Here is a 111,197-nt window from a genome sequence, read left to right as displayed (position 1 = left end):
AGGACATCGCCAGGCTCTCATTATCTAATTAGCGCTTAGTATTAGGCTTTAGTTAGCAAAAATTTAAGCATCAAAGCAATTAAGTGTAAGACTTTGATGAGACAGAATTGGTGCGGAGTGGTAGTTCAGTTGGTTAGAATACCGGCCTGTCACGCCGGGGGTCGCGGGTTCGAGTCCCGTCCACTCCGCCACTACTTATAGGGGTATAGCTCCAACTGGCAGAGCAGCGGATTCCAAATCCGCGTGTTGGGGGTTCGAATCCCTCTACCCCTGCCACCTAAAAAGCACCGACTTATGTCGGTGCTTTTTTTTATACAAGTATCACTCGATACGCTGGCTTATTGGTGGTTTTGGTGTTTATGAGTAAGAACACTTATTAGTCGTTTTTGGCGACGAATTGGCTTGGCCCAGTCGTATTAGGCTGATGACTAAAACAGAGTTCATAAGTGAAGGCGGTGGTATGCTTGGTGTCTTCTCCGCTTGTATGTTTATATTCCACTTCAACAATCACTCGTTGGTAGCCAGCGCCTTCAAATTGATCGATCTGCGCTAATCTCTTTGAAAGATCGTCAGCTTTAAATAACCAGCCTTTTACTCTGTCCTTTGCGTTATCACTTAACTCGATCCCTGGGTGCCCTGCTGCCGATCCCCAGCCACGGTCGGTGCGTATTGCTTGTATGCTGGCTTTGTGCCAGCTCCCTTTCATATCAGCGAGCAGGTGGTGGTTCTCTTCGTCTGGACAAAGAGTACCGTAAACAAATAGATTATTGAGCATAGGCGTCGCTCCATGAATACACCTTGTTATCATTGCTTTTCTATCCTATCTCTGACATCAAGTGTGCGGCAAGTGATAAGGTGTGTTTATCACTTGTATTTAGGCATTAACGATCGCAAAATCGGCGCCCGATGTAGGGGCAACCTATACTTTCAGTGGTGAGCTTTATGGTGGTAATTAAGTAATGAAACGACGTATTGGCAAGGTAGTGGCCTGGGGAAGCGCCATTTTAGTCCCAACGGCCATAGTGGGTGTCAATGGTTACTTTACTGTCCCCGATGGGTCACAGTTACACACTGTCTCTGGTATTTATCGCCAATGTGTTGATTATACCCATTCATTACCGCTGGATGAACAAGGCCATTTCTCTTTGCTGGTTTGGAACATTTACAAACAGCAGCGGCCACAATGGGATACAGCATTGACGCAGTATCGAGATCCGCATCGTCTTATGCTATTACAGGAAGCGAGTTTTGGCCCTCAACTCGCGCGCTGGATTACACAGTCATCACTTCATTATGATCAAGCCTATGCGTTTGCGATGCAAGATGCGGTCGCTGGGGTTATGAATCTTTCTCAGGTTAATCCTCTCCATAGCTGCGCTTATACAGCGGTAGAGCCCTATTTACGCTTGCCCAAAAGTGCACTGTACAGTGAGTATCAGCTTTCCAATGGTCAGCGACTGGCTGTGGTCAATATTCATAGCATTAACTTCACTTACGCGATGGCGGCTTATAAAAAGCAATTAGCAGCGCTTGAGCAAGCCTTGTTACGTGTTGATGGACCGATTATCTTGGCAGGGGATTTTAATACGTGGTCGCAACGGCGATTAGAAGCAGTCAGAGCGATGGTGTCGCGTTTGTCTTTACAAGAAATGCATTTTCAACCGGACCAGCGGATGACTAAGTTTGGGCTGCCTTTGGATCATATATTCTATCGCGGATTGACCGTGGAGCAGGCCAGTGCGATTGATAATGGTGCCTCCGATCATGCGGCGATGGAGGCACAACTTAAGGTGCTAGGGTGAGCGCTCGTCGCGTGTGATGCATTAACCCATAGCTGTAATGGATTAACTCACAGCAATGATGATCGCCCAGCCACCGAAAACAGCTACCCAGGGGAGAGTGGCGACAACAATGGCTTTACCTTGATTTAATGGTGTCCAGGTACCAATAGCGGTAATACTGAGGACCCAGTACCATGGTAGGAGCAAGGGTAAACTGGCTGCCCAAGCTGTCCAGGGTGATGTCAGCGGTAGCTTGAGCAGGCCATTCAGACTATTGAGATCAGCATGAGCCGGAAGGATAAAGCTCGGTGCGAGTGTCATATTGGTATAGCTTGCTAAATCACCAATGACTGCCGGCAGGAAAATAAAGCAGGATGCCGCTAACCAGTGACGATAGCCAAAGTTAGGTGCCTCTTGCTTGGTGGATAACCGGAACCAAAGGGCTAAGGCAAAAATTACCGCGGCACGACCAAACCAATCCCCCAATACTTCAGAGGCTAGGAGTGTTTCTCGTTGTAACCACTTTTCCGCTTCTGCTTGAGGCATGGACAGCTGTTGAGCCAGTGCTTGCTGAAGGGTTGATACATCCGTGTGATCAAAATAAGCACTCCAAAACGCAATCGCGCTCAAGCACATTAGTAAATAAGCAACCCAGCCCCACGCTGGTCGTTGACTTAGTGCGGCGAAACACGCACTTGGTCGGAGTACGGTGTCACGTAAGGCATAAAATGGATTGGTTGAGGCTTGCATCATGAGCCACTACTCCGTGAAATATCAATATGAAGCGTCAACTGTTGTCCCGGTTGGATATATGCGTTCTGGCGCAGTTGGTTCCATTTGATTAAATCTGACACGGATACCTTATATCGATGTGCAATCGTGCTCAGTGAATCACCTTGGCGAATACGGTAGGTGATTGTGCGAATACGTTGCGTATTGTTTTCTTTATCCCACACAACGAGCTGTTGACCAATGCTTAAAGTGTCGCGAGGACTCATGCCGTTCCACTTCGCGAGTTGGCGATAATCCACGTCATAACGACGCGCAATCGTCCAAAAACTATCTCCCTGACGTACTGTGTGAGTACGCTTATAACCATCACGCTCGGCAGCCTGCAAGGCGGCTAACCGTTGAGGGGCACTTAGCGTGTATTGAGACTCATCTTTGAGCGATACCGGGATCATTAAGCGTTGACCCACACGAATGCGTGATGAGCGTAACTGATTCGCGCGTTTGAGTACTTTTACCGTGGTATTATACTGGTCTGCTATCTCACTTAGGCTATCGCCCGACTTAACCGCATAGCGTTCGACACGAAGTCCCTGATTCTCATTTTTCGCGAGCTCGGTATTGAAGCGCGCCACCTTATCATTCGGCAGTAAAAGGTGAGTTGGGCCCGATGGAGATGTTGCCCAGTGGTTATAGGCTGGGTTAAGGCTTTGCAGTTCTGACACAGTCAAACCGGCATAGTTAGCCGCTAACGCGAGATCCATTTGCATACCCGGATCGACCATGGTTAACACTGGTTGGTTAGGGATTTCAGGGAGATCTAAACCGTATTTGTTTTTATTGCGCAGCACGTCACCCAGTGCGATGAGTTTGGGCACATAACTGCTGGTCTCTTTAGGAAGGTCAAGGTGCCAGAAATCGGTCGGTTTTCCGCGCTGCTCGTTACGTCGGATCGCTCTTGATACGCGCCCTTCGCCGGAATTGTACGCCGCGATTGCGTGTAACCAGTTGCCATCAAACATGCCGTGCAAGTACTCGAGGTAATCAAGTGCGGCATCGGTTGATTGGGCCACATCACGTCGGCCGTCATACCACCAGTTTTGTTCTAAGCCAAAGCGTCGCCCCGTAGCAGGAACAAACTGCCATAAGCCCGCGGCTCTACCATGAGAATAGGCAAACTGATCAAACGAGCTTTCAACAACAGGCAGCAGTGCCAGCTCGAGTGGCATATTACGAGCTTCTACTTTTTCAACAATAAGGTGTAAAAAGGGCGTCGCGCGCTCAGTCACGGTTGCGAGGTGATTAGGGTAGTTTAAATACCAATTTCGATACCGCCTCACCGATGCATTATTTGGGACAGGCAAGGAGAGTTGCATACTGATCCGCTGCCAAACATCCTCTTGTTTTTGCGGTGAGAGTACCGTGGGTTGGTTAGGTACCGCTTTCTCTGGTGTTACTGCGGTCTCTGTGGGCGTAGATGAAGCCTTCTGGGCCGCAATAGGAGGCGCTTTGTGGGCGGTATCCGTGTCTTGAGCGTCACCCGTTGACTGACAGCCGCTCAGCAACAGTGTGCTCAATAAAACTAAACGGTACTTCATGGCATAAAAACCTTCGTCCAAAATAGCCGATGATGATAGGGGCTGGTCTCACTGATGACAAGAGACTCAGCTCAAAATTCGTCCTTCCACTGACGTAAGGCGCGGAAAACTTCTAATTCAGTGTTATCTTGCGCACGCCCGCTGACCGCTTGAATCACGCTTGGCTCATGAATGCGCAAAAACGGATTGATACGTTTTTCGCGTCCAATGGTGCTCGGTAGTGTTTGTTTTTCCTGAGCGCGTAAGCGGTTGACTTCTTCGCGATACAAATGGAGATCATCGTTTTCAGGTTCGACAGTGAGTGCGAAGGCAACATTGGCAGCGGTATACTCGTGGGCGCAATAGACCTCTGTTTCAATCGGTAAGGAGGCTAGCTTCTTAAGCGAAGTTAGCGCTTGTGCTGCGGTGCCCCCAAGCAAGCGGCCACAGCCAGCAGAGAATAGCGCATCACCACAAAACAGCTTCCCATCGCCAACAAAAGCGATGTGATCATCAGTATGTCCTTCAACTCCGACCACTAAAAATCGATGATCGAAAACATCAATCTGATCGCCATCTCCCACTGCCATACTTAAGCGCGGGATAGGTTTGATCTCCGGTCCGATAACTTGGGCGCTGGGTGCGAAACGGACAAGCTCCTCAATACCATTCGTATGATCCCAGTGGTGATGTGTGATAAGAATACAAGACAGTGTCAACGTATTTGCTTTGAGATAGTCAATAACCTGACTTGCTTCACCGGGATCGACCACGGCGCATCGATTATCTTCACTAATAATGAGCCATATGTAATTATCGTTAAATGCAGGTATGCTTTTGACGTGAAGCATTGGGTTCTCCAGCGATAGAATGAGCCTTAATAATGAAACCAGCGCGCATTGAACATCAGTTTGACTATCCCTATACATGGGACCAGATTGCCTACGGTGATTGGGCGCGCACCCAATTGCAAACTCGGCTGGATGAGTGCCTGCCTACTTTATTCGGCTACCATTTGCTTAAATTAGGTGGATTAAGCTGCGAGCTAGTCAGTGAACAGTGTAACATTCAACACCAAGTCTGTGTCGATAAACACAATCCGATGCGTAACCTCACGGCTGCCCACTATGCCTTACCGTTTATCCAAAAGTCCTTTGATGTCTGTTTACTCGCACACCAACTTGATTATAGCGACGACCCGCACCGATTACTAAGAGAGGTCGATCGCGTGATGATTGACGATGGTTGTTTGATTCTTTCTGGCGTTAATCCAACCAGTCTCCTGGGGATAAAAAAGCTGATTAGAGGTCGACATCAGCGCCTACCTTGGGGAGGACGAATGTTTTCACCGCTGCGCGTCAAAGATTGGTTAAGTGTCATGAACTATGAAATCATTACCGCACAGCAAATGGGTCTATGGCCAACACAACGCCCCAACGCTCGCCATGCGTGGGTTGAAAGTAGCGCCAGTATGATAACGCCCGCGTTAGGATCTATTTATCTTATTATGGCGCGCAAACGCAGTTATCCACTTAAACCGATTAAGCCCCGTTGGAAACTAAAGCAAGCGGTATCGCCGCTAGGGGGAGTTGTACCTAACGGCGGTTAGCGCACCATGCTTTTATGCGGGAGGCTGATAGCCTTCATCTGTTTCGGTTGGTTGGTTAGCGGCTTGACGCGCGAGCTCATCACAACGTTCATTTTCAGGGTGACCGGCGTGGCCTTTTACCCAGTTCCACGTGATCTGGTGGTTGGCTGCCACCTGATCTAATTGCTGCCACAGGTCGGCATTTTTAACCGGCTTCTTATCCGCCGTTTTCCACTGGCGCTTTTTCCAGTTATGGATCCACTGGGTAATTCCTTGGCGAACGTATTGGCTGTCCGTGGTCAGAACTACTTCGCAGGAATCTTTTAACGCTTGTAACCCGACAATCGCGGCCATCAACTCCATGCGGTTGTTGGTGGTGAGGGTAAACCCAGCACTCAGCGTTTTTTCATGCTGCTTATAGCGCATTACCACACCATACCCCCCAGGACCTGGGTTACCGAGGCATGAACCATCTGTGAAAATTTCTACCTGCTTGGTCATCTTTGATACTATAGGCTATTCATCTGAGCCAAGTTTGACACAGTTATTGCCATGAAAGCGAATTACGATCGTCTCATCGTGTTAGATACCGAAACCACAGGTATGAACCGCGAAGGTGGGCCTCACTACCGAGGTCACAATATTATAGAAATCGGTGCCGTTGAGATTATCAATCGCAAACTCACCGGTCGGCACTTTCATGCCTATATCAAACCCACGCGCGCGATCGACCCTGAAGCGATTTCAGTGCATGGTATTACTGATGCATTTTTAGCAGATAAGCCTGCCTATACGCACGTGCATCAGGCCTTCGTCGACTTTATTCAAGGTGCTGAGTTGATTGCTCATAATGCGCCCTTTGATGTGGGGTTTATGGACCATGAGTTTAAAAACCTCGGGGTATCGGTGCGAACCAATGAGATTTGCACAGTCACAGATACCTTGGCAATGGCGAAGAAAATCTTCCCAGGCAAACGTAATAACTTGGATGTATTGTGTGATCGCTATGGCATTGATAACTCAAGGCGCACATTACACGGGGCTTTACTGGATGCGGAGATACTAGCTGACGTCTATCTGTTAATGACGGGTGGACAAACAGATTTATCCTTTAATGCAGGGACCGATACTGATAATGCAAGCCCAATGGCGCCGAGAACGGTTAAGCGTCAGAAATCGCTAAAGGTCATCCCTGCATCGGCCGATGAAATGAGTGCGCATGAAGCGCGGTTAGACTTTATTGAACAAAACGGCAGCTGTCTTTGGCGGCAGTAGGAGCAGGCATGAGAAAGCGGTGGTGGGCAGTTTGTTTTTGTTTCCCTTTATTGGCACACGCCAACGAGCAAGAAATCCGGCTGCTGGAAAACCGCTTTCGCGTTGACCCCACGATTGAGCGTGCTGCGTTTGTCATTTATCGAGAAAAACCCAGCATGCCCGTGGTCTTGGTTCGGCCTGACGGAAGCAAATATTATGCATGGCGGCATCCCGATAATGTCTCTTGGCATCAAGAGGCTGATATGGACATTGTATCGATTAGCGATCCGATGCCCGGGCCGTGGCAAGCCATTGGTCGCGTTAGCCCTGATAACAAAGTGAAAGTGCTGAGCGACTTGCGCATGAAAGTGGAAGATTTGCCCAGTCGGCTTTATCAAGGTGAAGCGATTAAATTCACCGCACGATTAATGTTAGGTGATGACCCCCTTAATCTGCGAGACTTTATTCGGCGTGTGGATCTCACCGTTAGTTTTTCTGAGTTTGTTGACGATCCTGCCTCGCTTAATCCTGACCAACGTCCTCAGCCAAAATCACTCGGCCAGTTTAGTGATGATGGAACAGGGCTGGATGAAGCGCCTAATGATGGGATCTTTACTGTTTCGCTTCCTATTGATGTGATGCCAGGTAAGTATCGAGCACGTGTGACATCGGGAAATGGGATCTTCTTTCGTACCCTTGAGCAAGAAGTCCTCGTTTACCCGACGCCACTCATGGCGACTTTTAAGCAAAGCCAAATAGATGATGAGCCGCATCAGTTAACTATCCAAATGGAACAAGCTAGCATTGAGCCCGGCAGCGTGTCTGTTCATGCCAAGTTTACTGATACCGAAGGCAAGACAACGGTCTATCAAAAAAATAGTGAGGAAAAGTCAGAGACACTCTCGCTCGATATTCCTTATGCGAGTACGCCTGGGCAATATAAATGGCGCTCAACACTATACGCGACAGACCAATTGTCGGGTCGCTCCCTGGTTTTCCCCTTACCAGAGCAAACTTTTGCTGTTACAGATTACGCAGCGCTAGAACAAGCTGAAGCAGAGCGCGAAGCGCGTGAGCAGGCAATGATGGAGGCCGCCGAGGCACGGAGACGAGAAAGAGAGCAGGCTGAAGCACGTACAACGTCTCTCATTATTATTGGCTTAGGTAATTTGCTTGTCATCTTGATTGGCGCCGCAACCTGGTTTGTGCTGAAAAAGCGTAAAGCACGAAAATTAGCTGAAGCCGCGCAAGAGCTTGAAGCTCCGCCACCCGATAAAGACGCGGAGTCAAAGGAGGCAAGTGAAGAGACGGATGAGCTGGATATCGATGGATCGAATAAAAATGTTTAACCGTGGCGAATGATAAAATTTAGCCGTGGTTAATGATAAAAAAAGAGAGGGAAATCCCTCTCTTTTAGTGGTGCGCTCAAAATACAGTGCGGTTATGCCGCATTATGCATCTTGTTTTCTTTGACTGACGCGGCAGGTAACTCTGCAGGATCAAAGTCATCGACATTGATTGTTTCGAGTCGACCTTGCTCGGCTTCTCGCAGTAAGTCGGCTTCTTGCTCGGAAATGACGCCAGCGTGTAACCCTTTATCGGCTACTTGATCCAGGAACATGAACGGCAACTTCTCGCCAAGACCGTCACAGACCTTCTTATGGATAGGCTCAGCCTTGAGGATGTCATGCAACGCTTTCTCGATATTGCCGATCGCATTGCCTGGCTCAAAGAATTGGCCACGACCAATCCGGTCACGCGTCGCACTAGGTGATTGTAAAATCACTGCCAATTTACCATCCAGACGATCACCCGGCTGGCGGCGTCCTCTACCAAGAGGGAGCACCAAGGCTCTTACTAACCCGGCAATCACACGATTCGGGAAGTTTGCGAGGAAACCATCCAATGCTTGCTCTGTTTGGTACATCGCGTCTTGCATGCCCCAATGAACTAAAGGAAGATCCTCGGTCTGGTAGCCTTCGTCAGCGTAACGCTTCATGGTCGCGGATGCTAAGTAGAGCTGGCTAAGCACATCCCCCAAGCGCGCCGATAAGCGCTCTTTACGTTTCAGGTTACCGCCCAATACCGCCATAGAGACATCAGCAAGCAGTGCCAGCGCAGAGCTGTAGCGATTCATCTGCTGGTAGTAACGACGTGTCGCGTCTTTGCGTGGTGCTTTCGAGAAACGTCCATCGGTTAAACCAAGCCAAAGGGTGCGAGCAACATTGCTAAATACAAAGCCGACGTGACCGAACAGTGCTTTGTCAAATGCTGCAAGTGCCGCTTGCTGATCGCTATTCTCGCTCGCACGAATCTCATCTAAGACAAATGGATGACAACGAATCGCCCCCTGGCCAAAGATAATCATTGAGCGGGTCAGAATATTCGCACCTTCCACGGTGATAGCAATCGGTGAACCCTGGTAATTCCGGCCCAAATAGTTTTTCGGCCCTAAGCAGATGCCTTTACCACCAATAACATCCATCGCATCAATGACGCTCTGCTGGCTACGGTGGGTACAGTGATATTTGACGATTGCCGAGATAACAGAGGGTTTTTCGCCTGCATCAATCCCTGTCACGGTCAACGCACTCGCGGCATCCATAACATAGGCATTACCCGCGATGCGAGCCAGCGGCTCTTCGATCCCTTCCATTTTGCCAATTGGCAATTTGAACTGACGACGAATACGTGCGTAAGCGCCGGTTGCAAGTGCAGCCGATTTAAGCCCACCCGTGGTATTTGAAGGCAGCGTGATACCGCGACCAATAGACAGGCACTCCATCAACATGCGCCAGCCTTGACCGGCCATTTTTTGCCCGCCAATAATAAAGTCCATCGGAACAAAGACTTCGTTACCTTGAGTCGGGCCATTTTGGAAAGGTACGTTCAATGGGAAATGGCGGCGACCAATTTGCACACCTTCCATATCGGTTGGGATCAATGCGCAAGTGATGCCGAGCTCGTCTTGATCACCGAGTAAATGATCGGGGTCGCGTAGCTTAAATGCCAAGCCTAAGACAGTCGCTACTGGTGCAAGCGTGATATAGCGTTTGTTCCAGGTGATTTTCATTCCCAGGACTTCTTCACCGTTCCAAACGCCTTTGGTCACTACGCCGTAGTCTGGAATAGAGCCCGCATCCGAACCGGCTTCTGGGCTGGTTAATGCAAAACAAGGGATCTCCTTACCCTGGGCAAGGCGAGGGAGGTAGTGGTCTTTCTGATCCTCGGTACCATAATGCTGAAGTAGTTCACCAGGGCCGAGCGAGTTAGGAACACCCACGGTTGACGACAGTACACCAGAAACACCCGACAGTTTTTGCAGCACTAAAGACTGTGCATATGCGGAAAACTCTAAGCCACCATATTGTTTTTTGATGATCATGGCGAAGAACTTATTGTCCTTCAGATACTGCCACACCTCTTCGGGAAGATCGGCAAGCTCGTGCGTAACCTGGTAGTCATCAACCATGCGACAGACCTCATTAACAGGTCCATCGAGGAAGGCTTGTTCTTCAGCGCTAAGTGTGGGGGCCGGAATATCATGCAATTTGTTCCAATCCGGGGCGCCGCGGAATAAATCGGCTTCCCACCAGACGGTGCCTGCGTCGATCGCTTCTTTCTCCGTTGCTGACATTTCTGGCATCACGGATTTAAAGGCTTTAAATGCAGGCTTACTCAGCCAATTGCGACGAAATGTCACAATATTTAGTGGTAGAGCAATGACGGCAAAAATTAACCAAGTAATTTGCCCCACACTCCCTATGACTGTCCCTACAACTAATCCGGCTGCCAGTACGGCAGTCGATACCAGCAACTTAGCACGATGGTATGCGAGTACGCCGGCCAGTATTAGCATGGCGACGATATATAACCCTGTTGCCATCACGTCATCTCCTTCGGTTTAATTAGGCTCTTACGCGTCGTGGTAAGAGGTCGTACCACTCAATGTAACCAAAAAATTAAATAATTGTAAAATCATACGGTGTGACCTGGCCTGCAAGGTCAGAAAATCTTCACTGCAGTTATTGCACAAATGGAAAGATAGGTTGCCATTCAAGCAAACGTGACCGAGCTCGCTTGCTGGATGATAACGGTAGTCGACAGCCCTAAAACGATACGGGTACACTGACAGTTGAACTGACTGATGCCTAACGGGCGTGATATTTGTTAACAGTGGGAAGGTGCCATGTACCAAGATCTTATTCGCGGTGAGCTTTCAGAAGCAGCCGATGTGTTAACCGCATTTTTGAGTGATGACAATAACATCCAGCAGATTGAAAAAGCGGCGACACTCCTTGCTGATAGTTTTAAGGCCAGCGGCAAGGTGTTGTCTTGTGGTAATGGTGGCTCACATTGTGATGCGATGCATTTTGCTGAAGAACTCACCGGGCGTTACCGCGAAAACCGTCCAGGCTACCCGGCGATTGCCATTTCCGATCCGAGTCATATTTCCTGTGTCTCCAACGACTTTGGCTACGAGTATGTTTTCTCCCGTTATGTTGAAGCCGTGGGTATGAAGGGGGACGTTCTGTTTGGCCTATCGACCTCGGGGAATTCAGGGAACATCTTAAACGCGATGGAAGCGGCTCAGAAAAAGGGCATGAAAACAATCATGCTAACGGGAAAAGATGGCGGCAAAATGGCCGGGCTAGCGGACATCGAAATTCGGGTTCCACACTTTGGTTATGCTGATCGCATTCAAGAAGTTCATATCAAAATTATCCATATTCTGATCCAATTGGTGGAAAAGGAAATGGCAGCATAATTCGCAGAGGTAGACGAAAGAATGTGTGAGTTGCTTGGCATGAGTGCCAACGTCCCTACGGATATCTGTTTTAGTTTTACCGGCTTAATTCAACGGGGCGGAAAAACAGGTCCGCATCGTGATGGTTGGGGGATTACTTTTTATGAGGGTAAAGGATTTCGTACCTTTAAAGATCCGGCCCCCAGCAGTCAATCTAAAGTCGCGGAGCTTGTAACCAGTTATCCGATCAAAAGCTGTTCGGTCGTTAGTCATATTCGTCAAGCGAACCGAGGCGGCGTGAGCTTGGAAAACACACATCCTTTTACGCGAGAAATTTGGGGACGCCATTGGACCTTTGCCCATAATGGCCAACTCTCTGGGTTTGAAAGTCTCGAGACGGGACATTTCAAACCCGTGGGAGAGACCGATAGTGAAAAGGCCTTTTGTTGGTTGTTAAACGAGCTGTTTAAGCATTATCCAAAGCAACCGGACAACATGTGTGAGGTGTTTGATTTTATTGCTTCACGCTGTGACCGACTGCGCGCGCTTGGCGTATATAACATGCTGTTTAGCGATGGCGATTATGTGATGGCGTATTGCACCAATAATCTGCATTGGATTACACGTCGTGCGCCATTTGGTCGAGCGAGTTTGATCGATCAAGAAATGACAGTTGATTTTCACGAGCAGACAACGCCGGATGATATTGTTTCAGTGATTGCGACGCAGCCGCTGACCAATAATGAGAGCTGGCATAAGATGCAAGAAGGGGAGTACTGCGTGTTCCACTTTGGCGAGGTCTATTGCTCGAACCAAGCGAGCGTCGCCACATCATGATCGAACAGGCGCCGAGGCGCCTGTTCATCGCAATGCCGGTCAATCGTCAGCTGCATGGCCTGAAGGACCGAGTGGCTGATTGTCCAACCAAGCTTTCCCAGCTTCCATTTTAAGCCGTCCATCAATAAACCATTTAACCACTAATGGATAGATTCGGTGTTCTTGTTGTTGAACACGGGCGGCGACGGAATCAATCTCATCACCGGCAAAGATAGGGACGCGAGCTTGTAATATCACAGGCCCACCATCAAGTTCTTCCGTGACAAAATGTACCGACGTCCCATGCTCTTTGTCGCCAGCATCAATCGCGCGCTGGTGGGTATGTAGTCCCGTGTATTTAGGGAGCAGTGATGGGTGAATATTCAGCATCCGCCCTGCGTAATGGCTGACAAAACCTGGGGTTAAAATACGCATAAAGCCAGCCAATACCACTAAGTCGGGTTGATAAACATCGATAGCCCGAACCAAAGCCGCGTCATAGTCTTCGCGGCTGGCATACGCTGTATTAGCAACGACCTGAGCGGGAATATCGGCTTGCTCGGCACGTGTTAGGCCATATACGTTTGCTTTATTGGCGATAACAGCAACGATGCGTGCCTGATGCCCCTGATGAAACTGATCAATGAGCGCTTGCAGGTTTGAGCCACTACCAGAAATTAACACAACAATGCGTTTCATTCTGTGAGCTCCACTTGCGCTTCATTAGCGTTTGCATGGGCAATATGACCCAGTTGCCAAGCGGTTTCTCCTGCTTCATTGAGTAAAGCTATTGCTTTCTCTGCTTCGGCTTGTGGTAGCGCAATGACCAAGCCAACACCACAGTTAAACGTACGTAGCATTTCGTAATCGCTGACATTGCCTTTTTCTTGCAGCCAGTCGAAAATTGCAGGCCACTGCCAGCTATTATTGTCGATCACTGCTTTTGTCCCTGCAGGTAATACGCGGGGAATATTCTCCCAAAAACCGCCACCTGTGATATGCGACACCGCGTGGATTGAGGTTTGCTCCTGCAGCGCTAAGACAGATTTGACGTAAATACGGGTCGGTGCCAACAAATGTTCGATAAGCGGTTGACCGGCCAATGGCGTGCTGAGATCCGCTTGGCTCACATCGAGGATTTTACGGATCAGGGAATAACCGTTTGAGTGCGGACCACTGGACGCAAGGCCAATCAGTGCATCGCCATCGCCGACATTGCTGCCATCAATCAGCGCCGACTTTTCCGCCACCCCGACACAAAAGCCAGCGACATCATAATCGTCGCCACTATACATTCCCGGCATTTCAGCGGTTTCGCCGCCGATCAAGGCACAGCCGGCTTGTTGGCAGCCGTGTGCGATTCCGGTCACGACATTGGCAGCGACGTCGACGTCGAGCTTTCCTGTGGCATAGTAATCAAGAAAAAATAACGGCTCTGCGCCTTGCACAATCAGATCGTTGACACACATCGCCACCAAATCGATGCCAATTGTGTCATGTTTGTTCGCGTCCAATGCAAGGCGTAGCTTGGTTCCAACGCCATCCGTACCAGACACCAGTACGGGCTCTTTGTATTTGGTTGGCAATGAACAAAGTGCACCAAAACCGCCTAGTCCTCCCATCACTTCAGGGCGATGTGTTTGTTTCACCACACCTTTAATACGATCGACCAGTGCGTTGCCGGCATCAATGTCGACACCTGCATCTTTATAGCTAAGAGATGATTGTTTACCGCTCACTGCAATTCCTCGCCGGAGTTGGAAATCAAAAGTCGGCGCTATTCTATCAGCGCATTCAGTGAAAGGAAAACGTTTGCGTGAGCAGTTTGGTGAGATTATAAACGATATATCAAGCGCTATCTCTACGCTAGCAAATTACTTTCATGTATACTACCGAGAATTTGTTTTTTGTAAGGAGTCTAAGATGAAGGTCGTGGAAGTAAGGCACCCGTTAGTCAAACATAAAATCGGCTTGATGCGTGAACGTGATATCAGCACCAAGCGGTTTCGTGAGCTTGCCACCGAAGTAGGTAGCCTGTTGACTTATGAAGCCACCTCAGACTTCGATACAGAAAAAGTGACGATCGATGGCTGGGATGGCCCGGTTGATGTCGACCAAATTAAAGGTAAAAAAGTGACTGTGGTGCCTATCCTTCGTGCTGGACTCGGTATGATGGATGGTGTCTTAGAGCACGTTCCTGGCGCGCGGATCAGTGTCGTGGGTGTCTATCGTGACGAAGAAACCCTTGAACCTGTGCCTTATTTTCATAAACTGGCGAGCAACATCGATGAGCGAATGGCCTTGGTCGTGGATCCGATGTTAGCAACCGGTGGCTCTATGATTGCGACGATCGATTTGTTGAAAGAGCAGGGCTGTCAGCAAATTAAGGTTTTGGTTTTGGTCTCAGCGCCTGAAGGGATCGAAGCACTGAAAAAAGCACATCCTGATGTGGAGCTTTATACTGCTGCCATTGATGAGAAGTTAGATGATAACGGCTATATTGTTCCTGGTTTGGGCGATGCTGGCGATAAGATTTTTGGCACTAAGTAACTTTTTGGCACTAAGTAACTAAGTAACTAAGTAGCTAGGTCATTAAGTAACCAAGCCATTAAGTCGTCACAAGCCAAGTACTCAGACGCCAAGTCATCAAATTAATCGTTTGGAAAAACAAAAAAACCGCTAAGTACTAGCGGTTTTTTTAGTTTCAGGGGCTTAGCTTAACCTAGCTTAGCGAGGTAGCGCCGGATTTGCGCTTCAATGCCGGTGCTGTCTAATTCGATATCGGCATGGATTTCTTGTTGTGTGCCTTGCGAAATAAAACGATCGGGTAAGCCTATTTGCAGGACGGGTTTCACCGTGCCTTGCGCCATCAATGTTTCAATGACGCCAGAGCCAGCGCCGCCCGCTACCGCATTCTCTTCCACGGTCACCAAGCAGTCATGGGCTTTTGCCATCTCCTCGATCAGTGTGTGATCAAGCGGCTTAGCAAAGCGCATATCGACAACCGTTGCGTTGAGTGTGTCTGCCGCGTCCAATACGCTTGGCAGTAAGGTGCCAAAGTTCAGAATGGCGATGTGTTCACCTTGACGTTTGACCACGCCTTTACCCACGGGGATAGCTTGCATTTTATCGTCAATAACAGCGCCCATCCCGCTGCCTCGAGGGTACCGCACTGCGGCGGGACCATCATGAATATGACCGGTATACAGCATTTGACGGCATTCGTTTTCATCACTGGGCGTCATGACAACCAAATTTGGGATGCATCGTAAGTAACTTAAATCAAACGCACCTTGGTGAGTTTGACCGTCGGCGCCGACAATACCACCGCGATCAATCGCAAATAACACCGGAAGATTCATGATCGCGACATCATGAATGAGCTGATCATAAGCGCGTTGTAGAAAGGTCGAATAAATCGCGACCACCGGATGATAGGTGCCAATCGCCATACCCGCGGCAAGCGTTACCGAGTGTTGTTCCGCGATAGCGACATCAAAATATTTATCTGGGTGTGCCTTAGAAAAGCGGACCATGCCAGACCCTTCTCGCATGGCTGGCGTGATGGCTAACAATTTGTCATCTTGTTCGGCCATATCACAAAGCCAATCACCAAACACATTGGAAAAAGTAGGGCTGGAAGGCTTGGACTTAGGTAACGTATGCACGCTCGGATCAAACTTGGGGACAGCATGATAGCCAATCGGATCGTTTTCTGCCGGCGCGTAACCTTTGCCTTTTTTGGTCATCACATGTAAAAATTGCGGACCTTTTAGGTGGCGCATATTTTTAAGGGTTTTGACCAGCTCTTCGACATCGTGCCCATCAATCGGACCAATGTAATTAAAGCCTAACTCTTCAAACATGGTGCCAGGCACGACCATGCCTTTAAGGTGTTCTTCCGCACGACGTACCAATTCTTTAATCGGGGGGGCGCCGGAGAGCACTTTTTTGCCGCCTTCGCGAATGCTGGTATAGACATTGCCAGAAAGCAATTGCGCAAAATGATTATTCAAGGCGCCGACATTTTCTGAGATAGACATCTCATTGTCATTCAGTACGACCAACATATCGGGCTTCACATCCCCAGCGTGATTCATGGCTTCAAAAGCCATCCCCGCGGTGATGGCGCCGTCGCCAATCACACTGACTACGCGCCGGTTCTGCCCTTCTTTTTCCGCGCAGATAGCCATCCCGAGAGCTGCGCTGATTGAGGTCGAAGAGTGCCCGACTGACAGCACATCGTAAAGGCTTTCTTCTCGCCAAGGGAAGGGGTGAAGGCCATCTTTTTTCCGGATCGTGGGCATCTGCTCCCGCCGTCCGGTTAAGATTTTATGGGGGTAAGCTTGATGCCCTACATCCCAAACAAGATGGTCAAACGGCGTATTATAGACATAATGCAGCGCCACAGTGAGTTCCACCGTTCCCAGCCCTGAGGCAAAATGGCCGCTGGAATGGCTCACTGTGTTAAGTAAATAGGTACGTAACTCCTCGCACAACTGAGGCAAGTGGTCACGCGGTAAGGTGCGTAACTCTTCAGGCGTATCAGCAAGCGCGAGGGTTGGGTATTTTGATATATCCAATGTCATAATGGTTCGGCGCTTTTATTAATCATGCTAGTTGTTGCGCTCGATGATATATCGGGCAAAAACTTCCAGTTGCTCGGTATTGTAGGGGATCGCCTCCAAGGCGTGTAGTGCTTCTTGGTAAAGTTGCGCCGCTTTTTCTTGCGCGCCAGCCAGCCCCAGTAAAGCAGGGTAGGTGCTCTTCTCCGCATTCACATCGGAACCTTGAGGCTTTCCAAGCGTTTGCGTATCGCTGGTGATGTCCAAAATATCATCCTGAACTTGGAATGCGAGCCCGATAGCATCCGCAAATCGGTCTAACGATCCGAGGTGTTTCACCCCAGTCTCCCCAGCCGCATAGGCCCCCAATCGTACCGCCGCTTTAATGAGTGCACCGGTTTTATTACGATGAATTTGCTTCAAGGCATATAAATCAACGGCTCGGCCTTCTGCGGCTAAATCAAGTGATTGACCCAGACACATCCCGGATGCGCCGCTTGCATTGGCCAATACTTTCACCATATCGATACGGTATGGTTGGGCATTTGGATTGAGTTCACCTTCAGCAAGCACGGTAAAAGCCAGTGTTTGTAGCGCATCACCGGCGAGAATCGCCGTCGCTTCATCGAATGCAACATGACAAGTCGGCTGACCACGGCGCAAACTGTCGTTGTCCATCGCCGGTAAATCGTCATGGATTAATGAATAAGCATGAATACATTCTACTGCTACTGCGGGTGTGTCGAGCTGCGCAAGCGGTATACCGAAAAGTTGCCCCGTCGCATAGGTTAAAAACGGGCGAATCCGTTTTCCTCCCAATAACAAGCCATGGCGCATCGCTTGAATAAGAGGTTGTTCCTGATGGTCTAGGGTATAAAGCCAGGATTCAAGTTGTCGGTTACTTCGCGTTTGCGTCTCGCGCAGAGTCTCTTTTGCAACAGTACTAGTCATCGTCTTGGGGGGAAAACTCAGTCAGTGGCCCATCGTCTTCTTGCGAAAGCAAGATCTCGACCCGTTGCTCGGCGTCCGCCAAGGTTTTTTGCCCTTGACGGGTTAAGGTGATACCACGCTCGAAGCGTTTCATTGCCGTATCAAGCGGCAGTTCGCCGGACTCTAACGCGCCAACGATACTGTCTAACTCTTTGAGCGTGTCCTCAAAGGTCATATTTTCTGGTTTCTTCACAGCCATGATGCCATAAAATTAGAAAAGAAAGGCTAGACGGTAACTCAGCGGTGAAAAGTGGTCAAACCGCAGAGGCCGATTTTGTGTTCTTACCCCAAGCGGTAAATGGCATGTTATCCTTATTAATATTGACGGATTTACGCTAAACCTAAAGGATTGGTTGCCGATATAACCAATACCCTGAAAGTGAACAACAATGACTTAATGGTAGTTAAGGGAGACTGACGTGGATATAGCGACGGTGCTAGGCCTTATAGGAGCATTAGCCTTCATTGCGATGGCGATGCTACTGGGCGGTAATTTTGGAATGTATGTTGATCTACCGTCGGTATTGATTGTATTTGGCGGTAGTACTTTCGTTGTTCTCATGCAATACCCGATGAGACAGTTCTTCTCCTCATTCAAAATTGCGGGCAAGGCTTTTATGTTCAAAGCTGATGATCCGGAAGATTTGATTGCTAAAATTATCGAAATGGCCGATGCGGCGCGTAAAGGCGGGTTTCTCGCTCTCGAAGAAATGGAAGTGACTAACTCGTTTATGCAAAAAGGCGTAGACTTGCTCGTTGATGGCCATGATGCGGATGTGGTGCGAACGGCACTAAATAAAGACATTTCGCTCACTGACGAGCGTCACGAGAGTGGCATTGGCTTTTTCAAAGCGATGGCGGATATCGGCCCTGCTATGGGGATGATCGGTACCTTGATCGGCTTAGTGGCCATGTTGTCGAATATGGATGACCCGAAAGCGATCGGGCCAGCGATGGCGGTGGCGTTGTTAACCACTATGTATGGCGCATTACTAGCGAATGTGTTTGCCATTCCTATCGCGAATAAGCTGACGTTGCGGAAAGAGCAAGAAAAACTGAATCGGCGACTAATAACGGACGGCTTACTCTCAATTCAGGATGGACAAAATCCAAGAGTGATTGATGGTTTCTTGAAAAACTATCTCAATGAGAAAAAACGTGAAGTAGATGTTGAGAGTTAATCATTGATTATCAACACTGTTATAGTCTTCGGTAAGGAATCGAGATGGCACAACAAGAAGAAGAGGAATGTAAATGCCCGCCCCCCGGTTTACCACCGTGGATGGGGACGTTTGCGGATTTAATGTCGTTGCTTGTTGCATTTTTCGTTCTTCTGTTGTCCTTTTCAGAAATGGACGTGCTTAAGTTTAAGCAAATCGCTGGCTCGATGAAATTTGCGTTTGGGGTACAAAACGTCCTTGAGGTGAAAGATATTCCTAAAGGGACCAGTGTGATTGCACAAGAGTTTCGCCCTGGCCGCCCAGAGCCGACGCCCATTGAAGTGATCATGCAGCAAACCATTGACATGACGCAGCGCACCTTGGACTTTCAAGAGGGGCAAGATGATCGCTCTGGCGGATCTCAGCGGACAACCTCTGACAAAGAAGGTGGATCGAGTGCTCAGGTTGCATCACAGCTTGAACAACAACGGATGCAAGAGCAACTTGAGCAGTTACAAAAAGCCTTGATGCAGGCGTTGCAGCGCGAGATAGAAGAAGGCGCTATCGAGGTTGAAAACCTAGGTCAGCAGCTGGTTATCCGCGTTCAAGAAAAGGGGGCGTTTCCTCCCAATTCTGCGTTTTTGCAGCCTAAGTTCCGCCCCATGGTGCGCCAAATTGCGCAGCTGGTAAAAGATGTTCCTGGAGAAATTAAAGTGTCAGGCCATACCGACAGCACACCGCTGGAGTCTGAGCTATATCGATCTAACTGGGACATTTCCGCACAGCGTGCGGTCTCAGTGGCACAGGAAATGGAAAAAGTGCCCGGCTTTAACCATTTGCGGATGAAGGTAGAAGGCTTGGCCGACACCCAGCCACGAGCTCCGAATAGCTCTCCCGACAACCGAGCCGCCAACCGGCGTGTAGAAATCGCTGTGATGCAAGGGAAACCGAGCTTTTCAGACGAGATTTCTGCTGATGATGTGGCTGATCCTCCCCCTTAACATCCTCTGCGACGGTCACGACTTATCGATTCCGGTGCGTGAGCGTCGCCTTATTGCCGTTTAATAGATATAAAAATAGCCGGTTTCAGCGGCGCCTTGGTTATTGTATAATCCGCGGCTTTATTTCCAGCTGTATCGAACCGGTTATGAAGTTTATTGTTAAAATTCACCCTGAGGTGATCGTCAAAAGCGAGTCAGTCAGAAAGCGTTTTACTAAAATCCTCGAATGCAATATTCGTAATATTCTAAAGCGTCGGACTGGTAATACGGCGGTATATAACCGTCGGGATCACATTGAGGTGACATTAAAACAACCGGACGAGCGTCAGCTGGTGCTGGATGTGCTAACTAACACGCCTGGCGTCCAAACTGTGCTTGAGGTAGAGCAGACACTGTTTAACGATTTGCATCATATTTATACACTCACTTTAGAGGGAGTGCGTGATCAAATTGAAGGAAAAACCTTTTGTGTCCGAGCCAAACGCCGCGGCAAGCATGACTTTAGTTCTATTGAGCTTGAACGCTATGTGGGCGGTGGGTTAAACCAAGCTGTTCCGTCGGCAAGCGTACAGCTGAAAAAGCCTGACGTAACCGTGATGATGGAAGTTGACCACGATAAGCTGAACTTGGTGAAGCACCGTCATACTGGCTTAGGCGGCTTCCCGCTGGGTACGCAAGAAGACGTACTGAGCTTGATATCGGGCGGCTTCGACTCAGGGGTGTCGAGCTACCTGCATATAAAACGTGGTAGTAAGGTTCATTATTGCTTTTTTAATCTTGGCGGCAAATCTCATGAAACGGGTGTGCAGCAGGTTTCTCACTACCTTTGGAATAAATTTGGTTCCTCTGCCAAAGTGAAATTTATTTCGATTGATTTCGAGCCGGTGGTTAATAGCATTCTCGAAAACGTTGATAACGGTCAGATGGGCGTGGTGTTGAAACGCATGTTTGTGCGTGCGGCGAGCATGGTCGCAGAGCGCTTCGGTATTCAGGCCTTGGTAACTGGCGAGGCTTTGGGCCAAGTATCTAGTCAGACACTCACTAACTTGCGCATGATTGATAACGTCACTGATAGCCTGATTTTGCGCCCGCTGATCAACTGGGACAAAGAAGATATTATTGATACTGCACGCAAAATTGGCACCGAAGATTTTGCTAAAACCATGCCTGAGTACTGTGGGGTGATTTCGAAAAAGCCCACGGTCAAAGCGGAAAAAGCCAAGTTGGAACATGAGGAATCAAAGTTTGACTTTAGCTTATTAGAACAAGCGGTTGATCAGGCAACGATCATGGATATTCGTGCTATTGAAGCGCTAAGCAAAGAGAAAGCGCCAGAAGCGGAATGGGTCAACGAGGTTGATAAAGATTCCGTCGTTTTAGATATTCGCAGCCGCGAAGAGCAAGAAGACAAACCACTTAAGGTTGAAGGTGCGAACGTCGCTCATATTCCCTTCTTTAAGTTGGCGACGCAGTTCGGTGATCTTGACCAAAGTAAAACCTATTTGCTCTATTGTGAACGTGGCGTAATGAGTCGACTGCAAGCCCTGTACCTCAAAGATATGGGCTTTGATAATGTGAAAGTCTATCGGGTTTAATCATTGTGAACGTAAAAAACAGGCAGCCCAATCGGCTGCCTGTTTGCGATTAGGCGCTGAGCCGATTTATCCTTCGCTGAATTTTTTCTCATAATGCAATTGAGGCAACGGCATCATAGGCTCAGCGACCTGCCAGGCCAGCTTTTTGCCGCCAAGTACATGCACGATTTCAATCGCGAACTCCATCGCTGAGCCGGGTCCCTGACTAGTAATTAAACGGTGATCATAATCGGTCATCACTCGGCGCCGACTGAGCCATTGTTCGGGGATCTGCTCACTGACACTCGGATGGCAGCTCATATGAGATCGAGGGAACAGCTCGTGGCGTTGCAGAACTAAAGCCGGCGCCGCACAAATCGCCGCGACCCAAGCCTGATCGCTTTGCTGCTGCTTAATGATCTCTGTTACCAGCGTGCTGTCACCTAAACATTGTGCGCCGTCGATGCCACCCGGTAAAACCACGCAATCAAATGGTTGATCGGCCACCGCAGCGAGTGTGGTGTCACAGACGATCACCACCCCACGAGAGCCGGTGAGGGTGAGCTTTCCATCAGGTGCCGCACTGGCGACAGTCACGTCAAACCCCGCTCGCCGCATCACGTCAATCACGGTGACTGCTTCTATTTCTTCGCTGCCGGGGGCCATACAAATGAGGAGACGTTGTTGACTCATGAGGATTCCTTATGCCGTTGACCTTGTTGTACCGCCTGATAGAGCTGTTGATGATGCGGGGCCGATATGTGGTGTTCGGCCGCTCGCTGCAACACATAACCGGTAATGTATTCGAGCTCTGTCGGACGTTGATAGAAGACATCACGATTCATGGATGAATAGTTGTTTGCGGTTGCTTTTACCACGGTATCAATCTGTTGGCGGATCTCTGTCACAGAGGTGTGGACGCCTTCAGCGCGCATCACATTGGCTAACTCTTGGCACAGTTCGCGAATGATAGGATCGTAGTCAACTTTGAGCAACTCACCATTTTGAATGCCATGCACCGCGGTCAGTGGGTTAATTACGCTGTTGATCGCCAGTTTATACCAAAGTGACTGAAAAATTTCGCGCTTCCACGTCGCGGTGGGAAGGGCATGATCAAAAACCTCGGCAATAAAGGTGCAGGCATGGCCGGCTTGATTGCCTGGTCCAATAGCGGTTGGTCCATGCCCGGTGTGCTGACAATCACCGGTACGGGTGCGACAGACACCATGAGATGTGGTAGCAAGCAGCAGAGGTTGAGCGTCAGGTAACTGTGTTGCCAGCCATTGATGCGGTCCCATTCCATTATGCATAAGTACAACCAGAGTCTCTGGGTGTAAATAGGATAGATAGGGAAGCAATGCGGCTTGGATATCATAGGCTTTGGTGCAGACTAACCAGAGATCGCTTTGTTGCATCAAAGCGGTTTGGTTGGCGGGCAAGGTGAACGATGTGCCGTCTAAAGAAAGGGTGCGTTCACTTGCGTGGTCTCGCGTGACCAGATTAACGCTATGTCCTGCTTGGGTTAGTTTCACCGCCCATAATGTGCCAATGGCGCCAGCACCAATTAGGGTAATCCTCATCACATCGCCTGCTTGGTTAAAACCTCAGTGTATCATAACCATAGAGGATGAAAGGCAAAGCAGGAAAGCAGCGCGCCGACGAGGGCCGGCGCGCTAGTCAGTTAGAACTTGTAGGTGGCGTTTAGGTAGTGAGAGATGCCTGAGGTATCAGCGGTACCACCATCTTCAATCAAGTAGACATCGTTATAGGCTTTTAGACCATAACCGAGAGCGTAGTTGTCTGAATGCCAGTATAGGCCGTTAAACATCGCACCGCCGTGGGTCGCTTGGTCATTACCTTTAAAGGTGTCATCGGCACCAAATTGATAATCGATATAACCTTGGTAAGACAGGAAGCTACCATTATCAAAGAAGTGGAAAGGTTTAAACCAGTTGGTGGAGAATTGGTAACCATTCCAATCTTTTTTGTTGATGTCATACAAACCGTAAAGGTTCATGCCCACTTTGCCAAACCAAGGCAGTTCGACATCGGCACCGATACCCCAGAACGAGTTGTTAGTGTCTTGTTTGCCACCACCCCAGTTAAACAAGGTCGAGAAATAGACTTCTTGCACAGGACCAAATGACAAGTCTTGTCCGGTGATGCCGTCAATTGAGAAGCGGGGTGCTAACTTCATAAAGGACTTAGCGGCCTCTCTTTTATTGTTGTTGTCGCTGTCGCTTTCTGCCAAGTCAAAAATATCGACGTAACCATAAAGATCGACCACGCCTTTGCGGCCGCCGAATTCCATTTCTAGGTAGTTATGGTCCTTGTCAGTATCGGTACCGAACTGTGGCTTTTCATTAATGGCATACATAGCATTAAACTGAAGCCATTTGTGATCATTTTTGTAAATGTCATCGGAGTAATCGGCGGCGTTGGCAACAGATACGCTGCTTGCGGCGATAACGGCGAGTGCGAGTAGGGATTTTTTCATAGTGACTGCCTCTGCTGGGTGTTAATTACGCGGTGTGCGTTCATTAAGAGCAGTATATGGGGAAAGTTCACTATAAAGAATGTAATAAACATAGGCACACAAATGGATTGTGATTGGTGACAAGTTGTAACGGTTTACATGGCCGTTTTATGTGATCTTTGTTAATAATCAGACGACAGTGGAGAGCAAAACTTTGCACTCCACTGTGATACGTGGGGTCAGTTGCGACGTGAATCTGGGCAGTGTTCAGGTGTTTGATTGTTTTGTGACGAGGATTGGCGGAATTGCCTGCCAATATAGATCAGCATGACTAGCCCAGGAATCACCATTAGAGCGGTTATTACGAAAAATGTTGACCAGCTATCCAACCAGTCTACCATCATGCCACTAAAGGAGGCGACCGTGGTGCGGCCTAGATTCCCCAACGACGCTAAGAGGGCGTACTGAGTGGCTGAAAACGCACGACCCGTTAAGAAGGTTAAAAATGACACGAACGCAATGGTTGCAAACGCTGACGTAAAGTTATCGACTAAGATTGCGCCCAGCAGCAGGTGCTCGTTGGGCCCAACCATCGCCAGCCAGGCAAACATCAGGTTGCTGGACGCCATGGCCACGCCACCAATAAACAGCCCTTTAATCACGCCGAAACGCAAATTGATATAACTACCAATCAGGGTGTAGACCACGGTGAGGCCCCAACCGACAAGTTTGGAGTAGTAACCAATTTGTTCATTGGTAAAGCCGACATCTTTATAAAACACGATCGACATCCGTCCGAGGAAGGCTTCACCCAGCTTGAATAAAAATACAAACAGCAACAGGGTTAATGCTACTTTCACCCCATTGCGACGGAAAAACTCGGCAAAGGGCTCGACCACGGTGACCGCCAGCCACGCACGCAAGCCACTGTATCCTTGCGCCAAATAGTGGCGAGTGGCGGCATCTTGGCGCTGTTCGCGGTCACTTTCTGGTTCTTTCACATACAGCGTCGCCAATGCCATTAAGCCGATAAAGCCTGCCATGATCACATAAACATGATTCCAACCGATGGCATCGGCGTTAACAAAGCCAACATAACCTGGCACCGAATAGCCGGTCCACCAACCAATCACAGACATCGCTGATGCCAGCGGAAACTTATCAGTCTCATGTTCAGCAAAGTTATCAATCCGAAAGGCGTCAATGGCAATATCCTGGGTGGAAGAGGCCAATGCAATCGCAAAGATGAGTGAGGATAACACCACAGTAGTAACCCAAGGATCGACCGCTTTAAGCCCTTGTAAATCAAGTTGTGACAACGCCAAGGTGGCAATCAACATAATAGCTTGAGTCGAAAAAATCCAACTGCGGCGCTGACCCAAGCGCTGAGATAGAAAAGGGATCTTAATGCGGTCGAGTAATGGCGCCCATAAAAAGTTGACTGCATACAGGACGAAAACCGAACCAAATAGACCAATCGCGGTGCGTGATAGGCCCTCGTCAGCCAACCAACCATTTAAGTTGGAGCCAATCAACACCCAGGGAAAGCCACTACAGCAACCCATTAAGAAAACAAAAAGTAAACGACGATCGGCGTAGGGCGCCAATGTCGTTTTGAACTTGGATGACAGCATAGTGGTTAGCCTACTTGTCGCTATTGAGAGGACATCCGGTAGATATTGGTGATAACAATCGGCTGTTGCGGTACATCTTGCATGCGTTTGCTCGGGACGGTCACTGTGGGTTGCTTGGTCATCGTTTGGAGCGTATTAAAGCCCTCCACGACTCGACCAAAAACCGTATATCCCACTTTATTGGGCGTGGCGTCTAAAAAGCCATTATCACGGATGTTGATATAAAACTGCCGGGTGGCGGAGTCGGGCTCTTGCGTACGTGCCATGGCGATTGTCGCTCGCCGATTCTTCAAACCGTTAGATGATTCATTGTCTACCGGCTCGTAGCTTGGTCGGCGATTCAGGGCTTTATCAAACCCGCCGCCTTGCACGACAAATCGTGGGATCACGCGATGAAACTGCGTCCCGACATAACTGCCATCGTCAACATAACGCAAAAAGTTGGCCACGGTTTTCGGCGCTTTTTGCGGGTTTAGTTTTACCGCAAAATCACCCAAGGTGGTTTCGACTTTAACCATGACACTGGCTTGCACTGGCGTGATAACCAGCACAAGAATCCAGAGAAGCGAACGACATACCATGCTTAAAAGTGTGCTTTCATATGATTAAGGAGTTGCTCGTCGTCGGCAATGTCTTGTAACACCGCTTCAAGCAAGTTATTCAGCGCCAGTTCGATATCATCAGGTGATGCACTGCTTACACCACTTTGCGTCGATTTCCCGGTATAACGCTTAACAAAGCGACCCTCAGGGGATTCAGCAACGAGCTGTAATTGAACCGATGCTTCCATGTCATGTTTAAACACGGTGTGTTTGACTCGGACTAAGGCATCAAGAATGTCGAGGCGCAACACTCCCGGGCCATTGGCAACCACTCGAAACCCTTGTGATGACAGTTGACGAGACAGCGTGTCTTCTAATACCACACGCAAATTCTGGCTGGCGTGCAGCGGTTTGACATTGGAGCGACCGCTATCGATAACCGCAACGAATTGTGCGGTACGTAAGTCTTTACTCTTCACCACGACCGGAAGATTGTTGACTTGCTGCTGATTGGATGACGCCGGAGAGGGTGCGATAGTCAGCTGTGGCTCACGGGGTGTCGAACAGCCAGCAAGGACTAATACAGCGATAGCAATAATCAGTTTTTTCATGGGGTTCGGCTTCCTTTTCTTAATATTAGGCATTGACTGCCTTGAGAATAACGAATTTTTTATTCGACGCAACGACAGTGACATGACCAAAAAGACGTTTAAGCTTAGTATGATAGCCGAGATGACGATTGCCAATGACTAAAAGCTCGCCATTCGTGGTCAGAACACGTTTTGCGTCACAAAACATTTGCCAAGCAATATGATCGGTAATGGTTTGCTGCTGGTGGAAGGGTGGGTTACAGAGCACAAGATCGATATCTGTATGCTCAAAACCGGTGAGGCAATCTCTGGCCTCACAGAGAAAACGGCGTGAGTCGATATCATGGCGATTCAGATTGTGTTTTGCGCTGGCGACGGCCATATGGCTTTCATCGACCGCATAAATGAACGCCGCTGGATTATTTCGTGCCGCTTGTAATGCCAATACGCCGTTACCGCAGCCTAAATCGACAATACGTTTTAAATGTGCCTGACTCGGAATGTGCGGCAGCATTAAATACGCGGCAATATCGAGTTTCTTGGCCGAGAAAACATTGGGCCAGTTAGCCAGTCGCATCGAGAATTCTGGTACGTCGACATCGTTGACCGGATCGGGCTGCGGTACCGGTTGCTTGGTCGGTGTGGTAAAAATCAAACGCGCTTTTTTCTTCGCCAGCGAGGTGGTTGTTGCCCCCAGCCAATGCTCAAACTGATTAAGGGTCGAGGTATGGATCTCTTTCGCTTTAGCACTCGCTAGCACAAGCGTATGCGCATCAGTGACACTGGCGAGTTGCTGAAGTTGCCAAGTGAGCATTTTACTGCTTTTCGGTACGCGTAACATCACCGCATCGATATCCGCCGGTAAGGTATCTAAGCTGGTAAGCTGAGTGATACCCGCGAGATCATTGTGTGCCAGATTCTCAATCGTCGCTTGCTGCGAAATAACCGAATCGCTGACTTGAAAAACATCAAATCCTTGCTGGCTGGCCCAGCAACTGAGTGCGCCAAATTGATCATTAATGATCAATATTCGCGCATTTTTACGTACTGACCATGTGCTAGCGTGCGCAATCATATATTCATCGGCGGCATCGAAGGCTTGTAGCGTCTCATTTTTTCGCTGCGGGTAACGGTGTAGCGTCAAGGCTGATTCGCTACCTGGAATCGGAAGTAGTGTTTTCATTGGCGCGTTTGCATCGGGGGTTACGGACTGCGTATATTGTCGCACTCAAGCGATAACTGCAATGTAAACGAGGGCAAACTGCCTGTCGTTGCTTGATCCATCACTCGATTCGCAATTTTATCAATAACGGCTAAAATCTGGGCAGGTCGCCCGGAGATTTTGGGGACGTCATGAAAATTGAAACAGAAATAACAGAAAAACTGACGCGGGCTTTCACGCCGGCCCACCTTGAGGTACACAACGAAAGTTATATGCACAATGTGCCTGAAGGCGCGGAAAGTCATTTTAAGGTGGTGGTTGTCTCGGAGCTATTCAGCGACCAGCGGCTTATTCAGCGCCATAGAGCGGTGAATAGCACACTCGCGGATGAATTGGCGGGTGAGGTTCACGCGCTTGCGATTCACACCTATTCACCGCAAGAATGGCAAGCGCAGACCCAAGCGCCTGACTCTCCGGCATGTCGGGGTGGTGACGTGAATGCGTCTTAGACGAGTGAGAGTGGGCATGATTTTATCTTTTACCTCATGGCAACAATTTCTTACATAAAGGCCTGGTGTCTGCTTGGTATTGATTACGGCCAGACAAGTGTTAATCCGTGACTGTCTCGGTCAACAGCTGTCTGCAACGCGTAAAAAAACAACAGTAAAACTGTGAAGTTACAACGCGCATTGTTTGTACAGGTATGGATAATTGCCACGCCCTAGTGACAATATCCATAGAATCAGTGCTGGGGTTAGTGATAGAATATCGTGCTTAAAGACTAACCTAGGTTGCCTTTGTGTGATGAAATGGTTAGCAGGATGTTGCGACGGTGTGCCTTTAGGCCGCCATTCAGTCGAAAGTCGTGTCTTTAACTGCGCAATAACAGAATTCTTTTTCCCGTTAATGTAGTGCAAGTGCGTATGATTACAATAAAAAAGGGTTTGGATATCCCCATCGCAGGGACTCCTACTCAGGTGATAAGTGATGGTCCAGCCATCAAGAAAGTCGCCTTGCTTGGCGAAGAGTACGTTGGAATGCGCCCCACTATGCATGCGCGAGTGGGTGATGTAGTGAAGAAAGGCCAAGTGGTTTTCGAAGATAAGAAAAACCCTGGCGTCAAATTTACTGCGCCCGCAGCTGGTAAAGTGGTTGAAGTCAATCGCGGTGCCAAGCGTGTTCTTCAGTCTGTCGTCATTGAAGTCGATGGAAATGAGCAAGTTACCTTCAATAAGTACGAAGCGTCGCAATTAGCCTCGCTAGACCGTCAAGCCGTTGTTGATCAACTGGTTGAGTCTGGGATGTGGACCGCGCTCCGCACCCGACCGTTCAGCCGTTCTCCAGCGATTGATGCTGAACCCGAAGCTATTTTTGTTAACGCAATGGACACTAATCCGCTCGCCGCGGATCCTAAAGTGATCATTGATGAACAGAAAGAGGCCTTCGTGGCTGGTTTAGACGTCGTATCGCGCCTCACGGATAAATCTGTCTTTGTGTGCAAAGCAGACGTTGAGCTTCCAACCAGCAAGCAATCTAATGTCGAACAACACGTTTTTGCTGGTCCTCACCCAGCAGGACTGGTTGGTACCCATATCCATTACTTGCGTTCTGTTGATATGGAAAAGCAGGTGTGGCATCTCAACTATCAAGATGTGATTGCGTTTGGGCATCTATTCCTAGCCGGTGAAATCCATACGGACCGTGTTGTGTCTATTGCGGGTCCTATGGTCAGTCAGCCACGCCTCATTCGTACCCAGCTTGGCGCTAATCTCGATGAGCTGGTAGATGGCGAGCTAATGGCTGGCGAAAGCCGTGTGATTTCTGGCTCTGTGCTATCTGGTACCAAAGCTACTGGCCCACATGCCTATCTAGGTCGTTTCCATATGCAGGTCTCGGTACTTCGCGAAGGTAACGAGAAAGAACTGTTTGGTTGGCTAGCACCCGGTAAAAATCGCTTCTCAGTGACGCGCGCTTATCTTGGCCATTTGTTTAAAGGTCAGCTTTTCAATTTAACCACCTCCACCAATGGCAGTGATCGTTCCATGGTGCCGATCGGTAATTATGAGCGAGTGATGCCGCTAGATATCGAGCCAACCATGTTGCTGCGTGATATCTGTGCCGGCGATACAGATAGCATGCAACAGCTAGGCGCGCTGGAGTTAGATCCTGAAGATTTGGCCCTTTGTACCTTTGTCTGCCCAGGCAAGTACGAATTTGGTCCAATGCTCCGCGAGAGCCTGGAAAAAATTGAGAAGGAAGGGTAACAGATGAGCCTGAAAAACTTTTTAGAGCAAATCGAGCCACACTTTGAGCCAGGCGGTAAACACGAAAAGTGGTTTGCCTTGTATGAAGCGGTTGCGACCATTTTATACACGCCAGGTATGGTGACCAAAGCCGGCGCGCATGTGCGTGACAGTATCGATTTGAAACGCATCATGATCATGGTTTGGCTTGCGGTGTTCCCAGCGATGTTCTGGGGGATGTACAACACAGGTAACCAAGCGATTATGGGCTTGATGGACTTGTATTCAGGCGATCAGCTTGCGCAGGTCATTAGTGGAAACTGGCATTATTGGTTAACCGAGTCCATCGCTGGGCCGCTAGCGGCTGCAAGCTGGGGGACCAAAACCATTCTCGGTGCCACCTACTTCCTGCCTATTTATGCCACCGTCTTTATTGTAGGTGGTTTCTGGGAAGTACTTTTCTGCATCGTGCGTAAACACGAAGTAAACGAAGGGTTCTTTGTTACATCCATTTTGTTTGCCCTCATCGTGCCGCCGACATTGCCATTATGGCAAGCCGCGCTCGGTATCACCTTTGGTGTGGTCGTTGCAAAAGAGATCTTTGGCGGAACGGGACGTAACTTCTTGAACCCAGCATTGGCCGGTCGTGCGTTCTTGTTCTTTGCCTATCCAGCACAGATCTCGGGTGATTTGGTATGGACCGCAGCCGATGGTTACTCAGGTGCAACCGCGCTCAGCCAATGGTATACCGGTGGCCAATCAGCACTGATGCACAATGTGAGTGGTCAAACCATGACTTGGATGGATGCCTTTATTGGTAATATCCCAGGTTCAATTGGTGAAGTCTCGACCATTGCCATCTTAATTGGCGGTGCAGCCTTGGTATACATGCGGATCGCGTCATGGCGCATCATCTTGGGTACCTTTTTGGGCATGGCCGTTGCGGCGACCTTGTTTAATCTGATTGGATCAGATACCAACCCGATGTTCAGCATGCCGTTCTACTGGCACTTGGTGCTGGGTGGTTTTGCATTCGGTATGATGTTCATGGCAACAGACCCGGTATCTGCTGCGTTTACCAATAAAGCGAAATGGTGGTATGGCGCATTGATCGGTGCCATGGCAGTGATCATTCGTGTGGTAAACCCAGCATATCCAGAAGGTATGATGCTGGCGATCTTGTTCGCTAACCTGTTTGCACCTCTCTTTGATAACTTGGTGATTCAGGGCAACATCAAACGGAGACTGGCTCGTAATGGCAAGTAGTAACGATAGTATTAAAAAGACGCTGATCRTTGTTATCGCGTTGAGCTTGGTGTGCTCAATCGTGGTGTCTGGTGCAGCGGTGGCGTTACGTCCTTTGCAACAAATGAACGCAAAATTAGACGTACAAAAGAACATCCTTTCGGTCGCAGGTGTCGATGTGGCGGGTGGTAAGAGCGCGATTAACGATGCTTACAACAAGTATATTGAAACGCGCTTAGTCAGCCTTGAAAAGGGCGACTATGTCAGCCCGGATGCTGTCAATGTTGCTGATGCAGCTGATTATGATCAGCGCGCAGCCGCGAAAGATCCTAGCCTCTCGAAAAAGCTAAGTAGCGAAGAGAATGTAGCAGACATTGGCCGTCGTGCTGATGTCGCTAAAGTCTACGTCGTGAAAAATGATTCGGGTGATATACAGCGCCTCATTCTCCCCGTAAAAGGCTCAGGCCTATGGAGTATGATGTACGCGTTTGTCGCGGTTGAGCCGGATGGTAACACTGTTGCTGATATCGTTTACTATGAGCAAGGTGAAACCCCTGGCTTAGGTGGCGAGGTCGAAAACCCGAAATGGCGCGCGAAGTGGGATGGTAAAAAACTGTTCAACGAGCAAGGCGAGCCAGCCATTCGAATCGTTAAAGGCGGCGCACCTGAAGGAAGTGAGCACGGCATTGACGCGCTTTCTGGTGCAACGCTGACCAGTAACGGTGTTCAGAATCAATTTAATTTCTGGCTAGGTGAGCAGGGTTTTGGCCCGTTCTTAGCAAAAGTTCGTGAGGGAGGCCTGACCAATGGCTGAAGCGAAAGAACTGAAGAAAAATCTGCTATCGCCGGTGCTAGACAACAACCCGATTGCCTTACAGGTTCTCGGGGTGTGTTCGGCACTAGCGGTGACTACGCAGATGCAGACAGCCTTTGTCATGACACTGGCGGTGATGTTCGTCACCGCAATGTCTAACTTTTTCGTGTCGCTGATTCGTAACCACATTCCTAATAGTGTACGTATCATCGTTCAAATGGCGATCATCGCTTCATTAGTTATTGTGGTTGACGAAACGCTGAAAGCGTTTGTTTATGACATCTCTAAGCAGCTTTCGGTCTTCGTGGGGCTGATCATCACTAACTGTATCGTGATGGGACGCGCAGAAGCCTATGCAATGAAGTCATCGCCATTACCGTCATTCATGGATGGTATTGGTAACGCGTTGGGTTATGGTTTTGTTCTGATGACAGTGGCTTTCTTCCGCGAGCTTCTTGGCTCTGGCTCTGTCTTTGGCGTATCAATCCTGCCGGTTGTCAGCGAAGGTGGTTGGTATCAGCCTAACGGCATGATGCTGTTAGCCCCCTCTGCATTCTTCCTCATCGGCTTTTTGATTTGGATTGTGCGTACCTTCAAACCAGAACAAGTTGAAGCGAAGGAGTAACAGCACATGGAACACTATCTAAGCCTGCTGGTGCGCTCAATCTTTATTGAGAACATGGCGTTGGCATTCTTCCTCGGCATGTGTACTTTCTTGGCGGTGTCTAAGAAAGTGAAAACGGCGTTCGGCCTCGGTGTCGCTGTTGTGGTGGTACTGACTATTTCGGTACCGGTTAACAACCTGGTTTACAACCTTATCCTACGTGAAGATGCGTTGGTTAAAGGGGTGGATCTGAGCTTTCTGAACTTTGTGACCTTTATCGGTGTTATTGCTGCTTTGGTACAAATCTTGGAAATGGTATTGGATCGGTTCTTCCCACCGCTCTACAACGCACTCGGTATTTTCCTACCGTTGATTACAGTGAACTGTGCCATCTTTGGTGGCGTATCATTTATGGTACAACGTGATTACAACTTCGCCGAGTCGGTCGTTTATGGCTTTGGTTCGGGCGTAGGCTGGATGTTAGCCATCGTCGCGCTGGCGGGGATCCGCGAGAAAATGAAGTATTCAGATGTGCCACCTGCACTACGAGGATTAGGGATTACCTTCATCTCTGTAGGTCTGATGGCATTGGGCTTTATGTCTTTCTCTGGTGTGCAACTGTAAGCCGGGTAAACTGCGAGGAAAGGAATAGTCAATGGACATTATTCTTGGTGTAGTGATGTTTACTCTGATTGTACTGGCGTTGGTGATGGTGATTTTATTCGCCAAATCGAAGCTGGTACCAACCGGAGACATCACAATCGATATTAATGACGATCCTGAAAAAGCGATCGTCACTCAGCCAGGCGGAAAACTGCTTGGCGCACTGGCTGGTGCTGGTGTATTTGTGTCTTCTGCCTGTGGTGGCGGTGGTTCATGCGGTCAATGTCGTGTGAAGATCAAAGAAGGCGGTGGTGACATTCTACCGACCGAGCTTGACCACATTACCAAAGGTGAAGCGCGTGAAGGTGAGCGTCTGTCGTGTCAGGTTGCTATTAAGCAAGATATGAAGATTGAGCTGCCAGAAGAGATCTTTGGCGTCAAGAAGTGGGATTGCGAAGTTATTTCTAACGATAACCAAGCCACGTTTATCAAAGAGCTTAAATTACGTATTCCAGATGGTGAATCGGTACCTTTCCGTGCCGGTGGTTATATTCAAATTGAGGCGCCACCACACCATATTAAGTACTCGGATTTTGATATTCCTGAGGAATACCGTGAAGACTGGGAGAAGTTCAACCTTTTCCGTTACGAGTCTAAGGTAGATGAAGACATTATTCGTGCGTACTCCATGGCTAACTACCCTGAAGAAGAGGGTATTATCATGCTTAACGTACGTGTGGCGACGCCACCACCGCGTAACCCAGACGTGCCACCGGGCCAGATGTCCTCTTACATTTGGTCATTAAAGCCGGGTGACAAGTGCACTATCTCGGGTCCATTTGGGGAGTTTTTCGCCAAAGACACCGACGCAGAGATGGTATTTATCGGCGGTGGTGCAGGTATGGCGCCAATGCGCTCACATATCTTTGACCAGCTCAAACGTCTTAACACGGATCGTAAGATTACGTTCTGGTATGGCGCGCGGTCTAAACGTGAAATGTTCTACGTTGAAGATTTCGATATGCTCCAAGAGCAAAATGAGAACTTCAACTGGTATTGCGCACTGTCCGACCCGCTACCAGAAGATAACTGGGAGGGTGATACTGGCTTTATCCATAATGTGCTTTATGAAAACTATCTGAAAGACCATGAAGCACCGGAAGACTGCGAGTATTACATGTGTGGGCCACCAATGATGAACGCTGCCGTGATTGGCTTGCTTAAAGATCTTGGTGTTGAAGACGAAAACATCATGTTGGATGATTTCGGCGGATAGGCACTGATTGTTTGTCTGACCTTGTAATGGCTGGCCCAAGGGCCAGCCATTTTACGTATAAACCTGATGTCGAAGGACACCACTATGAAGAAGTTTTGGTTACGCTGTGCAACAGTCGTTGCCGTGGTTGCAGGTCTTGTCGGTTGTGAGCGCGCCCCTGAGCTTGTGCATCTTACGGGCGAGACGATGGGGACCTATTATTCGATCAAATATATCGCGACGGACGCTACTCCCTCGCAGGATGTCGTTCAAGCGGCTATCGATCAGCGTTTAGAAACAGTCAACGATCAGATGTCGACTTACCGAACAGACTCCGAACTGAGTCAATTCAACCAGCATCAAGCGAACTCACCTGTTTCTGTCTCTCCAGCGACAATCACCGTGATTAACGAGGCAATTCGGCTGAATCAACTTACCCAAGGCGCGCTTGATGTCACAGTGGGGCCATTGGTTAATCTTTGGAGTTTTGGGCCAGAAAAGCGGCCGGAGACTATTCCCAGTGATGAAGAGATAGCGTCACGGATGGCGATGACGGGCTTAGAACACCTTAGTGTCGATGGGCGTCGACTCACAAAAACCAACCCTGACTTGTATGTTGACTTATCAACCATTGCGAAAGGGTACGGGGTGGATGTTGTGGCAAACTACCTTGGCGATTTAGGACTCGATAACTATTTGGTTGAGATTGGTGGTGAGTTACAATTAAAAGGTGTGAACCAAGATCAAGTGCCTTGGCGTATCGCGATTGAGAAACCGAGTGCGGGAGCGCAGTCAGTACAAGAGATCGTCGAGCCAGGCGATATGGCGGTTGCCACATCTGGCGACTATCGCAACTACTTTGAAAGTGATGGTATGCGTTATTCGCACATTATCGATCCTACGACAGGACGTCCGATCAATCATCACTTGGTCTCAGTAACCGTGCTTGATCCGTCTTGTATGACGGCTGATGGCTTAGCCACGGGCTTTATGGTACTCGGGCCAGATAAAGCGATGGAATTAGCCAACAAAGCGAATATTCCTGTATTTATGGTAGTAAAAACAGACGATGGGTTTGAAGAAACCGCGTCAGAGGCGTTTAAACCTTATTTGCAGCGTTAGTGTCTTTATGGACAGCGTCAGTGCCGTTGAGGCAGCACGATTAAAGCACGCGTAATGCATGTTACTCGCTCAGCGCATCTCATGGCGCTGAGCATCACGACCAATAATAGGTGAGCAATTATGTCAGTCTTTCTTATCACCTTCGCAGTCTTTCTCCTTGTCATTGCTGGTATGGCGATCGGCTATATCGTTCAGCAAAAAACCATCAGCGGCAGCTGTGGTGGCTTGGGGGCGATCGGTATTGAAAAAGAGTGTGACTGCCCAGAGCCGTGCGATGCACGAAAAAAACGCGAAGCGCGGGCGGAGAAAACGCGTGAGTGGAAAAAAAATCAAATCATCTAACGTGTTTTGCCAACGCGTCATTTTATAGAGCGCGTGGCTAACCCGTCTGAACTCTGATGAAAAGGCCGGAGCATGAGCAGAAAAATCATTCATATTGATATGGATTGTTTTTATGCCGCAGTAGAAATGCGCGATAATCCGGCTTTACAGTCTATTCCTTTAGCCATTGGTGGCTCTGCCGATGGACGCGGTGTCATTGCCACCTGTAATTATCCCGCGCGGCGGTTTGGCATACGTTCTGCGATGGCCACCGCTCAAGCATTAAAGCTGTGTCCCGGCTTGACAGTGATGCGTGGCAACATGGCGAAATATCGTCGCATCTCTCAACAGTTGCATGCTATTTTTCATCGCTATACCGATACCATAGAACCGCTTTCCCTTGACGAAGCCTACCTTGATGTCTCTGAGACTCAATGTTATCAAAATTCTGCGACCTTAATAGCCGAAGCAATTCGGCGCGACATTCGTCATGAGTTAGGACTAACGGCCTCGGCGGGCGTGGCGCCGATTAAATTTATCGCCAAAGTAGCGTCGGATAAAAACAAACCCGATGGTATTTGCGTGGTGTCACCCGACCAAGTTGAACACTTTGTTCGCGATCTCCCTTTACAGTCTATTCCTGGTGTGGGACGGGTCACCTTGACCAAGTTGCATGAATGGAATCTGTTTACCTGCCATGATATTCAAACCGCGGATCCATCAATGCTTGTCCAGCGCTTTGGTAAATTTGGTTCCGTGCTTTGGCAGCGTGCTCATGGCATTGACCGACGTGAGGTGCAAGTTGAGCGTATACGGAAATCCGTCGGAGTCGAAAAAACCTTGTCTGAGGATCTAAACTTGCTTGATGCCTGTTTGCCGTGGATTGATCGTTTATACGATGAATTGCTGACGCGATTAGAAAAAGCCGATGCAGGGGGACGAATTTGCCGGCAAGGGATCAAAATGAAGTTTAATGATTTTCAAACCACCACGGTCGCACACCGATGTGAGTCCTTGGACCGCGCCTTGTTTGATACCTTGTTACACGAAGCCTTTTATCGAGGGGAAGGGCGAGGTATTCGCCTGATTGGTTTGTCGGTTGGGTTGGGAGACGATACCGCCCCCCAACTGAGTCTACTCGGCTAGGCCGTTTTAACTGGAATCGCTTTTAAAATCGCCTGCATTTGTTGCCAATAGTGCCCAACACTATCGATATTTACTTTCTCATCGGGAGAATGCGGAAACTTGATAGTCGGACCAAATGAAATCATATCCATGTTGGGATAGGGCTGTTTAAATAGGCCACACTCTAGCCCCGCATGAATGACCATGATGTCAGGTTTACGCTGATAGATTCCTTCATAGGTATCGCGGAAAATATGCATAATCTCTGAATCGGGATCCGGTTTCCAACCTGGGTAGGCGCCTGAAAACTCGACATTAACATTCGCTAAGCTTGCCAGTGATTGCAGCATGCTTTGCACGTTTTCACGGCCTGAGTCGATCAATGAACGGATCAGAAATAAGGCGGTAATTTTATCTTCCTCAGTATTAATCACGCCGAGGTTAAGTGATGTTTCGACCACGCCAGGGACATCATCACTCATTCTCACTACCCCGTTAGGCGCAGCATTTAAGGCCGCTAATAAACGTGATTGGACGGCGCGTGTGAGGGGATCAGTTGCATTGTCAGTGGATTCCATTACCAAGGTCACTTGCTCTTCCAAGCGGCCTAACTCGTCTTGTAGCAGCGTCGCGAACCGGTCAACAGCGCCAGCCAGTGCGTCTTTTTGCGATGCAGGCACGGCAATATCGGCAAACGCTTCACGAGGAATGGCATTGCGTAATGTACCACCACGTATCGCGAGTAGGCTCATGTCGACATCATCAAGATGATGGCTCAGGAAACGGGCTAATAATTTATTGGCATTCGCTCGGCCCGTGTGAATATCCACGCCCGAGTGGCCCCCTTTTAATCCTTTAATGCCAATCGTAAAGCGTGCTAGATCTCCTTCTATCGCTTGTCGCTCGAGTGGAAAATGCATACTGGCATCCACGCCACCCGCGCAGCCCATGTACACTTCCCCTTCTTGCTCTGAGTCGGTATTGAGCAGTATCTCACCTGTTAGCCAGCCTGCTTCAAGCCCAAACGCGCCATCCATACCTGCTTCTTCGTTGGTGGTGAGTAATACTTCAAGTGGACCGTGCTCGATATCATCGGCATCGAGAACAGCAAGGCAGGATGCCATCCCCATACCGTTATCCGCACCTAACGTGGTGCCATCGGCAGTGACCCACTCCCCATCCACATAGGGACGAATAGGATCGCGGGTAAAATCGTGATCGGTATTTTCATTCTTCTGAGGCACCATATCGAGGTGGGCTTGTAAGACTACGCCCTTGCGATTCTCCATGCCGGGAGTGGCTGGTTTACGAATGAATAGGTTACCGGCGTTATCTTGACGAACCGCTAAACCACGTCCCTTTGCCCAATCGATAATAAACTGGGCTAACTGTGACTCATGATAAGAAGGATGAGGGATAGCACAGATTTGGTCGAAAAACGCCCAAACAGGGCGCGGTGATAATTGGCTAATGTCAGACACGATAAACTCCATTATATTTTATGGTTGACCTTTTATGCAGCAGGTCTCACTGAAATGGAAAAACAAACCCAAGCATATCACTGTCGCTATCACGGCAACAGACATGGATAAAAACCCGCTATGCCAATCAAACTAGGCGTTATTATTGTAATTAAATTACATATATGAACTTTTTGTGACTCCTGTCACCTTAAAGCTTGTAAATAAATTACCTTTGGTATATTATCTAGACATTGGCAACATCGCTTGCCAGTTGTTCATGGAGTGAACCCGAGCATTCGCCTCCAAGGAACCGAGATAAATGTGAACAACATTGGTTTAAACTTGAGAGAGGTAAAAAATGGAAGGCATGGTATCGAGCTACTACTGGAATCAGCAGTCAGTCTACACCAAAGGTTTTACGTATCCGGCTTCGTTCGGCTACCGCAAGTAAGTTTTATGATTCCCCCGCTCTTACAGAGAGATTTCTGATCCAGAAAGCAAAAGCTTTTATTCTGGCGCCACACAATGTGTGGCGTTTTTTTTATAAGTTATTTGTCTATAAATCGTACTTGTCTAGTTATATCGACTCGCTGCCACAGAATGTTCTCTTCCTCTACCTCCTCGTCACTACTAAATGATTTTAGCGCTGGAAATTTTAGCGATCGATCGGTAAGATTTGCGCCAATTTTAAATACGCAAACGTTTTCCTTTTGGTATCTAGCGATACATCACTTTTTAGTTTGGGACAAAACCGATGTTAGAGCGTTTATTTCAACTTAAAGCCCACGGCACCGATCTTCGTACTGAAGTCATCGCCGGGTTCACCACTTTTTTAACCATGGCGTATATCATTTTCGTCAATCCCTCTATTTTAGCTGAGGCAGGCATGGATAAAGGCGCTGTCTTTGTCGCGACCTGTCTAGCGGCAGCGGTTGGCTGTCTAGTGATGGGGATTGTGGCAAACTATCCAGTCGCACAGGCGCCGGGGATGGGACTGAATGCCTTTTTTACCTACACCGTGGTTTTACAAATGGGACACTCTTGGCAGGTTGCGTTAGCCGCCGTATTTATCTCCGGGTTATGTTTCATTTTGTTAAGTGTCTTGCGCGTGCGTGAATGGATCATCAATTCGATTCCAATGGCACTACGAACCGGTATATCAGCCGGTATCGGACTTTTTTTGGCGCTCATTGCGTTGCAAAACGCTGGGATTGTCGTTGACCACCCAGCAACATTGGTTGCGCTCGGTGATGTGACAGCCTTTGCTCCCGCCATGGCGGCACTTGGTTTCTTTCTGACCATCGGTTTGGTGCACCGAGGAATGAAAGGGGCGGTAATGATTGCCATTTTGGCGGTCACGATCATCGGTGTCATCGCCGGTGATGTGGCATACGGTGGTGTGATGTCCGCGCCGCCGAGTTTAGCGCCGACCTTTATGCAACTCGATTTTTCTGGCGCGTTTGAAGTGGGATTAGTGTCGATTGTGTTCGCATTTTTATTTGTCGATCTTTTTGATACTGCAGGAACCTTAGTGGGTGTGGCACAGCGCGCGGAACTTTTGGATAAAGATGGTAAACTACCGCGCTTAAATCGTGCATTACTGGCAGATAGTACCGCGACATCAGTCGGGGCGCTTTTAGGCACGTCAAACACAACGTCTTACATTGAGAGCGTATCAGGGGTTGCCGCTGGCGGTCGCACGGGATTGACCGCTGTGGTTGTTGGTATTCTGTTTTTACTGGCGCTCTTTTTTGCACCGTTAGCAGGTATGGTGCCTGCCTATGCGACTGCTGGCGCCTTATTTTATGTGGCCATCTTGATGATGTCAGGTTTGGTGAGCATTAATTGGCGTGATCTGACTGAGGCTGCGCCTGTTGTGGTGGTGTGTTTGCTGATGCCGCTGACTTATTCAATAGCAAGCGGTATTGGGCTTGGCTTTATTGCGTTTTGTGCCGTAAAAACCTTTGCGGGCAAAGGGCGAGAAGTTCCTGTCAGTATCTGGATTTTGGCGGGGTTGTTCTTACTCAAGTTTGTCTTCTTAGTGTAAAGCAACGTGCCCACATTGACATTAAAATAAGGCGAGAGACGCCACGAGGTTTTCACCATGAGCACTAAGTTTATTATTACCTGGGACAATATGCAGATGTACACCCGGCAATTGGCAGAAAAGTTGCTTCCCGCAGAACAATGGCAAGGTATTATCGCCGTTACCCGCGGTGGTTTGGTCCCTGCTGCCATTCTTGCCCGTGAGCTGGGTATTCGCCATGTCGACACAGTCTGTATTTCCAGTTATGACCACGACCATCAACGCGATATGCGTGTCGTCAAGCAAGCGCCCGGTGATGGTGACGGTTTTATTGTGGTTGACGATCTCGTTGATACGGGTGGGACGGCTGAAATGGTGCGTCAACTCTACCCCAAAGCACGTTTTGTGACCGTGAGTGCGAAGCCAGCGGGCAAGTCTCTTGTTGATGACTACGTCGTTGATATTCCCCAAGATACTTGGATTGAGCAGCCTTGGGATATGGCGGTCAGCTATGTTGATCCGATTGCAAAATAAATGCCGTTGGCAACGTAAATAGCGTACCGGATTGAGCCAAAACGCCGCGTTTTCACGCGGCGTTTTTTATTCCTGTGATTAAGTGCGGAAAATCATGGTCTTGCTATGTGTATGGTTTAAACTAACATCACGTTACAAAAAAGCCTAGGAGTGGGTGTGTCCAAGAAAGAATCACAAAACCTATCGGTGACGCTTTTTGCTAAACACAAACATGCTACCGAAACATCAACACTATTTGGTGCGGTTCAACAAAGCCAGCAAGCCAATTACTCGGCATTTGATGGCGACAGCGAATCGAGTTGGTACCGTATGCGTCGTCGTGGTCAGTGGACTTGGCAAGGGGTCGATCCGGTCGAAATGGAAGCGATCTTTTCTCGTATTGCCTCTTCTGACAATACCCGTTCTGTTGATGCGTTATTGGATACGGTTGAAGGTTACCGAGCGGGTAATTGGAACTATGAATGGACCGCGGTAGGGATGCAACACCAAAAAAAAGCCAAAGTGTTGGCGGATGAAGGAAAGGCTGAGCAGGCGAGTGAACAGTGGCTTCAGGCGTGTACTTACTTTGGTATCGCGGCTTACCCTCATCTTAAAGGGGACAACCTTGCCTTACAGGCCGAAACCTTGGCATTTAAAGCGTTTGAAAAAGCAATGTCACAACTGCCGTTTACGGTGAAGACTGTCGAAACGCAATTAGACGGTAAGACGTTAAAAGGGTATCTCTATTTACCACGTACAGACGCCACCTTGCCGGTTGTGATCTTGAGTGGCAGCCTTGACAGTTTACAAACCGATCTCTGGCGCTTATTTGTCGATTACTTTGCTCCCGCCGATATCGCGGTACTGACGCTTGATATGCCATCGGTGGGCCACAGCAGCCACTGGCATTTAAACGAAGACACCAGCCGCTTGCATGCGGCGATGCTTGATAAGCTCGCTGATGTACCATGGGCGGATCACCATCGCGTCGGCACCATGGGTATCCGTTTTGGGGCTAACCCAGCAGTACGGATGGCATTTTTAGAACCTCATCGTATCAAGGCCAGTGCGTCACTGGGGGGGATTGTGCATGCATTACTCACCGATGCGACAAGAATGAAGAAAATGCCACCCATGTACCTAGATACTTTAGGCTCCCGCATAGGACGCCGGCTGCCTATCGATACCTTGAAAACGCGCTTACAAGCGTGGTCATTAAAAAATCAAGGTCTGCTCACTGGCCGCCGCACAGACGTACCGATTCTCGCGCTAAGCTTAAAAGATGATCCTGTGTGTCCGGAGTCAGATAACCAGTTAATCGCGCGATACAGTCGCGGAGGGAAAGCCGTTACCCTCCCAAACACGCCATTACACGATGGCTATCATCGTGCACTCACAGAAACCGTCAAATGGTTTACGGACATGCTTTAAACCTATCATAAGAGGTGGTGGCCCGAATCGAAGGTGTGATCTACCGCCGAAAGCGAAGGATTGACATTCACCTGAACGTTAACCGCATGATATACCATGTACAAGGACGTTAAAGTGCCACTGGAGGACACGATGAGCGATAAAACGACGCTTTCACATGGACGATTAAAAACGCGATTTACGGCTTTGGGCCCCTATTTTCGAGAGGGGATATCGGCACCAGAACGTTACTTTTTTGATAGCCTGTCCGTATGTGTGGATGCGGAAAAAGATCCTGATGCGCGAGAATTCTGGGGATGGTGGTTTGAGTTAGCCCCCACCGAAGACGGGTTCAATTATCGCTATGGGTTTGGTCTTTATGACCACAAAGGGGATTGGGTGAATGAGTCAATTCCTCAAGAGGCGAGGGAAGCGGTAGACAAAACGCTAACTAACTTTTATACCAAGCTGTATACCTTGCTAGACCAAGAGCTCGATCTATCCTTGTCACCCAGCGCCGCGCTCACCGAGCCTAAACTGACGGGCGCCAAGTAACCGTGAATTGCCTGATCCCAGCTCTTGTTAAATGAGCAAGGGATTGATAAAAGAGACACCTAAGCTTTTGTGGATCAGGCAAGCATGACTATTCAAGACGCATTTCAAGATGGTGGCCTAGCAGCCAACATTCCCTCGCAAACTCTCGTGGTTAAATTGGGCACCAGTGTGCTTACGGGCGGCTCGACGCGCCTGGATCAAGCACATATGGTTGAGTTAGTCCGCCAATGTGCAAGGTTAAGACAACAAGGCCATCAGGTCATTATCGTCTCATCTGCAGCCATTGCAGCAGGGCGAGAGCATCTTGGTTATCCGGTATTAGCCGATACGGTTGCAAATAAGCAAATGCTTGCCGCCGTTGGCCAGTGTCGTTTGATTCAAACGTGGGARCACCTGTTTAGTTTATACGGCTTTCAGGTTGGGCAAATGTTATTAACTCGCGCCGATTTAGAACACCGAGAACGTTTTCTCAATGCCCGTGACATGCTTCATGCGTTGCTAGATAACGGTATCATCCCGATTGTGAACGAAAACGATGCGGTGGCCACCGCTGAAATAAAAGTTGGAGACAATGATAACTTGTCGGCACTGGTCGCGATTTTAGCTGATGCTGACAAGCTTTTGCTCTTAACGGATCAGCCTGGCCTCTTTACCGCCGATCCTCGCGCGAATCCTGACGCTGAATTAATTCGTGAAGTGCACACGATTGATGAAACCTTACGCAAATTAGCCGGAGGCAGTGTCGGTGGCTTGGGCACGGGAGGCATGGCGACCAAACTGCAAGCGGCGGATATTGGTCGTCGAGCCGGTGTCGAAGTCACCATAGCAGCAGGCAGTAAGCCGGAGGTGATCCAAAAAGCTGCCGCCGGTGATAATGCGGGGACACGCTTTTTACCCTTAGACAGTCCGTTAGAAAGCCGCAAGCGCTGGATTTTGGCGGGTCCTCCTCCAGCAGGCGAGATCGTGGTAGATGCCGGTGCCGCCACAGCAGTGACGCAAAACGGAAGCAGTTTGTTGAGCAAAGGGATTGTCGCTGTGAAAGGCGAGTTTGTCCGTGGCGAAGTGGCACGTATTGAATCGGTTGATGGTAAGTGTCTGGCCCGGGGGATCTGTCGTTATGCCGCACGTGATTTGCGCCGTATTGCCGGCGCACATAGCCAACAGATTGCAGATATTTTAGGCTATGAGTATGGACCGGTTGCGATGCATCGCGACGATCTTGTGGTCATCGACGAATAACATCCAAGCAGAGAAGAATAGAAGAGACGAATAACAGATGAGCTTACAAACGATGGGTAAGTCGGCAAAAGACGCCGCTTACCAACTGGCAATCACATCGACCGCGACGAAAAACCAGGCGTTAGCGATCATTGCCGATGAACTTGATGCACAGCAGGCGGCCATTTTAGCCGCAAACCAAATCGATCTTGCCGCCGCTCGCGAGGCACAGATGGATGCCGCGATGTTGGATAGACTCACACTGACCCCAGAACGTCTCACCAATATGGCAAAAGACGTTAGGCAAGTCATCGCATTAGCCGATCCTGTCGGTCAACAGTTCGATCATAAACTGCTCGAAAATGGCCTGTCATTATCCAAGCGACGTGAGCCTCTGGGCGTGATTGGTGTGATTTATGAAGCGCGTCCAAATGTCACCATCGATATTGCCGCACTATGTTTGAAAACCGGCAACGCCAGCATTTTACGCGGCGGCAAAGAAACGTTCGCAACCAACCAGGTGCTAGTGAATGTGATCCAAACTGGGTTAGAAAAAGCGGGCCTTCCGCTCGCGTCCGTTCAGTATATTGATAAGCCTGATCGCGCCCTCGTCTCTGAACTGCTGACCCTTGATGATTTCGTCGATATGATTATTCCCCGTGGTGGGGCAGGGCTGCATAAAATGTGCAAGCAAAACAGTACCATTCCTGTCATTATCGGTGGTTTTGGTATTAGTCATCTGTATGTTGATCACAGTGCTGATCTTGATAGAGCGCCAGAGGTGATCCTCAATGCAAAAACAGATCGCCCATCAGCGTGCAATGCATTGGACACCTTGTTAGTGCATAAGGACGTAGCTGCGCAGTTGTTCTCGCGTTTAGTCACGCTGTTTAATCAACATAAGCTGAATGTTGTTGCTGCATCAAGTGCATTACCCTATCTGGATGGTGTTGAGCAGTTACGTGAAGCACAAACGGGTGACTTTGATACTGAGTGGCTAGGGCCGACACTGGGTGTGGCCGTTGTTGATGACGTGGATCAGGCGCTTGCGCACATGAGGACCCATAACGCGAGTCACTCCGATGCCATACTGACTAATGATTTACAATCGGCTGAAGCCTTTATCAACGGTGCCGGATCGGCGGCTGTGTATGTCAATGCATCAACGCGGTTTACCGATGGTGCGCAGTTTGGTCTTGGCGCTGAAGTGGCGGTATCCACCCAAAAGCTCCATGCCCGCGGTCCGATGGGACTCGAAGAGCTAACGACCTATAAATGGGTTGGTAAGGCTGATTACTTATCGCGCGTATAATGGCGAAAGTTAGTCAGTCATAACCGACTAAAAAAGCCGCAAGTGCATTCACCACTTGCGGCTTTTTCTTATTTATCCGTGTACCCACTATTTACCATGTGCCCACACGATAAGGCTATTTCACTTCAACGCCTTTTGCTTGCAAGTCTGCATGATAAGAGGAGCGAACAAACGGGCCACAGGCTGCATGTGTAAAGCCAAGATCTAGCGCGATTTCTTTTAATTCATCGAATTCTTCTGGCGGCACATAGCGCTCAACCGGCAAGTGGTGACGGCTTGGGGCGAGGTACTGTCCTAGCGTTAGCATTGTGACACCATGCGCACGTAAGTCTTTGAGCACCTCGATAATTTCTTCTTTGGTCTCACCGAGACCCATCATCAATCCTGATTTGGTTGGTACGTCTGGATGCATTTCGCCAAACTTTTGCAACAGATCCAGTGACCACTGATAATTAGCGCCGGGGCGCGCTTTTCGGTACAAACGCGGTGCCGTTTCAAGGTTGTGGTTGAACACATCGGGTGGATTGTCACGCAAGATATCGAGGGCTTTATCCATACGACCACGGAAGTCAGGGACCAGTGTCTCTATTTGAATATCAGGGTTAAGCGCACGGATCTCACGGGTGCAATCGACAAAATGCTGAGCGCCGCCGTCGCGGAGATCGTCACGATCCACCGAGGTGATCACCACATAACGTAGCTTCATGTCCTTGATAGTTTGTGCCAAATGCTTTGGCTCTTCACTGTCAGGGGCGACAGGGCGGCCATGGGCCACATCACAGAAAGGGCAACGACGTGTACAGATGGCGCCCAGAATCATAAAGGTTGCCGTACCGTGGCTAAAGCACTCAGCCAAGTTAGGACACGACGCTTCCTCACACACCGAGTGGAGGTTATTTTTACGCATCGCGTCTTTAATTTCTTTTATACGCGCAGTTTCAGCCGGGAGCTTGATTTTCATCCAATCAGGCTTGCGCAGCACTTCTTTTTGCTCGGTCTGCATATTTTTGACCGGGATAAGCGCCATTTTATCGGCGTCGCGGTATTTAACGCCGCGTTCCATCTGAATCGGTTTGCTCATAAATCGCTGCTTTCCGTTGTAAACTCAACCTGAGAGTAACCTAACTGTTGAGTTAAAGTGTCTACCAGCACAGGTTGGACGTCAGCGAGTGTGACGTGATCAACCTGATCGCTCAGTTGCGTCATGGCCATACCGGCATACCCACATGGGTTGATGCGCTGGAATGGTGATAAATCCATATTGATGTTTAGTGCCAATCCGTGGAATGAGCATCCGCGACGGATGCGGAGCCCAAGAGAACATATTTTTGCATCGTTAACGTAAACGCCAGGTGCATCGGGTCGCGCGTAAGCGTCGACGTGGAAGTGTGCCAGCGTGTCAACGACTAGATTTTCAATATGACTAACCAGTGCCCGCACACCGACTTTTTTTCTTTTAAGATTAATCAGGAAATAGGCAATCAGCTGACCGGGACCATGATAGGTAACTTGCCCCCCACGGTCTGATTGTACGACTGGAATGTCTCCCGGGACCAAAATATGTTCCGTTTTTCCCGCTTGCCCTTGGGTAAAAACGGGGTCATGTTCAACCAACCAGACCTCATCTTGGGTCTGTTCATCACGTGTGTCGGTGAAGTCACGCATCTGTTCCCAAACACGTGAATACGGTTGACGGCCGAGGTGTCTCACAACGAGTTGGTGCTGCAAACCCATTTCCCATATTGTTGTCAGTGGCGATATTATAGAGCCTGGCGGCGTGATTAAAAGCCGCCAGTCGTGTGGGTATTTGAATTAAAGGACCATACGGACGATATCAATATCGCTGAGTTCTTTATAAAGCGTCTCAACTTGCTCAATGGAGGTCGCTTTAATGGTAATAGACACAGAGTGATAGTTGCCTTTTGCACTCGGTTTGACGGCGGGGCTATAGTCTCCCGGCGCATGGCGTTGAATAACGCTTAACACTTGATCCGGTAGCTCGGGTTTCGCTTGGCCCACGACCTTGTAGGTAAATTGGCAAGGAAACTCCAGCAGGTCTTTTAATTTTGGTTGCTCTTGCATGTAAACTCCTAACAGTATGTCTGTTAAGACACACGTTTGTGCGATTGATCACGATTAACGCGAAATACTAATCGGCTAAGAGTCAGAAAACAAGCCGCCCACGAGGTTGGAGGGCGGCGTAAAGTGGGAGTTATCCAAGTAAGTTTTTGAACATCATCACGATGTAGTCAATGAAACGGCTAAAGATACCGCCTTTTTCGACATCGTTGAGGGCAACCAGTGGATATTCAGCGATGTCTTCATCATCAACTTGATAGAACAACTTACCGACCACGTCGCCCTGACTGATAGGCGCTTCGAGGGTCTGTTCTAAAACAAAGCTCGCTTTCAAATCGCGTGCTTTACCGCGAGGAAGAGTGACAAAGGTATCTTCGGTGACGCCTAGCGCGACTTCGTCTGTATCACCCATCCATACTTTCTCAGTGACAAAGGTTTCATTGGCCTTATGCGGTGCAACTGTTTCAAAGAAACGGAAACCATAGTTCAGCAGCTTTTTACTCTCAGCCTTACGGGCATTTGCACTCTTCGTCCCCATGACAACTGAAATAAGACGCATGTCGCCCTCAGTCGCTGACGTGACGAGGTTGTAACCGGCCCCATCAGTGTGGCCCGTTTTAATGCCATCGACATTCAGGCTTTTATCCCAGAGCAAGCCATTACGGTTGTATTGAGTAATGCCGTTGTAGGTAAAGGCTTTTTCTTTGTATATCCGATACTCTTCTGGCACATCACGAATCAGCGCTTGGCCGAGTAACGCCATATCATAGGGGGTGGTATACAAATTTTGAGAGTCTAAACCATGCACATTAGAAAAATGCGAGCTGTTCATGCCCAAGCTTTCGCCCCAGCGGTTCATCAAATCGACAAAGGCGTCTTCCGAGCCCGCAACATGTTCTGCCATCGCCACACAGGCATCATTACCGGATTGGATGATGATACCGCGGTTTAGATCGGCCGCTTTGACCGTGGTGCCGACCTCGATAAACATTTTTGACGATTCAGGGTAATTTTTTGCCCAAGCGTTTTCGCTAATGACAACATCATCGTCCATTGAAATGTTACCACGCTCGACTTCTTGGCCGATGACGTAGCTGGTCATCATTTTGGTTAAGCTGGCTGGGTTGAGGCGCTCATGAGCATTATATTCTGCCAACACTTTGCCAGAATGGTAATCCATAAGCACATATCCTTTCGCCGCAATTTGCGGTGCATCAGGGACGACAGCGGGCGCGGCTTGGACAGTCGCTGTGGTGAGCACAGCCGCGGAAAGCAGCGCGCGTATGCGAAAAACGGTTTTATTCATCATTGTTAGTACTTTTGTCGGTTATCGATGTCGATACTGTATTTGTCACTATACCAAATTGCGTAGAGAGCGACAGGCTCGATTTCTTTAACTTATTGATTATCTGTTTTGGCACTTGTTACCGATGAGTCAGTACTCACAAGTGCCTCGGTGACGATAAAGGCGCCCGGCAATTGGTGCTGTTTTGCTGTGCGCATCGCTTGTTGTGCTTGGCCACGGTCGTAAAACGGACCAAAACGTACGCGATAAACTTGGTCACGGCGCGCGATATGGGTAGGTAGACCATGGCTTTTTGCTAATTGTTCCGCGGTTTGATTGGCTTTTAAACCATCTGAAAGCGCCGCCAGTTGAACATAATAGGCATGGTGCCGGGCGGAGTGCCACTCATCTTCCTTGGGTTTTTCAGGGGAGATAAGCCGCAGTGAAACTGGTGCAGTGCCGGTTTTTAACACGTCCAACTTCTTCGCGGCGGCATAGCTAAGATCAATCACGCGTTGATTGTGAAAAGGACCGCGGTCATTGACACGTACGACCGCTTTTTTGCCATTGTTTTGGTTAGTGACTTCGACATAGCTCGGCAAGGGCAAGGTTTTGTGCGCCGCAGACATGGAGTACATATCGTAGACCTCGCCATTAGAGGTGCGATGGCCGTGAAACTTCTCTCCATACCAGGAGGCAATTCCTGCTTCTTGATACCCCTTAGGCTTACGTAAAATCTGGTATGACTGCCCGTTTAACGTGTAATCCTTATTACCCGCGAGGCTATAAGGCTCATATTTAGGGTGTGCGTCCTCAACATGAATGGTTTGTGGAACCCGATCTGGGGCTTTGTCATTATGCATATCGTAGCGCCCTTGCTGATTGCTACAGGCGCTGAATAAAAGGGAAGTAATAACAACAAGAATAGCTCGCATGTTTATGCCCTGGATAACATTTTACGGTGAGTATGAATGGACATGAGAATACCAAAACCGGCCATGAGCGTGACCATTGAGGTGCCACCATAGCTGATTAAAGGTAAGGGTACCCCAACCACAGGTAAAATACCGCTGACCATGCCAATATTGACAAAAACATAAACAAAAAAGCTCAACACAATACTGCCCGCCATCATACGGCCAAAGGCGGTTTGTGCTCGACTTGCCAACATTAACCCTCGCCCAATCAAAAACACATATAAAGCCAGTAGCACGCAAACACCCACTAACCCCCATTCTTCGGCGATGACGGCAAAAATAAAATCAGTATGGCGTTCAGGGAGAAACTCGAGCTGCGATTGTGTTCCATGGAGCCAGCCTTTACCGGTTAAACCGCCCGAGCCTATCGCGATCTTAGATTGGATAATGTGATAGCCGGCACCGAGCGGATCCGATTCAGGATTAAACAAGGTAAGCACCCGTGTTCGTTGGTAATCGTGCATCAGGAAAAACCAAAGTACTGGTATAAAGCTGGCAAGCGCGACGACAGCAGCGGTGATGATTTTCCAACTGATACCGGCTAGGAACAACACGAATATGCCGGATGCGGCGATCAATATAGAGGTCCCTAAATCGGGTTGTTTGGCAATCATGAGTGTAGGGACCAACAACAAGAATAGCGCGATCAGCAAAGTAGATATTTTTGGGGGGAGGGGGTCTTTACCAATAAAGCGAGCCAGCATTAAAGGTACCGCCAATTTAATGATTTCTGAAGGCTGGAAGGTAACAAAACCCAGATCAAGCCAGCGTTGAGCCCCTTTGGCGGTTTCTCCGACGAATAATACCGCCGCTAATAACACCACGCCTACGGCGTATAAATAGGGTGACCAAAACTCATAGTGGCGAGGAGGAACTTGGGCGAGTGCAAACATGACGGCAAGTGCCAGCGTCATGCGAATGGCTTGGCGTTCCATCATCGCCAGGCTTTGCCCGCTTGCGCTATACATGACCACCAGCCCGAAGCCCATGAGTAACAAAACACCAATCAGCATGGGCAAATCGAGATGTAAGCGGTCAAACAAAGAGCGTTTGGTGCTGGCTTGAGCTAACGAACTCATTATTTTTCCTCCTCCGTCTCTTTGTCTTCCACGAGAATATGATCGAAGATACGGCGCGCGATCGGCGCACCATTGCTTGACCCGCCACCGGCATTTTCTAACACCATAGATACCGCGACTTCGGGATTTTCAAAAGGCGCGAACCCCATAAATAGCGCATGATCGCGCAGATGTTCGGCGATTTCATCGGCGTTATACTCTTCGTTTTCGCCTAGGCCAAAGACCTGAGCGGTGCCCGATTTTCCTCCCGATAGATACTCCGCGGAGCGGAAAGCACGACGCGCTGTCCCTTTACGCCCATGATTAACCAATTGCATGCCTTTTAGTCCCACATCCCAATACTTGTCCTCTACCCCTTTTATCGGCGGAAATGGCTCAGCCTTCGGTTTGTGTTCACCCGTTTCATCGCGGGTTTTCATTAATAGTTTTGGGGCTTTCACTTCGCCACGGTTAAGCAACACCGTAAGTGCTTTAACAATCTGCATGGGTGTCGCCGTCCAGTAGCCTTGTCCAATACCAACCGGAATGGTGTCACCCTTGTACCAAGGTTGCCGATAGCGGCTCATTTTCCATTCTCGGTTAGGCATATTGGCACTGCTCTCTTCATGAATATCAATGCCAGTGTAATGACCAAACCCGAATCGACCCATCCATGATGATAATTTATCAATCCCCATGTCGTAGGCGATTTGATAGAAAAACGTATCAACCGATTCTTCAATCGATTGAACAATATTAACGCGGCCATGGCCCCAGGGACGCCAGTCACGGAATGGACGTGTGTCTGAATTAGGGATGCGCCAATAACCAGGGTCATTGCGGGTGGTCTGGGTCGTGATCACGCCTTCTTCCAACGCAGAGACAGCGATAAAAGGCTTCACCGTTGAGGCGGGGGGATAAATGCCTAGGGTCGCCCGATTCACCAGTGGGCGATCTTTATTATTGAGTAATTGCTGATACTGTTTACTCGAAATGCCGTGGACGAATAAGTTCGGATCATAGCTTGGGGTCGATACCATGGCCAATACCCCGGAGGTATCAGGATCAACCACCACCACTGCACCACGGCGATCGCCAAGAATACCGCGCACGTACAGCTGCAAATCAATATCGAGGTTGAGGATTAAGTCTTTACCGGGCTCAGGGGGAACGTATTTAAGTGTCCGGATCACACGACCTCGGCTATTCACTTCGACTTCCTGATAGCCGGCTTTTCCGTGTAACTCGGGCTCATAATATTTTTCTATCCCGAGTTTGCCAATGTCACGCGTCGCTCGGTAGTTATTGAGCACGTCTTTTTGTCGCAACTTGGCAATATCGCGATCATTAATTCTTGCGACATAACCCAGCACGTGTGTCAACGCATCGCCATATGGGTAATGACGTTTTAGATAGGCTTTGATTTCAACCCCAGTAAATTGATGCTGGTGGGCGGAAAAAATCGCGACCTCTTTGTCAGTCAGTTGTGTTTTGAGTGCCACGGCATTAAAACGGCGAGAGCGGCGACGTTCTTGTTGAAAACGTGCAATATCTTTGTCATCCAGCGACAACAAGCGTTTAAGCTTGGCCAAGGTTGCCGACATATCATCGACTTGCTCGGGGGTCACTTCTAAATGATAAACCGGGCGGTTTTCAGCCAGCAGTTTTCCATGGCGGTCATAAATGAGGCCACGGTTAGGCGCGACAGGGACCACTTTAATACGATTATCATTCGAGCGAGTTTGGTAGTCTTGATGCTCGGTTACTTGAATATGATAAAGGTTGGTGAGCAACGCTCCAACAAGCGCCATAATGCCGACAAAAGAGACAATAGCGCGGCGCACAAATAACGCAGCCTCGGTACTGTGGTCTCGGATTTCAACTCGTTGGCGCTTCATCTGTCGTTATTCTCGATGATAAGGATGGTTGGTGGTGAGACTCCAAGCGCGATACAGGCTCTCCGCCATGATGACGCGAACCAGTGGGTGGGGCAGGGTCAGAGGCGAAAGTGACCAGCTTTGCTCAGCGGCTGCTTTACAGTCGGGGGCCAATCCTTCTGGGCCACCAATTAAAATGGCGACATCGCGCCCATCCAGTTTCCACTTTTCGAGTTGACTGGCTAATTGCGGCGTATTCCAAGGCTTGCCGGGAATATCTAAGGTAACGATACGACTACCTCGATTCACCGCAGCGAGCATGGCTTCGCCTTCTTTTTGTAAAATGCGGGCAATGTCTGCATTTTTACCGCGTTTACCGGCAGGCACTTCAACCAGCTCAAGCGGCATGTCTTTTGGAAAGCGGCGCTGATACTCATCAAAGCCTTGTTGTACCCACTTGGGCATTTTATTGCCGACTGCAATCAACTGGATTTTCATGGATTAATTCCAGAGTTTTTCCAGTTGATAAAGTTGGCGTTGTTCTTCTTGCATGACGTGAACCATGACGTCACCTAAATCGACAACGACCCACTCACTGTCATCTTTGCCTTCTGTTCCCATGGCGCCAATATCAGCCGCTTGGGCTTGCTCACAAACGTGCTCGGCAATTGAAGCCACATGGCGGCGCGAGTTGCCTGTACAAAGCACCAAAAAGTCAGTAATGCAGGATTTATCTCGCACGTCTAGCGTCACGATATCGCTGGCTTTTAACTCATCGACTTTGTCGGCGACAAACTGTTTTAATTCGGTAGCTTGCAAAGAGAACCTCGATGTATGTGCTGATTATATTCAGTGGCAGTATATCACTTGGCAGCCCTTTGGACACGCTAGGGCGCCAGAGGTTCGGCGGGTTGGCACATAAGTGCACAAAAATAGTGCAGGTTAGGCCAAGGGTCACTGCCAAAATCGGTTTTTAACTGTATCTCTAACTCAGCGAGCTGGCGCAGTAATGAGGCGAGACGCACTTTGTTTAGCCGATTGAGTGCTGCGGTGATCATGGGTCTGCGCGCTTGCCAAACACGCAACTGATCGAATAGCACGTTGAGTGGTCGCCCTTGTTGCCCTTGCTCTTGGATTGTATAGAGTTGTTTGAGTTCTTTTTGGATCAAACGCAGTAACAAGGTGGGCTCTTCGCCTTCGGCATGCAGTTGTTCGATAATACGCTGCGCGCGATTAGCCTTACCGGCAAGTAGTGCATCGGTCAGTTGGAAAGGGGTGAAGTGATGATGCCGCGACAACGCACTCTCAATCCGAGGTAAGGTAAGGGCACCATCGGGATAAAGTAAGTGGAGGATTTGTAAACTTTGCACCAGCGCGAGTAAGTTGCCTTCATGCCATTGGGCAAGCAACTGCAGCGCGGGTTGATCGGGTTGTAGCCCGAGATGGCGGCAGCGCTGTTCAATAAAACGGGGCAAGTGACGTGCATCTGGGGTTTGGCAAACTACATACAAGGCTTGCTTTGCCAACGTAGTAAACCACTTGGCACTTTCTTGCTTTTTATTGAGCCGCTCGCCTTGAACGAGCAAGAGAATATCAGGATGGAGGTAGCTGGCAAGCTCGGTCAGTTGCTTGGCTTGGGCGCTGCTCAGGCCATTTTCAGGACAGGTCAATTCAATAATCTGCCGAGAGGAAAACAAACTGAGGGCTTGGCAGCAGTCAAACACCTCTTGCCAATCTAATTGGCCATCAATCATAAACTTATGATGCTCTTCAAAGCCTTGTGAGCGTGCTGCGTGGCAAATGGCATCACGAGACTCGAGCTTTAACAAAGGATCGGTGCCAAAGACTAAGTAAGTTTGACGCAGTGGCTGATTAAGCTGCTGCGCCAATTGTTCTGGATAGGCTCTCATCATTGCGCGGGCTGTGTTTCAGTTTGACGCGTTTCGATGATCACATTGGGCTCAGTGGGCGTCTCTCCCTGTTCGAGTTGTTCTAATGCCGCTTGTTCCGCTTGCTGACGCTCAAATGCGGCGATATCCCCTTTGAGTTGAGACAGTTGACGCATAATTTGACGGGTCGCCTCGGTACGCATTTCTGCGACTAACTTATTTTGCTCGACTGATTTGGCCAACGCGGTCAGTGGGTTATCGAGAAAGTTACGGCTCAAGGTCGTGTTGTAGGTGTAGCTACCTTTCCCCGGCACAGTGACACGATAACGTGCGACATAGCGAAACTCTTTCTCTGCTACTCGGCTGTTTTGATAGAGCGACAAAGTTTGTGCACTATCACTTTCGCTAAGCAACTCGATATTCGCCACGTCGTCAGAGGGTGACACCATCTGAACGTTATGTTGACGCAAAGCGTTGCGCATTTGGCGAGTCAGCTCCCCATAGGGATCAAAACTCGTCAATGACACTTTGTCTACCTCATCGGGCAAATTATAGCTGCCACGCAAGGCAAACCCGCAAGACGCGATGGTCAGTGAGACCATCGCGACGAGCAGGGAGCGAAGCACAGTGTTAAACAGATTCACTCCATCGCTCCTTGTTAGTTAGCAACAATATTAACCAGTTTCCCTGGTACATAAATGACTTTGCGAACCGTTTTACCGTCGGTAAATTTGACCACGTTTTCGTCTGRCATGGCTTGTGCTTCAACGGCTTCTTTCTCGGCGTCGGCGGCCACGGTGATCTTGGCACGTAGCTTACCGTTCACTTGCACAATGATTAGCTTTTCCTCCTCGACCAAGGCCGCTTTATCGGCTTGCGGCCAATCGGCACTGTCGATATCGGTTTCGCCCAGGGCCTGCCAAAGCGTAAAGCAGATATGCGGGGTGATGGGATATAGCATCAATACCACGGCTTTGAGTGCTTCGTCTAACACAGCACGGTCTTGTTCATTGTCCTGTGGCGCTTTAACCAAGCGATTCATCAGCTCCATGATCGCGGCAATGGCGGTATTGAACGTCTGACGACGGCCCATGTCATCACTGACTTTGGCGATGGCTTTGTGCACATCACGGCGCAAGGCTTTTTGCTCATTATTGAGCATATCGACTGCCAGCGCAGTAACGTCGCCTTTGTGGGTGTGCTCATAGACCAGTTTCCAAACACGGCGTAAGAAACGGTGTGAACCTTCCACGCCAGACTCTTGCCATTCCAACGTCATGTCCGCCGGTGCGGCAAACATCATAAAGAGACGCATGGTATCGGCACCGTATTTTTCCACCATTAATTGGGGATCAATGCCGTTGTTCTTCGACTTTGACATCTTGGTCATGCCTGCGTGGGTGACGGCGTTCCCTTGGCTGTCGACCGCATGAATAATATGCCCTTTGGTGTCCCGTTCAACGGTCACATCAGTCGGCGAGACCCAAACACGTACCCCTTTTTCGTCGGTGTAATAAAATGCATCGGCGAGCACCATACCCTGACAGAGTAACTGCTTGAATGGCTCGTCGCTATCGACCATATTTTCATCGCGCAATAGTTTATGGAAAAAGCGCGAATACAACAGGTGCATACAAGCGTGCTCAATGCCACCGATATACTGATCGACCGGTAGCCAATAATTGGCGGCGCTTGGGTCGAGCATTTGATCCGCTTGCGGTGAGCAATAACGTGCGTAGTACCACGACGACTCCATAAAGGTATCGAAAGTGTCGGTTTCACGCAGCGCTGGCTTACCTTGATATTGCGTTTGTGCCCATTGCTTGTCAGCTTTGATAGGGCTTTGTACACCATCCATCACCACATCTTCTGGCAGGATCACGGGCAGCTGCTCAGCTGGGACAGGAACAACCTCACCGTCTTCGGTATTCAGCATCGGAATTGGCGCACCCCAATAACGCTGACGAGAGACGCCCCAATCACGTAAACGGAAATTAACCGTTTTCTTGCCTTTACCTAGCGATTCAAGCTTGCTCGCAATCGCATCGAAGGCCGCGTTAAAATCTAACCCGTCAAACTCACCCGAGTTAAACAGCTTACCTTTTTCGGTATACGCTTTTTCTGACAAATCGGGCGCATGGCCGTTTTCATCGAGGATCACGGGCTCGATATCCAGCGCGTACTTATGAGCAAATTCGAAGTCGCGTTGGTCGTGAGCAGGCACCGCCATCACTGCGCCAGTGCCGTAATCCATCAATACAAAGTTAGCGACAAAGATAGGGACACGGCGCCCGTTCAATGGATGCGTGGCATACAAACCGGTCGCCATGCCTTTTTTCTCCATGGTCGCCAGTTCGGCTTCGGCAACTTTGGTGTTACGGCACTCTTGTACGAATTCAGCGAGGGCAGGGTTGTCTTTGGCTGCCGCCTCCGCGAGGGGGTGACCGGCGGCAATCCCCACGTAAGTGACGCCCATCAGCGTATCTGGACGCGTGGTGTAGACGTCGAGTGCGGGGTGATCGCCTTCAACATCAAACGTCAGCTCAACACCTTCTGAGCGACCAATCCAGTTACGCTGCATGGTTTTTACCATGTCTGGCCAGCCGTCCAGTTTGTCGATGTCTTGCAGCAGCTCTTCTGCGTAATCGGTGATTTTAATAAACCACTGCGGGATTTCTTTTTGCTCAACCGGCGTATCGCAGCGCCAGCAGCAACCTTCGTGAACTTGCTCATTGGCGAGCACGGTCTGATCGTTGGGACACCAGTTCACTGATGAGGTCTTTTTATAAACCAGCCCCTTGTTGTAGAGCGTGGTAAAGAAGCCTTGCTCCCAGCGGTAGTAATCGGGACTACAGGTGGCGACTTCACGGCTCCAGTCGTAGCCAAAGCCCAGCATTTTTAGCTGGCCTTTCATGTAATCAATGTTTTCATAAGTCCAAGGCGCGGGCGCGGTTTTGTTTTTGATCGCAGCGCCTTCGGCAGGAAGGCCAAACGCATCCCAACCAATCGGCTGCATCACATTCTTGCCTTGCAGTCGCTGATAACGGGAAATGACATCACCGATGGTGTAGTTACGGACATGCCCCATGTGCAGTCGGCCACTTGGGTAAGGAAACATAGAAAGACAGTAGAATTTTTCTTTGTTAGGGTCTTCATGAACCACAAAGGTTTTATTGTCATCCCAATGGGCTTGAACTTTTTGTTCAATATCTTGCGGGCTATATTGTTCTTGCATCGATGGCTTCCGAGATTCTGTGAGAAAGGTAAAACCTGAAAGAGAAATATCAGCATAGAATAACGAAAGGCAGAGACCGCAACAACACTTGAATCAGGACAGGACCATGAATAAAGAGAAAGAACCCCAACAAAGTATCATCGAGCGGGTAAAAGAGGCGTTAGAAAACAGCCCCGAGGCACTGTCTCATTGGGTGACCTTGTCTGATCAATACCTCAAAGCCGCGGCCGATCTGACCAAAGATGAATGGGCCTTGATCGAGGCATACTTTAAACGTGATGTGAAAGCGTTCGGTGAACAGTACGATAAATCTCAAACCGAAGAGATTGATAGTCAGGTGTTTAACGATCTGATTGCTAACTCGATTTGGGAGCAATTGGCAGAGATCACCGACCGTACGCAGCTAGAGTGGCGTGAAGTGTTCGATGATCTTCAACATCATGGCGTTTATGAAGCGGGTGAAATTGTCGGACTGGGCGTGTTGCAATGTGAACAGTGCCATCATCAAACGCGGCACAGCCGGGTCGATGTGATTGCACCGTGTACGCAATGTGGTCATCGCTACTTTTCTCGCCGCCCTTACCCGGTGTAAGCCAAGTTTTAGAGCTTGGCTTTTGCGTTTGGTTTTAAAGCGCGGGTCGGTCTATCCGTGGCCAAAGGTGCCTAAGAGGCGTCGTCGCGACCTTCAAAGCGCTGGCGTTCTTCTTTTTCGACTTGAGAAAGCCGTGGCAGCTTTAGGCCTTGTGATTGCCCCATCCAACGGGCAAAGACAATATTACAAGCAAATGCCGCGGTGACGAAGACGAGCTCTGCAGCAGCCATCCACCGTTCGCCTTCATCGACATAGAGAATGGTAAGGGCGTGTAAAAAATAGAACATCAAAATAAAGTTGGCCCATGCATGGGTAAACGCTTTGCCTTTGATGATCCCAGGTAAAGGGAGCAGTAAAGGGATTGTCCAGCCAATGGTCACCGCCCATGCATTCAAGTGAGGATGGGGCGATAAGTAAGCATGCCACGCGACCACCCAAGCAATGAGGCCAAGGTTACTCAGCAAAGACAATTTGCGCATGAAGGCGAGCCGAGGATCTGTCACGATTCTGTCCTTTTATCTTAGGTGGTGGTAAAAAGTGTGGGCAAAACGCGCTAAGCGTTGGCCTAATGTTTTTGCGATTTGCTTTTCGTCGGCCATTAAAGGGTGATGTGGCTCCGCAACACTGGATGCACCGTAAGGGGAACCGCCGCCTTCCGTTGTATGAAGCGCACGCTCGCTGTGTGGAACACCGACTAACATCATACCATGATGAAGTAAGGGGATGGTCATCGTGAGCAGCGTGGTTTCTTGGCCACCATGAAGCATTGATCCGGCGCCAAAGACCGCGGCGGGTTTATCAATTAAGGCACCCGATAACCATTCGCCACTGGTACTATCGATAAATTGCTTCAATGGCGCGGCCATGTTGCCAAAACGTACCGGACTGCCGAGCGCGAGGCCATGGCAATCTAATAGATCCTGACGGGTGACAAAGGGATCGTTTGGCGAGACGTCCGGTATTTTGCCATCGGCATAAGCAGGCAGCTCGGGCACAGTTCGTAACACCGCCTCAACGCCTTGCGCTTCAATACCGCGTGCAACTTGTTGAGCAAGCTTACGTGTATTACCTGAACGGCTGTAATAAAGCACGAGAACTTGTGTCATTGAACGAATACCAATACATTTTCGGGTGGGCGGCCGATGACCGCTTTGTCGCCTTGAACGGCAATGGGACGTTCAATCAGTTTTGGGTGATTAACCATTGCCTCCAACAATTGCGCTTCTTCCACCGAAGCATCGCCCAAATTGGCTGCCTTGTAATCCGCTTCTTTGGTGCGCATCATGTCGCGAAATGATGCCATGCCCAGCTGTCGCTTTAACTCACGGAGCGTATCGGCAGATAATGGCGTCTCTAAATATTTAACGATTGTCGGCGTGACGCCCTTTGACTCAAGCAGCTTGAGGGTTTCTCGACTTTTTGAGCAACGTGGATTGTGGTACAGAGTAATGGGGCTCACAACATCTATCCTTTTTAAGTTGAGTTAACGATCACTGAGCGCTTTAAAGCGTGCCTGCTGATGGCGTAATTGATCGATACGCGCATCATAACGTGCTTGTGCCAAGCTGCCTAACTCAGCCAGTTGAGCGGCTTGGGTGTAGTTACGAATGGCTTTGCTCCATTGACCGCGCAGCGCGTAACGCTCTCCTTGAGCAGCTAATTCACCGTCACGGTGTGTGCCAGTGCTTTCGTACGCTTGTTGTAACAAAAACCATCCGTTGCTGTCATCGGCATGCTGGTGGGTGTAGCGCTCTAATGCCTTGATCGCTTCACCGCCACGCTTGGCTTTTACCAAGGTGTAAGCGTGATTAAGCAACAATACGCGATTGTTAGGCTGCTGGTTCAAGGCTTGATTCAGGCGGGATAAGGCGCTGTCATACTGCTTTTCGCCAATCTCTAAGTCGGTCATCGCGTCAATATAAAAACGATTATTGGGTTGAGCTTTAATGAGGGGCGCCAGCTTCTCACGCGCTTGTTGATAGCGCCTTGCATCAATATCCAACAGCGCCATGCCGTAATCAAGGCTATGTTTTTCCGCTGGCGATGCTGCTTTATGACGCCGTTCAAACCAGTCCATGGCGGAGCGATCAGCGATACCGCTATATCGTGCAACGATACGCGCTCGTGCGAGTTGGTAATCGGGAGAGTCGGGCACGCTTTTTTGAGGATACTGGCGCGCACGCGCGCGTGAATCTGTGATCCGAGACGCGGGTAATGGGTGAGTGCTGAAATACTCCGGCATTTGACTGGCGTAGCGGTACTCATCGGCTAACCGAGAGAAAAAGCGTGGCATCGCCTCAACATCGAAATCCGCGCGAGCGAGGGTTTCAATTCCGACGCGGTCGGCCTCTTCTTCGTTACGGCGGGTAAAATTTATTTGGCTTTGCATACTTCCCGCTGTTGCTGCATGGGCGGCGGCAATGCCTGCTTCAGGCGCTGCAATCGCGAGCATTAAAGAGCCGACTAAAGCGGCAACCGTTAGCGGCGAGGTTTGTGCCTGCGCTTCCATGCTGCGCGCAAGGTGGCGTTGGGTTACGTGCGCGATTTCGTGCGCCATCACAGATGCCAGTTCGCTTTCTGTCTTGGCATGCAGGAAAAGCCCAGAATGCATGGCTACATATCCGCCAAAAAAGGCAAACGCATTGATCGCTTGATTATCAATTAAAATAAACTGGAAGGGCGTGCGGACATCGTTGGCGTTCGCCACCAACCGATGCCCGAGGGCGTTAACATATTCACTGAGTAAAGGATCATCAATAATGGGTTTGCTGGCTCGTAGCATTCGCATATAAGCATCACCAAACTCTTTTTCTTTTGCCACCGACAGCGTACTCGCGGCAGCGGTGCCAATGTTAGGCAAGTCACTTTGATATGACTCGACGTTTGCTGACACAGGCGCACTGACCAGTGTCCCTGCAAGCGCATAGGCGACGAGGCGGCGAGCCGTTTTTCCTTTCCAAGAGCAAGATGCACGTGGCGGCATAAGTGTCATTACCTTTTAAAATACGCAAGTGTACTTAAGTACAGACCGATAAAACCTGTCTGGGTTTCGTTGGCGTTCTATCTAATGTCCATTACAATACCAACGATAATACCGACCGGTGAGACAGAATGGAATGTCAAACTCTTGATTTACGAGCACATGTTTGCCCAATGGCCCTGCTACTCGCCAAGCGTGCAGCCGCGTCGTTGCGTGCCGGCGAGCAGTTAGTGATTTTACTGGGCGATCAAGGCGCGAAAAACGATATTCCAACCTACTTTACGCGTGAAGGATTTATCATTGCTTGGTTAGATACGCCAGCCTCGCGTTTACACGTCACAAAACAATAACGAGCCTGATATGTTTGAATTGCTACATCGCTGGTATCGGCGACGCTTTTCCGACCCACATGCGGTCAGCCTAGTGCTGATTCTTTTGGTCGGTTTTGTCACCATCTATTTTTTCGGCAACTTATTGGCGCCTTTACTCGTGGCCATTGTCATGGCGTATTTACTCGATTGGCCGGTCAATCGTCTTAGTCGACTGGGGCTGCCTCGCACGTTATCGGTTTTGGTGGTGATCGCCTTATTTGCCAGCTTCACATTCATGGCGTTGTTTGGCTTGGTACCGACGATTTGGAATCAAGGGGTAAGCCTGGTGGCCGATGTGCCGAACATGTTTAATAACATGCAGATACTGATGATGAGCTTGCCCGAGCGCTATCCAGGATTAATTAATCCGCATATGGTGAACACACTGGTCGATACCTTGCAGTTTAAAGTCCTCAGTATGGGGGAAAGTTTGGTGAGGGGATCGTTATCATCGCTGGTGAACATCGTGGCGCTAGCGGTCTATTTGATTTTGGTCCCGCTCTTGGTTTTCTTCTTACTGAAAGATAAAACGCAAATGTTGGCGATGTTTAAAGGATTATTGCCGCGTAATCGCCGCCTTGCCTCTCGGGTTGGTCATGAGATGAACCAACAGATATCGAATTATATTCGCGGGAAAGTGACCGAGATTATTATTGTCGGTATCACCAGCTATCTGACTTTCATGTTACTCGATCTCCGCTATGCCGTGTTGCTAAGTGTCGCCACCGGCTTTTCTGTCCTTGTCCCCTATATCGGGGCGGCCATTGTGACGGTGCCGATAGCGATCGTGGCCCTTTTCCAATGGGGACTTGAGCCCGGGTTTTGGTATGTGATGATTGCTTACGGCGTGATTCAAACCCTTGACGGTAACGTCCTGGTGCCGGTGCTTTTCTCGGAAGCGGTCAATTTACACCCGGTGGCACTCATCATAGCCGTACTGGTTTTCGGTGGACTCTGGGGCTTTTGGGGGGTATTTTTTGCCATTCCATTGGCGACGTTAGTGAAAGCGGTATGGCAAGCATTGCCTGAAATTGAGCTCGATGATGATCCAAAAAAAGATGTAGAGTGATCCATCTTGTTTTCAGGCTCCTAAATAAAGGAGCTGAGCGGCACGAGCACAGGCTTTACCGTGATCAGTTTGGCCCACAGAAGTAGTAATGAAAAACAGGGTTGGCATGGTACAAAACAGGCAAGAACATACGCATTTAGAGGGGTTCCGCGTCGCTGTGATCGGTGGCGGCGTGGCGGGCACGACAGCGGCCATGCGACTGGCTGAACGAGGCATTGATACCCAGGTGTTTGAAGCGGGAACCGGGCTAGTCAGTGGCCCACCTATCTGTCATCTTCATGCGGGCGGCAATTTGTATCGAGAAATCTCGCTCGATCAGTGCTTAACCTTACTGGACCAGTCCGTTGCGACCGTACGCATGTATCCGCACTCTGTAAATCGCCGCCCAACCGTGTTGGCGGTGCCAGAGCAAGACCCAGGATCGTTAGACAGTGTGATTGCACGATTAGAAACCTTGCGCGAGCGCTATGCGCAATTGGTCGAGCTTGATAGCGCCAACAAAGTGATGGGCGAGCCTGCTGATTATTTCCGCCTGTATCAGCAATCAGACCTTGAAGCGCTGAAAGCCAAAGAGTATGGAAGTATGACCGATTCGGCTGACCAGTGGATGTGGCCCGTTGCGCAGTCACTGGATCTCAGTGCGATGAAGTATCCGTTGGTATTGGTGCAAGAATACGGGCTGAGTGTATTTCGCCTCGCCGCTGAAGCGCAATTGACGCTTGCCGACGTACCGCATTGCCAACTCAACTTTAATCATAAGGTCGTGGATACGCAGCAGACAGCGTCGGGTTGGCAAGTGACATATCAAGATAAGACAGGCCAATCGCACACCACCGAGGTTGACTATCTGATTAATGCGGCGGGATTTCGCACCGGGACCATTGACGATATGGCGGGCTTCGGGCGTCAGCGTTTGGTTGAGTACAAGGCAGCGTACGTCGCCCACTGGACGTCGACGGCGTACCAATGGCCAGAAATTATTGTTCATGGCCAGCGTGGCACGCCACAAGGTATGGCACAACTGACGCCTTATCCTGATGGTTTCTTTCAACTGCACGGCATGACGCAAGACGTGACCCTCTTTGAACGTGGCTTGGTGAAAAGCTCAGTGCAATCGGCGCAACCGAATGTCGACGCGCGCTATGTTAAAAACATCGATCAAGGATGGGACTGGGATCAAGTGTGCCAGCGCACGGACCGGGCCATCGAACATTTTGCTCAATGGCTGCCTGAGTTTAAGCAGGCCGAAGTTGGGGGAAAACCCTTGTGTGGTGCGCAACAAATCCCTGGCGAAGATCCGTCGTTGCGGGCGTCGGATGTGTCTTTCGATGGTGAGCGCTACGCGCGGATGGAAATCGTGAAAGCCTCCTCGGCGCTGACGGCGATAAATAAAGTCCTGACGCAATTTGAAGATGCCGGCTGGATTTCGCCAACCTCTCATTACGTCATGACGCGCCCGTCGACCGCTAAGATTGTCAGCGCTGCGTGTGAATTTGCGGTACAGCGTGGTTATCCAGAAGCATTGGCAAAGCCTGTGGGCTAAGTGAATCCATGGTCATCGTTTGAAAAAAGCGCACGACTTATCGTGCGCTTTTTTGTTAACAGGCAGGATAAGGTGCCGTCCTAGGCTTGGTTCAGGAAGTCCAATACCACTTGGTGATGATCTTTGGTCTTAAATTTATTGAACACATGTTCAATTTTGCCATCTTTGCCGACCAAAAAGCTGAGGCGATGAATGCCGTCATATTCTTTCCCCATGAACTTCTTGGGTCCCCAGACGCCAAATGCATCCGCAACCGCATGATCTTCGTCGCTCAGTAGGGTGAAATTGAGTTCATCGCGCGCGACAAAGCGGGCGATCTTTTTGACGGGATCCGGGCTGATACCTAACACCACGGTATCCAGCGCGTCGAGTTCGGCCTTAGTATCACGCAAAGAGCAGGCTTGTGTGGTGCAGCCTGGTGTCATTGCTTTGGGGTAAAAATACACGAGGACGCGTTTTTCGCCTTGAAACTGGCTAAGCGTGACGGTGTCGCCATTTTGATCTTGCAATAAAAAATCGGGCGCTTGAGCGCCTTCCGTTAATGTTTGCATGCGCTGCGTTTCCTTTTTTGTCGGTAAACCGAATTGACGATGATAGAGGGTGTTCGAGATTACGCAAGTTTTTGATATTACGATCACGCTCTTGACAGTGTTTGACCTTTTATTGACGCTAACGAGACGCTGATTCAATGATAAAATCGCAAACTTGAATGTAGCGGTAAGAAATGTCGAATAAGACACGCCAGCGCGCAGGGTTATTCTTGTGTTTACCCAGCGCCAAAAGTAACATTGCAAGCATCACCAATAAGGGAGACGAACATGGTTTCTGGAAGCATAGTGGCGCTCGTCACACCAATGGATGCACATGGCGAGGTGGATTACGTTAGCCTGAAAAAACTGGTCGAGTTTCATATCCAAGCGGGCACAGATGCGATTGTCGCAGTGGGCACAACGGGTGAGTCGTCGACAGTAACCGTGGATGAGCACATTAAAGTGGTCCTAAAGACCTTGGAATTTGCGGATGGACGGATTCCCGTTATTGCAGGTACGGGGGCAAATGCCACCCACGAAGCGATCACTTTCAGTAAAATGTTTGCCGGATCGGGCGTAGCCGCTTGTTTGAGTGTGACCCCTTATTACAACAAGCCGACGCAAGAAGGCTTATTCCAGCATTATAAAGCCATTGCCGAAGCGACCGACTTACCTCAGATTCTCTATAATGTCCCTGGTCGTACCGCCGTAGATATTCAGCCTGAAACGGTGGCGCGCTTAGCGACCTTTGACAATATTATCGGCCTAAAAGATGCCACTGCCGATGTCAGTCGTGTTGCCATTCATCGGGAACTTTGTGGCGATGACTTCCTCTTATTTAGTGGTGATGATTTAACAGGGCTAGATTTTGTCCTTGCTGGTGGACATGGCGTGATTTCGGTCACTAACAATGTTGCCGCTGCGGCAATGGCCAAAATGATTCAATTGGCGCGCGCCGGTGAAGCAGACCAAGCGCATGCAATCAACGAGACGCTGATCCCTTTACATCGTCACCTTTTTGACGAAGCCAATCCGATCCCTGTGAAGTGGGCAGTCCGAGAAATGGGATTGATTGCGGATGGCCATCTTCGTCTGCCATTAACCGAATTAAGCGAGCATTTGCGTCCCGATGTCCGAGAGGCCATGCAGGTTGCGGGTGTTGTTTAAGCCGTTGGAGTGTCAATGAAACCAGTATTTAAGCTCGGCCTTTGTGCCATCATGGTTACCGGGCTGGTGGCCTGTAGTGGTGGCGCCGAGCAACGCCGTCAAGCCAAGGATGATTTTAGCTACTTGCAAACGACCCCGCTGTCGCAGTGGCAAACCTTGCCGGATCAAGCGCCTTACTTTTCCACCAATTATCAGATCCCTGAGCAAGACTTTAAGGGCGAAATCGGCAAAAATGTCGATATTCGTCCGCCGCGTCAAGTGCTTGATTTAGTGCCAGGGGCGCGTATTGAGCGTGACAGTCGTGGAATAACCGTCGCGGTTGCCAATGAGCAGCAGCTTACCCAATTATGGGAAACCGTTGAACGTCTGGCGAACGATAAGACCATTCCTGTTGAGACACAAGCCGCAGATCAAATAGACACCGGCTGGATCGCTTGGGAAAAAGAAGACAGTGCTCATCAGGCTCGGTTCCGCCTATCACGACTCGAACAAGGGCGGCGATTTGCACTGGGCGTCAATATGATTGATTCACGCGCCAAGGCCAGTGATGAACCTTTGACGCCGGCAGAGCAGGAACGCTATAACACCTTAATGACCAATCTGATTACGGTGAGTCATGATGCAGCACTACGTGCAGAGGCGCGCCGTTTAGCTACGCAACGTCAGTCAGTTATTCCGATGAGTTTTGGTACTGATCGAAGTGGCTTGCCAGTGATTATTGCGCGTGCTCCGTATGATGTCGTATGGGAAAAACTTCCTGAGATGATTAAACCGCTCGGATTTACGGTAGAAAGCCGCAACCAATCGCAAGGTACGGTGAAAACGCGGCACGTTGCGCCGAATGATGAGCGTTGGCAGGCCCTTGGGGTTGAACCTATCTCGCTGCCGGACAATAGCTACACACTATTGTTAGGGGATTTAGGCAACCGCACCTCAATCAATGTAACCGACAGTGATGGAAAGCCGGTTAAAAAAGCAACGTTAGAAGCGCTTAGTCCAGCGCTGAAAGCGGCCATTGCGCAGCTTAGCCAGGCCACATCGCAGTAATCTTATAGGGACGCCAGACAGCGTCCCTTATTTTTTAGCGCCTAATGGAGAGAATAGGTAATGGAAAAACGTGCTGAGTTGTATCGCGGTAAGGCAAAATCTGTTTATGCAACCGATGATGAAAACCGCTTTGTTCTGCACTTTCGCAATGACACCTCTGCGTTTGATGGTGAGCGTGTTGAGCAACTTGAGCGAAAAGGCGAAGTGAATAACAAGTTCAATCACTTCATCATGCAAAAGCTTGAGCAGGCAGGTATTCCCACCCAAATGGACCAACTGTTGTCCGATACCGAGTGCGTGGTGAAAAAGCTCGATATGATCCCGGTTGAGTGTGTGGTAAGAAACATTGCCGCGGGCTCACTTTGTCGCCGACTGGGCGTAGAAGAGGGCACAGCACTCACTCCACCCACTTTTGAGTTGTTTTTAAAAAACGATGCGCTGCATGATCCTATGGTCAATGAATCACTGTGTGAGGCCTTAGGGTTCGCGAGCCAAGCCCAATTAGCGACCATGAAGTCGCTGACGTATCAGGTTAACGATGTGCTTAAGGCGCTGTTTGCTGAGGGTGGCTTATTGCTGGTGGACTACAAGCTGGAGTTTGGCGTCGACGTCAACGGTAATATTGTCCTTGGCGATGAGTTTAGCCCAGATGGCTGTCGTTTGTGGGATGCCAACACGCGAGAAAAATTGGATAAAGATCGCTTCCGCCAAGGTCTAGGTGGTGTGGTAGAAGCTTATATCGAAGTAGCAAAGCGTATCGGCTTAGCCCTATAATTTTTTGGCTTGAAAAGCAAACGATTGCGTCGCGTGTGAAGACAATAGCATCGTATAAATAAAATAGCGCCATGGATATGGCGCTATTTTTTATCGTCGCTCTTATCAGTAGGGAGGTCGGTATTATCGTTTGCGTCATCGTCAGACGCTGAACGTTGATGCTTATCAGGCTTGTCTTTGTATTTAAGCCCAAACTTGGCGTTGGCGGTGTATTTGAGCGCCATGATGTTACTCACGACCACGGCGACCACAATGGTAATAATCACATAAGGATTGGTTAGCCATTCCATCTTTCCACCTCGCATAAGTTGGTGACGTAAGTTGAATATATCCAATCTAATTGGCCGAGGATAGCGTCTTTCCCACAAATCGGCGCATGGGTGATCGCAGCCGCGAGCATATCCTGAGAGAAAGCGGATAACATTGACGCACTGGTGGCAATATGGCTGATATGCCATGGCTCTCTGGCAACCCCGCCTTGGTATCTCGCATAAGGAAGAAAGAAACCAAATGCTGATACATTGGCATATAGCCAAGAGGAAAAGGCCGCTTGCGGGCCACTGTCGTATTCGGGGGGCGTTAAAGCCAGCGGCTGATCAGGGATAAGAGACTGCTTATCGTACACATCCATGTCTGTTCCCCAATGATGTCGACTGGCGCCGGGTAACGCCGACCAGCGTAAGATCGCGTGCACCCGTTCCTTGTCTGATAAGCGGGTTATATCCATAGGTTGGCTGTGAGCATCAAGGACAGGCAGATCGCCGTTAAATTTACCATTCCAGATCGCCAACTGGCGTTCAAAAGCGCGATAACCACTGGCGACTCTCAACGCGAACCCAGCACGACTCGCCGCCTGTTGTAAGGCGGCGACGTCAGATAACACATCCTGATGCAAACAGGGCGCCCCAGGTTGCGCGTTCATTGGTTGAAGGGATGAAGAGTCTTGCCCAATCAACTGTGCTGCGCGTAGGATCACGGTAGCGCCTTTTCCAACACTTTTTGGTACATGTCGGTCAGCTTTTCTAAGTCAGGAATACTCACACACTCATTGACCTTATGAATCGTGGCATTGACCGGACCCAGCTCAATCACTTGAGCGCCCATCTGGGCGATAAAACGACCATCGGAGGTGCCACCGGTTGTCAGTAATTGTGGCGTTTGATGATTCACCTCTTCAACCGCGGCCACAACTGCATCAAGCAAGGTACCTTCATCGGTCAAAAACGGGTCGCCACTGTGGGTCCATTCTAAGGTGTAGTCGAGCCCGTGCGCGTCCAGAATAGAATAAACTCGCTGTTTGATGGTTTCACTATCTAGCTCGGTACTAAAGCGGAAGTTAAATTGCGCATGACACTCACCCGGGACCACATTGGCTGCGCCGGTACCTGCCTCAATATTTGGGATTTGAAAGCTTGTCGGTGGAAAAAAAGCATTGCCATTATCCCACACTGTTTGCACTAACTCTGTTAGCGCTGGCATGGCCTGATGGACAGGGTTACTTGCAAGGTGCGGATAGGCGACATGGCCTTGTACTCCTTTAACGTACAAATCGCCAGTGATGGATCCGCGACGACCGTTTTTGACCACATCACCGACGTGATTCGTACTTGAGGGTTCACCGACAATACACATGTCGATTTTCTCATTTCGAGCCATCAGCGTATCGACGACACGGGTGGTGCCATTAATAAAGGGTCCTTCTTCATCCGACGTGATCAGAAACGCGAGTGAACCCGAGTGGTCTGGATGCTCGGCAATAAAGCGCTCAGCAGCCACAACCATGGCGGCGAGTGAGCCCTTCATGTCCGCGGCGCCACGTCCATGAAGGTGATCGTCAATGACAGTGGCTTCAAATGGCGGCGTATGCCATTGATCGCGCGGGCCAGCGGGGACGACATCGGTGTGGCCCGCAAACGTGAAGAGCGGCCCATCAGTGCCCCGTCGCGCCCAAAGGTTGGTGGTATCGTCAAACACCATGGTTTCAATCGTAAAGCCCAGGGCTTCTAATCGAGCAATCATTTGAGCTTGGCAACCCGCGTCTTCCGGTGTGACCGACTCACGATTGATCAAGTCTTTTGCCAAAGCCAGCGTAGCAGTATCAGTCATTGGAGTTTCCTTACAGCAACAGTAAATAAGTGCTTACATTACGCGAAAATCTCAGCGTATTGGCTCTCTTTAAAGCCAAGATAGTACTTCCCTTCGTGTACGAGTAAAGGGCGTTTAATGATCGCTGGATTGTCTAACATGATCGCAATCGCACGGGGTTGGTCTAAGCTGGCTTTTTGTTCGTCACTTAGTTGGCGATAAGTGGTGCCACGCTTGTTAATCAAAGGCTCCCACCCTAATTCGGCAACAAAGGTCTGTAACATCTCGGCATCTAACCCCGTCTTGCGGTAATCGTGATACTGATAGTCAATGCCTTGGTTATCCAACCATTTAAGGGCTTTTTTTAGGGTGTCGCAGTTTTTAATGCCAAATACAGTTGTCATGGTCGTTATCATCATTATTTACGGACAATTAAGAGTGACATCGCTCAACATTGAACGCAATAGTGGGGAAGGGGCCGTTTGGCGATGCGATAAGGGATGAAGCGTGTGAAATGTGCCACTAAATGAGTCTGCAGCACGTCGATTTGATGGCCTTTTGATCAAACGCAAAGCCTCTTCGCAGGCGGCATGAATAATGGGAACATTCGTAACTGTTGGAGGTTCATATGGAACTAAACCCGGTATTCGCCCGGCGTCTCTATCTTGCCGTGTTGGTAGAAGAAATGGAACGCCCAAATGTGCCACGCCTTATCGAGGCGACAGGCTGGCCCCGTCGTACGATCCAAGATGTATTGAAATCACTGTCTGGGCTCGGTATTGATATGACTTTTATCCAAGATGGAAAGCGTCATAACGATGGTTACTACCAGCTTAAAGACTGGGGACCGTTCCGCCGTGATTGGGTCGAAGATAAAAAGCGCGATATTCGCTCTTATATCAACTAGCTGCTCGCTTAAGGCGTGATAAGCTCAGCGTCGGTTAAACGTTGGCGAATGACCTCGGCACGTTGACGGTTGGCGCCAAAGTCATAGTAGCCAATCCGAGATGCGGAGCGAAGGGCGATCTGGTTGCCCTCAAGCGAGACTTCAACATCATCCACAAAGCGCAGCACCTTAGTGGTAAAGCGTAAGTGTGCGTAATTATCTTGCAAGGTGACGACCTCAGCACGAGGCATGGCGGCGATATGCGCGACAATGGCTGAAAACGTCACGTTGTCGTTGGCGATATAAAGCGGTGCCAGCTGGAATTTTTCTCGGGTATCTGCCGTGGACACACAGTTGGGACTATCGCCACAGGCCGTCACTGGCGGATGTTTAGCCATCGTTTCTCCTTTGCTGCAGCCAGCCAAAGTGATGATCCCTATAACCGTTATCAGTCGCTTCCACATTACGCCCTCACCAATATATAGCCAATGAACCCTATCCAGCTTATCACAAGTAAAAGCCATGGGAGACTGCTGTAGCTTTTATCTAACCCAGGTTCAGCGGGGGTAAGATCATCGACCGGGGCTTGAGATGCTTTTACAGGCGCGGCGCTTGATGGTTTATTTTGTTGTTTTTTTCGTGCTTTATCCTGCTCGCGTGCTTTTGCTTTTTGTTCCTTTTTATATTGGGCAATCCCTTTTTCAATCCCTTGTGCAATCAGTTTGGTCTGCGCTTTTGTTTGTCCCGGTTTTTGCGTGGCTTTCGCAACGCGCATGGCGTCTTGTTGCGTTTCTGGCGAAATCGTCGCGTTGGCTTTGGCTTTGGCCATAAGGGCTCCATGTAACGCTTAATAAATAACTCCAGCCAAGGATAACAAATTTTACTTTTAGGCTTGCAGTTTTTATTGCATGTCGCCATGGTAAATATGTGACTTCTCAATCAATAAGCTTATGGATACATTTCATCACTTTGACGACAAAGGGTATATCAAGGCACCGCAGATTGCCGTGTTGTGTTTACTGTTATTAAGCCGCGCGTGGTGGCTATTGGCAATGGCTGGCGTGAGTCGAGAGCAGGGTAGTGAGTTGCTCGCGCTGGTTTATCCTGAGTTATCGGCGTTTTATATAAGCTTGGCAATTGGCGTGGTGCCGCTCGGGTTATTGTTATTAGTCGGTAACTGCGACAGAGCGCCTGAATGGCTAAGACAACACTGGCACATTGGCTATTGGTGGGTTTGGCTATTATGGCTATGGGAAGCTTATCAAGTCTGGCAAACGTTCATCGTCACTGGGGGGCAGTTTGATTGGCTGCTTGCTTTACACGGCCTTTGGCTAGCTTGGGCAAGCCTTTATTGGGCAAGAAGCCGACGCGTCAAACGCTTCTTTTTTCAGTTTACGAGTGATGGCCGAGCGATGGCTTAAAAAAAAACGCAGCCAATTGGCTGCGTTTGTCTAAACCAGAGACGATTCATTACTTGGTGACGCGTAATACTGGGGTTTCACCCACAGTGACGGCACCTGATAGTTTGGTCAACTCTTTGATCTCATCCATATTCGAGATCACAACAGGTGTCAGTGTTGATTTCGCTTTCTCTTCGAGTGTCGCTAAATCAAATTCAATCACGGTATCACCGGCTTTAACCGTTTGACCTTCTTCGGCAATGCGCTTGAAGCCTTCGCCTTTCAGCTCGACGGTGTCGATACCAAAGTGAACAAAAAGCTCGACGCCATCGTCTGACTCAATTGAGAAAGCGTGGTTGGTTTCGAAAATCTTACCGATAGTGCCGTTTACTGGCGCTACCATTTTGTCACCAGATGGCTTAATCGCAACACCATCACCGACGATTTTCTCAGCAAACACAACGTCAGGCACGTCTTCGATGTTGACGATCTCACCCGACAATGGGGCGATAATTTCAATAGCACTAGCGTCGTTGCTGTCTTCAGACACCAACTTCTTCAGTTTGTCGAACAGACCCATAGTGTTGCTCCTAAGCAGTAATTCTTTGCTGATTGTATATTAGCAAGCGGTTTTTTCCGCAATAAATTTTTCGACATAGGCCTCGATTTCTGCCGCAGTTGGCAAAGTGAGCGCTGTGTCGGCCATCGCTTTCACATCAGCAAAGTTGGCATTACGGATAATCTTCTTGATGCGAGGGATAGAAATGGCACTCATACTGAACTCATCCAAACCCATTCCCATCAATAGTAACGTTGCTTTCTCATCACCTGCAAGCTCTCCGCACATCCCCGTCCATTTTCCTTCAGCATGTGAGGCATCAATCACTTGCTTGATAACCGTTAGTACTGCAGGAGACAGTGGATTGTACAGGTGCGAAATAAGCTCATTACCACGATCGACCGCTAAGGTGTATTGGGTCAAATCGTTAGTGCCGATGCTGAAAAATTCCACTTCTTTCGCGAGGTGGTGAGCGATTGCAGCCGCGGCCGGTGTCTCAACCATTACGCCGATTTCAAGATCAGCATCAAAGTCGAGGCCTTCTTGGCGTAGCTCTGCTTTGTAGGTTTCAATCGCTTCTTTTAGCTCGCGGATTTCTTCGACAGAAATAATCATCGGGAACATGACACGAATTTTACCGTGTGCCGATGCGCGTAGAATCGCACGTAGCTGATCGCGGAGAATTTCGCGACGGTCAAGACTGATACGGACGGCTCGCCAGCCCAAGAATGGGTTCATTTCTTCAGGCAGATCCATATAAGGCAGATCTTTGTCACCGCCAATGTCCATGGTGCGAATGATCACTGGGTGACCATCAATCGCTTTTGCGACCGCCTTATACGCTTGATATTGCTCTTCTTCAGTGGGGAGCGAGTCACGGTCCATGAACAAGAACTCAGTGCGATAAAGACCCACACCTTCACCACCGTTACGGTTCACACCGTCACAGTCTTTTACTGTGCCCACGTTGCCGCACACTTCGACTTGGTGGCCGTCTAATGTGATAGCAGGCAAGTCTTTGAGCTTCGCGAGCTCGGCTTTTTCCGCGATGTGTTGATCACGAATCGCTTTAAACTTGTTGAGCTCGTCGTCAGAAGGATTAACGACAATTTGGTTGTTAATCGCATCAAGCACCAACATGTCACCGTTTTTAACATTGGCGGTGGCATTGTTAGTGCCCACGATCGCTGGAAGCTCTAACGAGCGTGCCATGATCGACGAGTGCGAGGTGCGACCACCGATATCGGTGATAAAACCGAGCACATAATTCAGGTCAACCTGTGCTGTTTCTGAAGGCGTCAGATCATTCGCAACCAGGRTCACTTCTTCGTTGATCGCGCTCAGAGACACCATGTTGATGCCGAGTGCGTTTTTAACAAAACGAGAACCAATATCACGGATATCTGCCGCACGCTCTTTCAGATAATCATCATCCAGAGATTCAAGCGTCACCGCCTGCTCTTCAATCACAGCGTAAATCGCGTGATCTGCAGTGGCATGGTTAGATTTGATGAAGCTGACAATCTCGTCTTCCAGCTCTTCATCTTCTAGCAGCATGATGTGACCTTCGAAGATCGCTTCTTTCTCTTCGCCGAAGGTTTCCCTTGCTTTGTCTTTGATCGCTTCGAGTTGCGTCTTAGACTGTTCGCGAGCATCCAATACGCGCTGAATTTCTTTTTCAATTCGAGACGCATCAATCTTATCTTTATTGATGACAACGTCTTCTTCTTGCAACAGCAGTGCTTTACCAAAAGCAATACCAGGTGATGCCAGGATGCCTGAAATCATAGCTTTACCTTACGTTTATCCAACTTAAAACCGATAGAAAAAGAGCCGGATTACTCCAGCTCGTCCATCAGTTTTACCAGGTGATCAACGGCTTGTTGTGCTTGCGCACCTTCAGCAGAGATAGTCACCTTGGTGCCTTTGGTCAAGCCAAGGGTTTGCAGTTTAAATAGGCTTTTCGCGCTCGCGCTCTTACCGTTTGACTCAACAGTGATGTCAGCGTCATAGCTTTTTGCTTCTTTGACGAACTGCGCCGCTGGACGAGTGTGTAGGCCGTTTTCTGCACTAATTTCAACTTGCTTCTGATACATGATTCACCCCGTTTCTGTATTTTTTTAAATCTATGTATTAAATATAAGATTAGCTTAACCGCTAACGGGCGATTTCGCTATCCGTTGACGCTAACCTAACCAAGAAATCGACCAGATAGCTTAATCCATGTCAATTTCATGTCATCTTTCTCTCATTTTTGACCTTCCACTCACTCGCCTCAAGGGCTTTTATTTTGATGCGGAAAATAAAAATGTTGCTGTGTTTTACTAAAGCTTAATATAAAAATCAAACAAAAAAGGCCCAATTTGGGCCTTTGTTGTGGGAAGAAACCAGTTGAAGATTGCTAACCTGCTGTTACTGCTCTGTTTCCAGCTCAGTGAACATGCCAGCAAATAGTGGCGAACTGAGATAACGCTCGGCGGCACTTGGTAAAATTGTGACAATCGTCTTATTCGCAAACTCGGGGAGCTCGGCAATTTTGTTCGCGGCGACAACGGCTGCGCCTGATGAGATCCCACCTAGGATACCTTCTTCTTCCATCAAACGGCGTGCCATGGCAATCGCTTCATCTGAGCTCACAGAAACGACCTGATCAACTAACTTAATATCCAAGTTTTTTGGGACAAAGCCGGCGCCGATGCCCTGAATTTTATGGGGGGCCGGTTGTACGTCTTGGCCAGCAATAGTTTGAGCAATCACGGGTGACTCCGCGGGCTCCACTGCGACGGTGGTAATGGCTTTCCCTTGCGTGTTTTTGATATAGCGGCTCACACCGGTCAGTGTCCCCCCGGTGCCGACACCGGCAACAAACACATCGATTTCACCGTCAGTATCTTCCCAGATCTCAGGGCCTGTGGTCTTTTCGTGAATTTCTGGGTTGGCTGGGTTGTCGAACTGCTGGAGCATAAGATATTTACCAGGCGCTTGCGCCATGATTTCCTCTGCTTTCGCAATTGCGCCTTTCATCCCTTTAGGCGCTTCGGTGAGCACCAATGTCGCGCCCATCGCTTTAAGTAGCTTACGACGCTCAAGGCTCATCGACTCTGGCATGGTAAGCGTCAATTTATACCCGCGCGCTGCGGCAACATAAGCCAGCGCAACCCCGGTATTACCACTCGTAGGTTCAATCAGCTCAATGCCTGGTTTCAGGGTGCCTTTTTTTTCCGCATCCCAGATCATGTTGGCACCGATGCGGCACTTCACACTAAAGCTTGGGTTACGTGCTTCTACTTTTGCTAACACATTCGGCTTAGCAACACGGTTTAGGCGTACCAGTGGGGTATGGCCAATTGTTTGCGTATTGTCTTCGTAAATCTTGCCCATTGTATCGTTCCTTCATGACACCGATTTAAATCACTGCTCCAAGCATATCGCTAATGCCTGTTTTTGAAAGGATCGGTTGGTTATATCTTATTGTGAGTGTGAAAGCGTAAAGGGCGCTAATTACGCCCCAACTGCTCTTTATGGCGATCGACCCACATGGCGGTTGCACCACATACTGCGGCAGGCATGACGATGAGATTCAGTAAAGGTGTCATAGTAAACAACATGACGACTGCGCCAAAGCTCAACGAGGTGCCTCGCTGTTGTTTGAGAGTATCGCGCATGGTTGGGAAAGCGACCTTATGGTTATCGAATGGGTAGTCGCAATACTGAATGGACATCATCCAAGCGCTAAATAAAAACCAAAGCACAGGGCCTAAGGTTTGGCCAATGGCGGGGATCCAAAGCAATAACAATAATCCGAGTGCTTTGGGTATGTAATAGGTTAGCTTTTGCCACTCGCGCTTCATAACACGCGGTACATCCTTGATAAGTTCCGTTACCCCATCGTCGGGCGCGGGGGCACCGGTGAGTTTCGCTTCCAGATGCTCAGACAATAAGCCGTTGAATGGCGCCGCAATCCAGTTAGCGAGAGTACTGAATGCGTAGGAGAACACCACTAAAATCGCAATCACGACCAAAGGCCAAATCACAAACGAGAGCCAGGATAACCACTCAGGTAGCATAGCCATCCAGTGATCGAGCCATTCACTAAATTGTGAGAGTAAATAGATAAACGCCCCGCCGAGTAGCAGCACATTCACGAGGATCGGAATGATCACAAAGCGGCGTAATCCGGGTGCCATCATTAATGAAAACCCCTGAAAAAGGTAGCCCGCGCCGCTTTGAGGGCGAGGGCGTGTCGCGTTGTTCATTGTTTCTCCTTGATGGTTTACGGTGTCGACTGACGGTTTGCGGTTATAGTATGGGGGGAGCCATGGTGATGACAATGACCCCATAATGGGAAAGTTTACGGATTTGTGTGTCTCGATTCGTTAAATTCTTCCCAACTTTTGATACAGTTAACTAAGTTGACCATTAACGCATTGCGTCAGCCATCGGGCCCCGCTTATGATTCCACTAACGTTTGCAAAGCTGTCGGCGTTGTGACATAAGCTAATCAAAACGCTGAACATAGATAGATTTGAGAATCAATGATGCAGGAATTGCGCCTTGTACTGATTGTTTTGGGAGCATTAGCAATTGCAGCTTTGCTTTTGCATGGTCTCTGGACAAACAAGAAAGAAAAGACGACCAAGTTCGGCGAAAAGCCCTTGGGAAAACTGGAAGACGATAACGACGCGCAAAAGTTTGACCAAGACGGTATTGGTGCGGTGAGAGTGGTCAGCAATACTAAGCATGGCAATGAAAAGCCCGCGCGTCAGGAGCCTGCTGTCAGCTTCGGCGACAAGCCTGATGTTGATCCTCTATTTGCCGGTGACACTCAGGTGGCGTCTGACTCAGAACAAACGCTTTACCCGTCAATGTCGGCAACCGATGATGATCCTAGCTTTGTCTCTGCGTCGGTTGCTTCCAATGATGGCGACGAGACAGGAGAGACAGAAGCTGCCAATATCGCCTCCGCGCCACCAGAAGCGGAAACAATGCATACCGACGAGGCGACTCAAGCTGAGGTTGATGAGCATGAAAGCCACGAGCGTGCGTCAGAACAGTCAGAAAAAACGGCAACCCAAGCCGATGAGCCCGACGATACCGAAGTATTAGTCTTACACGTGCATGCCAATAATAATGCGGTATTTAGTGGTTTGGACTTAATTCCGACTCTTGAGCAATATGGACTGCGCTTTGGTGACATGGGGATTTATCATCGTCATTCAGACTTATCTGGCAGTGGTAAGGTTCTATTCAGCGTCGCGAATATGGTCAAGCCCGGCACCTTTGATGTGAGTCACTCAGAGAGCTTTGAAACGCCAGGGGTCAGCTTTTTTATGACGCTACCTTGCTACGGTGAGCCAGAGCAAAACTTTAAATTGATGCTGCAAACGGCACAACAAATTGCGGATGAGTTGGGTGGATTGGTATTAGATGATGCCCGCTCAATGATGACACCATCACGCCTTGATGAATACCGTGAGCGAGTGAAAGCCTTCAACGCCTCGTAACGCGCTTAACACCGATTGATGATTGCTTAGACGGACAGCGGGACATGGCTCCCGCTGTTGGCGATTTATCGATATACTTGTCTGCAACTCTGCTGATACGACGAACCAAACCATGGCTTACAGTAAACAACAACTTGATGACATTAAGCATCAGCTCAACTATCACGCCTACCGTTATTACGTTGAAGACAGACCTGAGCTGCCCGATGCCGAATACGATCGTTTGATGCAAACGTTGCTGGCCATTGAAGCTGAGCATCCTGAATGGGTGACGTCAGATTCGCCTAGCCAGCGTGTAGGCGGCGCGCCACTGAGCGCTTTTGAAACCGTTACCCATGAGCTGGCGATGTTGTCGCTTGGTAACGCGTTCAGTGATGATGATCTCGTCGATTTTGAGCGCCGAGTCAAAGACAGACTCGGTAACACTGAACCCGTCACCTATACCTGTGAACCAAAGCTTGATGGCTTGGCTGTCAGCCTGATTTATGAAAACGGTGTATTGGTGCAGGCCGCGACGCGAGGCGATGGGACCACGGGCGAGAATATTACGCACAATGTAAAAACGATTCGCAATGTCCCATTGACCTTGCAAGCAGGGGATTGGCCTGAGCGTTTAGAAGTGCGTGGCGAAGTGTTTATGCCCAAAGCAGGTTTTGAAGCGCTTAATGAGGCAGCGTTAAAGCGTGGCGATAAAACCTTCGCTAACCCAAGGAACGCTGCGGCGGGTAGCCTGCGTCAACTTGACTCGAAAGTCGCCGCCAATCGACCGCTGAGCTTTTATGCCTATGCGGTGGGCGTGATGTCGACACCGTTCGGAGAAGGGCAGAGCGAGCGCTTAAATAGGCTTAAAAAATGGGGGCTTGCCCTGAGCCCAGAAGTAAAACAAGTGTCGGGGCTTGAGGGCGTTAAAGCCTACTACCAAGATATTTTGGCCCGCCGTGATGATCTGCCCTATGAAATTGATGGGGTGGTGATCAAAGTGGACAAGATAGCCAGCCAAGAAACGCTCGGATTTGTTGCACGGGCACCACGCTGGGCGATTGCCTATAAATTTCCGGCACAAGAAGAAATCACCCGCCTCAACGATGTTGAATTTCAAGTTGGCCGCACGGGCGCTATCACCCCAGTGGCGAAGCTTGAACCTGTTTTTGTTGGGGGCGTGACGGTGAGCAACGCGACCTTACATAATGGTGATGAAATAGAACGTTTAGGCGTGCACATTGGCGATACTGTGGTCATTCGTCGTGCGGGTGATGTGATCCCACAAGTGGTTGGCGTCGTGGAAAGCCGGCGTCCAGCGCAGGCGAAACCGATTGTGTTTCCCGACGCTTGCCCGGTCTGTGAGTCGGTCGTGACCCGCATTGAGGGTGAAGCGGTCGCACGCTGCACCGGCGGGCTTATTTGTCTGGCTCAGCGTAAAGAAGCGATCAAACACTTTGCCTCACGCAAGGCAATGGATATTGACGGCCTAGGCGATAAAATTGTCGAGCAGTTAATTGAAAAAGAGCTGATTGAAACGCCTGCCGATCTCTTCACTTTAACCCCAGGGCGTGTGACTCAACTAGATCGAATGGGGCCGAAATCGGCGCAAAATTTGGTTGATGCGTTAGACAAAGCCAAAGCGACGACGTTATCACGCTTTATCTATGCGCTTGGGATCCGAGAAGTCGGTGAAGCTACCGCGCAAAATCTTGCCCTGCATTTTAAAACCTTAGGCGCTCTGCGTGCAGCGGATGAAGAAGCACTGATTGCGGTGCCTGATGTGGGCGCCATTGTCGCGGGCCATATCGTTCGCTTTTTTGCTGAGCCACATAACCAAGCGGTTTTAGATGCGCTGCTCAACACCGGCATTCACTGGCCAGAGGTGAGTGCGCCATCAGACGAACAGGCACAACCGCTGGCGGGGAAAACCATTGTGCTGACCGGTACGCTATCGCAAATGTCACGCACCGATGCCAAAACGGCGTTACAGGCACTGGGCGCGAAAGTGACCGGCAGTGTCTCGGCAAAAACCGATATGTTGATCGCCGGTGAAGCGGCTGGCTCTAAACTGACGAAAGCACAAGATCTTGGCGTAACAGTCCTCGACGAAGACGCGATGATCGCCTTAATCAACCAGTAGTTTACATGGCCATGTGCAGCCTCTGCACATGGCCTGATTGTGGAATTTACCTGGACTGGTAAACTAACCGTTACTCATCATTCTCAGCACTGGGATAGGGATCCTAATGACTATCAAAACCCGCTTTGCCCCCAGCCCAACCGGCTTTTTGCACGTGGGCGGTGCACGTACCGCACTGTATTCTTGGTTAGCAGCACGCAGCCAAGGCGGTCAATTTGTCTTGCGAATTGAAGATACTGATATCGAACGTTCAACCCAAGAAGCGGTTGATGCTATTTTAGCCGGCATGGAATGGTTAGGTCTTGATTGGGATGAAGGGCCGTACTACCAAACCAAGCGCTTTGATCGTTATAACGAATTAGTCGATCAGTTGCTGGCCGAAGACAAAGCCTACAAGTGTTATGCGCCCAAAGATCTTTTGGACACCATTCGTGAAGAGCAAAAAGCGAATGGCTTAAAGGCACGTTACGATGCAAATCACCCCAAAGTGGTTGAAGCAAACAGCCAAGCCAAGGCGGATGACCCGCATGTGATCCGTTTCCGCAACCCGAAAGAGGGTAAGGTTGTTTTTGACGATAAAATTCGTGGCCGTATTGAGATTGCCAACAGCGAGCTTGACGATCTGATTATTCGTCGAACGGATGGCAGCCCAACTTACAACTTCTGCGTCGTCGTGGATGATTGGGACATGGGGATCACCCAAGTTGTCCGCGGCGAAGATCACATCAACAACACGCCGCGCCAGATTAATATCTACGAGGCACTGGGCGCGCCCGTTCCTGAGTTTGCTCATTGCTCGATGATTCTAGGCGACGATGGCGCCAAGCTCTCTAAACGCCACGGTGCGGTCAGCGTCATGCAGTACCGTGATCAAGGCTTCTTGCCGCAAGCGTTGCGTAACTACCTTGTGCGTCTTGGTTGGTCTCACGGTGACCAAGAGATATTTTCAATGGAAGAAATGATTGAATTTTTCTCATTGGGAGCGATCAGCAAGTCGGCGTCAGCGTTCAATACGGAGAAACTGCATTGGTTGAACAACCATTACATTAAGCATGGTGATCCGGACGAGGTCGCTAAGCACTTGCAATGGCATCTTGATCAACAACAGATTGACGCTAGCCAAGGCCCTGCCTTGACAGACGTCATTGGATTGGTTGGCGAGCGCTGCAACACCTTGGTGGAATTAGCCGCGCAAAGCCGTTACTTCTACCAAGACTTTGATGAAATAGACGCGGCCGCCGCGAAAAAACATCTGCGTCCCGTCGCTTTAGCGCCGTTGCAAGTAGCAAAAGGCAAGATTGAAGCGCTGGATGATTGGACGGTTGATGCCCTGAAAGCGGTGATTGCCGATACGTGTGCAGAGCTAGACGTTGGTATGGGTAAAGTCGGCATGCCATTGCGTGTTGCAGTCACGGGTGGCGGTCAATCCCCATCTGTTGATGCGGTGATGCACCTGATTGGTAAAGATCGGGTAGTTGCTCGCATCGACCAAGCGATCAAGCTGGTTGAAGCGCGCGCAGCACAAAGCTAAATCCGGTTATCTTGAAGACTAAGTACGTTAGTCTGATGACAAAAGATAAGGGCGCTGAATGTCAGCGCCCTTTTTAATGGATGAAGGTTGGGGGATTAGTGCTTTTCTTCTTCCATTTGCGCACTGTCAACAATATGGTTTTCGCCCATTTGGCGCGGGAGTACCAAGTTAAGCACAATCGCTACCACACCACACAGGCTAATACCTTGCAGGCTAAAATCGCCAATGCCAAACGCCATGCCGCCGATACCAAATACCAAGGTGACACCAACAATGGCAAGGTTACGCGAATCATGTAGGTCGACTTGATTACGAATCAAGGTATTGAGCCCGACGGTCGCAATAGAGCCAAACAGCAAGATCATAATCCCGCCCATCACTGGTAAAGGAATGGTAAGCAGCATTGCCCCGAGCTTACCCACAAAGGCGAGTACGATGGCAGTGACCGCCGCATAGGTCATGATTTTGGGGTTAAACGCTTTGGTCAGCATTACCGCGCCCGTCACTTCACTATACGTGGTATTGGGTGGCGCGCCGAACAGTGAAGCGGCAATGGTTGCGGCACCATCACCGGCCATCGTGCGGTGTAGGCCTGGCTTTTTCAGATAGTCTTTACGGGTGACATTAGAAATGGCCAGCATATCGCCTACGTGCTCAACGGCAGGCGCGATGGCGACAGGGATCATAAATAAGATGGCATTGATGTTAAACTCTGGGAGGGTAAAAGCAGGCATCATCAACCAGCTCGCATTCGCAACTTGAGCAAAGTCAACAATACCAACGACGAGGCTGGCAACATAGCCCACCACAATCCCTGCCATAATCGGGACTAATTTGAAAAAGCCTTTCGCAAAGACACTCACTGCAATGGTCGTGAGCAATGACAGCAAAGAGATCCAGATAGCCATGTCCCCCGCAATTAACTGCTCACTCCCATCGCCGGTTTTACCGAGTGCCATATTCACGGCGGTGGGAGCCAACCCAAGGCCGATAACCATAATCACAGGGCCAACTACAACCGGTGGCAGGAGCTTGTGAATAATATCCACGCCTTTAATCCGAATGATGGCGCCCATCAATAAATAGATCACACCGGCTGCCATGAGGCCACCCATGGTGGCGGGAATACCAAAATTGTTGACGCCGTACAGAATGGGAGCAATAAAAGCGAAGGAAGAGGCAAGGAAGATAGGGACGGAGCGGCGGGTGATGACTTGGAATATCAGGGTACCGATCCCGGCCCCAAAGAGTGCGACGTTCGGGTCGAGCCCGGTTAACAGTGGCACTAACACCAAGGCACCAAATGCGACGAACAGCATTTGTGCCCCTTGTAAAACTTGCAACATAATCTCACCTCCAAAAAAAATCGCGCAATGCTAGCACAAAGCGTTTATGTGATTCCCATCATGTTTTTAAATGTGAGATCGGTAGCAAATAAATGATGTAACGGATTTCATTTTAATCCATATGCAAACATAGTCAGCCTCATGATCGCTTGCTCGCCTTGATGGCATCGAATCAATGCTGTTTGCTGGTGGTGCGACCCCCTTTGTCCTCTCTTTTTTACAATTGAGGATTGCTGAACCTAGCGCTATCCGCTTATGATCGCTGGACGCCCATTTATCCATGTGGAAAAACTATGAATCGATTTTTGTTGGCCCTTATTGCCTGTGTTTGGTTGCCAAGTGCGATGGCAAGCCCCCTTTATCATGCCAGTATCCCGCTGGATAATGGCGCGCAAACCTCACAACAAGCGGCAAAAAAACAAGCGCTGATCGCGGTACTGACTAAAGTCTCGGGACAACGCGAGGTGTCGGATAATTCTGCGGTCGAGCAAGCGCAGCAAGACGTTGATGGTTTCATCTCTCAGCTCGGATATGGAGAAAGCAAGGATCAATCTGATGGTGCCGCACAGCGAACACTCGAAGTCGGGTTTGATAGTCAAAAAATTCGCGCCGTGCTGCGCCAGGCAGGGTTGCCCTTATGGGGGAGTCCTCGCCCAGCAGTATTAGTGTGGCTTGTCGATGACCGTGATGGCGACCGGCAAATTATTTGGGAGCAAAGTGGGCGTTCTGTGATTGACCAACTACGTGATGCAGCGGCCATACGCGGCCTGCCGGTGTTAATTCCGGTGGGGGACTTTGATGATTTGATGGCGATCTCTAGCAGTGATCTGTGGGGCGGCTTTATTGATCCTGTTGAGCAAGCCAGTCAGCGCTACCAGCCCGATGGCATTGTGATCGGAAAGTTGACTGAGCAAGGGATCCGTTGGCAACTCTTCCCCGATACCAGTGACATGCAATCAGATCAAACTCGCGGGCAAGCCAATAATGCCCAAGCCATGATTGATACTATTGCTGATTACTATGCCGAGCAAACTGGTGTGGTACTTGATAACGATGATGAGCGTGCATCGCTTCAAATTGCCATTGCAGGCATGGATAACGGCGATGACTATGTCGATCTTGAGCGCACATTAGCGGGGTTAAATGCGCTACAACAGGTGCACTTAGCAGAATTAAACGATGATACCCTGATTTTCGATGTACGTTTAGCGGCCTCTCAACAAGCACTAATCAACGAGCTCACCGCCAATCGACATATTCGCTTGATGACGCCTCAAGAGCGTGAGGCACGTACGATGGCACCCGCTGAAGAGCAAGATAGCACAATTGCTACCCCAGCACTGACGGATAGCCGCGATGCCGATTCAGCCGACAATCAACGCCTGTGGTTTGTGTGGACGTCTTAATCTGACCTGAAAAGCAATAGTCAAACATAAAGGCTAGCGACGACCGCTAGCCTTTTTGTGGATAAGTAGCACGACGCCAAGCAATTAGACTCACCAGGCCACTGATAACAATCCACATCCAAAGCGGTCCGTTTCCCCATTGACGGTAGGGTGTCAGCCCCTGTGTTTGAGTAATTTGTGTGGTTAAAACTTGCGTCTTAAATTGTGGCAATGAGGCGTCAATCTGACCGCGTTCATCGACTAAAGCCGTCACCCCGTTATTGGTGGCTCGGATCACGGGTAATCCGAACTCGAGCGCGCGCATACGCGCAATTTCTAGATGTTGCCAAGGCCCAATAGAGCGTCCAAACCAGGCGTCATTCGAGAGGGTAATAATGGCGTCGCTACTGGCGGTGAGGTTTTCACGGATTTGCGCGGGAAACGCAATTTCATAACACAGGGCGGTAATGTATTCCCAGCCGTTCGCAGGCAAAGCCGGTTGAATCGCTTCGCCTGGGGAAAATGACGACATGGGCAGATTAAAAATCGGCGCCAAAGGACGAAGCAGTGACTCAAACGGCACAAACTCGCCAAAGGGGAGTAAGTGATGTTTGCTGTACTGGGCGGGTGCTGGATACTGATAGCGCGGCGTTTTTGCACCGAGCGCGAGCACATTATTAAAATAGGTGCCATCCTCACGCTGATCGAGCGCCCCCGTGATCACCGTGGTTTGATTGTGCTTGCCCGCTTGGTCCAGCTGCGAAAAAAAGCGGGGAAGATCTCGCTCTAATGCGGGAATGGCGGCTTCTGGCCAAATCACCACGTCACTGTCCCAATGTTGACGGGTTAAATCCAGATACTTCATCAAGGTTGGCCAGCGTTGGTCGGCGCGCCACTTGAGTGCTTGAGGGACGTTGCCTTGGATCAGTGAGACCGTTTGCTGCTGATCGGTTTTGGTTGTCCACTTGACCGACCCGAGTCCTTCACTGACGGCAAAAAACCCTATGATAGCGATCATACCGAAGAGGCGAGCACGCCCCTGCCATTGTCCCCAATGGGGGGTCACTAAGGCGGCTAAGCCCGCAAGCGACACCAAGACGAGCGTGATCCCTTGTACACCCAGTACCGGGGCGATACCCGCAAACGGGCTGTCTATTTGGCTATAACCAGGCCATAACCAGGGAAAACCGGTAAATACCCAGCCTCTTAGCCAATCAACCACTAACCACAAGGCAGGTGCCAGCATCGTCCATTTTATGCCCGCTTGCTTGATGGGTGATTTATGTATCAGCCAGCCGAATAGCGCGGGGTAAAGCGATAAATAGACGATAAGCAGTGCCATCAAAAACAGGCCTGCGATCACAGGCATCCCGCCAAAATGGTCAATACTGACATACACCCAGCTTACCCCAGTTGTAAACTGGCCGAGCCCCCAACTAAAACCTATCCAAGCCGCGCGTTTTGGCGAGGAAGTAACTTGCAGAAGAAGTAACAAGCCCCAGAGTGCGACCAACATAAAGGGCCAATAGGAAAAAGGGGAAAAGGCGAGGGTGGCAAGCGCACCAAAAAGGGCAGCCAATAATGGCTGCCCCAATGGGCGTAAACGGTTAGGCGTTTTCACTGTTCGATTCGCTACTGTCTGGAATGGTGACTTGTAGCTGAATGATACGACGACTATCAGCGGCCGTCACTTTAAAATGGTAGTCACCAATGTCGACTTCTTCACCACGATCAGGAAGATGACCAAAACTGGTCATAACCAACCCACCGATAGTGTCTACCACGTCATCTTGGAACTGGGCGCCAAAATGCTCGTTAAAGTCTTCTAAGGTGGTCAGTGCTTTCATCGAGAAGGTATGGCGACTGAGTTGGCGAATCTCTTGCTCTTCCTCATCGTCATACTCGTCTTCGATCTCGCCTACAATTTCTTCGAGAATATCTTCAATGGTGACAACACCCGATACCCCGCCGAATTCATCGATGACGATCGCCATGTGGTAGCGTTCTTCTTGGAACTCTTTAAGTAGACGGTCAACCCGCTTACTCTCTGGTACCACCACAACAGGGCGTAAGACCTTTTCAATGTCGAAATCTTCAGCATCGGGGCGCAGATAGCGCAACAAATCTTTCGCAAGCAAGATGCCTTCAACATGGTCTTTGTCATCACTGATCACAGGATAACGTGAGTGTTGGGCATCAATAATAATATTAATGATCGCTTCCAATGACTGCGATCGTTCAACGATTACCATCTGCGAACGGGGTATCATGATATCTCTCACACGCATGTCAGAGATTTGCATCACACCTTCCAGCATATCCCGGGTGTCCTGATCGATCAGGGCGTTTTGCTCTGAGTCGCGAAATACGTCCACCAGTTCTTGTCTGTCTTTTGGATCAGCTTGGAAAAACTGACCCAGCCGTTCGAAGAAGGTCTTCCTACTCGGACCGTCTGCGTTTTGCGAATTATCGTCGTTCATTCAATTTCATTCAGTTAGTTAACGCTCAATGAAGTCATTCGCATAAGGGTCACTGACCCCCATGGTTGCCAGGATCTTTCGTTCCAAGGCTTCCATTTGCTCGGCTTCATCATCCTCAATATGGTCGTAGCCCAATAAGTGTAAGCTACCATGGACGACCATATGTGCCCAGTGATCCATCAGCGTTTTGCCTTGCTGCTGTGCCTCTTGCTCAACAACTTGGCGACATACCACCAGATCACCGAGTAAATCTATGTCTACCCCAGGAGGTGCTTCAAAGGGGAAAGATAACACATTCGTCGGTTTATCTTTGCCACGATAGTCGCGATTTAAACTCTGGCTCTCACCTTCATCCACAATCCGGATCGTCACTTCCGCTTGAGGCTTGGCTTCGCGTATTGCATGTTCAAACCAAGCTTGAAGCTGGTCATCACTGGGCAGCCCCTGTTCGTCATCACAGGCGACCTGCACATCGACGTAATAGCTCATGATGGGTCCTGTGGTGGGATAGAGGTTGGTTGCACCGCGACTTGCTGTGCTTCACGCGCTTCTCGGCGACGTGCTTCAGCCTCTTTGCGTGCCTTCGCATCTTCTGCTTCCCACTTATCATAGGCCTGAACAATACGGGTAACCACTTGGTGGCGCACCACATCGTCGGCTTGGAAGAAGTGAAAGCTAATTTCATTCACGTCAGACAGCACTTCAATCGCATGGCGTAGCCCTGAGCGGGCATTGCGCGGTAAATCGACTTGGGTAACGTCACCGGTGATGACGGCCCGTGAATTAAAGCCAATCCGAGTCAGGAACATTTTCATCTGCTCGACCGTGGTGTTTTGGCTTTCATCTAAGATGATAAAAGCATCATTCAAGGTTCGGCCACGCATATAAGCCAGCGGTGCTACCTCGATCACATTACGATCAATCAGTTTTTCGACCCGCTCAAAGCCAAGCATTTCAAACAAGGCATCGTACAAAGGGCGCAGATAAGGATCGACTTTTTGGCTGAGATCGCCGGGCAAAAAGCCCAGTTTTTCACCGGCCTCTACCGCAGGACGTGTCAGCAAAATACGGCGAATTTCTTGGCGCTCAAGTGCATCTACCGCGGCTGCGACGGCGAGGTAGGTTTTACCTGTGCCCGCCGGACCAATGCCAAAAGTAATGTCATGATTGACCATATTGGCGATGTATTGCGCCTGATTTGGTGTGCGCGGTTTGATCACCCCTTTTTTGGTCTTGATGTTAATCTCTTTACCGTAAGGGATGCTCGATTCGGTGTTCTGTTCTAACACGCCAGACTCTTTGATCGCCAAATGAATGGCTTCGGGCTCAATGTCGGGCGAACTGCCACGCACGGGAGCCGTATCCACATACAGCCGCTTTAAGATGTCGACGGCGGCGTTGGCGGTGTGAGGTTTGCCCATCACCGTAAAGGCATTATGGCGGTGGCTAATTTCAACACCCAAGCGGCGCTCTAGTTGTTTGATATTATCGTCAAACGGGCCACATAAGTTGGCAAGACGGGTGTTGTCGGCAGGTTCTAATGTAAGGTCAAGAGAGATGATTTTAGACAAGATTATCCTCGCTTTCGGCGCCGGTCACCCGACGCCGTTGAATTGATGAACGCGTTATGGCGTGTATACACCAACACCAAGCTCGTTTTCGTTGCGCGTCTTCGCCATGATTTCGGTTGGCGAGACGGCGACACGCAAGTCCATATCTTTTTCGGTACGAACCAGCTCACCGCGGAGCGAGTTTGGCATCACTTCAGTAATTTTTACGTCAACAAATTGGCCAATCAAATCGACAGAGCCTTCAAAGTTGACCACTCGGTTATTCTCAGTACGGCCGCGCAGCTCCATAAGATTCTTACGCGATGGCCCTTCGACTAAGATACGTTGTTCGGTTTCTAGCATCATACGTGAATAGCGCATCGCTTGGCTGTTCACTTGCTGCTGCAAACGGTACAGGCGTTCTTTTTTCACTTGCTCTGGTGTGTCGTCAGGCATATCTGCCGCTGGCGTCCCTGGGCGAGGTGAATACACAAAGCTGAAGCTCATATCAAAGTCGATATCGGTAATCAGCTTCATGGTCGCTTCAAAGTCTTGCTCGGTTTCTCCCGGGAAGCCGACGATAAAGTCTGAGCTGATGGTGATATCGGGACGTGCCTGACGCAACTTACGGATCTTGGATTTGTACTCAATCGCCGTGTGCGGGCGTTTCATCATGGTCAAGATTCGATCAGAGCCACTTTGTACCGGCAAGTGCAAAAAGCTCACCACTTCTGGCGTATCACGATACACCTCAATGATATCATCGGTAAACTCAACCGGATGACTGGTGGTGTAGCGAATGCGATCAATACCATCGATAGCGGCGACATAGCGCAGTAAGTCAGCAAAGGTACAGATGTCGCCATCATGGGTCTCACCGCGATAGGCATTTACATTCTGGCCTAGCAGGTTTACCTCACGCACACCTTGCTCGGCAAGCTGGGCAATTTCGAACAGCACATCGTCGAGCGGACGGCTCACTTCTTCGCCGCGCGTATACGGCACAACACAGAACGTACAGTATTTCGAGCAGCCTTCCATAATGGAGACAAACGCTGTTGCGCCATCGGCACGCGGCTCAGGCAGACTGTCAAACTTCTCAATTTCTGGGAAGGTAATGTCCATCACTGTGCCGCTATCGCCACGTGATTGTTTTATCATTTCAGGCAGGCGATGTAGCGTTTGGGGGCCAAAAATGACGTCCACATAAGGCGCACGCTCGCGGATGTGATCGCCTTCTTGGGTTGCCACACAACCACCAACGCCGATCACCAGCTCTGGATTCTTGTCTTTGAGTGTTTTCCAACGCCCCAGTTGGTGGAATACCTTTTCTTGTGCTTTTTCACGAATTGAACAGGTATTGAGGAGGAGAACATCTGCGTCTTCTGGTTGTTCGGTCAGCTCATAGCCACCGGCAGAATTTAGCAGATCTGCCATCTTGGATGAGTCATACTCATTCATTTGGCAACCCCAGGTTTTGATCAGCAGTTTCTTAGCCATGTAACTTCACGCTCATTATTAATCTTATGGTCGACATTACCCTTTCAAGCTGTATGGTTTTTAATCAGTCAATCAGCTTGGCAAGCCGCGTATTGTACTGCTTTCCTATATCGCTGACCAGATCACAGGCTGGGAGAAATGGTGTCAATCTGGATAAGTGATTGAGCCGACGCCGCAAAACGAGATCGGAAAAGCGAATTTGCCCCCACTTTGATCGGATTGATATCGAATTCTCGTTTACCTTCAGTAGAATGCTGGCATTAACGGGACAAAGAGACAGTCATGAATCAATTTGAAATTATTATTGTCGGCGGTGGCATGGTCGGTGCCGCTGCCGCATTAGGACTTGCCCGCCAAGGTCGGCAGGTGGCATTGATAGAACGCCAAGAACCGGATCCTTTCCATGCGTCACAACCGATGGATTTACGGGTTTCTGCGATATCTCATGCGTCTGTCAGTTTGCTTCAAGACTTAGGCGCATGGGCCGACATTGAAGCAATGCGAGTCTGTCCCTATCGACGATTAGAAACCTGGGAAGCAGAAGACAGCCGTGTGTGTTTCAGTGCCGACCAACTCGAATTACCACAGTTAGGATATATGGTCGAGAACCGCTTGATTCAACTCGGCTTGTGGCAACAGTTTGCTCGTTTTGACAATTTGCACCTTGTCTCACCGGCCTCTATCACGGGTATGACGCAGGCGGGCGGTCTGCATCAACTCCAATTAGACAGTGGCGAAACACTAGAAGCGTCCTGGTTGATTGGTGCCGACGGTGCCCACTCGAAAGTGCGAGATTACGCGCAAATCGGTCTTACCAGCTGGGATTATCGTCAGCATTGCATGTTAATTCATGTCGAAACGGCCGCGCCCCAACAAGATATTACCTGGCAGCAATTCTTTCCCTCAGGGCCGCGGTCATTACTGCCATTGTGCGGCAACAATGCCTCATTAGTGTGGTATGACAGCCCGGCGCGAGTTCAACAGTTGTGTCAGCTCAATGCTGAGCAGCTTGAAGCCGAGATAGTGAGCCATTTCCCACCACAAGTGGGTGATGTCACCCCCATCAACTGGGGCGCATTTCCGCTAACGCGTCGTCATGCCCAGCAATACCATCGTAACGGCGTAGTAGTCATGGGAGATGCCGCCCACACCATTAACCCGCTCGCGGGGCAAGGGGTGAACTTAGGCTTCAAAGACGTGAGCGCGTTGCTGGATGCCTGTGCCGATGCAGGCGCACAATGGCAAGCAGAGTCAACGTTAGCGGCGTACGAAAAAGCACGCCGTACGGATAACATGGTGATGCAAACCGGGATGGATGTATTTTATGCCGCGTTTAGTAACCGAATCACGCCTTTAAAACTGGCACGTAATGCGGTGTTTAAACTGGCTGAACACAGCGGCCCGGTGAAAAAACATGTATTGAAGTATGCGTTAGGCTTGTAGATAAACGCAAAAAAGCCCACTCCGGGAGTATACAGTAAAAACTATGTCTATTAGCGAGTGAGTGAGTAGAAGAGCTTTACTGGTAATGCCTTGACTAAGGCTTACAAACGTACATACTATGTATAATTGTGTGTACGTTTTTTTGTCCCTGAATGCTTAGCAAGGCGATGGTCTCACTGCGTGAAACCATCACCCTGCCAAAAGGGTATTTAAGGGAATGATGGTAAAGTAAAATAATAAAGCCACTCCTGACGCTCGCGCAGCTCACTACTCGCTAGGCATTTATGATTTTTCTTGACCATCTTTTTGGACACGTTTTTGGAAAGTGTATGTTAATAGTTTTGATAATTTTGCGTTTACGACTAGCCTGAGGTATCGCTATGAAAAGGTTCAAGACAAACTACTTCTCCAATCAATATTCACTTGTTAAGTTAGTTCAGGGGGTTAGTTTTACAACTAAATCTTCGATTCCATTTTTCTTCAGTAATTCATTGAGTTCTTGATCGGTAATAACCTTTCGAGTTCGAATTGCGCGAACCAGTTTAGGGAACTCATTACTACCCGTAATCTGATTGTTTTCTGAGGCAACATTAATAATCTTTCTTATATGCCCCTCCGAGAAATCAGAAACATAGCTCCTTGTTTCTTCCACCCAGCCGTTTGCGTCATAAAAATTATTGGAAAGAGCGTATATATCGATCATTCGATCGATTATTCTGTCATCTATATCAAATGGGATGATATCTCTTAACTCTCTCATTGTGGCTCTGCCTAAGCGTTTTTCGGCAGATTTCTGTAAAGGCTTATAGTTTAACAACTGTTCGAAGTGATCGAAATCTTCCGACGGAAGATCAGACACATATGAAGTTAGTTTAAGTTGTACCACATTGTCTAAGTATACCCATGAGTCATCAATGTTCACCAACAAGTCTATGGCATACTTCAATTCTTTGTCTGGCACTTGCTGAACTATCCGAGATAGATCTTTATTAAGAATTTCATCGTATTGCACTTTGTGTAGTATACCAATAGCATCGATAACTGAATGGATCTTCATTTTTAAAAGGGCATCTATTTCTGGGTCTAGTGCCTTTTTAAAAAGTACGACCATCACATTTCTCAAAAGGCTATGTCTTGGCTTAATAAGTGGGCTACTTTTGAGTGTTAACAGTATATCTTCCTTCCTTGTCGGAAAATACTTTGACTCTACTTCAGAAATTAAACGCTCTAGAGCATACTTGCCTTGTGAAGGTGGGAATTGAAGTAAGTGATTAACCGCTGACCTTATATGCAACCTCGCCAGCTCAGCCGATGGGTTGAATATTTCACCTTCGAGATTCATTGAAGGATGTGCGCAACGATTCCTATCTTCTTGGAGGCGCTCTAAGTCCACGCTTTCGGTATGTGAAATTAGCTCAAGCTTATCTCTGGCTACTTCTACAATTTCTCGTTCGAGTTGCAAAAATCTTGAGATGTCATTGATTCTCCTTGCTTTTTCAAGTTCCTCGACTTGTTTTTCAGCTTCTTTGTCACCTAAAGCCGATAGCTCTTTAAACTTATCAATTAGATCGAAAGTGACTGCAATCCATGTAGAAACTATGGATGAACGAAATGCACCTGATTTGTAACATTCAACAGCTTCTTTGATATACTTTTTGGCCTTATCATCCCGACACTTCAAAACAAGCTCATCAAGATCTGCTAATGGTGATGCCATTTTTTTTCCTATGTTCTAACACAATTTCGATAACGTCATACTAAAGACGTTAGAGTAGCTTAGTCAAAGAAGAAATTACCTTTATGTAACAACTGTCTATCGTAACGTACTTAAGCCAGTATGAGTTCAAAATGCTTATTTCAGTAGCTCTTTCAGGTAACTATTCCGCCTGTGAGAGTGACTCGGTGCTTCGGTAATACGCTTCATATCATCGCTACTCCCAACGATATGAATTTCTCTTTCCGCCCTAGCTTTGCTTTCGCCAATACCCTTGAAGTCACTTTCTCTGGTGATAAAGCGTATCAGTTGCTCACTTGTTTCGGGTAAAGTGCATTCAATACGCTTGGGTGATTCATAAGTGTGCTGATGCATTACATAATCACCCATCTCCATATCTTCTATCTGGCGAGCACCTTTGACTGACCAATGCTGACCTAGCGTTGGAAGCACAGGGATGCTATCGGGGTCGGCTTTGATGGTGACGTAATACTTCCCACTATTGGTTTTGTAAGAGTCTTTCGCCAGCGGTACACCGCTGAATATCACCATCTTGGTCGATCGATAAGGGATACTGGTGACACGCATTTGGTCTTCATACAAAGCGGTATTCATCGTGGCATCAACCCCATTTCGGATAAGGTTTCAGATAGCGCACAAAAGCGCTCAAGTCGCTTTTCAATCACTTTAACCTTGGCTTTTAATTCAATGTTCTCAGCCTCTAATGACGACACCCGCTTTGAGTCGAGAAGCTTACGGTTGGCGGTATTATCGTAGGCTTTAGGCTTATCCGCATTCTTCTGGGCAGTCTCGGTTAAAGGTGGCAGGACTGTCGGTAGACATTAAAGTTTGGAACTGTGACATTAAAGTTTGAAACTGTACCACTAAAGTTGAAAACTTTTTAAACCCGGTTAAACTGATTAAAAGTTGACCGGGTTTTTGTTATGGCAAAATCAAAGTACGTTTTAACTGAAAAGCAGATCATCAAGCGGATAAGTGAAGGCCGAGGTGCAGGAAGGCTTTCTGGCTATAAGCCGTGGCTGTATGTCAATGAGGTTCCTTCAGAAGGTCGATCTCAGAGAGTTTACTCTCACCTAACGGGGCGGATTCATCATGTACTATCGGATCTTGAGTTCGCAGTCTTTCTCCTTCTAGACCATAACCCTGCCGTAACAGACATTCGTGAGCAGTTTCCACTCAACAGAGATGACACTCTCAATATTTCCAAGGACGGTCAACTTTGGCACCCTTCGCAAGGAGGGGTAAATCTTGTCATGTCCTCTGACTTTTTGGTTAGCACCGCTTCTAAAACTCAGCCCAAGTTCGCTATTCAAGCAAAATATTCCAAAGACTTAAAAGATCCGAGAACTATTGAGAAGCTAGAAATAGAACGCCGTTATTGGCAGCTAAAAAGAATCCCCTGGTTCCTCGTAACAGATAAAGAGATAGACAAAACAGTCGTATCGAATATTGAGTGGTTATACGGGGTTAAGGGGTACTTTGATGAAGTAATAACGGATGAGCTATCGCTTACTTTTGGGCATATCAGTGCTTATTTTGTTCAACACCCAGAAAGAAAAGTCGTTGATCTGTGTAAAGAGTATGACATGGCATACCAGCAAGATCTTGGTCAGTCGCTTTATGATATTCGTTTAATGTGTGCAGCAAGGCTTATAACGTTCGATATTCGTTTACCATTTCATCGTTTGAAAGCGAAAGAAATTGCGTTTAGAAGCGTTTCTTTGTTCGGGGGGCATCGTAATGTGGCCAGTTAACGAAACTCTAGCGTTTGACGGTAAGGCTTACCGCGTGCTTTTTACCGAGACAAATTACTTCTATTGGATTGCTATTGATGAGGATAAAGGTTTACCGGAAAGAGTCTATTTTGATGAATGCCGTAACTGGGTTGATGAAGGGCGTATAGAAAAAATTCCGGACCCTTATTCATACCTTCAAGGAGAGTCTTGGACCAAAGAGTCAAATGCATATCAGAAAAGGCAGAACGACTTTGATTTGATTAAGCCTATCGTAGATGGTGAAGGAGCATTTGACAAAAGGGTTCGAGCAAAAAGGGTTAGTCATGCGGTTGCCAATTCAAATAAAACCAAATCGACCATCTATCGTTTAGTTCGGAGATATTGGCAGCGTGGACAAATAAAAAATGCCCTAATACCAGACTACAAAAACTCAGGCGCTGCCGGAAAGAGAAGAAACTTCACAACAAATAAAGCTGGTAAGTCTAGGGTTTACGGTGTCGGTGATGGCAAACAAGTCACTGAAGAAATCAGAAAACAGTTCCGAATTATTTGTGATAAATATTTGATGAATGATAAAGGGAACTCCGTTGCTTATGCACATAGAAAGTTTTCAAAAGCATATAAGTTAAAGAACCCAGGTGTTGAAGAGCATGAAATTCCAACACTCCGCCAATTTAGATACTTCTACAAAACCGAGTATAGCAATGTCACAAAGCTTACCGTTCAAACACCTCAAGGCAATTACAATAAAGATGTTAGGCCACTACATGGAACTGCAACCGAGCAAGCTTTAGGCCCAGGGAGTCGATATGAGATTGATGCCACCATTGCAGATATTTACTTGGTCGATGATGACGATGCAGACAAGGTTATCGGTCGGCCGACGATTTATATGGTCATTGATGTTTTTAGCCGTATGGTTGCAGGGTTTTATATTGGCTTCGATAACCCATCTTTCCCCGTTGCAATGAAAGCACTGATATGCAGCTTTAGCAGCAAAATAGAAACTTGCGCAAAATATGGTATCAATATTTCAGAAGAACAGTGGCCATGCATAGGCATTCCCGATGTGTTGCTGGCTGATCGTGGCGAATTGATGAGCCATCAAGCAAATTATTTGGTTGATGCTATTGGTGTTCGCCTTGAAAGTGCTCCACCTCGAAGAGGCGATGCTAAAGGCATTGTCGAGAGATCATTTGGTACATTGCAGGCTAAGTTCAAGCCCTATATGCCAGGTGTCGTAACTGGTAACAAGGTTAAGAAGCATGGTGAAAGAGACTATAGAGTTGAAGCTGCTGTGGCGAGATCAGACTTTATTGAAATACTGCTCTATTCAATACTTGCTCACAACTTAAACAAGCCATTGGATAAGTACGATCGTGCTCCTGATATGCCAGAAAGCCTTCCATCGATCCCTATTGAGCTTTGGAGGTGGGGCCTACAGAATCGTACTGGGCGTTTACGAGCTATTGATACGGATATTGCAAAAATACTGCTGTTACCTCGTCAAAAAGTCACTGTATCTGAATTGGGCATAAAGTTATGGGGATTAACCTACACAGGAAAAGAAATTATTCAGACAGGTTGGATGCACCGTTCTTCGGAAGTGTCTAGACCTAAAAAACTATTTGCAGCCTATGAGCTTGGTTCTGCTAATCACATATATCTGTTTCCTGAAGAAGGAAAAAATACATTTTTGGTTTGTGATCTTTCTAGTCGAAGTAGAGAGTTCCGTGATCTAACTTGGTATCAAGTATGGGAGCGTCAAGCAGATCAAAAGCAGATTTTAGCTGAAGCTAAGTATCAATTTGCACCCGTAGAACGAGATTTTGATGATCTTCTTGAAAAGAAACTGAAGAAAGCTACAAAAAATCGTAAAACCAGTACATTGAGCAACGCGCAAAAGATAAATGACATCAAAGGCAATAAACGGAATGCGCGAGAGCAAGAGAGAAAGGAACTAGCAATACAGCCCGCGAGGGCAAAACAAGAAGAAGTTGCACCGGTTATACCTATACATGGAGAGGAGGAAAGTTATCAACTGCCTGACTTCATACCGGAGCTCTTTGATGATGAGGGTGATAGCTGATGAAGAGAAATCAAGATCATCGTGTAGTTGCAGTCTATCAAGGTGCAACACTCTCAGCTTATCGAGGTAACCCGCTGATAGAGGCACTACCACCAATAAATAGTTTCTTGGACGACTCGAGTGCTCTAAAGGGCTCGTTGAGGTGTACCGCAGAAGATATCCATCGAAATGGTATTGAAAGAGCGCATAGTATCTGTCGTGTTATTGATGATTTTTTTCAACCCCTCAGTCAGCACATACAGTTGCACGAACGACTGTCACTGATGATACGGCGTGGTTATGTTGGAAGAAACCCCGAAACAGGTGATTGGGCAAGACATATACAAAATGGTTACGAACGTGTATTAACTGGTGATTTAAAGGCGATAAAGTTCACGGAAGTTAGTTCTACAGCCCAAAGTATGACATTGATTGGATGTAGCGGTAATGGCAAAACAACAGCGATCAAGCAGCTTTTGTCGTTATACCCTCAAGTTATTTACCACCCTGACAGAAACCTTGAGCAAGTCGTCTATCTAAAAATTGACTGCTCCCATGATGGATCACTTAAAGAGCTGTGCTTGAACTTTTTTCGTGCGATGGATAGAGCGTTAGGCACATCAAATTACGAAAGACAATACTCGATGAGCAAAAGACCGAGTATTGAAACACTTTTAGCAGCAATGGCTCAGGTTGCAAATGCTCACGCAGTAGGTGTTCTTATTATTGATGAAATACAGCACCTTAGTCGTTCTCGCTCTGGTGGCTCTGAGAAAATGCTCAATTTCTTTGTGACGTTAGTAAATACCATTGGTCTTCCTGTGATTTTGGTCGGGACACCACGAGCTCGTGAGATATTTGAGGCTGATATGAGATCTGCAAGGCGAGGCTCTGGTCTTGGAGCGATTTTTTGGGATCCAATGGAAGAAGGAAGAGAATGGAAAGCGCTCACGGATAAGTTATGGACTCTTCAATGGCTACAAAAACGTGATGAGGTGCTGTCGGATGACATTCGTTCTCTATGGTATGACCTGAGCCAAGGTGTTCTAGATATTGTGGTTAAGCTATATGTCTTGTGTCAGTTGAGAGCAATAGCGACAAAAGTAGAAAGGATCACACCTAAATTAATGCAACAAGTTTATGAGGATGAATTAAAACCTGTTCATCCAATGCTAGCAGCGCTTCGCTCAGGTGATGTTGAAGAAATGATTAAGTTTTCAGATCTTAAACTAAGCAATACTGATAAAAGGTTACTTGAGTTACAAAAACAGGTAGCAACAACTGTTAAGCAGACACCAGAGGAGTTTGCATATCAACAGCTCAGAACCGATGAAGAGCGACGTGTATATATGGCCCTAAAAGACGAGTTTGACTCAACACTTTTAGCTCCTGTAATACGACAGCTGTTTGACCTGAATCCAGATTTGACATGGGTCAGCTTACTGCCACTGGTACATGAGCAACTCACTAACCCTGAACAGTTACTATCTAAAAAAGAGCCTAAGCCAAGTAAAGGCAAGAGGGCCTCCTCAATTAAACAGGCGCAATGGCATACCCTTGATAGTGAGGATTTGAGGTTTGTTCACTCTCAATCTGATTCTGATAGCGAAGTGTACACCGCAATGTCAAATTCGGGTCTGATTCTAGACATTCAGTCATTACTAGAAAAGGCGGTTTAATATTGCGTTGCTTCCCTGTCCCTTACCCAGATGAATTAATCTATAGCTTAGTAGCTAGAGCTGGAATTCGCAGTGCGATAACAAGCTCTAAACAGCTACTAGATGAAGTGTATGGTGACAGAAAAGTGATTGCGACAGTTGACCTGCCTAGTCATTTATCTTCAATATCAGAGCAGCTAGTTAACACGGGACGATTTGACGTCCAACAGCTTATTTATGAACATACAATGTTCCCGATTTACGCTCCTTTTGTTGACGAAAGCATTAGGGTTAGAGCGATGGAGCGAATGGAACATTGCGCTAAGGGCTCTGTTCATCTAATGCTAGGAGCCCCAGCTTCTATTGTAAAAACATCAGATGATTTTTGTGTTTGCCCAGCTTGTGTCGCGGAGCAAAAACAAAAATTTGGGGAAAGTTATTGGTCTAGGTTGTGGTTTTTACCATCCTTACCTTATTGCCCTGAGCACGGCCTTCTGAATAAATCGACAACCTCTTACCATGATAGTCGGCACACGTACCATGCATGTGGCCGAATACAATGTCAGCCCTTTTTATGTAACCACCAGAATATAACAGAGCAGCGGTTTGCTTACTTAGCGAGCAAAGCTAAAGAGGTAATGTGTTTACCAGCCCAAGGCTCCCCGACTCAGCATCAATGGAGCCTTTTCTACAATCATCTAGCACACGACTTTGGGTGTGGAAAAGGCCCTAAACAGGTTGCTCACGATAAGATTGCGGACTTAGTTGTAAGCAAGATCGTTACCCCTGAGCTAACCATCAATTCTGATAGAGATACTAACTGGCTTCGCACGTTATTTCGCCGTCATCGTAAAGCTTTTAGCTATCTACAGCACTTAACGGTTTGGTGTGCTTTTATTCCTGAAATGTCGGCTAGTGAGATCATAAAAGAAGTAAAATCAAAAGATAAAGTGACGGTATCGATCCCGAAGGACAATGCTCAGCTTGTGCCAAATCCAAGTGAAGAAAAACGTGAGCTGTGGCGTCACTTCCCGGTTAAGAGAGCACGCAAACTTCCTGGTGGTGGTGCACTGTATGCTTGGCTGTACCGAAATGATAGAGATTGGCTATTAGCTTTCAATCGAGTCCATCAATCCCAACCTCATGTAAGGCAGAAAAAAGTAGATTGGAGAGCAAGAGACCGATCACTAACTAAGCAGCTTATTAGGATTGTAGAACGATTAGATACTGTTGTTGATGGTCCTCGAAGAAGCAAAAATTTCTTACTTAAGCAGCTAGATGATTACGGTTCGGTGAGCAAAAAACTGAACTTATTACCCTTGCTATCTTTTGCTTTGAATCGGTATCAAGAAAGCGTCTTTGAGTTTTAAGCTCGTCGGCTAGTCATAGCTGTAATCGCAAAATCAAAAACAGGTTCAGGAATGAGTCGCTGGCAATTGATGCGTTCAGCAAGCCTTCCTAAAGAAAGAATAGTGCCAATTGTCGACGACTTACTTGGCTGGGTAGCCACGGGATCAAATCTAAAATAAGGATGTACTGATGGGAGCGAGGTTTTACAAGTGTGATGATGATGTGCGTGTAGTTCATACTGGTAAGATATTGGTGCGGGAAAGTGATAAGTCTTACCGGCCTTTAATTGAGGTTTGGTGCTATCCCCCACAGCAGAAAAATAATTTTCATGCGACTGCATTTTCTAACGTTCCTGCTTTGTATCGAGGAAAAATAATTAATCAAAGAAGGTTATCAGAAAGTTACGCTAAACGAGGGCGTCATAAATTTAGAAGTAATGAGCTCCTTCGACACAGTAACTTGAGTGAGTTCCCCGACTCAGAGTCAGCAGAGTCTTTGAGAAAGAAAGAGTCAGCGCAACATGCATTTGTATTAGACCGAGGCGCTGCCCCTAAACTGATTATTCCTCAGCTAGAGTTGGCAAGGGTCCTATTTTATGCCAGCTCTTACTTATCGCGAGCGTCATTAATGTCTTCTCGTTTGCTTACAGACTTCAAGGTCGAAGTTAACACCAAGGAGGACTATGCCAATATCGAAGTGTTGCAAACATCAAACTTTCCTCCTTCGGCATTCAATGATTCAGCAACAAGAGCAATGTTGAGCTGGTTACTTGTTGATAGTAATGCAAAGCGTTCATTTGAGTCGATTTTTAGATATTTCAACGTCGAAAAGGACCGAGATGTATCTGCGGGGTATAAGCGTTGGCTATTTCACTTCGATCCTCCCCAAATGGCTGGATGGTCTTTCGAATACGAAGGCAGGCTTGATGCAAGTGGCCGCTACTTTCTGGTTGAAAAGATCACGGATATTGAAATTAATGCTCAAATGCCGTCTAGGGTCTATTTCCATAACCCGTCTTTTACGCATCCAGATGAAGGCCAAGAGCCAACCATTGGTGGCAAAGGCCCTGAACCATACGAGCGTCCAGAAGATCATATTATCGATGATGATCGTGAGGCTTCCGATGCTAACCATGCATTCTTACTAGGTGAAAATACCTGCTCAGTAAGGTTTAAAAATCGTTTTTCAACGTCGAAAGCAACAACCCCCAAAAGGAGTCATCGGCCAGATAGTAGCAAAGATGCAGCTAAGAAAGCTGGTGATCAGGTCAGTACCAATGAGCCTAGTAGTAATGGTGAGATACCTTCGGCAGACATGGGAGGAGGTATGCAAGATTGCACTGATCGATCGGAGGAGTATGCTTCTCGTTTTACGGCCTTTAACATGATGGTGCAAATGCTAGAGGAAAAATACGCCTGTACAATCATTGACTCGTACACTCATGAGCTGGATCAGGTTGGACGTAGTAAATGCCACTTGATTGACTCTGATGCAAAGAGAACGATTCGTTGCGTTGTCGTGGAGCGAAATGGTCGTGTGAATTACTTGCTCGAAGTTGATGTAACAGGCCTGAGTAAATGGATCTCCACAAAATGTATACGGCAGATTGATACTCGCAATTGGAAAGAGCAGTTTTCTCGAATCAAAAAAGGCGTAGTGACAAAGTCTCTGGGATGGCCAACACAAGAAATGGATGCCATGTTTGGCTTCAAAAAGCATATTGGTATATCTCACCCTAAGTCAGTAGAGGGGCACCCGACAGGTATTCCAACTGAATCTATCTTAGACTGGGCTGGGAGGGTTGCTGAGAAACTCTAGTGTTTTTAGCTATGTGGTTAAGTGATTCGTGGCACTATCTGAATCCGAAGTGTCGAGTAGACGACACCTGTTACCAAGTGTCGTCCCTCTAAGAACCCAGCGTGCAACTTTCACCGCACTAGGCTCAAGCCTTCACGAAGGCACCGATTGGCACCCAGCAACTTATAAAGCAGCGARAGCAGGCTCATGCCAAGAGTTTCGGCATTGCTTCTTTGATTTTCTCTTAGCCAAGTATTCTTGGTATTGAGGATCAAAAGGCGTAGCGGCACTCCTGATTTTCACATGTCTCTCTATTGGTACCTTAGCTATTTGAAACAGATTGAACTGACAATCCATATTCATGATCTTCTGCCAACCGTGAAATTGCCATTGACCTTGACGGTTGATGAAGTATTTAAGGGCGATCCAAGTTCTAGATTTTGTTGGATGACGCCTTTTAGCCCAGTGCCATAGCGTATGGAATAGCTTGTGACCTACATATCCGAATACCTGTTTCGCAACACAGTGTCGATAGTAATTCGACCAGCCCCTGAGTTTCGGATTTATCAGCTTGATAAGATCGTTAACAGGGCAGGGCGAGCGCATGAGTGTTCATTTTTCAACCATCGTCGGTATGCCTGCGGCTAAAACCTTCTCTAAGAAGCTGGGATTCATGAGACAGCGCTTCTGTTTGGCCACCAAGCTGATCTTGGTCGGCTCTGCCCGCACCATGTTTGAGGCCATGTGTCGCAGACAGGCAAAGTTCGCGGCCCCATTGTCTTTATAAATTNCAGGGCGAGCGCATGAGTGTTCATTTTTCAACCATCGTCGGTATGCCTGCGGCTAAAACCTTCTCTAAGAAGCTGGGATTCATGAGACAGCGCTTCTGTTTGGCCACCAAGCTGATCTTGGTCGGCTCTGCCCGCACCATGTTTGAGGCCATGTGTCGCAGACAGGCAAAGTTCGCGGCCCCATTGTCTTTATAAATTTGGCAGGCGTCTTCACCCATGTTGACATCTAACACCCAGTGCATGGCTTCAATGCCCCAATGCGAGCGGATGGCACGGCTTGCCTCATCGGCAGTCAGTGATTTTGAGCTGATATAGTAACGATACTCCAGCGACATCGGACGCCCTTTTTCAACACGCAGAGACTCAACCATGACAAGGCTTTGTAGTGATCGCCAACGGGTAAAGTCGCCTAATAAATACGCTTTATCAAGCACATAGCACTGACGTGATTCAATACGACCGTGACCATATTCAAACTCGACATCGTCATTGAAGGTTCGACGTTGCTCACTGAATGCCTCAGTGATCGCGTTCGCTAGCTTGCCCTGGTTTTGTTTCACCGCTAATAAGTAATCGCCACCCTGCTCAAGAATCGTCTTGGCAATCGTCGTTTGGCAGGCCATGGCATCGATGGTGACCAGCGCACCGCGTAAATCGAGTAGGCGAATTAACTCGGGAATTGCACTGATTTCATTGCTTTTTTCTTCTGTCTTAAGCTGGCCAAGCACCAGATGATTTTCACTGGCATACGCACTGACCATGTGGATCGTACTACTTCTATCTTCACGGTTGTAAGAGCCTTTCAGCGTTTTACCATCGATCGCGACCACCTGACCATCCGTCATTTGATGGACGGCTTTCATCCAATCGATAAAGCAGGCTTGAAAGGCGCTCGGTTCAATCGTGGAGATGGCACGAGCGATAGTATCGTCGGCAGGAATACCGTCTTTAAACATGCCGTTATGCTTAAACCAATCATGGTGGCCTAGGATGTATTCCCGAATATCGTACCATCCTTTGGAGCCCGCAATAACGGCGCACAATGAAGCAAAGAGCAGGTCAAAAAGTGGGTAGGTTATCTTGGCACTCTGGCGGTTATCATCAACGGCACTGAAGTAGTCTTTAAATGTATCGATATCCACGGTATCTATCCCGAAATATTTTAGAATCAGCCTATATGATCACAGCCAGAGGTGATCGTCAAACCGATCTTTTTTTGGTCAAAAAACGTTCGCGATCTCGCCCTGGCTTTTCACCACAACAAAATCAAGTAGCCTTGCATTAATTGCGATGAATCCTGTGGCAATAAACGATAAAGAGCCGCCCAGTTAGCGCGGGCGGCTCATTTGTACTAGAAAACGTAAAGGGGNAAGAGCAGGTCAAAAAGTGGGTAGGTTATCTTGGCACTCTGGCGGTTATCATCAACGGCACTGAAGTAGTCTTTAAATGTATCGATATCCACGGTATCTATCCCGAAATATTTTAGAATCAGCCTATATGATCACAGCCAGAGGTGATCGTCAAACCGATCTTTTTTTGGTCAAAAAACGTTCGCGATCTCGCCCTGGTTAACAGGGATGGTTGCGTGCTTTTTGATGAGTTCGCGCAAATTACTCAAGAACAGTAGTGTGTTGGATTTGCTCGGTTTAATGAGCAACTTCCCTTTGTACTTCCTATGATTAAAACCTAGGAAATCAAAACCTCTGCTGATGTGAGTAATGTGCGTTTTCTCTTCGGAGAGTGTTAAGCCTCTTTCTGTTAAGAAATCAGCAATCAACGGTTTGATATCGTTCTCCAGTACTTCCTTTGAAGCACAAGTGACGACGAAATCATCGGCGTATCCAATAAAGTTGGCTCTTGCACCCTTTTTGAGTGCGGTAGACTTTATGCGTTGCTCAAGCCCTGCAAGAGTTATTAGCATCAAGGTTGGGGATATGACCCCACCTTGTGGCGTTCCTTCGTCAGTGCGATAGAACAACCCCTTGTCCATAAAACCAGACTTTAACCATTGTTCCAACATACGTTTATCGATGGCAATGTTATCCATCAGCCATTGATGTCCGATCTTATCGAAACAAGCTTTGATGTCACCCTCAAGAACCCATTGAGCCGATCGTTTCATAGCCAAGCACTTGAAGCACTGCGCTATAGCATCGGCAGTACTGCGGTTTGGCCTAAAACCATAGCTGTTGGGGTCAGCAAGACTTTCTGATACTGGTTCTAGTGCAAGAAGATGAAGCGCTTGTTGCGCTCTATCGACCATGCAGGGGATACCAAGTGGTCTGAGTTTGCCGTTTTTCTTGGGGATGTAGATACGCTTGAGCGGTTTGGCTTGATACGCTTTTCTGCTCAGCTGATTGACTGCTTTCATACGGCGCGTATCTGTGTTCCAGATAACGCCGTCTATTCCAGGCGTTTTACTACCTTTGTTTTGTGATACTCGCTTAACAGCAAGAAGCTTTGCTGAGCGAGAGTGAGTCAGTATCCATTGTAAGGACTTAGCCTTGCCGTATTTACCTTCTCTAGTTGCCTTTGCAATACGCATCTGAAGCTTTAAAACATGTGATTCAACGGCTTTCCAGTTTATGGATTGCCATTGAGCACTGTCAGGAGAGGCACTAATTTCTTTTGAAATCATCATTTGCTTTTCTCCTTGAATAAAGTTCTTCAAATTCTCTTGCAATGGGAGACCAGTCGGAAGTCAGCTCACTTTCGTGATCAGATAAGGATCTGTATCTGCACCGTTACAATGCAGCCTTCGCTTTTTCCAACATCCTATACCTGCATCACTATCGGCCACAGAGGCTTTCCCAGAGGGAGTGATACAGGCTTACCGTGTTCCGTATGTCGCGCAATGTCAGTTTAGATGCCCGCTATAGTGCGGAGAGTTCAACGATCACGAAAGAGCATGGGGCAATCTCTTTCCGACTCTCGTGCCTTTTGGCTACAGCGTATTAACCACTTCCGCTGTTCATCGATTAACGCACCTTACGCGGATTTACTTATGTTCATCATGCTGACTACCTAGCACTCACCCGATTTTGTGGTTATCAGGAGGATCGTCCTCTCACGATTTCAATCCCGATTGGCAGATACCAACCTTCGTTACATTGTCAGAGCCGCTACTTTATTCAGGCTCCTAGGTTCATCTGGTGATACAGATGGTTCACTCGTTAAGCGGTGAACAGCGCTTCATACGACCTCACGTCGCACGCCCCCAAATCATTTAGAGTTCATTACATTATTGTAATTAGCTCCCAATTTATTACTCATCAATAACATACCTCTTAAATTTTTTCTCAATATGCTTGACCTATGTCTAACACATAGGTTTTAAGCTACAACTAATACACATTGGTAACGAATTGGAGATAGTTATGAGTTGTTGTAACAAAGCCCCAAACGGTGGGAGCAGTGACCCTAAGTTGTTACTTAAACTGTTTATTGGGTTGTTTGTGATTATATTTTTAGTCGCATTTATTTTTGGCTAGCAACATAAAACGAATAAAGTTTCATGTGCGTTAAACCTTCAGAGGCATGGATTATGTTGACAACTGAAATTGCGAGAGCAGCAGGTGTGACTGCTGAAACAGTTAGGTTTTACACTAGAAAAGGCCTTCTTTATGCAGAGCGAGACCCCAACAATGGCTACAAGATGTACCAGCAAAGTGCGGTTAATCGCCTGAAGTTCATTTCTCATGCGCGATCTATTGGTTTTAGCCTTAGCCAGATTCAAGAAATCATTGATTACTCCGAGCAAGGGCTGACTCCTTGCCCAGCTGTGAGGCAAATGCTGACTGATAAAATCGTAGAAACCAAGCAAAAGATCGAAGAGCAACAACGCCATTTAGCCATGATGGAAGCAACTTACGCAGAGTGGAATGAAAAACCGGATATGGAGCCCAACGGCAACGCATTATGTTGCTTAATCGAGGACTGGTCTGAGAAGCACCATCAAGTATTACCCGAGGAAAACTAACATGAACACAACACAGTATTCTCTAGCACTTTCCGGCATTAACTGTGGCCGATGTGTCGCTAAAATTGTAGATGGGTTACGTGAAAGAGACCCTGATGTATCTTTCACTATTAATGATACGAAAAACAGAGCAGAGCTCATAACCACGTTGCTGCCAGAAAGCGCGATAGAAGTCCTTGCAAAGTTAGGTTATGCGGCTTCAATACCTACGCAACAAGAGTACCGTACATCAGTATCTAATGTTACTTGCCAACACTGTGTGGGTAAAATCACTCAAGCGATAGGTGCATTGGATGGTGCTGCTCAAGTGGTTGTTGATTTAGAAAATCAAACATTGGTTGTGAATAGCAGTTTGAACGGCAATGACATTGAAAGCGTATTAGTCGAACTGGGTTATAGCGATATGACTGATGACACGCAACCACAAACTACGGATGTAATTAAATCGAACAAAGTGAAAACAACACAGGCGTTGGATGTCAGTATCGAGCTGTCATTAATCGGTGTCACTTGCGCAAGTTGTGTTAACACGATTGAAGGTGCTCTTATATCGGTGTCAGGTGTCGACTCTGTTGACGTGAACTTTGCGAATCGAACGGCGACCGTGGTTTCAAGTCAGCCTGCCAGCGTACTAATTGAGGCGATACAAGGCGCAGGATATGACGCAGAAGAAATTGTCGATCAGGCGTTAGCAAATGACCTCAAAGAAGAGCGTGAATCTGAGGAGTATCGCTTTAAAGTAAAACAAAGCGTTATTGGTCTTGGTCTCGGAGTACCGTTGATGGTGTACGGTCTGTTCGGCGGACCAATGAATGTCAATACGCAATCTGAGCAGTTACTATGGTTGGCCTTAGGTTTAGTGACATTTTTCATTTTAGTCCGTGCGGGCAAGCACTTTTTTACTGGAGCTTGGAAGGCCTTTCTGAACCGTAATGCGAACATGGACACATTAATAGCGCTGGGAACGGGTACCGCTTGGCTCTATTCAATGGTGGTCGTTGTCGGGCCGCAGTGGCTTCCGGAAAGTGCAAGGCACCTCTACTTTGAAGCTACAGCCATGATCATTGGTTTAATCAATTTAGGACAGGCGCTTGAGTTAAAGGCTCGAGGCAGAACTTCGCAGGCTATCAAGCGTTTGCTTGATTTGAGAGTCAAAACTGCCATGGTGATTCGTGACGGCAAGGAGATGTCTTTATCGATTGAACAAGTTATCACAGGCGACTTGATTCGGGTTAGAGCCGGTGAAAAAGTCCCGGTTGATGGTGTGATTACAGAGGGCGAGACAACGATTGATGAGTCTATGCTCACTGGAGAGCCAATTCCTGTTGTTAAACAAGTGGGCAGCTCAGTGTCTGCCGGGACGATTAATGACCACGGAAGTTTCGTTTTTGAGGCGCAGAAAGTGGGCAGTGATACCGTTCTTGCTCAGATCATCAGCATGGTGTCGAACGCGCAAAACTCAAAGCCACCAATCAGCCATCTAGCCGATAAAGTGTCTTCAGTGTTTGTACCAACCGTGATGATTCTATCGATTCTGACAGCGCTGGTTTGGTATAACTTTGGCCCTCAACCTTCCTTAGTCTATATGATAGTGGCAGCTACCTCGGTGTTGATCATCGCATGCCCTTGTGCACTTGGTCTAGCAACGCCGATTTCTACTATGATCGGTGTCGGTAAGGCAGCCGAGTTTGGCGGGCTAATCCGAAATGGAGAAGCGTTACAAAGAGCCAGTGAGTTGGATGTCGTCGTACTGGATAAAACCGGTACGATTACTCAAGGTAAACCTGAAGTAACAAATTTTGTCTCGTTGTCAGATGATTCAGAGTTTCTGCCTCTGGTCAATGCTTTGGAGAAAGGATCTAACCATCCGCTAGCTAAAGCGTTAATCGCATTTACTCAAAGTGAGGTGCGTGATGAAGCGCGCTTACCAGAAGTGTCAGATTTCGAGTCATTAACCGGACTTGGTGTTCAGGCTCAGTATGCGGGTCAACGCGTGTTGCTTGGCAATCGCAAGCTGATGAAACAGTTTAACGTCAATGTTGAATTGGTTACAGAGCATGCATTGCAGTGGGAGCAAGAAGCCACCACAGTGGTGTATTTTGCGATAGGCGCTCAAGTGCAAGCGCTGTTCGGTATCAGTGACCCGATTCGAGATGATGCTCGAAGTGCGATAAATCGTTTTCATCAGCAAGGCATTCATGTCGTGATGCTAACGGGGGATAACCACAATACAGCGAAGGCGGTGGCATCACTCGCGAATGTTGATGAATATCATGCGGAATTGATGCCTGAGGATAAGCTTGACTGGATTAAACAGTTGCAAGCGAAAGGGCATGTTGTCGGCATGGTCGGTGATGGTATCAATGATGCGCCAGCACTTGCTCAATCAGACGTTGGTTTTGCTATTGGCAGTGGTACGGATGTCGCGATTGAAAGTGCCGATATTACCTTGATGCGCAGCTCACTCCACGGTATCTCAGATGTGATTGGGATCAGTACTGCCACAATGAAAAACATTAAGCAGAACTTGTGGGGGGCGTTTATCTATAACAGCTTGGGTATTCCTGTGGCAGCAGGGCTTCTGTTTCCGTTCACGGGTTGGCTATTAAGTCCGATCATCGCTGGGGCTGCGATGTCACTGTCCTCTGTTACTGTTGTAACCAATGCTAATCGCTTGCGCTTTTATACACCAGCTTCAGCCTCTACAACCAATGAGGAGTAATACTATGTTAGTCAATATATTAGGTCTTACAGCAATCGTGTTTATAGTCTGGTGGTTTTGGGGTAAGAAAAACGGCTAAGGTGACAAAATTGCCATGAACCCCTCCCCACTCCTGATCTAAGCGTTGCGATAAACTGAGTCTCAGTTAAACGAGTTAAAGTTATTTTGGAGAGCAAGAGAATGAAAAGCAAAAAATCAGATTGTCACAAGAATGGTCATCATAAAGGTCATGGATGGATGATGGTTCTATGCGCGTTATTAATGGTGGGTATTCCATTATTTATTCTCTCTTCTAGCCAAGAGATATTTAGTTGGGCATACCTTAGTAGTGCGATTGTTCCAYTAATCATCTGTTTAGCTATGCATGGTTTAATGATGAAGATGATGATGCCAAGTGAAAAGAAAGACTCCGAAGCCAACGAGCAATCGGTGGAAAAAATTGAAAACAATCAACAGTTCAAAGCATAAGTAAGGGTTAGGTGATGTTATGAAAAAGTTATATGTATCAGTGTTATTTAGTGGTCTAGTTGCGATGCCGGTGTTAGCAACAAGTTCCATCGATGATCAGCATCGACATCACAATGTCGCGCAAAATGAGAAAGTGCATGTTAAGCAATCTCACGCGGATAAGATGAAGGATCACGATAGGATGATAGAACACATGCAAATGATGCAAAGCATGAACATGGAAGACATGCCAGAAGAGTGCAAAAAAATGATGAGTAGCTGAACCAATGAAATACTCGTAATCAGAAAAAGAGATCCCCTTTACTTTTTCTAGTAAAAATGAGCCGCCCGCGCTAACTGGGCGGCTCTTTATCGTTTATTGCCACAGGATTCATCGCAATTAATGCAAGGCTACTTGATTTTGTTGTGGTGAAAAGCCAGGGCGAGATCGCGAACGTTTTTTGACCAAAAAAAGATCGGTTTGACGATCACCTCTGGCTGTGATCATATAGGCTGATTCTAAAATATTTCGGGATAGATACCGTGGATATCGATACATTTAAAGACTACTTCAGTGCCGTTGATGATAACCGCCAGAGTGCCAAGATAACCTACCCACTTTTTGACCTGCTCTT

General features: G+C 48.5%; 105 protein-coding genes, 2 tRNA genes and 2 pseudogenes. 51 read left to right on the top strand and 58 right to left on the bottom strand.

Translation table 11 applies throughout. The annotated features are described in order from the left end of the window. Window positions 1-114 precede the first annotated feature (114 nt). Together BZG76_RS12820 and BZG76_RS12815 are read left to right on the top strand one after the other, a co-directional pair. A tRNA-Asp gene (locus BZG76_RS12820) sits at window positions 115-191 on the top strand. Window positions 192-199: 8 nt separating this feature from the next. Next, window positions 200-276, top strand: a tRNA-Trp gene (locus tag BZG76_RS12815). Window positions 277-376: 100 nt separating this feature from the next. On the opposite strand, the gene BZG76_RS12810 is transcribed toward BZG76_RS12815, so the two are convergent. Further along, entirely contained in the window at window positions 377-775 is a 399-nt protein-coding gene (locus tag BZG76_RS12810; RefSeq protein ID WP_158011345.1) for a gamma-glutamylcyclotransferase family protein, read from the bottom strand. A 184-nt stretch (window positions 776-959) separates the two neighbouring features. On the opposite strand from BZG76_RS12810, the gene BZG76_RS12805 reads away from it, so the two are divergent. Next, window positions 960-1,802, top strand: coding sequence for an endonuclease/exonuclease/phosphatase family protein (locus tag BZG76_RS12805; RefSeq protein ID WP_077461649.1), 843 nt, complete (start codon window positions 960-962; stop codon window positions 1,800-1,802). 42 nt (window positions 1,803-1,844) lie between these two features. On the opposite strand, the gene BZG76_RS12800 is transcribed toward BZG76_RS12805, so the two are convergent. The 3 genes from BZG76_RS12800 to gloB all read right to left on the bottom strand — a co-directional run bounded on the left by BZG76_RS12800 (window position 1,845) and on the right by gloB (window position 4,938). Next, entirely contained in the window at window positions 1,845-2,534 is a 690-nt protein-coding gene (locus tag BZG76_RS12800) for a YIP1 family protein (protein ID WP_021024168.1), read from the bottom strand. Then, the gene (locus BZG76_RS12795) at window positions 2,531-4,108 is read right to left on the bottom strand and encodes a lytic transglycosylase (protein ID WP_108743680.1); all 1,578 of its coding nucleotides are present in this window, start codon (window positions 4,106-4,108) and stop codon (window positions 2,531-2,533) included. The genes BZG76_RS12800 and BZG76_RS12795 overlap by 4 nt, the downstream gene beginning before the upstream one ends. 71 nt (window positions 4,109-4,179) lie before the next feature. After that, entirely contained in the window at window positions 4,180-4,938 is a 759-nt protein-coding gene (gene gloB, locus BZG76_RS12790) for a hydroxyacylglutathione hydrolase (RefSeq protein ID WP_077461648.1), read from the bottom strand. A 32-nt stretch (window positions 4,939-4,970) separates the two neighbouring features. On the opposite strand from gloB, the gene BZG76_RS12785 reads away from it, so the two are divergent. Further along, the gene (locus tag BZG76_RS12785) at window positions 4,971-5,696 is read left to right on the top strand and encodes a class I SAM-dependent methyltransferase (RefSeq protein WP_077461647.1); all 726 of its coding nucleotides are present in this window, start codon (window positions 4,971-4,973) and stop codon (window positions 5,694-5,696) included. Between the two features lie 12 nt (window positions 5,697-5,708). Here BZG76_RS12785 and rnhA read toward each other — a convergent pair whose 3' ends face one another. Beyond that, entirely contained in the window at window positions 5,709-6,176 is a 468-nt protein-coding gene (gene rnhA, locus BZG76_RS12780) for a ribonuclease HI (protein WP_021024164.1), read from the bottom strand. A gap of 51 nt (window positions 6,177-6,227) precedes the next feature. Here rnhA and dnaQ point away from each other — a divergent pair, with 51 nt between their 5' ends. Together dnaQ and BZG76_RS12770 are read left to right on the top strand one after the other, a co-directional pair. Next, the gene (gene dnaQ / locus BZG76_RS12775) at window positions 6,228-6,950 is read left to right on the top strand and encodes a DNA polymerase III subunit epsilon (protein ID WP_021024163.1); all 723 of its coding nucleotides are present in this window, start codon (window positions 6,228-6,230) and stop codon (window positions 6,948-6,950) included. An 8-nt stretch (window positions 6,951-6,958) separates the two neighbouring features. Then, entirely contained in the window at window positions 6,959-8,278 is a 1,320-nt protein-coding gene (locus BZG76_RS12770) for a TIGR03503 family protein (RefSeq protein ID WP_077461646.1), read from the top strand. A gap of 92 nt (window positions 8,279-8,370) precedes the next feature. Here BZG76_RS12770 and fadE read toward each other — a convergent pair whose 3' ends face one another. Beyond that, entirely contained in the window at window positions 8,371-10,815 is a 2,445-nt protein-coding gene (gene fadE, locus BZG76_RS12765; protein ID WP_077461645.1) for an acyl-CoA dehydrogenase FadE, read from the bottom strand. A 303-nt stretch (window positions 10,816-11,118) separates the two neighbouring features. Here fadE and lpcA point away from each other — a divergent pair, with 303 nt between their 5' ends. Both lpcA and BZG76_RS12755 read left to right on the top strand, forming a co-directional pair. Continuing rightward, window positions 11,119-11,697, top strand: coding sequence for a D-sedoheptulose 7-phosphate isomerase (gene lpcA, locus BZG76_RS12760; RefSeq protein ID WP_021024160.1), 579 nt, complete (start codon window positions 11,119-11,121; stop codon window positions 11,695-11,697). A gap of 21 nt (window positions 11,698-11,718) precedes the next feature. Then, entirely contained in the window at window positions 11,719-12,513 is a 795-nt protein-coding gene (locus tag BZG76_RS12755) for a class II glutamine amidotransferase (RefSeq protein ID WP_077461644.1), read from the top strand. A 39-nt stretch (window positions 12,514-12,552) separates the two neighbouring features. Here BZG76_RS12755 and purN read toward each other — a convergent pair whose 3' ends face one another. Continuing rightward, window positions 12,553-13,191: a phosphoribosylglycinamide formyltransferase gene (gene purN / locus BZG76_RS12750; RefSeq protein ID WP_077461643.1), complete on the bottom strand. Its 639-nt coding sequence runs from the start codon at window positions 13,189-13,191 to the stop codon at window positions 12,553-12,555. Next, window positions 13,188-14,231 carry a phosphoribosylformylglycinamidine cyclo-ligase gene (purM, locus tag BZG76_RS12745; RefSeq protein WP_077461642.1) on the bottom strand — a complete coding sequence of 348 codons (1,044 nt, stop codon included), beginning with the start codon at window positions 14,229-14,231 and terminating at the stop codon, window positions 13,188-13,190. Before purM ends, purN begins: the two co-directional genes overlap by 4 nt. Window positions 14,232-14,415: 184 nt before the next feature. On the opposite strand from purM, the gene upp reads away from it, so the two are divergent. Further along, entirely contained in the window at window positions 14,416-15,042 is a 627-nt protein-coding gene (upp, locus tag BZG76_RS12740; RefSeq protein ID WP_021024156.1) for a uracil phosphoribosyltransferase, read from the top strand. A 167-nt stretch (window positions 15,043-15,209) separates the two neighbouring features. Here upp and dxs read toward each other — a convergent pair whose 3' ends face one another. From dxs to xseB, 3 genes are read right to left on the bottom strand one after another with little or no spacing between them, the layout of a single operon-like run. Further along, entirely contained in the window at window positions 15,210-17,081 is a 1,872-nt protein-coding gene (dxs, locus tag BZG76_RS12735) for a 1-deoxy-D-xylulose-5-phosphate synthase (protein WP_077461641.1), read from the bottom strand. A 27-nt stretch (window positions 17,082-17,108) separates the two neighbouring features. Next, window positions 17,109-18,008, bottom strand: coding sequence for a (2E,6E)-farnesyl diphosphate synthase (ispA, locus tag BZG76_RS12730; RefSeq protein ID WP_077461640.1), 900 nt, complete (start codon window positions 18,006-18,008; stop codon window positions 17,109-17,111). After that, on the bottom strand, window positions 18,001-18,246 hold the full coding sequence (gene xseB, locus BZG76_RS12725) for an exodeoxyribonuclease VII small subunit (protein ID WP_077461639.1): 246 nt from the start codon (window positions 18,244-18,246) through the stop codon (window positions 18,001-18,003). The genes ispA and xseB overlap by 8 nt, the downstream gene beginning before the upstream one ends. A gap of 220 nt (window positions 18,247-18,466) precedes the next feature. Here xseB and pomA point away from each other — a divergent pair, with 220 nt between their 5' ends. The 3 genes from pomA to thiI all read left to right on the top strand — a co-directional run bounded on the left by pomA (window position 18,467) and on the right by thiI (window position 21,803). Continuing rightward, entirely contained in the window at window positions 18,467-19,228 is a 762-nt protein-coding gene (pomA, locus tag BZG76_RS12720; protein ID WP_069361155.1) for a flagellar motor protein PomA, read from the top strand. Between the two features lie 44 nt (window positions 19,229-19,272). After that, window positions 19,273-20,208: a flagellar motor protein MotB gene (locus tag BZG76_RS12715; RefSeq protein WP_077461638.1), complete on the top strand. Its 936-nt coding sequence runs from the start codon at window positions 19,273-19,275 to the stop codon at window positions 20,206-20,208. A gap of 146 nt (window positions 20,209-20,354) precedes the next feature. Beyond that, on the top strand, window positions 20,355-21,803 hold the full coding sequence (gene thiI, locus BZG76_RS12710; RefSeq protein ID WP_077461637.1) for a tRNA uracil 4-sulfurtransferase ThiI: 1,449 nt from the start codon (window positions 20,355-20,357) through the stop codon (window positions 21,801-21,803). Between the two features lie 66 nt (window positions 21,804-21,869). On the opposite strand, the gene BZG76_RS12705 is transcribed toward thiI, so the two are convergent. The 7 genes from BZG76_RS12705 to BZG76_RS12675 form a co-directional block, all read right to left on the bottom strand. Continuing rightward, window positions 21,870-22,475, bottom strand: a complete 606-nt coding sequence (locus tag BZG76_RS12705) for a DJ-1 family glyoxalase III (RefSeq protein ID WP_077461636.1) — start codon at window positions 22,473-22,475, stop codon at window positions 21,870-21,872. Further along, entirely contained in the window at window positions 22,472-23,362 is an 891-nt protein-coding gene (locus tag BZG76_RS12700; protein WP_077461635.1) for a ketopantoate reductase family protein, read from the bottom strand. Before BZG76_RS12700 ends, BZG76_RS12705 begins: the two co-directional genes overlap by 4 nt. 101 nt (window positions 23,363-23,463) lie before the next feature. Further along, entirely contained in the window at window positions 23,464-24,279 is an 816-nt protein-coding gene (locus tag BZG76_RS12695; RefSeq protein WP_077461634.1) for a nucleoside-specific channel-forming Tsx family protein, read from the bottom strand. A 218-nt stretch (window positions 24,280-24,497) separates the two neighbouring features. Further along, complete coding sequence (locus tag BZG76_RS12690; protein WP_077461633.1) at window positions 24,498-25,892, bottom strand: AmpG family muropeptide MFS transporter; 1,395 nt, start codon at window positions 25,890-25,892, stop codon at window positions 24,498-24,500. 20 nt (window positions 25,893-25,912) lie between these two features. Further along, complete coding sequence (locus BZG76_RS12685; RefSeq protein WP_077461632.1) at window positions 25,913-26,473, bottom strand: peptidylprolyl isomerase; 561 nt, start codon at window positions 26,471-26,473, stop codon at window positions 25,913-25,915. A 2-nt stretch (window positions 26,474-26,475) separates the two neighbouring features. Next, window positions 26,476-27,045, bottom strand: coding sequence for a YajG family lipoprotein (locus BZG76_RS12680; protein ID WP_077461631.1), 570 nt, complete (start codon window positions 27,043-27,045; stop codon window positions 26,476-26,478). Window positions 27,046-27,070: 25 nt separating this feature from the next. Further along, on the bottom strand, window positions 27,071-28,207 hold the full coding sequence (locus tag BZG76_RS12675; RefSeq protein ID WP_077461630.1) for a methyltransferase: 1,137 nt from the start codon (window positions 28,205-28,207) through the stop codon (window positions 27,071-27,073). A gap of 170 nt (window positions 28,208-28,377) precedes the next feature. Between BZG76_RS12675 and bolA the strand changes: the two genes are divergently transcribed. The 10 genes from bolA (at window position 28,378) to dinB (ending at window position 37,539) form a co-directional block, all read left to right on the top strand. Next, complete coding sequence (gene bolA / locus BZG76_RS12670) at window positions 28,378-28,695, top strand: transcriptional regulator BolA (RefSeq protein WP_077461629.1); 318 nt, start codon at window positions 28,378-28,380, stop codon at window positions 28,693-28,695. A gap of 414 nt (window positions 28,696-29,109) precedes the next feature. Then, entirely contained in the window at window positions 29,110-30,450 is a 1,341-nt protein-coding gene (locus tag BZG76_RS15290; RefSeq protein ID WP_077669054.1) for a Na(+)-translocating NADH-quinone reductase subunit A, read from the top strand. Between the two features lie 3 nt (window positions 30,451-30,453). Beyond that, on the top strand, window positions 30,454-31,695 hold the full coding sequence (locus BZG76_RS15285) for an NADH:ubiquinone reductase (Na(+)-transporting) subunit B (RefSeq protein ID WP_021024140.1): 1,242 nt from the start codon (window positions 30,454-30,456) through the stop codon (window positions 31,693-31,695). Beyond that, complete coding sequence (locus BZG76_RS12660; protein ID WP_077461628.1) at window positions 31,685-32,488, top strand: Na(+)-translocating NADH-quinone reductase subunit C; 804 nt, start codon at window positions 31,685-31,687, stop codon at window positions 32,486-32,488. Before BZG76_RS15285 ends, BZG76_RS12660 begins: the two co-directional genes overlap by 11 nt. After that, the gene (locus BZG76_RS12655; RefSeq protein WP_021024138.1) at window positions 32,481-33,113 is read left to right on the top strand and encodes an NADH:ubiquinone reductase (Na(+)-transporting) subunit D; all 633 of its coding nucleotides are present in this window, start codon (window positions 32,481-32,483) and stop codon (window positions 33,111-33,113) included. Before BZG76_RS12660 ends, BZG76_RS12655 begins: the two co-directional genes overlap by 8 nt. A gap of 6 nt (window positions 33,114-33,119) precedes the next feature. Beyond that, complete coding sequence (nqrE, locus tag BZG76_RS12650; RefSeq protein ID WP_021024137.1) at window positions 33,120-33,716, top strand: NADH:ubiquinone reductase (Na(+)-transporting) subunit E; 597 nt, start codon at window positions 33,120-33,122, stop codon at window positions 33,714-33,716. Window positions 33,717-33,747: 31 nt separating this feature from the next. Continuing rightward, the gene (gene nqrF / locus BZG76_RS12645; protein ID WP_021024136.1) at window positions 33,748-34,971 is read left to right on the top strand and encodes an NADH:ubiquinone reductase (Na(+)-transporting) subunit F; all 1,224 of its coding nucleotides are present in this window, start codon (window positions 33,748-33,750) and stop codon (window positions 34,969-34,971) included. Window positions 34,972-35,055: 84 nt separating this feature from the next. Next, a complete protein-coding gene (locus BZG76_RS12640; RefSeq protein ID WP_077461627.1) occupies window positions 35,056-36,072 on the top strand; it encodes an FAD:protein FMN transferase in 1,017 nt (338 codons plus the stop codon). A gap of 120 nt (window positions 36,073-36,192) precedes the next feature. Beyond that, on the top strand, window positions 36,193-36,414 hold the full coding sequence (gene nqrM / locus BZG76_RS12635) for a (Na+)-NQR maturation NqrM (protein WP_021024134.1): 222 nt from the start codon (window positions 36,193-36,195) through the stop codon (window positions 36,412-36,414). A gap of 72 nt (window positions 36,415-36,486) precedes the next feature. Continuing rightward, window positions 36,487-37,539, top strand: coding sequence for a DNA polymerase IV (gene dinB, locus BZG76_RS12630; RefSeq protein WP_077461626.1), 1,053 nt, complete (start codon window positions 36,487-36,489; stop codon window positions 37,537-37,539). Here dinB and BZG76_RS12625 read toward each other — a convergent pair. Further along, entirely contained in the window at window positions 37,536-38,999 is a 1,464-nt protein-coding gene (locus tag BZG76_RS12625; protein WP_108743682.1) for an aminoacyl-histidine dipeptidase, read from the bottom strand. The genes dinB and BZG76_RS12625 overlap by 4 nt on opposite strands. Window positions 39,000-39,735: 736 nt before the next feature. On the opposite strand from BZG76_RS12625, the gene BZG76_RS12620 reads away from it, so the two are divergent. The 6 genes from BZG76_RS12620 to BZG76_RS12595 all read left to right on the top strand — a co-directional run bounded on the left by BZG76_RS12620 (window position 39,736) and on the right by BZG76_RS12595 (window position 46,015). After that, a complete protein-coding gene (locus BZG76_RS12620) occupies window positions 39,736-41,028 on the top strand; it encodes an NCS2 family permease (RefSeq protein WP_021024131.1) in 1,293 nt (430 codons plus the stop codon). Window positions 41,029-41,085: 57 nt separating this feature from the next. After that, on the top strand, window positions 41,086-41,541 hold the full coding sequence (gpt, locus tag BZG76_RS12615) for a xanthine phosphoribosyltransferase (protein ID WP_025744451.1): 456 nt from the start codon (window positions 41,086-41,088) through the stop codon (window positions 41,539-41,541). Between the two features lie 156 nt (window positions 41,542-41,697). Beyond that, on the top strand, window positions 41,698-42,951 hold the full coding sequence (gene frsA / locus BZG76_RS12610) for an esterase FrsA (RefSeq protein ID WP_077461624.1): 1,254 nt from the start codon (window positions 41,698-41,700) through the stop codon (window positions 42,949-42,951). A gap of 132 nt (window positions 42,952-43,083) precedes the next feature. After that, complete coding sequence (gene crl / locus BZG76_RS12605) at window positions 43,084-43,485, top strand: sigma factor-binding protein Crl (RefSeq protein WP_077461623.1); 402 nt, start codon at window positions 43,084-43,086, stop codon at window positions 43,483-43,485. A gap of 84 nt (window positions 43,486-43,569) precedes the next feature. Further along, on the top strand, window positions 43,570-44,724 hold the full coding sequence (gene proB, locus BZG76_RS12600) for a glutamate 5-kinase (protein WP_077461622.1): 1,155 nt from the start codon (window positions 43,570-43,572) through the stop codon (window positions 44,722-44,724). A 37-nt stretch (window positions 44,725-44,761) separates the two neighbouring features. After that, entirely contained in the window at window positions 44,762-46,015 is a 1,254-nt protein-coding gene (locus BZG76_RS12595; RefSeq protein WP_077461621.1) for a glutamate-5-semialdehyde dehydrogenase, read from the top strand. 115 nt (window positions 46,016-46,130) lie between these two features. On the opposite strand, the gene lipA is transcribed toward BZG76_RS12595, so the two are convergent. The 12 genes from lipA to leuS form a co-directional block, all read right to left on the bottom strand. Continuing rightward, a complete protein-coding gene (lipA, locus tag BZG76_RS12590; protein WP_077461620.1) occupies window positions 46,131-47,096 on the bottom strand; it encodes a lipoyl synthase in 966 nt (321 codons plus the stop codon). Continuing rightward, window positions 47,093-47,749, bottom strand: coding sequence for a lipoyl(octanoyl) transferase LipB (gene lipB / locus BZG76_RS12585; RefSeq protein ID WP_037367580.1), 657 nt, complete (start codon window positions 47,747-47,749; stop codon window positions 47,093-47,095). Before lipB ends, lipA begins: the two co-directional genes overlap by 4 nt. 78 nt (window positions 47,750-47,827) lie before the next feature. Next, window positions 47,828-48,097, bottom strand: coding sequence for a DUF493 family protein YbeD (gene ybeD, locus BZG76_RS12580; protein WP_025744456.1), 270 nt, complete (start codon window positions 48,095-48,097; stop codon window positions 47,828-47,830). Between the two features lie 130 nt (window positions 48,098-48,227). After that, entirely contained in the window at window positions 48,228-49,400 is a 1,173-nt protein-coding gene (locus tag BZG76_RS12575) for a serine hydrolase (protein WP_025744457.1), read from the bottom strand. 92 nt (window positions 49,401-49,492) lie between these two features. Beyond that, window positions 49,493-50,314: a septal ring lytic transglycosylase RlpA family protein gene (locus BZG76_RS12570; RefSeq protein ID WP_077461619.1), complete on the bottom strand. Its 822-nt coding sequence runs from the start codon at window positions 50,312-50,314 to the stop codon at window positions 49,493-49,495. A 2-nt stretch (window positions 50,315-50,316) separates the two neighbouring features. Beyond that, window positions 50,317-51,435, bottom strand: coding sequence for a rod shape-determining protein RodA (gene rodA, locus BZG76_RS12565; protein WP_077461618.1), 1,119 nt, complete (start codon window positions 51,433-51,435; stop codon window positions 50,317-50,319). Further along, window positions 51,435-53,312 (bottom strand): penicillin-binding protein 2, encoded by a 1,878-nt coding sequence (gene mrdA, locus BZG76_RS12560; protein WP_077461617.1) that lies wholly within the window; start codon window positions 53,310-53,312, stop codon window positions 51,435-51,437. The genes rodA and mrdA overlap by 1 nt, the downstream gene beginning before the upstream one ends. A gap of 6 nt (window positions 53,313-53,318) precedes the next feature. After that, on the bottom strand, window positions 53,319-53,789 hold the full coding sequence (gene rlmH, locus BZG76_RS12555; RefSeq protein WP_025744459.1) for a 23S rRNA (pseudouridine(1915)-N(3))-methyltransferase RlmH: 471 nt from the start codon (window positions 53,787-53,789) through the stop codon (window positions 53,319-53,321). Between the two features lie 3 nt (window positions 53,790-53,792). Next, window positions 53,793-54,110, bottom strand: a complete 318-nt coding sequence (rsfS, locus tag BZG76_RS12550; RefSeq protein ID WP_077461616.1) for a ribosome silencing factor — start codon at window positions 54,108-54,110, stop codon at window positions 53,793-53,795. A 68-nt stretch (window positions 54,111-54,178) separates the two neighbouring features. Further along, entirely contained in the window at window positions 54,179-55,201 is a 1,023-nt protein-coding gene (gene holA, locus BZG76_RS12545; protein WP_077461653.1) for a DNA polymerase III subunit delta, read from the bottom strand. Next, window positions 55,201-55,824 carry an LPS-assembly lipoprotein LptE gene (locus BZG76_RS12540; protein WP_077461615.1) on the bottom strand — a complete coding sequence of 208 codons (624 nt, stop codon included), beginning with the start codon at window positions 55,822-55,824 and terminating at the stop codon, window positions 55,201-55,203. Before BZG76_RS12540 ends, holA begins: the two co-directional genes overlap by 1 nt. 14 nt (window positions 55,825-55,838) lie before the next feature. Next, the gene (gene leuS / locus BZG76_RS12535) at window positions 55,839-58,415 is read right to left on the bottom strand and encodes a leucine--tRNA ligase (protein ID WP_077461614.1); all 2,577 of its coding nucleotides are present in this window, start codon (window positions 58,413-58,415) and stop codon (window positions 55,839-55,841) included. A 106-nt stretch (window positions 58,416-58,521) separates the two neighbouring features. On the opposite strand from leuS, the gene BZG76_RS12530 reads away from it, so the two are divergent. Then, window positions 58,522-59,007: a zinc ribbon-containing protein gene (locus BZG76_RS12530; protein WP_077461613.1), complete on the top strand. Its 486-nt coding sequence runs from the start codon at window positions 58,522-58,524 to the stop codon at window positions 59,005-59,007. A 71-nt stretch (window positions 59,008-59,078) separates the two neighbouring features. On the opposite strand, the gene BZG76_RS12525 is transcribed toward BZG76_RS12530, so the two are convergent. Genes BZG76_RS12525 through BZG76_RS12510 form a run of 4 tightly spaced genes read right to left on the bottom strand, consistent with a single transcriptional unit; the run spans window position 59,079 to window position 61,990 of the window. Continuing rightward, window positions 59,079-59,486, bottom strand: a complete 408-nt coding sequence (locus BZG76_RS12525; protein WP_051503281.1) for a DUF2069 domain-containing protein — start codon at window positions 59,484-59,486, stop codon at window positions 59,079-59,081. Window positions 59,487-59,522: 36 nt separating this feature from the next. After that, window positions 59,523-60,113: an NAD(P)H:quinone oxidoreductase gene (wrbA, locus tag BZG76_RS12520; protein ID WP_025744464.1), complete on the bottom strand. Its 591-nt coding sequence runs from the start codon at window positions 60,111-60,113 to the stop codon at window positions 59,523-59,525. Then, a complete protein-coding gene (gene arsC, locus BZG76_RS12515) occupies window positions 60,110-60,466 on the bottom strand; it encodes an arsenate reductase (glutaredoxin) (protein WP_077461612.1) in 357 nt (118 codons plus the stop codon). Before arsC ends, wrbA begins: the two co-directional genes overlap by 4 nt. A 24-nt stretch (window positions 60,467-60,490) precedes the next feature. Next, on the bottom strand, window positions 60,491-61,990 hold the full coding sequence (locus BZG76_RS12510) for a beta-barrel assembly-enhancing protease (RefSeq protein ID WP_025744466.1): 1,500 nt from the start codon (window positions 61,988-61,990) through the stop codon (window positions 60,491-60,493). 128 nt (window positions 61,991-62,118) lie between these two features. Here BZG76_RS12510 and BZG76_RS12505 point away from each other — a divergent pair, with 128 nt between their 5' ends. The 3 genes from BZG76_RS12505 to BZG76_RS12495 all read left to right on the top strand — a co-directional run bounded on the left by BZG76_RS12505 (window position 62,119) and on the right by BZG76_RS12495 (window position 64,970). Continuing rightward, window positions 62,119-62,337: a sulfurtransferase TusA family protein gene (locus tag BZG76_RS12505; protein ID WP_077461611.1), complete on the top strand. Its 219-nt coding sequence runs from the start codon at window positions 62,119-62,121 to the stop codon at window positions 62,335-62,337. Between the two features lie 10 nt (window positions 62,338-62,347). After that, window positions 62,348-63,427 carry an AI-2E family transporter gene (locus BZG76_RS12500; RefSeq protein ID WP_077461610.1) on the top strand — a complete coding sequence of 360 codons (1,080 nt, stop codon included), beginning with the start codon at window positions 62,348-62,350 and terminating at the stop codon, window positions 63,425-63,427. 88 nt (window positions 63,428-63,515) lie between these two features. Beyond that, complete coding sequence (locus tag BZG76_RS12495; RefSeq protein ID WP_077461609.1) at window positions 63,516-64,970, top strand: FAD-dependent oxidoreductase; 1,455 nt, start codon at window positions 63,516-63,518, stop codon at window positions 64,968-64,970. An 80-nt stretch (window positions 64,971-65,050) separates the two neighbouring features. Here BZG76_RS12495 and bcp read toward each other — a convergent pair whose 3' ends face one another. After that, the gene (gene bcp, locus BZG76_RS12490; RefSeq protein ID WP_077461608.1) at window positions 65,051-65,521 is read right to left on the bottom strand and encodes a thioredoxin-dependent thiol peroxidase; all 471 of its coding nucleotides are present in this window, start codon (window positions 65,519-65,521) and stop codon (window positions 65,051-65,053) included. A 267-nt stretch (window positions 65,522-65,788) separates the two neighbouring features. Here bcp and dapA point away from each other — a divergent pair, with 267 nt between their 5' ends. Genes dapA through purC form a run of 3 tightly spaced genes read left to right on the top strand, consistent with a single transcriptional unit; the run spans window position 65,789 to window position 68,488 of the window. Beyond that, complete coding sequence (gene dapA / locus BZG76_RS12485) at window positions 65,789-66,667, top strand: 4-hydroxy-tetrahydrodipicolinate synthase (protein ID WP_025744469.1); 879 nt, start codon at window positions 65,789-65,791, stop codon at window positions 66,665-66,667. Window positions 66,668-66,682: 15 nt separating this feature from the next. After that, window positions 66,683-67,714, top strand: a complete 1,032-nt coding sequence (gene bamC, locus BZG76_RS12480; RefSeq protein ID WP_077461607.1) for an outer membrane protein assembly factor BamC — start codon at window positions 66,683-66,685, stop codon at window positions 67,712-67,714. Window positions 67,715-67,774: 60 nt separating this feature from the next. After that, on the top strand, window positions 67,775-68,488 hold the full coding sequence (gene purC, locus BZG76_RS12475; protein ID WP_077461606.1) for a phosphoribosylaminoimidazolesuccinocarboxamide synthase: 714 nt from the start codon (window positions 67,775-67,777) through the stop codon (window positions 68,486-68,488). An 83-nt stretch (window positions 68,489-68,571) separates the two neighbouring features. On the opposite strand, the gene BZG76_RS12470 is transcribed toward purC, so the two are convergent. The 4 genes from BZG76_RS12470 to BZG76_RS12455 are packed head-to-tail and all read right to left on the bottom strand — an operon-like array spanning window position 68,572 to window position 70,977. Beyond that, window positions 68,572-68,778 (bottom strand): DUF2897 family protein, encoded by a 207-nt coding sequence (locus BZG76_RS12470; RefSeq protein WP_025744471.1) that lies wholly within the window; start codon window positions 68,776-68,778, stop codon window positions 68,572-68,574. Beyond that, window positions 68,766-69,464, bottom strand: coding sequence for a M15 family metallopeptidase (locus BZG76_RS12465; RefSeq protein ID WP_241824093.1), 699 nt, complete (start codon window positions 69,462-69,464; stop codon window positions 68,766-68,768). Before BZG76_RS12465 ends, BZG76_RS12470 begins: the two co-directional genes overlap by 13 nt. Next, on the bottom strand, window positions 69,461-70,594 hold the full coding sequence (dapE, locus tag BZG76_RS12460) for a succinyl-diaminopimelate desuccinylase (RefSeq protein WP_077461605.1): 1,134 nt from the start codon (window positions 70,592-70,594) through the stop codon (window positions 69,461-69,463). Before dapE ends, BZG76_RS12465 begins: the two co-directional genes overlap by 4 nt. 38 nt (window positions 70,595-70,632) lie before the next feature. Next, window positions 70,633-70,977, bottom strand: a complete 345-nt coding sequence (locus BZG76_RS12455; RefSeq protein WP_077461604.1) for an ArsC family reductase — start codon at window positions 70,975-70,977, stop codon at window positions 70,633-70,635. 224 nt (window positions 70,978-71,201) lie between these two features. Between BZG76_RS12455 and BZG76_RS12450 the strand changes: the two genes are divergently transcribed. Next, window positions 71,202-71,480: a winged helix-turn-helix domain-containing protein gene (locus BZG76_RS12450; RefSeq protein WP_077461603.1), complete on the top strand. Its 279-nt coding sequence runs from the start codon at window positions 71,202-71,204 to the stop codon at window positions 71,478-71,480. 8 nt (window positions 71,481-71,488) lie between these two features. Here the strand turns inward: BZG76_RS12450 and BZG76_RS12445 are convergent, their stop codons facing one another. Together BZG76_RS12445 and BZG76_RS12440 are read right to left on the bottom strand one after the other, a co-directional pair. Beyond that, on the bottom strand, window positions 71,489-71,857 hold the full coding sequence (locus tag BZG76_RS12445) for a DUF1499 domain-containing protein (RefSeq protein ID WP_158011344.1): 369 nt from the start codon (window positions 71,855-71,857) through the stop codon (window positions 71,489-71,491). A 65-nt stretch (window positions 71,858-71,922) separates the two neighbouring features. Further along, window positions 71,923-72,288 (bottom strand): DUF2956 domain-containing protein, encoded by a 366-nt coding sequence (locus tag BZG76_RS12440; protein WP_077461601.1) that lies wholly within the window; start codon window positions 72,286-72,288, stop codon window positions 71,923-71,925. Window positions 72,289-72,409: 121 nt separating this feature from the next. Between BZG76_RS12440 and BZG76_RS12435 the strand changes: the two genes are divergently transcribed. Beyond that, window positions 72,410-72,880 carry a DUF2919 family protein gene (locus BZG76_RS12435; protein WP_077461600.1) on the top strand — a complete coding sequence of 157 codons (471 nt, stop codon included), beginning with the start codon at window positions 72,410-72,412 and terminating at the stop codon, window positions 72,878-72,880. 49 nt (window positions 72,881-72,929) lie between these two features. Here the strand turns inward: BZG76_RS12435 and crr are convergent, their stop codons facing one another. From crr to cysZ, 5 genes are all read right to left on the bottom strand, one after another. Continuing rightward, a complete protein-coding gene (crr, locus tag BZG76_RS12430; protein WP_025744475.1) occupies window positions 72,930-73,439 on the bottom strand; it encodes a PTS glucose transporter subunit IIA in 510 nt (169 codons plus the stop codon). A 39-nt stretch (window positions 73,440-73,478) separates the two neighbouring features. Beyond that, entirely contained in the window at window positions 73,479-75,206 is a 1,728-nt protein-coding gene (gene ptsI, locus BZG76_RS12425; protein ID WP_077461599.1) for a phosphoenolpyruvate-protein phosphotransferase PtsI, read from the bottom strand. 50 nt (window positions 75,207-75,256) lie between these two features. Then, window positions 75,257-75,514, bottom strand: coding sequence for an HPr family phosphocarrier protein (locus BZG76_RS12420; RefSeq protein WP_025673281.1), 258 nt, complete (start codon window positions 75,512-75,514; stop codon window positions 75,257-75,259). 316 nt (window positions 75,515-75,830) lie between these two features. Next, window positions 75,831-76,799, bottom strand: coding sequence for a cysteine synthase A (gene cysK, locus BZG76_RS12415; protein WP_077461598.1), 969 nt, complete (start codon window positions 76,797-76,799; stop codon window positions 75,831-75,833). Window positions 76,800-76,915: 116 nt separating this feature from the next. Next, window positions 76,916-77,674: a sulfate transporter CysZ gene (gene cysZ, locus BZG76_RS12410; protein ID WP_077461597.1), complete on the bottom strand. Its 759-nt coding sequence runs from the start codon at window positions 77,672-77,674 to the stop codon at window positions 76,916-76,918. Window positions 77,675-77,953: 279 nt separating this feature from the next. Here cysZ and zipA point away from each other — a divergent pair, with 279 nt between their 5' ends. The 3 genes from zipA (at window position 77,954) to gltX (ending at window position 82,575) form a co-directional block, all read left to right on the top strand. After that, on the top strand, window positions 77,954-78,922 hold the full coding sequence (gene zipA, locus BZG76_RS12405; protein WP_077461596.1) for a cell division protein ZipA: 969 nt from the start codon (window positions 77,954-77,956) through the stop codon (window positions 78,920-78,922). A gap of 112 nt (window positions 78,923-79,034) precedes the next feature. Continuing rightward, window positions 79,035-81,044 carry an NAD-dependent DNA ligase LigA gene (gene ligA / locus BZG76_RS12400; RefSeq protein ID WP_077461595.1) on the top strand — a complete coding sequence of 670 codons (2,010 nt, stop codon included), beginning with the start codon at window positions 79,035-79,037 and terminating at the stop codon, window positions 81,042-81,044. A gap of 106 nt (window positions 81,045-81,150) precedes the next feature. Next, window positions 81,151-82,575 carry a glutamate--tRNA ligase gene (gene gltX, locus BZG76_RS12395; protein ID WP_077461594.1) on the top strand — a complete coding sequence of 475 codons (1,425 nt, stop codon included), beginning with the start codon at window positions 81,151-81,153 and terminating at the stop codon, window positions 82,573-82,575. Between the two features lie 95 nt (window positions 82,576-82,670). On the opposite strand, the gene BZG76_RS12390 is transcribed toward gltX, so the two are convergent. Then, window positions 82,671-83,921 (bottom strand): uracil-xanthine permease family protein, encoded by a 1,251-nt coding sequence (locus tag BZG76_RS12390; protein ID WP_077461593.1) that lies wholly within the window; start codon window positions 83,919-83,921, stop codon window positions 82,671-82,673. 293 nt (window positions 83,922-84,214) lie between these two features. Here BZG76_RS12390 and BZG76_RS12385 point away from each other — a divergent pair, with 293 nt between their 5' ends. Further along, window positions 84,215-85,327 carry a DUF2066 domain-containing protein gene (locus tag BZG76_RS12385; RefSeq protein ID WP_077461592.1) on the top strand — a complete coding sequence of 371 codons (1,113 nt, stop codon included), beginning with the start codon at window positions 84,215-84,217 and terminating at the stop codon, window positions 85,325-85,327. Between the two features lie 46 nt (window positions 85,328-85,373). Here BZG76_RS12385 and lnt read toward each other — a convergent pair whose 3' ends face one another. Genes lnt through miaB form a run of 5 tightly spaced genes read right to left on the bottom strand, consistent with a single transcriptional unit; the run spans window position 85,374 to window position 90,836 of the window. Then, window positions 85,374-86,927, bottom strand: coding sequence for an apolipoprotein N-acyltransferase (lnt, locus tag BZG76_RS12380; RefSeq protein WP_077461591.1), 1,554 nt, complete (start codon window positions 86,925-86,927; stop codon window positions 85,374-85,376). Next, window positions 86,914-87,786, bottom strand: a complete 873-nt coding sequence (corC, locus tag BZG76_RS12375) for a CNNM family magnesium/cobalt transport protein CorC (RefSeq protein WP_025744481.1) — start codon at window positions 87,784-87,786, stop codon at window positions 86,914-86,916. The genes lnt and corC overlap by 14 nt, the downstream gene beginning before the upstream one ends. An 18-nt stretch (window positions 87,787-87,804) precedes the next feature. After that, on the bottom strand, window positions 87,805-88,275 hold the full coding sequence (ybeY, locus tag BZG76_RS12370) for an rRNA maturation RNase YbeY (protein ID WP_025744482.1): 471 nt from the start codon (window positions 88,273-88,275) through the stop codon (window positions 87,805-87,807). Continuing rightward, complete coding sequence (locus tag BZG76_RS12365) at window positions 88,272-89,357, bottom strand: PhoH family protein (protein ID WP_077461590.1); 1,086 nt, start codon at window positions 89,355-89,357, stop codon at window positions 88,272-88,274. The genes ybeY and BZG76_RS12365 overlap by 4 nt, the downstream gene beginning before the upstream one ends. 54 nt (window positions 89,358-89,411) lie before the next feature. Then, entirely contained in the window at window positions 89,412-90,836 is a 1,425-nt protein-coding gene (miaB, locus tag BZG76_RS12360; RefSeq protein WP_077461589.1) for a tRNA (N6-isopentenyl adenosine(37)-C2)-methylthiotransferase MiaB, read from the bottom strand. Between the two features lie 282 nt (window positions 90,837-91,118). Here miaB and BZG76_RS12355 point away from each other — a divergent pair, with 282 nt between their 5' ends. Then, window positions 91,119-92,279: a 2-octaprenyl-3-methyl-6-methoxy-1,4-benzoquinol hydroxylase gene (locus tag BZG76_RS12355; RefSeq protein ID WP_077461588.1), complete on the top strand. Its 1,161-nt coding sequence runs from the start codon at window positions 91,119-91,121 to the stop codon at window positions 92,277-92,279. 436 nt (window positions 92,280-92,715) lie between these two features. Here BZG76_RS12355 and BZG76_RS12350 read toward each other — a convergent pair whose 3' ends face one another. After that, window positions 92,716-93,996, bottom strand: a complete 1,281-nt coding sequence (locus BZG76_RS12350; RefSeq protein WP_198532348.1) for a hypothetical protein — start codon at window positions 93,994-93,996, stop codon at window positions 92,716-92,718. A gap of 135 nt (window positions 93,997-94,131) precedes the next feature. Beyond that, window positions 94,132-94,608, bottom strand: a complete 477-nt coding sequence (locus tag BZG76_RS12345) for a hypothetical protein (RefSeq protein ID WP_241824092.1) — start codon at window positions 94,606-94,608, stop codon at window positions 94,132-94,134. A 329-nt stretch (window positions 94,609-94,937) separates the two neighbouring features. On the opposite strand from BZG76_RS12345, the gene BZG76_RS12335 reads away from it, so the two are divergent. From BZG76_RS12335 to BZG76_RS12315, 5 genes are all read left to right on the top strand, one after another. Next, window positions 94,938-95,768 (top strand): heteromeric transposase endonuclease subunit TnsA, encoded by an 831-nt coding sequence (locus BZG76_RS12335; protein ID WP_074375065.1) that lies wholly within the window; start codon window positions 94,938-94,940, stop codon window positions 95,766-95,768. Further along, entirely contained in the window at window positions 95,755-97,839 is a 2,085-nt protein-coding gene (locus BZG76_RS12330) for a DDE-type integrase/transposase/recombinase (RefSeq protein ID WP_077461587.1), read from the top strand. Before BZG76_RS12335 ends, BZG76_RS12330 begins: the two co-directional genes overlap by 14 nt. Then, the gene (locus tag BZG76_RS12325) at window positions 97,839-99,497 is read left to right on the top strand and encodes an AAA family ATPase (RefSeq protein WP_049845552.1); all 1,659 of its coding nucleotides are present in this window, start codon (window positions 97,839-97,841) and stop codon (window positions 99,495-99,497) included. Before BZG76_RS12330 ends, BZG76_RS12325 begins: the two co-directional genes overlap by 1 nt. A gap of 2 nt (window positions 99,498-99,499) precedes the next feature. Further along, window positions 99,500-100,846: a TnsD family Tn7-like transposition protein gene (locus BZG76_RS12320; protein WP_241824091.1), complete on the top strand. Its 1,347-nt coding sequence runs from the start codon at window positions 99,500-99,502 to the stop codon at window positions 100,844-100,846. A gap of 169 nt (window positions 100,847-101,015) precedes the next feature. Beyond that, entirely contained in the window at window positions 101,016-102,644 is a 1,629-nt protein-coding gene (locus BZG76_RS12315) for a Tn7-like element transposition protein TnsE (protein ID WP_077461586.1), read from the top strand. Between the two features lie 162 nt (window positions 102,645-102,806). On the opposite strand, the pseudogene BZG76_RS12305 reads toward BZG76_RS12315, so the two are convergent. The 3 genes and pseudogenes from BZG76_RS12305 to ltrA all read right to left on the bottom strand — a co-directional run. After that, a pseudogene (locus BZG76_RS12305) lies at window positions 102,807-103,214 on the bottom strand (group II intron maturase-specific domain-containing protein); the annotation flags it as partial. Between the two features lie 220 nt (window positions 103,215-103,434). After that, window positions 103,435-104,556, bottom strand: a complete 1,122-nt coding sequence (locus BZG76_RS12300; RefSeq protein WP_077461585.1) for an ISAs1 family transposase — start codon at window positions 104,554-104,556, stop codon at window positions 103,435-103,437. A 425-nt stretch (window positions 104,557-104,981) separates the two neighbouring features. Continuing rightward, a pseudogene (ltrA, locus tag BZG76_RS12295) lies at window positions 104,982-106,055 on the bottom strand (group II intron reverse transcriptase/maturase); the annotation flags it as partial. A gap of 903 nt (window positions 106,056-106,958) precedes the next feature. Here ltrA and BZG76_RS12290 point away from each other — a divergent pair. The 4 genes from BZG76_RS12290 to BZG76_RS12275 all read left to right on the top strand — a co-directional run bounded on the left by BZG76_RS12290 (window position 106,959) and on the right by BZG76_RS12275 (window position 110,845). Beyond that, window positions 106,959-107,393, top strand: coding sequence for a MerR family transcriptional regulator (locus BZG76_RS12290; RefSeq protein WP_074373100.1), 435 nt, complete (start codon window positions 106,959-106,961; stop codon window positions 107,391-107,393). Window position 107,394: 1 nt separating this feature from the next. Then, window positions 107,395-110,115: a heavy metal translocating P-type ATPase gene (locus BZG76_RS12285; RefSeq protein ID WP_077461582.1), complete on the top strand. Its 2,721-nt coding sequence runs from the start codon at window positions 107,395-107,397 to the stop codon at window positions 110,113-110,115. 180 nt (window positions 110,116-110,295) lie between these two features. Continuing rightward, complete coding sequence (locus BZG76_RS12280) at window positions 110,296-110,583, top strand: hypothetical protein (protein ID WP_074373098.1); 288 nt, start codon at window positions 110,296-110,298, stop codon at window positions 110,581-110,583. A gap of 19 nt (window positions 110,584-110,602) precedes the next feature. Continuing rightward, complete coding sequence (locus BZG76_RS12275; RefSeq protein ID WP_074373097.1) at window positions 110,603-110,845, top strand: hypothetical protein; 243 nt, start codon at window positions 110,603-110,605, stop codon at window positions 110,843-110,845. The last annotated feature ends 352 nt before the right edge of the window (window positions 110,846-111,197 follow it).

This window comes from Salinivibrio sp. AR647, from assembly GCF_001995415.1.
Lineage (GTDB): Bacteria > Pseudomonadota > Gammaproteobacteria > Enterobacterales > Vibrionaceae > Salinivibrio > Salinivibrio costicola.
The sequence above is the reverse complement of the archived record's forward strand: the minus strand, read 5'-3'. Positions and strand labels throughout refer to the sequence as shown.

Bases quoted from the DNA above. Each gene is read 5' to 3' on its own strand.
- ybeD (WP_025744456.1), bottom strand. From the start codon at position 48,097: ATGCAAGAGCAACCAAAATTAAAAGACCTGCTGGAGTTTCCTTGCCAA.
- BZG76_RS12810 (WP_158011345.1), bottom strand. From the start codon at position 775: ATGCTCAATAATCTATTTGTTTACGGTACTCTTTGTCCAGACGAAGAG.
- rlmH (WP_025744459.1), bottom strand. From the start codon at position 53,789: ATGAAAATCCAGTTGATTGCAGTCGGCAATAAAATGCCCAAGTGGGTA.
- BZG76_RS12355 (WP_077461588.1), top strand. From the start codon at position 91,119: ATGAATCAATTTGAAATTATTATTGTCGGCGGTGGCATGGTCGGTGCC.
- nqrE (WP_021024137.1), top strand. From the start codon at position 33,120: ATGGAACACTATCTAAGCCTGCTGGTGCGCTCAATCTTTATTGAGAAC.
- BZG76_RS12695 (WP_077461634.1), bottom strand. From the start codon at position 24,279: ATGAAAAAATCCCTACTCGCACTCGCCGTTATCGCCGCAAGCAGCGTA.
- ybeY (WP_025744482.1), bottom strand. From the start codon at position 88,275: ATGAGCTATTACGTCGATGTGCAGGTCGCCTGTGATGACGAACAGGGG.
- holA (WP_077461653.1), bottom strand. From the start codon at position 55,201: ATGAGAGCCTATCCAGAACAATTGGCGCAGCAGCTTAATCAGCCACTG.
- BZG76_RS12285 (WP_077461582.1), top strand. From the start codon at position 107,395: ATGAACACAACACAGTATTCTCTAGCACTTTCCGGCATTAACTGTGGC.
- BZG76_RS15290 (WP_077669054.1), top strand. From the start codon at position 29,110: ATGATTACAATAAAAAAGGGTTTGGATATCCCCATCGCAGGGACTCCT.
- fadE (WP_077461645.1), bottom strand. From the start codon at position 10,815: ATGGCAACAGGGTTATATATCGTCGCCATGCTAATACTGGCCGGCGTA.
- upp (WP_021024156.1), top strand. From the start codon at position 14,416: ATGAAGGTCGTGGAAGTAAGGCACCCGTTAGTCAAACATAAAATCGGC.
- crl (WP_077461623.1), top strand. From the start codon at position 43,084: ATGAGCGATAAAACGACGCTTTCACATGGACGATTAAAAACGCGATTT.
- BZG76_RS12575 (WP_025744457.1), bottom strand. From the start codon at position 49,400: ATGAATAAAACCGTTTTTCGCATACGCGCGCTGCTTTCCGCGGCTGTG.
- BZG76_RS12640 (WP_077461627.1), top strand. From the start codon at position 35,056: ATGAAGAAGTTTTGGTTACGCTGTGCAACAGTCGTTGCCGTGGTTGCA.
- bamC (WP_077461607.1), top strand. From the start codon at position 66,683: ATGAAACCAGTATTTAAGCTCGGCCTTTGTGCCATCATGGTTACCGGG.
- BZG76_RS12525 (WP_051503281.1), bottom strand. From the start codon at position 59,486: ATGCGCAAATTGTCTTTGCTGAGTAACCTTGGCCTCATTGCTTGGGTG.
- BZG76_RS12800 (WP_021024168.1), bottom strand. From the start codon at position 2,534: ATGATGCAAGCCTCAACCAATCCATTTTATGCCTTACGTGACACCGTA.
- wrbA (WP_025744464.1), bottom strand. From the start codon at position 60,113: ATGACACAAGTTCTCGTGCTTTATTACAGCCGTTCAGGTAATACACGT.
- BZG76_RS12350 (WP_198532348.1), bottom strand. From the start codon at position 93,996: ATGGCATCACCATTAGCAGATCTTGATGAGCTTGTTTTGAAGTGTCGG.
- BZG76_RS12530 (WP_077461613.1), top strand. From the start codon at position 58,522: ATGAATAAAGAGAAAGAACCCCAACAAAGTATCATCGAGCGGGTAAAA.
- BZG76_RS12275 (WP_074373097.1), top strand. From the start codon at position 110,603: ATGAAAAAGTTATATGTATCAGTGTTATTTAGTGGTCTAGTTGCGATG.
- BZG76_RS12675 (WP_077461630.1), bottom strand. From the start codon at position 28,207: ATGAAAACACTACTTCCGATTCCAGGTAGCGAATCAGCCTTGACGCTA.
- gltX (WP_077461594.1), top strand. From the start codon at position 81,151: ATGACTATCAAAACCCGCTTTGCCCCCAGCCCAACCGGCTTTTTGCAC.
- BZG76_RS12705 (WP_077461636.1), bottom strand. From the start codon at position 22,475: ATGAGTCAACAACGTCTCCTCATTTGTATGGCCCCCGGCAGCGAAGAA.
- BZG76_RS12785 (WP_077461647.1), top strand. From the start codon at position 4,971: ATGAAACCAGCGCGCATTGAACATCAGTTTGACTATCCCTATACATGG.
- purC (WP_077461606.1), top strand. From the start codon at position 67,775: ATGGAAAAACGTGCTGAGTTGTATCGCGGTAAGGCAAAATCTGTTTAT.
- BZG76_RS12450 (WP_077461603.1), top strand. From the start codon at position 71,202: ATGGAACTAAACCCGGTATTCGCCCGGCGTCTCTATCTTGCCGTGTTG.
- zipA (WP_077461596.1), top strand. From the start codon at position 77,954: ATGATGCAGGAATTGCGCCTTGTACTGATTGTTTTGGGAGCATTAGCA.
- BZG76_RS12345 (WP_241824092.1), bottom strand. From the start codon at position 94,608: ATGAATACCGCTTTGTATGAAGACCAAATGCGTGTCACCAGTATCCCT.
- BZG76_RS12570 (WP_077461619.1), bottom strand. From the start codon at position 50,314: ATGCGAGCTATTCTTGTTGTTATTACTTCCCTTTTATTCAGCGCCTGT.
- BZG76_RS15285 (WP_021024140.1), top strand. From the start codon at position 30,454: ATGAGCCTGAAAAACTTTTTAGAGCAAATCGAGCCACACTTTGAGCCA.
- ispA (WP_077461640.1), bottom strand. From the start codon at position 18,008: ATGACTAGTACTGTTGCAAAAGAGACTCTGCGCGAGACGCAAACGCGA.
- BZG76_RS12685 (WP_077461632.1), bottom strand. From the start codon at position 26,473: ATGGTATGTCGTTCGCTTCTCTGGATTCTTGTGCTGGTTATCACGCCA.
- BZG76_RS12770 (WP_077461646.1), top strand. From the start codon at position 6,959: ATGAGAAAGCGGTGGTGGGCAGTTTGTTTTTGTTTCCCTTTATTGGCA.
- BZG76_RS12715 (WP_077461638.1), top strand. From the start codon at position 19,273: ATGGCACAACAAGAAGAAGAGGAATGTAAATGCCCGCCCCCCGGTTTA.
- dapA (WP_025744469.1), top strand. From the start codon at position 65,789: ATGGTTTCTGGAAGCATAGTGGCGCTCGTCACACCAATGGATGCACAT.
- mrdA (WP_077461617.1), bottom strand. From the start codon at position 53,312: ATGAAGCGCCAACGAGTTGAAATCCGAGACCACAGTACCGAGGCTGCG.
- BZG76_RS12755 (WP_077461644.1), top strand. From the start codon at position 11,719: ATGTGTGAGTTGCTTGGCATGAGTGCCAACGTCCCTACGGATATCTGT.
- BZG76_RS12700 (WP_077461635.1), bottom strand. From the start codon at position 23,362: ATGAGGATTACCCTAATTGGTGCTGGCGCCATTGGCACATTATGGGCG.
- dapE (WP_077461605.1), bottom strand. From the start codon at position 70,594: ATGACTGATACTGCTACGCTGGCTTTGGCAAAAGACTTGATCAATCGT.
- BZG76_RS12620 (WP_021024131.1), top strand. From the start codon at position 39,736: ATGTTAGAGCGTTTATTTCAACTTAAAGCCCACGGCACCGATCTTCGT.
- BZG76_RS12335 (WP_074375065.1), top strand. From the start codon at position 94,938: ATGGCAAAATCAAAGTACGTTTTAACTGAAAAGCAGATCATCAAGCGG.
- BZG76_RS12680 (WP_077461631.1), bottom strand. From the start codon at position 27,045: ATGAAAAAACTGATTATTGCTATCGCTGTATTAGTCCTTGCTGGCTGT.
- BZG76_RS12655 (WP_021024138.1), top strand. From the start codon at position 32,481: ATGGCTGAAGCGAAAGAACTGAAGAAAAATCTGCTATCGCCGGTGCTA.
- BZG76_RS12440 (WP_077461601.1), bottom strand. From the start codon at position 72,288: ATGGCCAAAGCCAAAGCCAACGCGACGATTTCGCCAGAAACGCAACAA.
- BZG76_RS12500 (WP_077461610.1), top strand. From the start codon at position 62,348: ATGTTTGAATTGCTACATCGCTGGTATCGGCGACGCTTTTCCGACCCA.
- BZG76_RS12390 (WP_077461593.1), bottom strand. From the start codon at position 83,921: ATGTTGCAAGTTTTACAAGGGGCACAAATGCTGTTCGTCGCATTTGGT.
- bolA (WP_077461629.1), top strand. From the start codon at position 28,378: ATGAAAATTGAAACAGAAATAACAGAAAAACTGACGCGGGCTTTCACG.
- BZG76_RS12595 (WP_077461621.1), top strand. From the start codon at position 44,762: ATGAGCTTACAAACGATGGGTAAGTCGGCAAAAGACGCCGCTTACCAA.
- crr (WP_025744475.1), bottom strand. From the start codon at position 73,439: ATGGGTCTGTTCGACAAACTGAAGAAGTTGGTGTCTGAAGACAGCAAC.
- lpcA (WP_021024160.1), top strand. From the start codon at position 11,119: ATGTACCAAGATCTTATTCGCGGTGAGCTTTCAGAAGCAGCCGATGTG.
- BZG76_RS12505 (WP_077461611.1), top strand. From the start codon at position 62,119: ATGGAATGTCAAACTCTTGATTTACGAGCACATGTTTGCCCAATGGCC.
- rodA (WP_077461618.1), bottom strand. From the start codon at position 51,435: ATGAGTTCGTTAGCTCAAGCCAGCACCAAACGCTCTTTGTTTGACCGC.
- BZG76_RS12805 (WP_077461649.1), top strand. From the start codon at position 960: ATGAAACGACGTATTGGCAAGGTAGTGGCCTGGGGAAGCGCCATTTTA.
- cysZ (WP_077461597.1), bottom strand. From the start codon at position 77,674: ATGAACAACGCGACACGCCCTCGCCCTCAAAGCGGCGCGGGCTACCTT.
- miaB (WP_077461589.1), bottom strand. From the start codon at position 90,836: ATGGCTAAGAAACTGCTGATCAAAACCTGGGGTTGCCAAATGAATGAG.
- corC (WP_025744481.1), bottom strand. From the start codon at position 87,786: ATGAACGACGATAATTCGCAAAACGCAGACGGTCCGAGTAGGAAGACC.
- BZG76_RS12455 (WP_077461604.1), bottom strand. From the start codon at position 70,977: ATGACAACTGTATTTGGCATTAAAAACTGCGACACCCTAAAAAAAGCC.
- BZG76_RS12385 (WP_077461592.1), top strand. From the start codon at position 84,215: ATGAATCGATTTTTGTTGGCCCTTATTGCCTGTGTTTGGTTGCCAAGT.
- dxs (WP_077461641.1), bottom strand. From the start codon at position 17,081: ATGACATTGGATATATCAAAATACCCAACCCTCGCGCTTGCTGATACG.
- BZG76_RS12435 (WP_077461600.1), top strand. From the start codon at position 72,410: ATGGATACATTTCATCACTTTGACGACAAAGGGTATATCAAGGCACCG.
- BZG76_RS12470 (WP_025744471.1), bottom strand. From the start codon at position 68,778: ATGGAATGGCTAACCAATCCTTATGTGATTATTACCATTGTGGTCGCC.
- nqrF (WP_021024136.1), top strand. From the start codon at position 33,748: ATGGACATTATTCTTGGTGTAGTGATGTTTACTCTGATTGTACTGGCG.
- lipA (WP_077461620.1), bottom strand. From the start codon at position 47,096: ATGAGCAAACCGATTCAGATGGAACGCGGCGTTAAATACCGCGACGCC.
- cysK (WP_077461598.1), bottom strand. From the start codon at position 76,799: ATGGGCAAGATTTACGAAGACAATACGCAAACAATTGGCCATACCCCA.
- BZG76_RS12690 (WP_077461633.1), bottom strand. From the start codon at position 25,892: ATGCTGTCATCCAAGTTCAAAACGACATTGGCGCCCTACGCCGATCGT.
- BZG76_RS12495 (WP_077461609.1), top strand. From the start codon at position 63,516: ATGAAAAACAGGGTTGGCATGGTACAAAACAGGCAAGAACATACGCAT.
- BZG76_RS12445 (WP_158011344.1), bottom strand. From the start codon at position 71,857: ATGGCTAAACATCCGCCAGTGACGGCCTGTGGCGATAGTCCCAACTGT.
- BZG76_RS12315 (WP_077461586.1), top strand. From the start codon at position 101,016: ATGGGAGCGAGGTTTTACAAGTGTGATGATGATGTGCGTGTAGTTCAT.
- gloB (WP_077461648.1), bottom strand. From the start codon at position 4,938: ATGCTTCACGTCAAAAGCATACCTGCATTTAACGATAATTACATATGG.
- BZG76_RS12795 (WP_108743680.1), bottom strand. From the start codon at position 4,108: ATGAAGTACCGTTTAGTTTTATTGAGCACACTGTTGCTGAGCGGCTGT.
- BZG76_RS12330 (WP_077461587.1), top strand. From the start codon at position 95,755: ATGTGGCCAGTTAACGAAACTCTAGCGTTTGACGGTAAGGCTTACCGC.
- ligA (WP_077461595.1), top strand. From the start codon at position 79,035: ATGGCTTACAGTAAACAACAACTTGATGACATTAAGCATCAGCTCAAC.
- nqrM (WP_021024134.1), top strand. From the start codon at position 36,193: ATGTCAGTCTTTCTTATCACCTTCGCAGTCTTTCTCCTTGTCATTGCT.
- xseB (WP_077461639.1), bottom strand. From the start codon at position 18,246: ATGGCTGTGAAGAAACCAGAAAATATGACCTTTGAGGACACGCTCAAA.
- dinB (WP_077461626.1), top strand. From the start codon at position 36,487: ATGAGCAGAAAAATCATTCATATTGATATGGATTGTTTTTATGCCGCA.
- purN (WP_077461643.1), bottom strand. From the start codon at position 13,191: ATGAAACGCATTGTTGTGTTAATTTCTGGTAGTGGCTCAAACCTGCAA.
- dnaQ (WP_021024163.1), top strand. From the start codon at position 6,228: ATGAAAGCGAATTACGATCGTCTCATCGTGTTAGATACCGAAACCACA.
- BZG76_RS12325 (WP_049845552.1), top strand. From the start codon at position 97,839: ATGAAGAGAAATCAAGATCATCGTGTAGTTGCAGTCTATCAAGGTGCA.
- bcp (WP_077461608.1), bottom strand. From the start codon at position 65,521: ATGCAAACATTAACGGAAGGCGCTCAAGCGCCCGATTTTTTATTGCAA.
- rnhA (WP_021024164.1), bottom strand. From the start codon at position 6,176: ATGACCAAGCAGGTAGAAATTTTCACAGATGGTTCATGCCTCGGTAAC.
- gpt (WP_025744451.1), top strand. From the start codon at position 41,086: ATGAGCACTAAGTTTATTATTACCTGGGACAATATGCAGATGTACACC.
- BZG76_RS12420 (WP_025673281.1), bottom strand. From the start codon at position 75,514: ATGTATCAGAAGCAAGTTGAAATTAGTGCAGAAAACGGCCTACACACT.
- BZG76_RS12290 (WP_074373100.1), top strand. From the start codon at position 106,959: ATGTTGACAACTGAAATTGCGAGAGCAGCAGGTGTGACTGCTGAAACA.
- BZG76_RS12510 (WP_025744466.1), bottom strand. From the start codon at position 61,990: ATGCCGCCACGTGCATCTTGCTCTTGGAAAGGAAAAACGGCTCGCCGC.
- thiI (WP_077461637.1), top strand. From the start codon at position 20,355: ATGAAGTTTATTGTTAAAATTCACCCTGAGGTGATCGTCAAAAGCGAG.
- lipB (WP_037367580.1), bottom strand. From the start codon at position 47,749: ATGGGTTTGCAGCACCAACTCGTTGTGAGACACCTCGGCCGTCAACCG.